This window comes from Bacteroides sp. B1-V-101 (assembly GCF_023656585.1).
GTDB classification, from domain to species: Bacteria; Bacteroidota; Bacteroidia; order Bacteroidales; family Bacteroidaceae; genus Bacteroides; species Bacteroides thetaiotaomicron.
The window spans coordinates 115,344-200,857 of the sequence record NZ_JAMOKH010000007.1 but is presented as its reverse complement, the minus strand read 5'-3'; the positions used below and the strand labels follow the sequence as shown (position 1 = coordinate 200,857).

Below are 85,514 nucleotides of genomic sequence, written 5' to 3'. Positions count from 1 at the left end.
ACTTGATAAATACTCACGAATATAAGACATTCGTTCATCATCACTGTAATAGTTGTACTTCTTTTTCGAATATTTCATCTTTATTTTCGATTTTTGAAGTGTCAACTTATTCAGTACACTACAAGTAGAAGTGCAGGAGGGAGCTAAGATGAAACAGCAACGTGAAACAGCAGTGTGACGGCAATACTTGCCATCACACTGCTGTCACACGTTGCTGTCACGGTCTTATGATTTAATTATCAGACTATTATCACTCGTTTGGTGACAGGTGACAGCAGTTTTTCAAATATATTTCTTTATGTAGACCGATTATTTCGTCAGAAGACGGATACTTCCTGCTTTCACTCCACCGGCTTTGGCAGTCAGAATAATTTCTCCGGCTGTTTCATTTGTTTGTACGATAGCTGTAAGCATTCCGTTGAAAGCGTGCATCTTCGGAAGATGGAACAGGTCGAGACTCGTGGGGTCACCGTTGGCTCCGGCACGGTATTTTCCGGCACCTTTGACGGAGAAGTTGATCAGACGACTGTCGGCAGGGCAGAGGTTGCCGTCTTTGTCCACCACTTTCACTGTCACATAAGCGAGGTCTTTGCCGTCTGCCGTCAGTTCGTTCCGGTTGCTGACCAGTTCGATGTGATGAGGCTTGCCTGCGGTGCGTACACTCTTTTCTGCTACTGCTTTTCCGTCTTTATCGTAGGCTACTACTTTCACTTCACCCGGTTCATATACGGCATCCATCCACATCAGACGGTAGCGGCTTTTCAGTGAACTGTTGTTCTTGCTTTGTTTACCGTAGCTTTTTCCGTTGATAAACAGTTCGGCAGCAGGGTAGTTGGTGTAAACAAATACCGGAGTTACTTCACCTTCGCGTCCCGGCCATGTCCAATGCGGCAGGATATGCAGTGTTTCCGCTTCCTTATTCCATATGCTGCGATACAAGTAATAGCGGTCTTTGGGGAGACTGGCAAGGTCGATAATACCGAACATGGAACTATGATTGGGCCAGGCATCAGTATCATAAGGGGAAGGTTCACCCAGATAATCGAAGCCGGTCCATACAAACTGTCCGATGGTCCAGTGATGATCGTCCGCCAAAGCGAAGTCCTCATCGGGGATGTTGGACCATGAACATGCCTCTACGTCATAAGAAGAACATTGATGATCATCGTACTGGGCACTTTTCTTATCTTTTACGGGAAACTTGTAGACACCGCGTGAGCTGACGGTGGACGCAGTTTCACTACCCAGAATAAGATTTTGCGGAAGTTTGTCATACGCCTCCTGATAGCGATTGGCGCGGTAGTTCAGACCGGGGATATCGATCATGGCAGCAAATCCGTTGGCTAGAACACAAGTCACTTGGTCCATGCCGCAGGTAACGGGGCGGGTAGGGTCTTCACGGTGGCAGATATCTTGCAGGAACTTGGCTACTTTATATCCTACAGGGCTGCATTGCGTGGGGACTTCATTACCGATACTCCACATCACTACACAGGGATTGTTACGATAGTTGTGCAGCATATTCACCATATCGCGTTCTGCCCATTCGTTGAAGTAACGGTGATATCCGTTTTCACACTTGGCGATGTCCCATTCGTCGAACGGTTCGATCATCATCATGAATCCCATTTCGTCGCACAACTCCACAAGTTCGGGAGCCGGCATATTATGGGAAGTACGAATGGCGTCGCATCCCATATCCTTTAAGAGTGTGAGCTGGTGGCGAAGTGCCGCTACGTTGATGGCCGCACCCAGCGGACCTAAGTCATGGTGGTTGCATACACCTTGGAATTTGCGGTGTTTTCCGTTCAGGTAGAAACCTTTGTCGGCAATGTATTCAATGTTGCGGATACCGAAGCGGGTAGAGTATGTATCTACCAGTTGGTTGTCTGCGTACACTTTCGATACAGCCTTGTAAAGAGCGGGGCTTTCCGGTGACCAGAGTTGAGGCGCGTTGACGATAAAGTTCTGTTCAAAGGGCTGTCCGTGGTTGATGCGGCCTTTGTTTTCTTTGCGGGTCACTACCTTTCCGTCCGGCGACAGGATTTCCGTTTCTATACGGATTTCTGTCTTTTCGCCGGCATTCTCTATCTTGGTTTGCAGGCGTACGGCGGCAAATTCATCACTGACATGCGGGGTAGTAATCTGCGTGCCCCATACCGGAATGTGTACTTTCTCCGTCACGATCAAGTGGACGTTGCGGTACAGACCTGCTCCCGGATACCAGCGTGAAGACTGGGGGCGGTTTTCGAGGCGTACCGCCAGTGTATTGTTCTTTCCGTCTTTATTCAGGAAAGGGGTGACGTTGCAATGGAAAGAGTTGTAGCCGAAGGGCCAGAAGCAAGCCTCCTGTCCGTTGACGTATACACGCGCTTCACTCATTGCTCCGTCGAACAGGAGAGTGACTTCTTTATCGGCGGGAACGTCGAAGCTGGTGCGATACCATCCGGTTCCGACATAAGGCAGTCCTCCGGTACGTCCGGTTTTCAGTGATGCCTTCTTCTCAAAGTTCTGTGTGACTGCTACGTTTTGCAGGTCGTTGTTCATGTCGAAAGGTCCGAAGATGGCCCAGTCATGCGGGATAACGACCGATTCCCATTTAGTATCATTGTAGTCAGTCTGCGCAGCTTCCGGAAAATCTCCTTTACTGAATTTCCAGTTCTTCTCAAGCAGCGTCTCGCTGCGCTGTGCCTGTAGCATACAGGCTGCGCTCATCAAAAGTACAGTAAACAACTGTTTCTGGTGTTTCATGTTCATTCTCACTTTTCGGGTATATAAATAAGGATTGGATTACAAATGTAGGAAAAATGTCGGTTACACTTGTAAATCTCCCCGTCTTTTTGTTCCTTTGCTCTATATTTATAAAACAGAATAGTTCGGAATGAAAAAACTAATTTATCTGCTTTTGTTACCATTGGCTCTGGCAGTGGCAGCCTGTGGCGGTAAGAACGGAAGTTCAAATAAAGAATCGGTATTGGCAAGGCAAGACAGTGTAGATGCTCACGGGTTGCAGCGTATGCAAAGTTCAAAAGCTGAAACTGATATTAAGTTTAAGGGAAGAGACTATCATTCGCTGGTTTCGCGTACTCCTGACGAAAGTCTGCCTCACGTCTCCAATGAGATGGGGGATACGTATGTAGACAATAAAATAGTGTTGCGCATTACCCGGGGAAGTGAAAACGTACTCAACAAGACATTTACGAAGAACGACTTTTCATCGGTAGTCGACGCGAAATTCCTTTCAAAATCCATACTTGAAGGAATCGTATATGACAAGACCACACCGGAGGGAATTGTCTACGCCGCCAGTGTGTGCTATCCGCAGACCGATTTGTATGTTCCGCTTTCCATCACTGTAACGGCCGATGGAAAAATGAGCATAAAGAAAGTAGATATGTTGGAAGACGATTATACGGAAGAAACACCTGAATAGACTTGTGAATGGGGATATAAGACGTTTCTGACAGAAGAATTGCACAAATGTGAAAGCATTTGAGACAAACGAAAGGCAGCCGTAAGGGTTGCCTTTCGTATTTTTGCACCGTCGATAAACTTAATACCGGATAGAATGAAAAAATACATTTTGGTTATTTATATGATGGCGGCAGGATGCACGATGCTGACTGCTCAGACTAAAAATACGCAAACACTGATGCCACTCACCGAACGGGTAAACGTACAGGCTGACTCTGCACGTATCAACCAGATTATTGACGGTTGCTGGGTAGCTGTCGGGACGAATAAACCTCATGCCATTCAGCGTGATTTTACCAACCTGTTTGATGGCAAGCCCTCCTATCGCTTTGAACTCAAAACCGAAGACAATACACTGGAAGGTTATGCGAAAGGAGAAACGAAAGGACGTGCCGAGTTTTCATATTGCTATGCAACTTCCGACGATTTCAGGGGATTACCTGCCGACGTTTATCAGAAAGCACAGATCACAAAGACAGTTTATCATCACGGGAAGGGAGCTTGTCCGCAAGGAAGTTCCCGCGACTATGAGTTTTCGGTTTTTATTCCTTCTTCTTTAGACAGCAATGTCTCCACCATCTTTGCCCAATGGCACGGAATGCCCGACCGGACGCTGGTCCAGACTCCTCAGGGCGAGGTGAAGAAACTGACTGTTGACGAATTTGTAGAACTGGAAAAAACGACCTTCTTCAAAAAGAATGTCGGACACGAAAAAGTGGCCAGACTGGATAAACAAGGCAATCCGGTGAAAGATAAAAATGGAAAACCTGTATATAAGGCAGGAAAACCCAACGGATGGTTGGTTGAACAGGGAGGATACCCGCCATTGGCATTCGGATTTTCCGGAGGACTGTTTTATATCAAAGCAAACTCCGACCGTAAATGGCTGACAGACAAAGATGACCGTTGCAATGCAAACCCGGGAAAGACGCCCGTTATGAAACCGCTGACTTCTGAATACAAGGCATCCACCATTGCCTACAAATTACCTTTTGCCGATTTCCCGAAAGACTGCTGGATTACTTTCCGTGTCCATATCGACTGGACGGTCTATGGCAAGGAAGCGGAAACGATTGTGAAACCGGGGATGCTGGATGTACGGATGGATTATCAGGAGCAAGGTAAGAAAGTGAGCAAACACATTGTCGATAATGAGAAGATTCTGATTGGACGTAACGACGAAGACGGGTATTACTTTAAGTTCGGAATTTACCGCGTAGGTGATAGTACCGTTCCCGTTTGCTACAATCTCGCAGGATATTCGGAAAGATAAATAGGTAAATAGTTAAGGTTAAAAGTTAAGGTGAAGAGAGAGCGATCCGGATGTTCCTGAGTGGGCATCCGGATCTTTTTTATGGGGTAAATTCAAGACTGAAAGTTAAAGAACACAAAAAAGAATGTGATCTCTGGTTATTCCCAAATCTTTCCTAAATCTGTATCGTTATTTGCAGTATAAAACTTATCAGATATAGTATTAACTAAAAAGAATAACGATTATGAAGAAAATTTTATCTTTGCTTGTGATGGCTATTGTAGCTATACAGTTCTCATTTGCCGGCGATGTGATTACAAAGGATATGAATCAGCTACCGCTTCCGGCACGCAACTTTATCAACCGTCATTTTACCAAACCTCAGGTGGCTCATATCAAGATTGATAAAGATCTGTTGGAGTCTGCCAAGTATGAAGTGTTATTGACGGACGGTACGGAAATAGATTTTGATAGCAAAGGTAACTGGGAGGAAGTAAGTGCTAGTAAAGGGCATGCAGTTCCGGCAAGTGTTGTTCCTTCGTTTGCTGTCAGTTATCTGAAAGAGCATAACTTCACAGAGCCTGTGACAAAAGTGGAGCGTGACCGGAAAGGATATGAAGTGGAATTAAGTACCGGCGTTTCTTTCAAGTTCGACAAGAAAGGAAAATTCCTGGAAGCGGATGATTGATGATTAAATGAAAATATGATATAACCTAAATCCTAAGAATTAATTATGTTGAAGTTTAAGTTTGGCGCATGGGCAGTCGTTTTAATGCTGACTGCCTTTTCTTTCAGCGCATGTGATGATAATGATGATGAAACGTATAATCCGCCTGCCAATATCACAGAGGCATTGAAGCAACTATATCCGAATGCCCAGAATGTGGAGTGGGAGATGAAAGGAGATTATTATGTAGCTGACTGCTGGGTGACTGGTGACGAACTGGATGTCTGGTTCGATGCGAATGCCAACTGGGTGATGACGGAAAACGAACTGGATAGTATCGATCAGTTAGTACCTGCCGTTTATACCGGTTTCCGTAATTCCAACTACAGTTCATGGGTAGTGACCGATGTGTTTGTATTGACGTATCCGCAGCATCCTACTGAGTCCGTGATTCAGGTGAAACAGGGAAATCTGAGATTTGCACTGTACTTTTCGCAGGAAGGAGGCTTGTTGCATGAAAGGGATATCACCAATGGCGATGATACGAATTGGCCGGTTATGGAGTAGAATTAGTTATGTACAGAGGAATGTGGACAGACACTCCTCTGTAGTCATTATATTACATTTGTTGATAATCTTTGGCCAGTCCTCCTTCGCTGGTTTCCTTATACAGTGAGGGCAGGTCATGTCCGGTTTGTTTCATTACCTGTACCACTTTGTCGAAAGAAACACGGTGCATACCGTCTGTAAAGGCTGAATAAAGATTGGCATCCAGTGCACGGGCGGCAGCATAAGCATTCCGCTCGATACAAGGGATTTGAACGAGACCGCATACGGGGTCGCAAGTCATCCCCAGGTGGTGTTCCAGCCCCATTTCCGCAGCATATTCAATCTGTGCCGGACTTCCTCCGAATAATTGATTGGCTGCTGCTGATGCCATCGCGCAGGCAACGCCGACTTCTCCCTGACATCCTACTTCCGCACCGGAGATGGACGCATTGAACTTGACAATGTTTCCAATTAGCCCAGCTGTAGCCAAGGCGCGAAGAATCCGCATGTCACTGAAGTCACGGCTTTTTTGTAAATGATAAAGTACTGCCGGCATCACTCCGCAGGAACCACAGGTAGGGGCAGTCACGATCTTTCCACCGGAAGCGTTTTCTTCGCTGACTGCCAGTGCGTAAGAGAAAACGAGTCCTCTGGATTGCAGAGATTGTTTGTATCCGGTAGCACGTATATAATAGGTGGAAGCTTTTCTACGTAAGTTCAGCGGTCCGGGCAATACACCTTCCGCTTCCAGACCTCGGTGGATAGCGTCTTTCATTGTGTCCCATACTTCTGCCAGATAGTCCCATATATCCTCGTTCTCACATTCCTTGACATACTCCCAATAACTTTTTCCGGTACGTTCACACCATTGCAGGATTTCGGTCATGTTGTTCATGCCGTATACTTCCGGGCTTTCGATTGTCGGGTTGTCATTATTCTCTGCCAAAGCTCCGCCGCCGATACTGTAAACCGTCCAGTTTTCCAATATCTTGTTGTCTGCATCCAGAGCGGCAAACGTCATTCCGTTCGGATGGAAGGGGAGGAAAACTTTGGGTTGCCATACGATTTCTACCGGAGCGGCAGGTTGTAAAGTATCTATGATAGCCACATCCGTCATGTGCCCTTTGCCTGTAGCTGCCAAACTTCCATAAAGGGTTACTTTGAAAGATGCGGCATCCGGGTGACGTTCAACAAACATTTCTGCAGCTTTACGAGGGCCCATTGTATGACTGCTGGAAGGACCTGTGCCGATTCTGTATAATTCTTTTATTGATTTCATGGATGGGTGCGCTTTAGTTAATACCATTTCTTTTTTCTGAAGTACAAATATACAATAATACCGATAACCGCCATTATAATCCAGGCAAATAAATATCCGTACCGCCAGTCCAGTTCGGGCATCCATTTGTAATTCATTCCCCACACACCGACAAGAAACGTTAGCGGGATGAAAATGGTGGATACGATGGTCAGCCGCTTCATGATATCGTTCATTCGTAAATCATTGTTCGAGATATACAGGTCGACTAATGAAGACAGTGTTTCACGGCAGATTTCAATCGTTTGTAATACAAATTGTAAATGGTCGTTCACATCATTGTAGAAGGCACGGTTTACTTTATGTATAAGGAGATTTTCTGCCCGCAACAATTTTACATATTGCTCTTTAAGCGGGAGGATGGCCTTTTTCATCAGCATATATTGGCGGCGCAGCCCCTGAATCTGAATGCCGATGTCATTCTCATTGGTAATCATCAGCAGTTCTTCTTCCAGGTCTTCAAGTGCATCGTCGATGGAAGATATCGTTGAAATGTAGTTCGCCATGATGCTGTTCAGCAATACACTGAGCAGATAATCCGTCAGACGGCTACGGATTTTCAGTATATCGTTTCTCAATGCGGCGTTGATTTCATCAAAGAAATCTGTTTCTTTTTCAAGAAAGGTAAGTACATAGTTATTTCCCAGAATGATGCAGACTTGTTGTTGGAGCAATCCGTCGAGGTCATCATCCTCTTTATGCTCATTGGGATAGAATATTTTCAGGATCAGGACAATATATTTGTCATGCTCTTCTATTTTCGTCGGGTGGTCGGCATTTAATATGTCTTGTAAAACGAGGAAGTCTATTTCAAAATGACTGCAAATCTCACGGATGGTTTCCGTATCTTTCAGCCCGTGTACCTGCAGCCAGTTGATTCGTTCGTTATCCAATGTTTCTTTGACGCTTTGGAAGGTGTCACCGGAACTTTCCTGCATCTCGGTTGCATTGTATGTGCAGAGATGTAAATGGGTGGGGGTAAGGCTGTCCCCTGTGTAAATAAGCTTTTCGCTTAACAGATTATTCTTCATGCTTTATTCTCGTTTTAGAAAACCACTGTAACACAAAGGTAGTGGTTTTCTAAATGAGAACAAGTTCTTCGATCGTTTTGTTTTCAGATTAGTCAAAATCGACTACCGTAATTCCGGCACCTCCGAACTGGACATGCTCGTCTGCATAATGACTGACGCCCGGTACGGTGGACAGGTATTGGCGGATGAGTGTACGGAGTATTCCGGTTCCTGTTCCGTGAAGGATACGAACGCGGTCCATGCCGACGAGGATGGCATCGTCCACGAAATAAGTGATGGCTTGCAGAGCCTCGTCACCACGCATCCCCCGTACATCAATATCTTGCTTGAAATTAAGCTTCTTCTCGTACATCTGGTCATGTGTCTGACTGCTGACAAACGTACTTTTGGCTATTCCTTCCGTCTTGGGGGCAGCGTTGCTTCGTTCCAGACGGTCCAGTTTCACCGTAGTTTTAATGCTTCCGAAAGCGACGGTTGCATTTTTACCATTGATTTCCATGACCTGTCCGATGCTTGTCTGTCCCTTGATTTTTACGTTCTCACCCACAGCGATAGGCATTACTTTAGGAGCAGCGGCTGTCTGTGATGCGGCAGTTTTCGGTTCGTTTTTCTTGTTTTTCTTCCGTTCCTGCTTCTCCTTCAGTTTATCCATTTTGCGGGCAATCTTTTCTTCCTGTTCTTTGGAAGCCATTGTTTCCAGGGAAGTACGGAAATCGTTCAGTTCCTGACGTACCAGACGGGTCTTTTCTTTTTCGGCCTGGGCTTCTTTAATCGTACGGATGGTGTTTTCGATGCGGGCGTTCGATTCCTGCAACATTCGTTCAGCTTCTTCTTTAGCCTGTCTGATAATCTCCTTCCGTGATTTTTGCAACTCTTCCATTTCCGTTTGATAACGGGCGATGGTGTCTTCCATGTGTTTTTCCCGTTGGCGGATCGTTTGTCGTTTCCCTTCCCAGTAGCGCTTGTCGCGTACAATGTCCTGAAGATATTTATCGGCATTGATGTACTCGCTTCCTACAATTTCCGAAGCATCTGCAATCACATCTTCCGGCAATCCGATTTTCCGGGCAATCTCTACGGCAAATGAACTGCCCGGATTTCCGATCTGTAGTTGAAAGAGTGCTTGCATCAAGTGGCGGTCGTAGAGCATGGCACCGTTGACTACTCCTTCATGATCTTCGGCAAAATGCTTCAGATTCTGATAGTGAGTCGTTATTACTCCGAACGTTCCTTTCTGATTGAAACGTTTCAGCACAGCTTCGGCGATGGCTCCTCCGATCTGTGGTTCCGTACCTCCTCCGAACTCGTCGATCAGGATGAGGCTGCGTTCATTGCAGCTTTTCATCATGATTTTCATGTTGGTCAGGTGCGAAGAATAAGTACTCAGGTCATCTTCGATGGACTGTTCGTCACCGATATCGATGAAGATACTGCTGAACATACCTGCATGACTGCGTTCGTGCAAAGGAATCAGCATACCGCATTGCAACATATATTGCAGCAAACCGACTGTTTTCAGACAGACAGACTTACCTCCTGCATTCGGACCGGAAATGATAAGGATACGCTGCTTTTGGTTTAGTTCTATATCCAGCGGAACTACTTTTTTCCCATGTTTGGCTAAAGACAGTTGCAGTAAGGGATGCACTGCCATTGTCCAGTCCAATAGCTGTTCCTTTTCTACTGTCGGTTTCAGACTGTTGGTCTGTATGGCAAAATAACTTTTCGCACGGATAAAGTCAATTTCTGCCAGAAACTCATACGACTGAAGAATATCAGGAATAGACGGGCGCAGTATAGTTGAAAACTCTGTAAGGATACGAATGATTTCCCGTCGTTCATCCCCTTCGAGTTCACGAATACGGTTGTTGGCTTCTACCACCTCTGCCGGTTCGATGAATACGGTCTTTCCACTTGCCGATTCATCGTGCACGATACCTTTGATCTTTCGTTTTAATCCCGGAGCGACAGGAATAACGAGACGACCGTCACGCATGGTCGGAGCTACGTCTTTGTCTACATAGCCTTCAGACTGTGCATTGCGTAGGATACTGTTTAATGATCGGGAGATACTTCCCATCGTATTGGACAGTTCCCGACGGATACGGGCCAGTTCGCTGGACGCATTGTCTTTTATTTTTCCATATTTATTAAGGATACCGTCTATCTTGCCAATCAGTTGGGGGAATACGGCAATGTCTCCTGCCAACCGCTTCAGGCTGGGGTAGGGTACATCGTTTTCCTCCTCTTCTTCATTCCGGTGTAGAAAACGTACGATATCACGAATAGTCTCTAATGAACGGCGTAGGTCAAATAGTTCTTGTTCGTCCAAATACATACCTTCTATCCGTACCCGTTTTAGTGATGGGCGGACATCGAAGAAGAATTGATCGGGAAATCCGTCTTCTTCCTGAATGATGCGCACAAATTCAGTTACCTGGTTCAGTTTCTCTTCCACTTCTTCAAATTGCTCGGAAAAGCTCATGTCTGAAACCCGTTCTTCGCCTAAAGTGCTGAGACACTTGTCTTTCAGTAACTGCCTTATTTGGTCGAATCCTATCTTTTGCTCAAAATTTTGAGGATATATCATGTCTTTATACTTATTATAGGCTGCAAAAATACGATTATTTCGTGAAAAAAATGTCAGATTGTTTGCAGATTTAAAAATGATTCGTACCTTTGCACCGCTTTCAACGGAAAGCACTTCTGATAAAGGAGTTTTTGGAGAGGTGGCAGAGTGGTCGATTGCGGCGGTCTTGAAAACCGTTGTACCGCGAGGTACCCGGGGTTCGAATCCCTGTCTCTCCGCAATAAACATTGAAAATCAATAGTTTACAAGAATTGCACCCAGCTTTACACCCGATAATGTGAAGTTGGGTGTTTTTGATAAAAATTAATGTTTATATATTAAACTGTTAAAGTTTTGAATATCTAATTGTTACTGGTGAATTTAGTGAATTCTTCGGGTTTATGAAGATAGTAATCCATAATAGCGCAAACTAATTTGTGAAAAGATGTTTTTCTAAGTTCAGTAGATCCTAAATCTGTTCTGTTACATGCCAAACCTCCAATATAATCATCATCATATATTTCAAAATAAGAATACCCTATCGAATTAGAATCATTTTTTGATTGGTAAAAGGTTAATTTTATTTGTAGCAGTTCATTTATTTTCTGTATTAATGCCATATTTGGTCTAAAATCCGAAAGTAAAGGAAATGTAAAAGATAATTCTTTCCACTCTTTGTCATCTCGTCCAACTCTAGTTATGCCATCTTGAAAATGCGTTGCATCCATATTTGAAAAGAAACTGAAAATTTGAATTAACTCTTTACTTGGAATTAATTTTTCAACAAAATTGATTTTGGAAGTTAATGAAAGGCCTTCTATTGGTACTGCTATCAGATACTCTTGTTTTGCAAGATTATCATTATAGTTTTTTATAATGCCTAAATAGAGCAGGCAAGAAATGTATTCTTTTAAAGAACCATATGTTCTTTGTTGGGAAATATATGGGAGTTCTGAATATATTGTTTTGGTCTGTATGTCATATTTTAGATTAATATTTAGGATGGAATTTATTAGATTTGCTATATAGAAATTTATATATTCTCCCATTCTAGCTCCAAATCTGATAATTTTATTGCCATTTATATTTTTTATTTCCATGCTGTATATAATATTCAGTGCATCGGATTTGTTAAAACGATGAACATTAGAGGTATAATTGTTTCTTTGTGGCAATGTTTTTTCAATGTAGTTGAAATTAACCAGATTTATGGGTTTTTGATACTTTACATATTCATTCAACAAAGGAATAGTCTTCTGAAATAGATACTTCATTGTTAGAGCTTTAGATTTATCATATTCGCCCCATGGCTCTTTCCGAATGAGATCATTTGATGTGAATATGTGATTGATATGTTGTTCATTCTCATGATTATAAATCTCTACTGAAATTTCATAACTATATGATAATTCAAGATCGTCTCGACCATAACGATAACCGTATGAGTGATGTTGCTGAGAAATTCTTAGTACTTTGATGGAATTGATTATTATGTGGTCAATTTTAATCGGTCTATAGTCTTTTGTCTTTTTTATAATATCAAAATAACCAATTTCGCATTCTGTCCATATTCGTTCTTGGAGGAAAGGGATATTTATAAATGGGAAAATGGTTGAACGAGTATTTTTTAATCTACATATAGGATTTTCACAATAGCATGAGTTATAATCTTTATGTACTATTTTTCTTAGTTTGCACCATTGGCACGTTGAAATGCAAGTGGAATTAGGAAATTCTACTGTTTCTATTTCATTTAGCTTATCTGCTCTAATTATATCGCAATCATTAATAAGTATCATGTCTTTAATAGGGGTATTCAAGATGTATACTAAAATAGCTGTCATTAAAATAAAAAAGAATGTTTCTTATATCTTTTATACTTATATGGCATATAAATATCTAGCTCAGTAGTGATTACTCTCAATATATTGAAAGCATTCCCCCATCCATTACAAAACTCTGGACTAATTGCAATTGTTACAACATCTATTTTGGGCAGTGAGTTTTTTATCTCTTTACAAATATTCTTTATGTATTTTCTTGTGATGAATTGAGAACACTCACCATCTTCTCCTGTAAAAAAGAAATCTAAGTCAATATTAACAATCCATTGGTCTATATCTTTATGACATTCAGTGAGCCAATAATTAATATTAGTATCTAATTCCCACAAGTTAGGCTCGTATGTATTTATATGCTCAAGACTTGTGCCATTTTGATCCGTTCCATCTTTATGTGTTGCATAATAAATTTGCTGTAGAAGATTGGGGTGTAGTTTGTTAAAAGCATCAATATAATTATCATATCTAATAGCTTGGTTGTTCATGTTATCTTTTAAAGATAAGTAAAAAAAGAAATCTTTATTAATTAATTCACTCCTATTCTCTGCTATAAAATCATCGGTCAGGTTATTTAATAAATCATAGTGTCTGTCAATATGAAATAGTCCATATCTTTTGGATGTGTCTATTTTTTGTAACCAACACCAAGCAGCAGCTAAATGATTATCCATTATGTAAAATTTACCATTGTTGAACAGAAAGTTCATATTATAACAACCCGATGTTTTAAGTTCGTGGTTTTTGTATATCCAGTTCATATTATATATATTATTTTTGTCAGACAAAAATAAGAAAAAACATCCTGATACTTGCTTGATATTATCAAATTATAGCTTTAATCCTCTATTTTTTCTTGGTTCTTCTGTCGTGTGACGTAAACTTTGCCACAATTTTTCCATTTGTTCCTTGAACCAATCTCCAATTGGCTTCTTGTTTATGGTTAGCACAAGTTTACTGCTATCGGTTGGACTTTTCTCTACCTTGAAAATATCGTTCTTGATGTCAAACTTTCGTCTGTGCTCTTCGGAATAGATTTTCCCATTGCATCTGATTGCTTCTTTTTTTGTCAAAAGACTGTTTACCATATCTTTGGTAAATCCGATGGCATAGCAGAGTTTTTCCATTCTCAACATCTCTTTGAGTAAAGGAAACCAGTTGAACGCTTTTTCAAGAATGGTGTTCAATCGTGATATTTCTTTGTCTTTTGCTTCAAGTTCTTGGTTATGTATTCCTTGAAGATTTCGAATCTGTTTGCCATATTGTTCCTGCATATGCTTCATTTGGATTTTCAAACCATTAATGCTTTTATCACGTTTTGCTATTTCCTGATGCAGTTCCGAATTGCTATGCTCCAACTCTTTCAGTTTTCCACTTCCGAAAAGAGAACCGACTCCGCTTGCTATGGCGGTGGCCGCATCGGTGGCTACGCTTTTGAGTTTGTTCGTGCGTATCTCGGATTTTACCTGTTTGAGTTCTTGTTCAGCAAGAGTTACCTGCTGCTCCTTGTACCTTTGGGTTTCCTCTATACGTTGCAGTTCGGCTTTCTGTTTCTTTATGATGAAATCGTTACGTTCCAGATGTTTCTTGCCTGTTTCGGCTTTAGATTGTCCTCGTTCCATCAAGAGAATGTCAGAAGCCAAACTCTGCATTTCGGTCATATCCTCGTCATTTAGTTTACAGCTCTTTCCTGTATCGTGGTTCATCCAATCGAAAACGATATGAGCGTGATAATTCGGCTTGAACCACTTTCCACCAATTTGGAAACTCTCCCTATCTTCGGCTTCGGGTTGTCCGCTCAGCCAATGTCCTTCATCTTTGTGCAGAAAGATTTGCAGCGGAGTGATACCCCAGCGTTGTTTGCACTCCTCGCCAAATTTACGCACATCTGCCAATGTGGTGTTTGGTCTGACGAGCAGCACACCTTCACGGATTGGCGAACACCCTGCCACTTTGATTATTTTTCCGTTCTTGCCTTTGCGTTCACGTTCTTTCTCCTGCATGGCACGTCCGGTCTTTTCCTTGACCATCCGTTTGATGTTGTCGTAATGTGTCCGCAATTCGGTAGTGCCGAAGCCGGGATTTATCCACTGTTCGTTGTCGGCTGAGAGTTCAGAAACGATATAGATTTTGGACTTGCCGATGTTACGCATATACTCGGCAGTCCTACGGTTATGAGCCTCGCTTGATGCAATGTTGCAAGGCTTGATATGTATGCTTGATTTTGTTGCCATAGCTGTTCTGTTTTATTGTTCGCAATAGATTGTTTCTTCGCTTCCGCAGTGGGGTTCTTAGGGGTACAACCCATAAGCGGAGATTGCAAAGAGAGGGTCACTCTTTGCTCCGGGTTCTCAGGGGAGAAACGCCCTGAGTGGGTCATTAGGGCAAAGCCCTAATCCCCTCGGGAGAGCCCACAACTACGAAAGCGGAGCGTGTAGTTATAGTGGGCTATAACCGAAAGCCGTTTTTCTTTTTCGGTGACTGGCTGCGCACCCCTTTGACGGATTGGACTTGCCCTTTTCTCTCAGCCTGTTTCTGTAAGTATTCGTTCAAGTCCTTGCATCCGTTGTAAGTCTGCGAAGCGTCACGGATGTACAGGTCTCTGCCGTATTCCTTGCGGATTTGTCGGAGAGCTTCCATGCCTGCATGGTCGTTGTCAAAAAAACAGTGGATGCGTTCGTAGCTGCCCAACGGATAGAGAGCCTTGTTTACATTCGATACTGAGTTCAATACAATGTAGTCCTGTCCGTCCAACTCCGGATAATTCGGGCAGCTCTCCTGTCTCAATGTCAGAAAGGAGAGGTAGTCCATGAATCCCTCGAATACATAACAGGTATTCCTCGCTTTCCCCGATTGTCTGATGTGGGAGATTTCCTTGGGTGCGATGCAACCCTTGAAATAACGGTTGCGAACCTCAAATCCACCCGAACCATTGGGAAAGGCGATGGCAAAGTACCGTTTGCCATTGTGGGTGAAACGGGCTTCACTACATTCTCTTTTTGCCAGTTCCATATTTATTCCTCTTCCCTGCAAGTAGGCAAGCAGGGCAGGGGATGATAACGGAACAATCTCCAACTGTTGGAAACTCGGTTCGGAAGAGTTTTGCTTACCAAAAGAGAAAGATACCGGGCGCACATGCGGTGCCTGTTCCGCTATCCGTTTTAAAATATAAGGTACATGGTCGGTAGCATATAGGTGTGCAGCCAGTTCAATGATACCGCCACCTTTGCCCAAACCGAAGTCATACCATTGGTTACGTTCGGTATTTACCTTGAACGAAGCTTCTGCTTCTTCCCTTAACGGTGATTTATACCACAGGTTGATACCTTGTTGCTTGACGGGAGAATATCCCAAACTGTGCAGAAAATCTGCTATCCTGATTTGCTTGGCTGTCTGTATATCCATAAAATGATTGTTTTAGTAGTTGGTAAATTGATTCGTTTTTCTTTTCGCCCGTACCTTTTTAGGAAGTACGGTCTATAACCACTTCACTAAATTCTCGTATATATAGGATACGGTAATAAAGTGAAGTGATTTAATCCCATTTCAGAATCACTTCACTATATTTCTAATATATACACCCCGAGAATAAAGTGAAGTGATTGCAGGGAAATGGGCTAATAGTGGAAGTCGGGCATGAAGGTGTATTTCCTGCCGTTCTCCTGCACTATCATCCGCTTGTTGCGGAGCATGGTGATGAGCGATACTGCCTTTTTATGGTTCAGTTTTACACCCACGGACATATAGATCTTGATTAAAGCATCTTCCAGTTCCTTGTAACCATATTCCTCTTTCAGACCGAATGCGGCTTCCAATGCGATGCGGTGCTGCTGCTCGGTGATATGCCTGTAAGGGTCGAACTTCTCTTCTTCGGGTCTTCCCGGTTTCTTTGTTTCGGGTTTGTAACCCTCTATAAGTTCGGGAAGGATTTTGTCGTTGATGCGGAACGCAAAAGGCTCAAAGTCCATTGCTCGTATGTGAATGGCTGAAACATGGCTGATGTCACCGTTGCCCTTGTCCTTTTCTACCTGCAATACGGTTTCCGCCTTGTTGTTCAACTCCGTACCGATATGCCCTCTCGCATTCTCATCCCCCTTGTTCTGATGCAGTATCGTATGGATGTGTATCTGCCTGTCGTCCGTCCACTGCATCAGCTTGGATATGATGCGTGTGGATTCACCGGGGCTATTGATGTCGTACACCATATCACGGATGCCGTCTATGATTACAAGACCAATGTCGGGAGTGTTGTAGATCGCCTGTTCTACAATCCTGATACGTTGCTCAGGCGTGTATTTTCTCAAAGCGAGAAATTCAAGGTTCTCATTGTCCCTGTCATCAGGCAAGCCGGCCATCCGCAAAATGCGTGTCATGACTTTCAGGCAATGGTAAGGGCTTTGCTCTGTATCAACATAAAGCACTTTCCGCTTATCTTCCGGCAGTTCCGCCACATACCGCAACACTGTGCCGTTCTTCAATGCGGCGGCTACGATAGCCGATACATTGAATGTCTTTTTACTTTTGGCTTTGCCGATGGATGCGCTGAAATTGCCCAATGTCCCAATGACAGAACTATGTACTTTGAGGATTTCAGGTGCTTTCTCATAACTTTTCGACAGGCTCAAACGTGAGGCTTGCCAAAGGATAATGGCTTCTTCTGCCGATATGTCCTTAGTCTCTTTAATATAGTCCATAGCCATGCCTCCCGTTATTTTCGTCCTCCTGTTTTCTTCCCGGCCAGTTCAAGGGCAAGCTCCACATCTACGATAATCTTGCGTCCTATCTGGGTGATTGCCTTGTCAATCTTTCCGCTTTTCTTGATGCGGTTGGCGGTGGGCAGGCTGCACCCGAACAGTTTGGCAATGCCCAGTATTCCGTACACATACTTCCTTTCTGTGTCCGTAACGGGCTGTGGCTGCATTTCCGTTTGACCGGAAGCGTGCTTGCTTAAGAATATGAACTCTTCGCCTGTCATCTGCCAGACGGGTTTTGATAATAACTCTTGAAGATTTGTCATCGTCTAATCTATTTAGTCGTTTAACAATCAGCCCTGCGCACTGGCTGTTATTTCTGTTCTCGAACGATGCAAAATTAGGTAGGTTTGTAAGTGGTAAGGATGTGGTTAGTGCAAATGGAATATTTTATTATTTCTTTGAATATCAGACAATAAAAATACCACTCAAAAATTAATTTGAGTGGTAAAAGTGGTTATTTCGTAATATGTCAGGGTATATCACGGATTATCGGAATATTGCGTCCATTTCTTTGGCGAACTTCTGGTTGCTGTCACTTGGGAAATCGGAAACAGGTTCCTTGTATTTTGACTTGTAATAGTTCTCTTCAATATCCAGCATTTTGAGGATATTCTTTTTCCAATTCTCCCTGTCAAGTTTGGGCAGTCGTTCACCCATCAGGAATATCAGGTAGCAGACACGTATTTTCTCTCTCGTTTTTATTTTCAGCTTGCATTTGCCGGGGTGCAGATTCATACAAGCATAGAAATCATATTCGGAAATATTCTCGAATTGTTCTCCTACGCAGGTCGTGTAAACGTGCGAAAGCAACTCCATGTCGAAATATTCGTGTTGTTCCTCTTTGGGTGCTTCTTCTTGCATATCGGGTTCGCTTGGCTTGGTTAGCTCTTCCGGTTTATCTTTAGCTACGGGAATATATTTTGCTAATATTTCCATAAAATGGAAACTCAATTTATAAATATCTCCGCAGCAGTTCTCTATATATTGGAAAGCCTCTTTTCTTGCTTGCTTTTGCAATTCATAAAGCCTGTTCAGTTCTTCTTTTTCTTTCTCATATTCAGCCTTGCAGCGTTCATATTCCTTTTCGGCTTGCTTTTCTTCTTCTGCCGTATGTTCCCTGTAACCAATAGAATCATATCTGTTATATGCCTCGTTCAAAGGCTTGTTTAGTCTTTGTGTAACCTCCAGTTGTTCCTCTATATCAATATTATATCTATCAGCGAAATGGTAGCACACACGAGAAATTATCTCATCATCAAGCAATGGATATTTTTCGTAAAGCATCATGTTTTTCTCTATCTCGGCTCTTAGACTGTCGAGAATCAGAGTGTACTGTTCTTTCTGCTTGTCAAGTACCAATTCAAGGATAGCGGCTTCAAAAGCTTTTGTGTCATTGTATTGCTTGTAGAAGTTCGTGATGAATTTCTGCTTGTCAAAAGAAAAAGTATGGCTTACAATAAAGTCACTGTATATTCGGTTGAGTTCACCGTATTGGGGAATCATAATTAGTATTTCTCCTGCCATATATCTTGGGTTTATGGATTTTTGTCTTTATCAAGAAAGGAAGCCAGTTCTTCTTCCACTTCTTCTATACTTGGCAGAGCCGATTTTAAGTTTTCAGGTATAGCCTTGCTCAGTTGGTAATCGCTGATGCCTATCGGCTGGTCATAGCCTGTCAATGCGTATTGTGCTACAACTTCGTCTTTTCCCTTGCACAGCAACAACCCGATAGTCTTGTTGTCATTCTCTCCCCTCAGTTTATCATCCACCACATTGATGTAGAAGTTCAGTTGCCCTGCATACTCCGGTTTGAATGGGGTAGCCTTTAATTCTACCACGATATATGCGTGCAGTGGAATAGAATATAATATCAGGTCTGCATAGAAATCGCTGTTTCCGACTTGGAAATGCTTCTGTCGTGCAACGAAAGCAAAGCCATTGCCCATTTCCAGCAAGTAACGGGTAACGTGCTTAACCAACTGTTCTTCTATGTCCCTTTCATCTGCTTTCTCTTTAGTTCCAGCCAAATCAAAGATGTACGGGTCTTTCAACAGGTAATTGGCGAGGTCGCTTTGCGGTGCAGGAAGCGTGGCTGTGAAATTGTTTACCTTATTATTGCTGATTTGTCTGCTGTACAGGTTGGTTTCAATTTGTATTTTAAGAACATTGCTGCTCCAGCCCATTTCTACGGACTGCTTCATGTACCAATAGCTTATGCCTAACGGTAGCGAACTGTCAAGTATAGCCATTTGGCTTGCCCAGTTTATTTTGGAAACGGGAGAGGTCAAGAAAACTTTTTCTATCTCTCTAATCCCCATCCTATAAATGGCAGAAACGGTTTTCTCTACATCTTGAAATTGCGCAGGAACTTCCTGCGTAATTTCTAAAGGCTGACAAACAGTGGATTGTATTTGCGCAGTAAGTTCCTGCGTAAATTGTTTGTCGTTCAGTTTCAACACTTCATTAGTAACATTCTGTATGGTTGGAACAGACAGCCTTGCATCCGTATCAATAAAACTTTGTAGTACATTCAGAGGATATGACCTTGCGAATTGACACATATAGGTAAGGTTGCGTTCTGAATATCCTTTCTTTTCAGGAAAATTCAGCCGGATATCCTTTGCCAGTTGCTTTATGATTTTACTTCCCCATCCTTGCTGTTGCTGATGATAGAGAATATAGTTGCCCACTTTCCAGTAGTGGAACAGCATTTGCGCATTGGCTGCGACAATCAGCCTTACTTGCGCCTGTTCTATTTCCGAACCGATAGCGTGTATGAATGCATTTAGGTTCGTTTTTTCTATGTTTGATTCCTTGTTGTTCATATTGTGATAATGGTTTCTGCAAATATACTTATTGATAACTGTTTATGAAACTAATTGATACTTTTATAGTTGATTGAACTTGTTCATGGCATTGGCTCTAATGTCATCCGCTATGTCAATGTAGGGCTTCATGGCTTTGTAATCGCTGTGTCCCGTCCATTTCATAACCACTTGTGCAGGGATTCCGAGAGCCAGCGCATTGCAGATGAAAGTCCTTCTTCCGGCATGGGTGCTTAACAAAGCGTATTTGGGTGTGACTTCATCTATACGTTCATTCCCCTTGTAGTAGGTTTCACGTACAGGCTCGTTGATTTCCGCCAGTTCACCCAGCTCTTTCAGATAATCGTTCATCTTCTGATTGCTGATGACGGGCAATGCCATGTGATTCTCGAAATGAACATCCTTGTATTTTTCAAGAATGGCTTTGCTGTGGTCGTTCAGTTCGATTATCAGACTGTCCGCTGTCTTGACTGTGGTAACTTCAATATGGTCGGGTTTCACATCGCTTCTTTTCAAGTTGCGAACATCCGAGTACCGTAAGCTTGTGAAACAACAGAACAGAAAGACATCCCTGACACGTTCCAAATACTGCTTGACATGCGGTATTTGGTAATCTTTCAGTTTGTTCAATTCTTCCCATGTCAGAAATATCACCTTTTTAGAGGTGGTTTTCAATTTGGGTTTGAATGTATCGTATGCAATGTTCTGATGATGTCCTTTCTTGAAACTCCAGCGCAGAAACCATTTGAGGAATCCCATCTGTTTGCCGATGGTACTATTTCTCATGTCTTTCTTGTCGCGCAAGAAATTGACATATTCGTTCAACCCGAACTCGTTGAAGTATTCAAAGGTTACATCTTCCTTGAACTCTTTTAAGTGGTTTTTCACCGCTGCAAATTTCTCGTATGTGGATGCCGTCCAATTATTCTGATTGCCACACTCCTTTACAAACTCATCGAACACTTCCCAAAAACTAATTTTCGCTTCTTTCTGCTGTTCTTCACTTGTATTTTTCATTCGTAAATTGAACGCATCCTTTAACTGTTGGGTGGTAGGCATGGCTTCCTGTACCTCAAACTCCTTGAACACGTTTTGCATTTCGGCATAGTATTTCAGCAAGTCCGCATTTATTTCGGATGCGCTTTGCTTTAGCTTGTTGGTGCATCCGTTCTTTACCCTTTGTTTGTCTGCATCCCATTTGGCTACGTCAATCCGGTAGCCTGTTGTAAACTCGATGCGTTGGCTTGCGTATATGACACGCATACGGATAGGAACGTTCTCTACGATTGGCACACCGTTTTTCTTCCGGCTCTCCAATGCAAAAATAATGTTACGTTTGATATTCATAATTGGGTGCGTTTGAAATTCTACACCCAAATATACACCCAATAATTGAGATAGCAAAAGACATTTAGAAAGATTTAGTTTTACTCTATACCTTGATTGATGTTTGATTATCAGTAAATTGTGATTTTGTGATATTTTCTGAAAGTATGAGTTCGAGAGCCTGTCTCTCCGCTTGGAATGTAACCCCTTGCAAATCAATGATTTACAAGGGGTTTTTAGTGCTCCAAATCTCCCGAACCTATTTAATGATGTGTTGTATTGTGTTGATAATTAGGTGTTTACTATATATCCCCTTTGCCGCTTGTTCTAATTAGGCATTAAAAATAGATGTTGAGGGTGGCTAAATCGTGTCCCAAAATTGAACTGAAAAATGTCCACGATTTAATATCTATCTTTCACATAATGAGTTAATTGTCCTCTTGTTTCTCAAAAAGATACTTTTTTGCTTTATTGTATTATTGTTTTTGCTCTCCTTTGGAAATTGTTTAATTTAAAGCCTATCATTATGAGACAAACATTTTCCTTATTATTCTTTTTGAAGAAAAGACAGAATCACATGGACGGCCTACATCCGATTATGGTTCGTATCACTATCAATGGTGAAAGTACAGAGATTAGTACTGGCCAGAAATCATTAATAGCTAATTGGAATATCCGATTGCATCAATGTGTAGGGAGTAGTGCTAAACAAACAAACTTATTTTTGAAAAGTATCAGGTTCAGGTTAAATCAGATTTTTTATCAACAGACTTTATATGGACAAATGACTACTTCTAGAAAGGTTAGAGATACTTTTACTGGAGCAGATAAAAAGTTACATTATTTACTTTCATTATTCGAATTGCATAATGAGAGTATAAAGAAACAGGTTGGTATAAGCAAATCCGCTACGACTTATCGAAAATATGAGACTACGCGTAAACATCTACAGGGCTATCTTCGAACTAAATGCTTAGAAGATATAATTCTGGAAAATATTAATCATGCATTTATTTGTGGATTTGAGGTTTACTTACGTGTTACGGCGCATTGTGCACACAATACAACTGCTAAGTTTTTACAGTTTTTCAAACGAATAATTATCCTTGCTTTAAATAATGGTTATATAATAAAGAATCCATTCTTAGAGTATCAGATCAAACTACAAAAGGTGGATAGAGGATATTTGACTAAAGAAGAGCTTCAAAAAATCATAGAGAAGAATTTTGATATTAAGCGGTTGGAGTTAATCAGAGACCTTTTTGTTTTTTCATCGTTTACAGGCTTATCTTATATAGATATAAAGAATTTATCCAAAGAACATTTGTATATTGCTCACGACGGAAATTTATGGTTGCGTATGAACCGTAATAAAAGTGGTGAAACAACAAATGTGCGTCTGTTTAATCTTCCTAAAAGTTTAATTTCAAAATATGATAATCCTGATTCGACTTATTTGTTTCCGGTTCCAAGTAACCAAAAAGTAAATGCTTATTTAAAAGAGATTGCTGATGTATGTGGTATTCATAAAAATCTGACCTTTCATGTTGCCCGCCATACGATGGCAACGACTGTTTGCTTGGCAAACGGTGTGCCTATTGAGAGCCTATCTAAGGTTTTGGGACACACTAATATAAAAACTACTCAACTATATGCCAAGATTACAGATGAAAAATTGAGTAATGATTTGGCTATACTTATATCAAAGATAGATTAGACTTTTACATCTTAAGCTTCATGTATTGAACATAGATGGAGCTTAAGAAAGCTCAATTTGGTGTTGATTTTATTTGTAAAGAAACTGTTGTAGTATTAAATATTGTACAGATTTTACGTGACTCTTTCCAAAATTTTGTGTAATTAAGAAGTTTCAGGATTTAGGTTTTATACTTAAATCTTGTTTTTGAAAGTTGAATGCTATCAAAACGAAGCATATAATTATGTATTCCCAACTATCAAACGATGTAATTTAACCCAATCCTTTTTATTCTGTATTTTTTTGTCACTGAATGAGATTGTAATTCTTTGTTTTTTCAATATTTTGCGGGCTGTTGAATTGCCTCTGATTTAGTGATTTCGCAATGTGAAATTAAAGAACTAAAGAAAGATGGAAAGAGTAACTTTTAGCCTCCTATTCTACATTCGTAGGATAAAGTTGAATCGGCATGGTGAGGCGCCGATTCTTATGAGGATTACTGTAAACGGTGTTCGTGCGGATGTATCAATAAAGAAAACGATTTTACCCCAACTTTGGAATGTCGATAAAGGCAGAGCTGTGGACAAAAAAACGTGAGGGGAAGGAATTGAACCTATACCTTGATGTGATCAATGGGAGTATTCTGAAAATTCAACGTGATTCGGAAATTGTAGTTTATTCGATGTCTTTCGTGAACATAATGATAAGTGTAAGAAACTTGTTGGAATTAGTATGGCTACTGCAACAGCACAGCGTTATGAGACAACTCTGCAACATGTACAGGACTTTGTTTGGGACACTTACCGAAAAAGTTTTTTTCTGAGTGGAATGTCTCAGCAGTTCGTTAAAGACTATATGTTTTGGTTATTGACAAAGAAAGGGTGTAGTCACAATACTTCGACTAAATATCTGAAGAACTTCAAAAAGATTATCCTTCTTTCCCTGGCAAAAGGATGGTTAAAGAAAGACCCTTTCGTTGAATATAAATTCACGCTTGAGGCAGTAGACCGCAATTTCCTTGAAGATTCTGAAATTCAGAAAATACTCAGCAAAGAAATTGTAATATCCCGGTTGGTCCAGGTGTGTGATACTTCTTTTTGTTGCTACACAGGCCTTGTCTTTTCGGATGTTAAGCAACTTAAAGCATTGGATATAGTGGTAGGCTCCAATGGAGTGAAGTGGATTCGGAAAATCCGGCAGAAAACAAAAATCATGTGCAAGATTCCACTCAGGGATATTCTTTTGAGAATCCTTGAAAAGTATGCAGACGATAAACTTAGTCTTGTACATGATGTACTATTACCGGTAATGTACAATCAGAAGATGAATGCGTACCTGAAAGAATTGGGAGATATTTGCGAAATTAACAAGATGATAACCACGCACCTTTCCAGACATACTTTTGCGACTTATGCGCTTGCCAATGGGATATCGATGGAATGTGTGGCGATGATGCTCAGTCACACTAATCTTCAAATGACACGGCATTATGCTCGTACGCTGGATAGGACAATAGTCAAGGAGTTGTTTTAGATTAAGGATAATTTCGTGATGACGAATTGATAAGGAAGAGGTAGTCGGATTTTAAATCCGGTTGCCTCTTTAAATTATATTTCTGTTGAGTTGTTAATTACACTTTTTGACCCAAAAAATCAGTGATGTTTTTGTGATTACTTCCGCTAAAATACTACCTTTGTAAATAGAGAGTAAAGACAGAACTCTATTAAAAAAGTAATTTTATGAGTGATATAGTTTCTTGTAAAGGTCAGGAATTTGACGAAGATGTCAATTATAGTGGTAGCAGTTATCATAGCTTCAAGTTTGTGAATTGCCATTTTAAGCGGTCCGTAGTTTTTGAAGAAACTGTTTTGGGTAGTTGGGTTGTTTTTGAAAATTGCATTTTCGATGAAAAACTTTGTATCATTGGTTGTAGGACAAGGGAGGATGTCAATGATGTTTTAGCAAACGATATTTCTAATTCTCTAATAATTAGAAACTGTACTACTTGTGGAATTGTTGTCAGAGGCCTTAATCATAGACCATCAATATTTGAAAGAGGAATCCTAATTGATAATACTACTGTTACTAAAGGTATATGTGTGGATTTTATTATATGTAATCAAAATGGTTTTACTCTTGATTTTACTACAGTTAGTGGCTCTATAATGTTAAGTAATATTCAAATACCAGCTATTGGATTTTCTTTGTCAAATTCTAAGGTGCAAGGAAAGATTAGGTTCCAGGCCGTCTCCGCTTCAAACTACCTCTTTAGAGAAAGTGTTATTGATGAAAATGTTTATTTGTGGGGAGCAAAAGTTGATAGTATTATATTTAATGATGGGACTTATAATGATGAATTTAATATTATTGCAGTAAAGTGTGATCGCCTAAGTATAATTGGTGGGGAGTTTAAGAAGAAAGTGAAAATAATCAAGGGTGATAAAGCTAATCCTCAAAGAGGAAGCTTGAATAATGTATACATAAAGAACCCTAAACTTTCAGAAGGGCTAATAATCAAAAGTGATATTCAAGACGAAAGATTGTTTTGTGAGAACGTGCAGATAGTTCCAAGTAAGGATTTGGCTGGTGATATTATATTTGAAGATTTTGATATTACTGATACTTTATTGCTTGAAGGTATTAACTATGATACAAATATTCAATTTAACAATGTAACGGCCCATAAATTGCATTTTAAATCATTTATCAATAATTCTTCAGTCATATTCCAAGCATTCCAATCAGATAGTAAATCCGGTTCTGAATTGAATGTTATGGGCTCAAATCTCGGGTGTACGTCTTTCTTGAATACCAATCTTGATTCATTCGATAAAATTACTGTTGAAGGGAGTATATTAACCAATATAATAACTACCAGTATAACGTGGTTTGATATTAAAAAGCTTAATGCTCAATCTGGTGATAAGGATTCGCAGTATTGGAAGAAACAGCGGGAAGTTTTTAGGCAATTGAAATATTGTATGGAAGGAAATATGGACCGCCCTCAAGCACTGATATTCAAGTCTTATGAGATGAATGCATATACTAAATCTCTGAAATTGAGTTTACGATCAGTAAGTGATATTTTATTATTGAAACTGAATAAGTTTTCTAATAATCACGGACTCAGTTGGACTACCGGAGTTCTATTTACTGTTGTAGTTTGGCAATTATTCTATGCTTTCTTCGTCATGGCTAAAGATGGTGTGGCATTTCCTTGGGAAAGCAATTGTATTTATCTGTTAGCTAATCATAATTATTGGAGTGCTGCTATTCAATATTTGTGGCTTCCGGATGGATTGGAAGAATTGTCGGATTTTTATAATGATACTCGATCTGTTTTGAGACTAATAGGAGGTACTGCTGCTTTTCTATTGGGTAAGATAGCAATTGCTTATGGTATATTTCAAGCTGTATCTGCTTTTAGGAAATATAGTAAGTCTTGATTAAATATTTTGTAGTTGAGTTTAGTTTCTCTTTATAAGTTTGATTCGATTATGAAACGCATATTATTCTTCATGAGTTGTATAGCTTTCCCGTTGTTCTATTCCGCTTGTCCTTAAAGGGCCGAAAACAATTCTGCTTCCCAGAAAGTGCCATTGTTAGCCCTATAACCTCACATAATAAAAATGAGGCTAAATCAATAGAACTTCATGAAAAGCTGAATGCCATTTTTAGTGTAAGCCGTTCTGACAAACTATCATATCCGAATAACTATGGAGGAGCATTTATCGTAGATAATGATGGGGGCGTTGTGTTGGTTAAAGAGGACTTAGGCCAAACAAAAGCGGACTTGAAAAAACGTTTAAAGTCATCGGCTTTTCAAACTCAAGCTTGCGACTATTCCTATCAAGAACTATTGGATTTCAATGAAAAGTAAAGTATTCTGTTTGATAATAGTAAGCTCCGGGAAAATTTCAACTGGACTTCAGTAGGCATGTAAGTTGCTAAAAAACGTATAATAGTTTATTTTGGAGATACTTAGTAACAATCTGTTTCACGATTTAGGACCCAAGTATCTTCTTCTCCAATGATTATATTTGATGAAATGAGTTTAGAATAAAAAACTGACTTAATATTACTTTCTTGCATGTTTTATGCAGGAAATTTATATTAAATTCTAAATTTGTTTATTCTTTCCTTTTTCCTACATAAAACCCCTTTCTACCGGTTTCTGAAAATTCAATAAAATGAATATTCTTCATTGTTTTCCTTTGGTCTGTATATGGATGTTTATTGTCCATCATGATTAATTGATAGTTCCAGTTTTTATCTTCCATATATTGGAAGAAAGAACGTTGAACGTTTTCTTCTAAATCATCTGCATCTGTTTTTTTATCCTCTTTACCAAAGTGAGCTGTGATTGGCGAATCAGTCACAAGTAACCGAGTAAAAGGTACATTTCTGTAAATACAATCCTCTACTAATGACATCATGATTGCTGTAGCAGTAATACCTCTATAGCCTTTACCACAAGTAATACGACGTTTACCGCCAAGTGTAAAGTCAAAATCATCCAGATTCATCACTATTGTTTCATGATTCTCAAGATTCCATGCCACCATTTTTTCCTTTACGGTATCATAGAATTCTTTTGCTGGTAGTTTATTGCGTGACGGAATAGTTAATACTTGCTTATTTGTCAATGATTTTTTCAGTTCACTCAACTCTTTGGTCAATCTGAATGAATCCTCTTCAAGATGCTTTAATCTCGTCTTTTTTTCCCAATTTAATTCAATTCTTTTTAATAAATCCCTAAAGGATGTGAGCCTGGGTTCTGTTTCGGAAATCTGGTTATTAATAGAAATGTTTTCTATTTCAAGTTGGTTAATTTTTTCTTTACATATTTTTAAATATGTTTCTTTCTCTTTAATGTACTCATTCAAACTTCTCAACTTGCACTGGTCGGAATATGCTTCTTGCTCTATAGCAGCAATAAATTGCTCATCTTCTAAATCAAACGAGTCTGTTTGCAGCTTAGTATGACATTTAGGACATTCTCTGTATGTCAGGATTGATAGAAGTTCACGTGCTTCTTCAATTCCTTTATATCTTTCTATATCTAATTCATAATGAGATTTTAATAGTAACAATCTATTATATAACTCTTGCTCAAATAGATTTTTTGATTGCCATTTGTCTAACTCTTCATTTTTAGTATGTTTTTGTTTGTACAGTATGTCTAGCTTTTGAGCGGCATTCTTAATTTCATTCTTAATTTTATTCACATTTAAGGCTTCCTCTAATCCTGCAAATGAAACGTCTCCTATATCTTCGATAGTTTGATCCAGGCGTTTTATTTCCTCTTGTACATATTCTATTTTACCTGTAATTCTGGCTTTACGCAACTTTTTGTCTTCTAATCCATCAATTTCAGGATCTCCTTCACCCGAGTATAAATAACTGATAACACTTTTCTCTTTTGTAACATCACTAGGTATTCCTGAAGGTAAGAAAATAGACCTGTCATCAACAATCCTTTGCTCCCCCAACATGAGCAGGTGTCTTAGCTGTGTATAATACAAATTAGAGAATTTACTATCTTTTTGTTTTATCTTTATGGCACTGTCAAAGCCGCATAGTTCTAATAGGAAGGAAGAGTATGATGATGGCTTTTCACTTGATTTCACACTGTATATTTCTTGCTTGATATGCATGTCATGAATCTGGTCTATACTACAATGTTTTACATAAACTTTTGTTTTATCCGTCAGTTTACGTTGTATGGTATAGACATCCTCATCATTAAAAAACATACATATTTGCATATAAAATGTATCATATTCCTTTCCTTCAGTTGCTTCTTTGGGAGGATCTTCTTGTCCCAATAGATATTGAATAATCGAAAAAACAACACTTTTGCCTGTATCTGATTGTCCGTGAATCAAATTACAACCTTTGTTGAAATCAACACGTGAGTCCTGAACTTTTGTTCCGGTAGCAAGAATCGTTTTTATATAGAATCCTTTATTATCCATGATTGACATCTTTAATTAATATATACTCTCGCTCAAATTCACTACCCCATTTCCCTATATTTTGCTCCACATACTCTTGGATGTCTGCATCACTTTTGTCTTTCAGTAGTGATACAACTTTAACCATCATAATCGTGAGTCGCTGTTTATATTCATTCTGCAAATATTCTTCAAATAAGCTACCGGCCTCAGTCAATGTATAACATAGCCTATCATTCTTTATCGCATACTTGATTAAATCTCTTGATAGTAAAATCTCTAAAGCCATGGTTATATCGGTATGGTTACATACGTATGTACATGCTCGATAGGGAATTTGAGGAAATAGACTTTCTGCATTTTTATTAAGGTCAGTTAAATGCAGAGCGAAATATTCATATGCCACTAGTCTGTCACGTGTCAATGGAGTCATTGCACATTTTAGAGCAACTATAATCTTAATCGCATGTTCTATCGGATTATTTAGTACTGCTATTTTATTTTTTTCTTTACCCATATCAATTTATTCTCATTTGATAATTGAAAACACATACCTTTTAATACTCTTGAGCTAATAATTGGTTTAACGGAATTCATCTCTTCTACCTGATATTGAGATGCACTCTTTGTTACAGCTTTTACTTTTTCAAAACCATCAGTATGGTATTGCGAGTAGTATTCATCAATAACATGCTCTTCAATGTTATCCTTGATTTCACTGTATTCATCATTTCCTCCAGAGCATATCTCTTTTCCTATCATTGCAGCTGATTCAGCCAAATAGAATTGTTCTCTTGATGCTGTGAAATGTGCTTTATACATAGCCATATTTTCATCATTGAGATTAATTTGCGTAATTGACGATTTATTCGCATCTGAATAGGCATCCACAAGATGGTTGATATAAGTAGATTCATAATCTGCTACAGTTGAAGGGGGGGCAGCGTGGGCTCTTGGTATCAAAGTTCTATCAATTCCTAGATATTGGAAATATAACCAATATTCTTTTCTTAACCCTTCTATAATTTTGTCTGGAGATAGGGGCTTTATTATTGAAAGATCAAATGTATCCACATGCTTCTTAAACTTATCGTTCTCACCATTAGTAATATTTACTGCCAATTTTTTCTTTATACTTTTTTCCCAATCTTCCCATAATCTATTCCTTAGTTTTTCATGATCATTGAACAAACTTCCTAAAGGCCCCGTTATATTTTGGGGTGCAACAAGATAGTATGTTTTAGGGAATGGTATATAATCGATGAATGTATTATACAAGAATTTGCATAATTCTTTATTAATATCAGAATAACCTATTGAATCTTTATAATGTTTACATTGATAAATGTCGCAAATTTGATTTTTGAAATCATAGAAAGCAATAACATCAATACCACCATCGCCACTACCCCCATATCGAAAGACATCCTCATATTTCTTATTTGAATCTTCCTTCAAACAAAAATATGCCCACTTTGTGATCATCTCTTCATACCTGTCTTCATCCATAAATTTTAGACGTTCTTCAGCCGTCTTTTTCTCTAACTTCTCTAGGTTTGTAAGAACGTGATTGCTTGCATCCTTATTTATGGGCTTCAAGTCTGTATGCATAGTAAATTGATTTAGTAATATAACTTTGGTATTAACCACTATTAATTATTTACACAAAGCTACAGATAATCTTTTAAATAGCATTCTAATCCTTAAAAAATAATTCTTATTTTTTATCAGTATTCATTTTATTTCCAATTCCGACAAGTAGCTATTTACTTTCTGCATATCTTTCATAATACTTTGATCTAGCACCTGTAAAGTGTTTTGTTGTGGATGTATCAGTATACCCCCAGCATTTTTGCTAGATTTCCCATACTTACACCGTTTGCAAGGCAAATACTTGTGGCGTAGCTATGTCTGGCAATATGTGTACTAAGATTTTTGTGAGTACCGCATATTTCTGCAATTTTTTTGAGATAATTATTCATACGCTGATTGCATGATACAGGCAAGAGTTTGCTTGTGCACTTTGCCACATCCTTATATTTTTCAAGAATGGCACTTGCCGCGGGGAGTATAGGAATATTGCACATAACTTTTGTTTTTTGACGACTTTTTCTTATCCTAAGCTTTCCATTATTATCCCTTACCAAGTAATCAAAAGTAAATGCTTATCTGAAAGAGATTGCTGATATTTGTGATATTCATAAGAACCTAATTTTTCACGTCGCCCAACATACGATGGCAACAGCTATTTGTTTGGCGAACGGTATGCTTATTGAGAGTTTGTCCAAGGTTCTTGGCCATTCTGATATAAAAAACACTCAACTTTATGCTAAGATTATAAATAAAAAATAAGTAATTAGTTTCATCACATTGGAAGTGTATTTTTTTTTACTTATATGTAGAATTGTGTTTTTTACTTAGTAAAAATAGAGTTTTTGGAATGTCCATTTGTTCCAAGAGGCTAGTTTGTTTGAATACTTTTTGAATATCGTTTGATGTAAGTATCTGTTCGGAATTATATCGGAGTTTACGATACTCTGGAAGAATTGTCTATTTCTGAACAACTTCTATATTATTCAATGTAGAAAATGACTCTTATTTTATCGTCATTTATATATCCAAAAATTTCATTTACTAAATAACGAACAACATTATGTATGTATTTCAGTTGATTTATTATTTCCATGGATTCGCTATATAGGTCTTCCAGTGATAGTTCTTCAAGAAAATTACTTTCTCCATCTGAGGCCTTTGGTTTTTTGCTATTATCTGTTAGCAGTAACTCAATATTATTCAGACGGTACAGCATTTTCATATCTATCGCTTTATGCATGTATTTTAGCATTTGTGTTTCTTCTTTCTCTATTGCTATAGAAAGTTCATTGAGGGTGTAGTAGGATGTTCCCCATTTGTGTTTTACTGATTCTATATCTTTGCGTATGGGTTGGCTACAATCACTAGGCAGACCTCGTTCGGAAAAGTCAGAATCGTTTAGATATTGTCTGAAGCCAGAGAGGTTTTCAACGAAACTTTGGTAGTGGCAAAGTACTTCTTTCTCCTTATTCTCGTCTTTAGGATAATGCTTATCAAAACTCTTTGAATACCATAGCAATGGTTTCCATTCCGCTTTTTCTTTTACTTCTATGTATTTTATGACATATGTACTCATAATAATTTAGAATATTATAATTTAGTAGAATATGTAAAGATAGTCTTTTTAAGTGAAATACTCAGATTTTGATAAAGATATAGTAAATTTAGGCTATTATACAAAGGGCATTTTTGAGGTTTATTATTTTTAGTCGATGATAGTGAAGAGCAATTTTGATAAATCTATTGATAATCCTAAGTTGGTGCTATAAAACCCTTCCTATAATTGGGTGATTTATATATCTAAAGTTAGACAAAATATTTATCTTAATTTGTGTCGTAGGGCTTGGAAAGAAGAATTATATTCCTTATATTTGCACAGAAAATTAGTGCAAAAAGGTAAATTTGCGAAACAAACATATGCGGTAAATTATTCGGTGTATCTGGATAAAGCCAAAGAGGTAATAAGCTGTATATAAGGAAGATATGAGGAAAATAACCGTTCCCTGTCTCTCCGCTGGAAAAAGAATAGTAAGTCCCTGTAAAGTAATGCTTTGCAGGGACTTTTTGTGTTTATTCCATAATTGTTTTTTATTTCTCTGCCTTATTGTCAGAAAGGTGTCGGCAGGATGAATTTATATGATAATGGTTTGTGTGTTTATCTGCTCTTCGGGTCTTCAGCTCTCCCTTCTCCTTAAAAAAGGAGAGGGGGGAGGAGAGCTTACAGACTTTTGCAATAACTTCTTCTGATTCGGATGGTTATTCCGGATTTATATTAATAGGTCTTTATTTGGCTTGTTTACTCTATGACAATCACCGGTAAGCGTATTGCTTCCCGTACTTCGGTCCAACTACCTGTTTTGAGTCTATACTTATAGCATACACAGAAGGTCGTAGTTGTCGGGTCGAGCCGGTTGTTGTAGAGTGCATAGGCGTTGTCACCCGGATGGGCTACTTTGACATCCACTGTTTCCACTTCCATTTCTTCAGGATCATAAGGTTCTACAGTCAGGGAGTTATCATCAGCTACTTCGATAACAATCGTATTTTTCTTGATGAAGTCCGGCTGATTCTCCGGTTCTGCCGGTAATCTCTTAGTACCGATATTGATTCTTACCCGATTTTTGGTCAGAGGTACCATTGTTTTGGTGATGACAAAGTATCCGCTGCCTTCATACCCTGATGCATTATAGCTTGCAGGTTCTGCGGAACTGGTATATTTGTTTTTCTTCTGTATCTGTAATAATGCATTTCCTTTCTTTTTTACTATGGGATAAGGAGTTGCGTCGGCTATTGCTATGGGAATAAAGTAGATTTTATCCGGGTCCAGACTTTCAATGACTGAAATGTCTATTTTGATAGGTACCAATGTGTATGGTTCTCCTGTCGGATAAGTAACTGTGCTACTTTCTATCGCATAGTCTTTCGGGTCCATCTTGAGGGCATATCGGCTATAATCTTCGATAAAGTTCGTATAGTTATATTCATCCAGAAGAACTGTGTCTTCTGTGAGCGATATTGTCACCGGTTCCTCTGTCGGATTGGTTCCGCTACACGCAATCGACAGATTGCGTATATTACCGTCTTTGCCATCCAGGTCGTAAACCAAATTGTGTATATTGTTATTATCGCTGACAATGTATACCATTTTCTCGTATCGTTCATCTTCAAAGAACTTCTTTCTGTCACTGCATCCGGCAAGAAATAGTAATGCGAGTAACAGCGACAGGATGCTTATTTTATATGTTTTCATTCTTATTCTTTTAATTTATATTCAATGCTAACGAATTGTCTCATAGGGTGATTTGTTTAATCTCCCCAGCCGGGATTCTGATCCAGACCATCCACTTTTCTTATTTCATATTTGCCAATAGGTAGGAATACCATTTTACGATCTACTACTCTGTGTCTTATCCAGGGATGGTCTACCACTACCGGATAGAAGTATCCACTCATCTCATCTTTACTGAGGTCCATCCCCTGTATCGCTTCTTTTTCGGACTCTTCGTAGATGCCCCATCGGCGCACGTCATAGTATCTTTGATTCTCATACAAGAATTCAATAGCTCTTTCTCTTTGAAGGATTTTGTTAAAGCCATCCACGCTGGCCAACTCATCATCTTTCACTCCGGGGAGTCCTACACGGTATCTGATTGGGTTGAACGCCTGCTTGATTTTGTATATGTCACGGCTTTCCTCGTAGACTTTAGTCTCTCCGTTCGATCCCTTTAGTTCGATGGAATAACTGCCCTGAAGATTATTGAGTGCTTCACTATAAGCCAGCAGGATTTCAGCATAACGGATGATAGGGAAAAATTTTTCCATTAATATTCCTCCGGGCGAAGAGAATGCATCGTCGTCATGCACGTATTTGGTAATGACATAACCGGTGGCGGGGTAGTTGTTCACATTACCACTGGAGGAGTGCTTCCCATCCGTTACAGAAGAGTTGTCATATTTAATCATCTGCTCCTTTTTAGCATCGCTTCCGCTGTATGAGCGGGCTTTCCAGAAACGGCCGGAGAAACCGATGTTGGCATAGAATCTCATTTCCCGATTACGGTACATGTTGAAGACTCCTGACTTCAATACATATTCGGAGAAGGTCTCATCCTCGGTGCTGAAATTTGTATTATCATATGTTCCGTCTTCTTTGTATGGCTTTGCATCTTCGGGATAGTTGTCTGTTCCGTCATTCATATAGAACATGTTGACCATCTTTTGTGTTACGCCCATCCCATTGTATCCGTCCATCGAATGTGGAAAAGATTCTCTAATGCATAGATTACCGGTCGTTCTTCCCCATATGAACTCCTTGTTTTTTCTGCCATCTGTTTCGCCATTGAACATATAGCTGTAAGATTTAAGCGGGTCAATACCGCCTACTCCGTTGGGAAACGCCTGATTCTCGTTGGTTGGAGGTACAAAAGAGTCTTTATCTGCAGGGACAGTATGCAGTTCATAACGCCCCATGTCCATGACTCTTTCGCAAGCTGCTGCGGCTACCGCCCATTTACGATCGTCGTATTGCTGGGAAATGTAGAACACTCCGTCACTGCTCCGTTTCCAGTTCCCGAAGTATGTTTGTCCGCGGCCATTGTATAATGGGCTAGCCTGTATCAATCTTAACCGTGCAATCAGTGCGTAAGCCGCTCCCTTGGTGGGACGGCCGAAGCTGCTGTTCGGTTGAGTCTCTGGCAGATATTGTGCCGCCAACTCAAATTGTTCGCAAGCATAGTCTACTGATTCGTCATACGTCGCACGTACGTTTGCATAGGCTTCCGGCTGCTCGTTGGAGGGATATACCTGATCTCCTACAAGGATGACAGGACCGAAATCCATGATGAGATGGTAGTATGCGTAGGCTCTCATAAAATAGGTGTATGCCCAGATGTCCGGTTTTTCCAGATTGCTCATATCGGTCACTTCATCCATACGTGAGAGGATAATGTTTGCCTTACGGATGATTTTGTACATTGTGTCCCATTGATAAATAGATTTTTTCTTTTTAGCATCTTTATTGGTGATGTTTTCTTCGTTAATGGCTCCCGTGACGTATGCCATACCAGTATAGGTTTCTGCATTAAAAGTTTCAAAAGCCTCATCGGTAGCTAACGGTCCTGCTGTCGCCGGACTATTGAGAAAGTCTCCTTCATCGGGAAACATGGATGCTACGTTCCACATATATCTTTCCAAGTATTCTTTACGGGAGAAGATGGAGTCATATTTCATTGTATCGTCAAACCACTTGTCTACATCCAGATAATTACAGGAAGAGATAGAAAAGACGGACAACAATAGAATTGAATGCAATATTAGTTTTCTCATATAATTCATTTTTTGATAGTTAGAATTTGATGTATGCCTGCAAAGTCACGCTGGCAGGAATTGGATAACGCCGTCCGTTGTATAATGCTTGTTCCGGATCGCAGATATCAATCTTATCCCATACGCAAAGATTGTTGCCTACGAGTGAAAGGTCGATAGAATTGATTCCCAAATTCTTTATAGTCTTGGGTACATTTACACTATAATTGATGTTTACTTCTGATAGCCGCAGGTATTTTGCATTGTTTTTCCAAAAACTGGATGTCTGGGAATTGTTTTCCAAATTTCCGTATGACATGCGAGGGAATCGGGCATTAGGATTTTCTGACAAAGATGGATCTAGCCCCATCTTCTCAGCATATTCACGGGAAATCCAACGATTGGCAGGGTTTTTGACTATGCTCAGTACATTACCAGTCTGTTTGCCATAGAATGGAATGTAGCCTTCGTCATATAGAGCGCCGTTTGAAGCTGGTACCCCCACATGATAAACATCGGTATTTCCGGTTCCCTTGAATAGTACGGCAGCCGACAGTCTCTTATATCTGAATTCAACTCCGAATCCATACATGAAGCGTGGAGTACTGCTGAATGACAAAGGTACTTTGTCATCCCCGTTTACAACACCGTCTCCATTGACATCCTTGTATTTAATATCTCCGGGCAGATAGCTACCGAAAGTCTGTTTAGGACTATTAGCGATATCCTCGTCATCTTTGAACAATCCTAATGCGATCAGTCCTTTTTGGTATCCATAAGGACGTCCGGTGGCAGAATTATATTCATATTTGGTATCTGCCTCTTCAAAATAATTTACCCTGTTATTACTAAGGGTAAAATTTCCTCGGAATGTTACCGACATATCTTTGCCAATATTCTGTATATAGGTCACGTTTCCGTCCGAACCATAACTTTTCATGCTGCCTACATTGCCAAATGGCATGCTGACAAGGCCGATATACTCTGGAACTTGTTGGCGTTGCTGGAAGATGCCATCACGGATGTCTTTGAAGAAATCGATTACGAAACTCAGTTTGCTGTTGAATAATTCGCCTTCGATACCTACATCTATCTTTTTCGCTTTTTCCCATTTCAGATTGTCGGCTCCCATTTGATTTTCAGTGATTCCGGCTTCATTGTATCCCCAGCCTTTTTCGGCAGACTCATTGATAATCGTCAGATAGGGGAAACGTTTGTCTGAAATACGGTCGTTACCTACGATACCATACGAAGCTCTGATTTTGAGAAAATTCAGCCAAGGAAGCTTTTCTTGCATGAATTCATATTGGGTAGGCACCCAACCACCGGATATGGCCGGAAAGAACCCAAAGCGTTTACCTTTCTCAAAGTTTTCTGAACCGGTATATCCTATGTTGAAATCGAGCAGATATGTATCTCTGAACCCATAACTGACTTTTCCAGACAAACCCTGATATCTTAAAGGAATAGCAGCCATACCGTCCTTATTTAAATCTTTTGTGTTTTTGCTATCACTCATTTCATAATGTATAAGAGCGGAAATACGGTGTTCATCGTTCAGTATAGCTTTCCAGGTTAGATTTGCCTGAAGAAAGTATTTCCGGTACTGGCTGTCTCTGTTTTTAGTATATTTTGTTCCTTCTTTCTTTATAGTGTGTATAAGTTCCAGATTTCCGTTCTCATCCCTGCGTTCCGCCCAATACATGTCGGGCTTGACAGAACGTGTCTCTTCAAAATAAGAGCTGTTGCTGTAGGCCCCCTGAATGTTAAGAGCCAGATTTCTCAGTAGAAAACTGAAATCTTGCTGTAAGCGTATTGTATAGGTACCAGAGTAAGTATTGATGTTTTTCAAACCTGTATAATTCAACATGGCATAGGGTGAGTACACATCTTTTGCGCCCGATTTGTAGGTGGGCAGTTCTCCTGTAGAATAACGGACAGGAATAGTGAGCGGAGTCAGTTTGGCTTGGGCATCCCATAATTGGTCGGTTGATGCTCCTTGCCCGGGTAGTGCTTGTGAGGATAGGTAGATATCCGAACCGAAATAAAGTTCGGTTGTCTTGGTCAGGTTGAAGTCCACGTTCAGACGCATTCCGTAAGTGTTGTAGTGCACATCCTTGATGTACTTGCTGTTTTCGTCTTGCTTGTAGATTGCCGATTCATTCGACATATTCATACTGACAAAATAACGGGCGATACTACCACCTCCTCTGGCACTAGCGTAATATGTTTGCTGAAGCGAGGTTCTTTTCAGAATTTCATCCTGCCAGTTTACATCCGGATAAAAGTCGGGATCCAGATGATACTGAATGGCTTTCAGTTCAATGTCATCATAAATAGGCTGTGCTCCACGCATGGCACTTGCTTCATTGGCTAACACAGCGTAGTCGTATGCACGTAAATATTCGGGAAGCTTAGTGAGATAAGAGATTTTGACATTAGCACGAACGTTTACTTCCATCTTGTCGGATGTCCCATGCTTGGTAGTCACCAGTACGACTCCATTCGCGCCGCGTACACCGTATACGGCAGTTGCGGAAGCGTCCTTCAATACGGAGAAACTTTCGATATCGGCGGGGTCGATGCTGTTCAAGTCACCTTCGAGCCCGTCGATAAGTACAAGTGCACTCGAGCTTGCTCCAAACGTACCAATACCACGAATCCAGAATTCAGACATGTTAGAGCCCGGTTCACCGCTGGACTGTACGGAGATAATACCGGGTACACGACCACCGAGCATATTAGTTAGGGAAGTGGCTGGTGTCTGTATCTGTGATATATCCACATTGGTGACAGCTCCGGTCAGGTTGACCTTCTTTTCTTTTGTTCCCATACCGGTGATGACAACTTCATCCATTTGTTGTGAATCGCTTTTCAGCATAATCCGCAGATTCTTTTCATCTTTCAAAACGATATGTTCCATCTTTTTGTAACCGATAAAAGAGAATATAATCATATCTCCTTTTTGGGCAGATAACTTGAAGGCTCCGTTAATATCGGTGCTGGTACCTACTCCTGCGCGGTCCTTTAGGTATACGCTGACTCCGGGCAGCGACTCATTGCTTTCGTCGAATACATGTCCCGAAATTGTTAATTGTTTCTCCTGCCCCATCATTATTGATGCGTTGCAGAAGAACAGTAATGATAGTAATATGTATTTTTTCATTAGTGTCTTCTTTACATATGATTATTGGGGTTAACGCAGACTCAACTTGCGGACACATCCGGACCCGCAGTCTGAAATATACAAATCTCCTTCGGCAGTCAATCCTACTCCCTTGGGCCAGTTGAAGGTGGCTTCCAGTGGAGTGCCACTTTGGTTACCTTTAACATTTTGTCTGCCTACAACGGTTGTTACCATACCTGTATTCATATCAATTTTGCGTATGGTCTGGGTTCCGGCATCTGCAATGTACATGTTTTTTTGTCCAGATTCGTCTACTATAATGGTCATTTGGTTGTTCCAGTTAAACAAACAGTCTGTCCGATATCCATTAATTACTTGAGTAGTACTCGTATTATCAGCTCTTACATTAAGATGTCCGGCATATATTATTTCTTCAGATTCAGGTTTCGATACATCCTGCATGGTTATAACAGAAGATGCTCCGTAAGAAGTATATAGATGAGTTGGTTCAGTCGGGTCGAACATCATGCTGACAATATAGCTGTTTTCTGTTTCTGGAGTTGTCGAGTTATATACGTCGTTTTTGATGTATTCACATACCATATCTTCCAGTTTAAATCGGAATAATTGTTTGGTTGCCGTACGGCCGTAAAAGTAGCCATCTGTAGTACAATAAGCTATACAAGCTGTAGAGTTGTAGTCAATTTGTTTGGCAGGAGGGTCTTGTGGTTTCAAGTAACGTCGCTTAACTTTCCAGTCGTTGGAAGGATCAATCTCATAAATGACGTTTTTTTGTGTACCTACGGCGTACAGTTTCTCGGTTACATTGTGATACATTACATCATTAACCATTTCTGATATGATTTTCTTTGATTGGTTTTTTTTCTCACTGATTAACGCAAGACCTCCATTATTTCCAAATGAAGAATAACATGAATAATAATTCCCTTCTGGATCGCAGCATCCTACTTTTAATCGCCAAGCTTCAAAGGTTGTACTGGCAAGATCTCCGCCAATATTATATCCACTACCTGTTTTACCACATACATTTTCTACTGTAAAACGGGAGATGTAGCGGAATTTGTTGTCGAAAGTAAGAGAATCATTTCCTTTTACTACGGAAATGATACAGGTATCTCCCGGTAATTTAGGTGCATAGACCATCAGAATATTCCCGGATGCTTGTGAGATGTAACCTTTCTTTTTATTAAAGTAGACTGATAATTTAGAAGCATCTGTTCCTAGATTTTCACCTTCTATTATAATTTTGGAGGAAAGATATCCTGAATCCGGATAAAAAGTGGTTAGTTTTAGAGGTCCATTATAATTTCCGCCTGATTTATCGTCATCCGAACAGGCAAACTGCGTTATGAGGGATAATCCCATAACTATTGGCAGTAACGTTTGTGTGATTTTCTTTTTCATAAATAGTATTTAAATGTTAATACTCCTCGGCAAGGGGAGAGATTTAAGTTGCTAAATGTATACTTGGAGTAAACAGAGAACTCTCGCTTGGCGAGATCTCTGGGTGGAGTCCTAGGATGTGTTTTCCTTGATATAGGATTTCGTTTCGTTGTATACATGATTAATTTTAATCATGTATTTTCTGTAATGTTGTGTGTACATTAAATAGTTTAATATTTATTTCTCCATAGGCATTATTGTTATTTTATTTATACTAAAAGGCTAACATGTTATATCTTTTTTTCTGCAATGCCGAACTGTGCTGTTTTGTTTCTATAAAAAATACAAATTAGATTATAGTTCTTGTGGAACTTGATATAATTATATGGAGAATAGCTAAATAGTAGTCTATGAGTTGCTTATGAATAAGAATGACTTTTATTATATTTTGAGTACTAATATAGAGACTCAAATTGTATTATTTTGATGAGTATTCGTTGGAAAAAACATTTTATTAGGAGGAAAATAAAGAAAAAATGGGGTTATTATATCATTCTTAAAAAAATAGTTTTATATTTGCACAGACATAAATATGATATTGGTGAATACAAACAGTATTGGATTTATTAAAAGACAGAGTTAACCAAGTTCCACAAGAACTTATTTGAAATCTTCAAGTAATAGCATCGAAAGTTTATCCTTTTCTTTATTCCGTCATGAATTAAAGCATCTATAAAACGTGAAGTAGTGAATCATTATCAGATTCCTACAAGGGACTTTTATTCTCACCGCAATGAGAAAATATTCTCAAAGGCATGAGTATTTTTTCTCATTGTGGTGAGAATTTTTTCTCAAAGGCATGAGAATATGTTGAGAATATAATGATCTGTATCTATTTGTATATTAACTTAATAAAAGTAGTATGCTTTCCGTTTTATACTACTATTTAAATGGTTCCAAAAAACGCTTTATCCCTAAATTATATATATTCACTTGTTTATCTGGTAAGGTATGCTTGTCTCTTTAAGAATAGAAAGTGTGTATAGTACAACTTTATTTTTCTATTCATATAGAGACTGTTCATAAATGATCAGTTGAAACTGAAATCTTAGGCTTTTATGTGTGAGTTTGGGTAAACATAATCATTGTTCTCATCGTTATAGCCTATAAATATAATGGATTTATAATATGAAAGGGTTATTGTTAATTGGGATTTTTATGTTTTACTCTATTTCCAGTGTTTGGGGACAGGATGTAATAAAACAATATGCAGGAACAGCAATGCTATATCCTGTTCAGGAAGACTCATTCCATCTTTCTACTAGTGATATGGTGCCATTTTATATCAACCATTTGGGAAGACATGGAGCCCGGTTCCCAACTTCAGGGAAGGCACTGGATAAGGCTAAAGAAGCACTTATACTGGGGCAACAGGAAAACAGACTAACAACTGATGGGAAAATATTACTCTCTACATTACAGCATTTATCTGATAGTTTTGAGGGACAGTGGGGAAAACTGTCAGTGTTGGGAGAGTTGGAACAAAAGGGAATTGCCGGACGTATGATGAGACATTATCCTCAATTATTCAGTAATTCGGCTAAAGTCGAGGCTATAGCAACCTATGTTCCTCGGTGTATAAATAGTATGGATGCATTTCTTACTCGTTTGATGCAGGATAATCCTTCTTTACGTATACAACGAAATGAGGGGAGGCAATACGATGATATTCTCCGCTTTTTTGATTTAAACAAATCTTATGTAAATTATAAGAATAATGGTGATTGGCTTTCTATATATGAAGCATTTGTACGGAATAAAATATCTTCTGCTTCTATCATGAAGAAATTTTTTATTGAACCGGAACGAGAGACCGATGAAGAAGCGGAAGAGGTTGTTATGGCTTTGTTTTCCATAGCTGCCATACTTCCTGATACAGGTCTATTGACGAATTTAGACGACCTTTTCACAATGGAAGAATGGCGTAGCTATTGGCAAACTCAGAATTTGAGACAATATATGAGTAAAAGCTCCGCACCTGTCGGAAGGATGTTGCCTGTTGCCATTTCATGGCCTTTGTTGTCAGATTTCATTTATACTACTGATGAAGTAATAAAAGGCAAGTCTGATAATGCTGCGAACTTTCGTTTTGCTCATGCGGAAACGGTGATCCCTTTTGTGGCATTGATGGGCATAGAGAATACGGATGTTCAAATTTCCAATCCTGATTCAGTTTCCCGATATTGGAAAGATTATGAGATATCTCCAATGGCTGCTAATGTACAATGGATTTTCTACCATGATAAAGCCCGTGGGGTATGGGTTAAGATTCTTTTGAATGAAAAAGAAGCGAAACTCCCCATTGCAACTTCTCGTTTTCCCTATTATCCTTGGGAAACCGTTTGCGCATATTTTAAAGAACGAATAGAAATGGCTAAAAGGATACTTATCAAAAACTAATTTGAATCTATTTCTTGTCAGCTATTTCAAAAGGAACACGTACCGAAACTCCTTTCTTCATCAGATTAGTCAGGTTGGGGTAGAGACGTTGTTTGAATGATTCCCAATTACGGTATTTCATTTGTGTCCATCCGGCTTCTGCCAATGCGAAAGCGCGGGGATATGCCATATAAGTTGCCCGGTTAATGTCCCGTATCGCTTCTCCCCATAAAGTTCCCATAACTCCGGTGATATGAGCCTGATCTTCGGCAGGCACGCCATATCCCGGGTCGAATTGATACGACTTTTCCAAAGTAGTAACGGGCATACCCCAATTGTTGAACTCGGGAAAATCTCCTTTCAGTTGCGGATAATCCAGATAAGCGTACTCACCTGGTGCCATGATAAGCGGATTACCGTGTTTTCGGGTAAGTTCAAGACAGGTAGGTGTCAATCCTCCACGCCAGCTTACTAAAGTCACGTTCTTGGGATAAGGAAAGAGATAGTCGTTGGCAGGCGGATAAATATTGTCCAGTTCGCACCAAAGTATAGGAGTCTTATTGTTCTCCTGGACGAAAGAAAGCATACGGCTGAAAAAAGGAATCATAAGCTGTGAAGCTTTCTGATAACCTAGCTCTTTCATCATGGCTTGACAACGGCTACATTGGGTCCAGTTCTTTTCTATCACAGCTTCGTCGCCTCCTAAATGTATGTAATCGGATGGGAACAAGGAAGATATTTCTTTGATGATATCCTGATAGACGGAATACACTTTCTCATTATTCGCGCAAAGCATTAAATCCGTAGTTTTGCCTACTATCTTAGGTAGCGTATCGGTATGTGTACATCCCAATTCGGGATAGGCGGCTAGTATAGCTACTGTATGTCCGGGAATATCCAGTTCGGGAATGACCTCGATATTCCGTTGAGCGGCATATTGAATGATTTCGGCAAGTTGCTCTTGCGTGTAATAATCTTTGCCGACCAATTTAGGATGTTTTTTTATTTCGACTCTCCATCCCTGGTCGTCTGTCAAATGCAGTTGGAGTATGTTGTATTTGTAACGTGCCATCTGGTCAATGAAGAACTTCACATCATTTACCGGAAGGAAATGACGGGCAGGGTCGAGCATCAATGCCCGATGAGAGAAGCGGGGTGCATCATCAATGCAGACAGGAGAAATCTCCTTGTGTGCAGTGGCGCACGCGTCACCTAAAAGAAGCTGATCCATCGTCATGACTCCATAATAGACCGCTCCTGCGGTAGCTCCGCTGATGGTGATCCCTTTGGAGGTTATTTCGATACGATAGTGCTCTTTTCCGTCCATTGCAGGATCAACCAGCAAACGGATGTCCGCACGGTCGGATTCGGAGGCAAGTGGAACCTTTGCCTGCATCCTGTCTTGTAATATCGTTTGCAGTGTCTTTGCTGTAAACTGCAATTCCGGCTGATTCAAATAGATAGCCGTCTTTCCAGAACGGACGGTAAAAGGCTTCCCTTTTACCGGTGTGATCTGATTGGGCATGGGCAACAAAGCCGAAGTATTATTCTGGGCAACCAGATATCCGGCTAAGAAAAGCAAACAAAGGCAAGTATAAATTTTCATGGTCGATATTGGGGGTAAATGTTTCGTGTTCATCTGAATGAAATAGATTCAGTGTTATTGTCTGATTTGGGTTAATCCATTCTCTTTGTCATATTTAAGTTGATAGCTACGTCCTTTCGCAGTCTTGAAAGAGATTGTTTTACCGGCATATTTTACGGTACAATTCTGTCCCGCCTTGGAAAGGAGGGTGGCTTCTTTCAAGAGTCCGTCTTTCCATATCATATCTATCTCGAAATTTCCTTTGGCGCATACACCGTGGATCGAGCCGTCTTTCCAGGCATCCGGCAAGGCAGGCAGCAATTGAATGAATCCCATGTGGCTCTGCAACAGCATTTCTGTGATACCTGCCGTGCCGCCGAAGTTTCCATCTATTTGAAAAGGTGGGTGTGTATCCCAAAGGTTATCTACTGTTCCGTTTTTCAACAGATTACCAAAGAGGGTATAGGCGTGATTTCCATCCTGCAGGCGTGCCCATTGGTTCAATTTCCATCCCATACTCCAACCGGTAGCACCGTCACCACGATGTACTAATACAACTTTGGCGGCTTCTGCCAGTTCGGGAGTAGTGATAGGAGAAACAGTGTGTCCGGGATGCAGACCGAAGAGATGATTTACATGGCGATGTTCGTCTTTCGGATCGTCGATATCGGTTGACCATTCCAGTAACTGACCATAACGACCTATTTTATAAGGAACGAGATTGGCAAGCACATGTTCCCATTGTTTGCGTTCTTTTTTGTCTATTCCCAACTCTTTGCTCGCTTGGATGGCATCCAGCAGGATTTCACGGACAACTGCATGCACAAATGTAGCTCCCTGATCGACAGGCCCGTGTTCCGGTGAAGTAGAGGGGGCAGCCGTATACGTTCCGTCCGGTTTATGCCAGAGATAGTCAACAGTAAAGTTGGCACTGCTCTTAATCAGTTCATATCCTGTTTCTTTCAGGAATTTCAGGTCTTTGGTATAGTCATAATATTCCCAGACGTGAGTTGCCAGCCAGGGGCCTGCCATCGGATTAAAGTTCCAGGACATGTCCTGACTTTCCAATGGGGTGGTAAAGCCGAAGATGTTGGCGGAAATAGATGCTGTCCATCCTCTTGCACCAAAATAAGACTGAGCGGTCTTTTCTCCCGGTTTCACTAAGGTACGGATGAAATCGATTAACGGAAGCATACATTCATCCAGGTTTGTAGAGCAGGCCGGCCAGTAGTTCATTTGGATATTAATGTTATTATGATAATCCACACGCCAAGGGCCGTCTATGTTGTTATGCCAGATGCCTTGCAGATTGGCAGGCATATTTCCCGGTCGGGAACTGGCTATCAACAGATAGCGTCCGAACTGGTAATAGAGTTTCTCCAAGTAGTAGTCAGGTTGTCCTTTCCGATAGTTTTTCAGTCGTTGGGCAGTGGGCAGATTGGCTATTTTCACTGTAGGATTCAACTCCAGTTTCACCCGGTTGAACAAAGAAGCGTAGTCTTTGTAGTGTTCGTTCAGTAAGTTGGCATATCCTTTGGCTACGGCATCCTTCATCCATTGCTGTGTTGTTTCAAGCGGGTTAACGCCGACATATGTTTTAGGATCGGTGAAGTCCGGTGCGAAATTCATTTTATAATCGGTATCCGCAGTGACATAAAATATAACTTCGTCTGCTTCCTTCACAGTAATCCGCCCGTCTGCGTTGTTTAGGGTTCCTCCGTTTACTGTGGCCTGAATACGTACTGCATATTTCATTCCGTTATTGTCCAAAGAAGCCGTATAAACAAGGCCATTATTACCGTCGGTAGAGAACTGTCCGGTAGATACCGGGTTGGGTGCATATCTGAAAGTAAGATTTTGTTTGCCCGGTTGGTCGGCACTAAAACGCATCACCATTACATTGGCAGGATAAGAAATGAAATAGTTTCGTTGATATGCTACGTCATCTTTTTTGAACTGAACCACCGCCATTGCCGAATCCAGTGACAAGATACGTTTGTAGTCGCTCATGCCTATTGTGCTTAATCCTGTTTCTACATAGAATTCTCCCATTGTGCTGAAATTACCAAATCGGAAAGGTTTCTCGCCGGAAAATTCATAAGGAACTTCACTATTGAAATTCTCGCGTGTCAGCTTCTCTGCTTTTTGCTGGTTTCCCTCTACGAATGCTTGTCGTATTTCATCCAGGATGTGGGCGGACTGTTTGTTCACATTCCAATAGTAATCCGCTCCTTTGGCTGTGTTAGGGCCGCCACGCCAGAGCGTTTTTTCATTGAAAGTAATGCGTTCCGCCTCTACTGAGCCGAGGATATTGGCACCGATGCTTCCATTGCCGACAGGCAATGATTGTGATTCCCAGCTGGCATCCTGTTTAGTACTGTGCCAAACTTCTTTTCCTTGTAGTGTATTAGGAGAGTCAAACCAGATAGAAAGTCCTTTGGTGTAATCCGTACTTTCTGCATGTCCTGTAAAAAACGTAAATAAGGTACAAAATAAAAGCAAGCATCTTCTTCTCATTGTCGTAGTGTTTTTATTAGATAAAAGTATATTTCATGGATCTAAGTGTGTCACAGCTCTTTGGGACTGAAGGCACAAAAGTAACAAAAAAACAGCTATATGCAAACAATATGTCTTGTAAACAGAAAAAAGAGACTGCTCCTTTTTTAGGGAACAGTCTCTTTCTATAATCTAGTATTAAGAATCCTGTTTTAATATACGCTGGCTGACCGGATCACAATCTTTTGCAGCAACTCTTGCATTTTCCCGATGACCGGTTCTCCATCGAGCCCGTATTCGGCTGCCATCATCTTCATTTGCGGAAAGGTTGCCCATACGCTGCCATTCTTATCTTCCCATACGGAGATTTTCAATGGAAGTTCGAGGGAGATGCTGGGATTATCCTGCATCAACTTGGTTCCAACTTTGGGAGAACCAAAAACAATCACCTGATTGGGACGGAGTTCGAGACCTACTTCTTCTGCATTTTTACCATGATCGAATTTGGCAAATACAGGAATCTCCATCTTTTTTAATGTCTGTTCGATGCGAGCCATTGTTTCTGCCACGCTGAACTGACTCTCATAAGTGTAAAGCAGGTTGTCATTAGCGCCTGTTTCCATTTTGCTGCTGTCGAACGCTGCTGCTATTTTACGTCCCAGATTAGTCAGATCAACTCCTTCTTTATTGGCGAGCAGAGTAACACATACCAGTTCGGAGGCATCCGTGAAGCGGCTTAAAAAAGCTGAATGTCCGGAAACATTTCCTTTTATATCCATCAGACCTTTATGGTTATAGAACTGCCAGCCTGCTACGGCAGGTACAACTTTCCCATTGGCAAGTTTCGTTGGCTTATATATAAAATCGCGGTTCTCCGGTTTGGCTATTAAAACACCTCCGGCAAGTGCGATATCCCAATGACTGACATTCTCTGCAGATGCCCAAATGTCGGAAAAACCTTTCATGGCGGTAGGGCTGACAGAAGGAGCCACTACCAGCTGACCGTCTTTTTCTATATATCCGGTAGTCGTTTCGGAAGGATTAATATAATCTTTATCCTTTTTGAAAGTCTGATGTACATTGGCAGTGGTTGTTACATCTTCCTGTTTGACTTTCGCCAGGTCTTCGCCGAAATAAGTTTGTTGCAAACCAAGATAGTCAATCTGATATTTTTTCACGAATTCATGGTACGGCATTTTTCCCACTTTTTCAATGATGGAAGTCAGTAGCAGAAAGTTGGTCGCACTCTGTTTCACGTCAGTACCCGGTTCGAAAGATAGTGGAATAGTTGCTACTGTCTCAATCAGCTGCATAGGCTGATAGTCGGCTGAAACGTCAAAACCTTTCTGTGCCCGGTAGTCTGCAATGCCTGTGCTATGCTGCATCAGTTGGAGAATACTTATTTCTTTCCAGCTTTCCGGAATATCTTTGAGATACTTTCCGATTGGGTCGTTCAGTGCCAGTTTGCCTTTTTCATATAGCTGCATCACTGCTACGGCGGTAAATCCTTGCGAAATGGGACCTATCGGCCACAGTGTCTTGGCTGCTGCCAGATTGCCTTTCTCGAAATCAGTAACTCCATAGCCCACAACACGGGGAATGTAAGGGGCCTGAACAATAGCCAGTGTCATGCCTGGTATGCCTTGTTCTTCCATAAATTCATAGATCATCTGATCGATGGCTTTCCCTTGGTAGGCGACATGCACATTTCCTCTGCCTTCTTGCGGCAATTGATTTTCATACTTTTTCATAATGGTCTCTCCGTTTTGTGCTAAAACCGTTCCCGAGATTAGCAATGCTGTTAAAATTGATAACTTTTTTCCCATAACTCTTTTTATTAAGATGTTAATGTTGATTTCCGATGTTGCAAAGATAGACCATTGGAAATCCCCGGGAAATGACCATATAACACTAATAGTTGGCTATTGTTCCCAAACTTTATTCTTTCCCGCTTTGATCCGGATTTTGTTTCAGATAATAATTAATTCTTTCGGTCCAAGGTTTGTTTTCGAGTGGGAAGACATGACACTGTTCTGCCCATTTATTCCATTTAGTTTCCAGCTTTTTCACTACCTTTGGGTATTGGGCGGACAAATCTTTGGTTTCGAACGGATCTGTCGATAAGTCGATTAGCTCCCATGGTTCATTCCGGCTGCCGCGTACCAGTTTCCAATGATCGGAGATAATGGCGCAGGAACTTTGATGCTCAAAGTATAATTCTCTGGGCTTTATCTTTTTTCCATGGATTGGAGGGAGTAAGCTCTTGCCGGGCAAATTCTCTTTGAACTCTGACGGATAAGTGGCTGTGGCAATATCCATGCAGGTAGGCAGTATGTCTATAATGTGGGCAGGTTGCCTGCAAATCTGACCTTTCATCTTGTTTTTTTCGGCATCGCCATAAGATAAGATAAAAGGGGTACTTGTGCCTCCCTGAAAACATTGTGACTTATAGCTTCTATAAGGAGTATTGCTCAAATCAGCCATAAGCTGCCCCAGGTATCCGCCTTCTTTGGTTGCACCGTTATCGCTTAAAAAGATAAATACGGTATTGTCCAGCATCCCTTTCTCCTTGATGGTTTCCACCAGTTCACCGATTCCGCTATCCACAATTTCGATCATGGCGGCATAGGTTGCCATATCGGTAATCCATTGCTCCTGTTGCTTGGGTGTAAGCGTTTCCCAGGAGGGACGTTTTCCGTCAAATTCTTTTTGGTAGACAGGATAATCCATCTCGTCCGAAATGAACTTCAGCTCCTTTAATCTGTCGAAACGTTGCTTGCGCAGCACGTCATATCCCACTTTATACCGGTCTCTGCATTTCTTCACGCGATCAGCAGGAGCCTGAAGGGGCAGGTGAGGGGCATAATGAGCTACGTACATAAACATCGGTTTGTCTGTAGGGTGTTGCCTGACAAAACTGACGGCGGAATCGGTGATGGCAGTGGTATAGTAATAGTCATCGGGGAATTCAGTGATTCGGGTCAGATTGCTGTATACCGGTGTCGGTTTATAATAACTGCCTCCTCCGCTCAGGCAACCGTAATATTTGTCAAATCCCCGTTGGGCCGGATAGCTGCCGTTGGGAGCATCAAAAGCTCCGTCTACTGTGACGTGCCATTTACCGCTCATATATGTGCTGTAGCCATTCGCTTTCATCACCTCGGCAATGGTGGGGATGTTTTTCGTAATTTGTCCTCTGTATCCGGGGCGGTGTTCATCTACTGCCGTCATCCATCCCATGCCGGCTTCGTGCTGATAATGCCCTGTCAGTAAAGCAGCACGGCTGGGGCAGCTTCTTCCTGTATTTTTGAACAGGCTGAAGCGTACCCCGTTTTCTGCCAGACGGTCTATGTTGGGAGTCTGGATTTCACTTCCGTAGCAACCCAGATCGGAGAATCCCATGTCGTCACATAAAATCAATACAATATTGGGAGGAGTACTTACCTGTGCTTCTGTACTGGCGAAACTCGCTCCTAACAAAAATGAAGTATATACTATTCTATTTATCATAACTGTATTTTAATAAGTTTGTGTTTTTCTGTTTATAGATAGAACCATGCGCATTATTCAAAGTCACTTTGTTGCTTTTCTACTTCTTTCAGTTTCACGCGGTTCAGTTCCTGTTGCAATTCAAGTACACGCTTTTCGCAATCGGATGAGGCGGCATTCACCTTATTTCCGGCATCTTTGCTTGCGGATTGTGCTTGTGTCAGTTCTTCTTTGTCTGCTACCAGCATATGTTCCGAAGGAAAAGTAGGAATAATCAGTTCTGCCGGAACCGGCGTATGTTTGCCTTGCCATACCACCGATGCGCGGATTTTGATTTCTCCCGGTGTGGTGGTGGATCTTACCAGCACCGGAGCAGTTCCCCAAAGTACCGGACGTGGATTGGTGAATGTTTCTTCGTCGGCAACCAGTTGGCCCTGTCCTTCGATTTCGAACTTTACTTCATAATTATTCAAACGCTTGATGTTTCCGTTTTCATCTGCGATGGCTGCAATGACCGTCACAATGTCCGATCCGTCCGCTTTCATCTGCACTTTCTCGTCATCTGCCCAGAGCAATAGTTTTGACGGGCGGCGTGTGGGTGTTACTTTATGTGTCGCAACCACTTTCCCGTCCATTAATCCTTCTGCCAAAAGGTAAGAATCTGCCTGTTTCTTTTGGCGTGACAGCTTTTTATCATACATGACATCAAATACATCCTTGAATGTGATGACGGGTGAAGGCATTCCGACTTCATTTGCCGGCTTATGATAAGTATACTCTTTGCCTCCCTTGCAATAGGTGAGGCGAACTTCATCGCAGTTGCTATATATCGTTACATCTTTCGGAGAGAAAGGAGTCATGGCATTAGCTATGTAAATCATCGGTCCGTTATCTGCGATCAATTCCTGGTTGGGTTCGGCAGGACGCTGGGAACAGAACATATAATAAGATAGCTTCGGTTGTCGGAAGGCATCCATGATACCTCCGTAGAACGGATCTGGATGATAGCCTCTCTGATGATCGAATGAATGCCACAGGCAACCACCCATATGTTGTCTGGTAGTTCTGTACAATATATCATAACTGGTAAGCTGATAATCGTTCTTAGCATAGCCCTGTGCCTGTATCAGCATCGGTACTTCTCCCCAGCCACGGTTGACCCGGCTTGGCGAGTTATGAGAATTCCAGTCGTCCACATTATCTCCCCACTCGCGGGTGAAATAACTGATTTTCGGGTCTAAATTTTCGGAGTTAAAGGCTCCGCCACCTCCGTTCATCGGATGGGTGAAGTGTATCGGGAAGTATTCGTGTCCACGTGCGGTTACATCACATCCGGCATAGCAATACGGATACGGATATTCTTCATTGAGAATGTCCACTACATTTTTGGCAAAATCCGCCGGATACCATGTTTCGTTCAGAATCGGCTCCCACATCCATACACTGGGGTGGTTGCGGTCGCGGCGAACCATATTGCGGATATCACTATACACTCTTTGAGCAAAGATCGGCTGATCATTCCAGAATTGCCATCCCGGTGTGTTGACAATAACAAACAGTCCTAATTCATCACAAGCATCCATAAACGCCGGATCTTGCGGATAGTGGGCGTTGCGGATAATACGCATTCCGGCGTCACGCAACTTCTTCGCATCCCGCCAATGAAGGCTGTTGGGTAAGGCGTTGCCTATCACTGCAAAATCCTGATGACGGTTGGCTCCCATCAGAGGATAGGGATAAGGTTTGCCATTCAGCCAGAATCCGTCTTTTCCTTTAAATTCAATGCTGCGAATACCGATGCGGCGGTAATATCCGTCAATGGTGTTACCGGCTTTATCCTTTATATAAATGTGTAGTTTGTAAAGGTAGGGGCTGTCGGGTGACCATAAATGAGGTGTTTCTACAGTCACTTTGCAGGAAGTTTGTTTCGCAAGCCCCTTGCTTACCGACAAACCGGTCTCCTTAGAGAGAACACGTTTGTCGTCGCGGTCATAGAGTTCATAGATTATTTTACCACCGAAGGACTTTCCGGAAGTGTTGCGTATATGTGCATCCAGTTTCAACTGTGCGGATTGCTCGGAAACTTTGTCGAAAGAGACAAACAATCCGCCTCCGGCTGTCTCGTTCTCATAATTCGGATCGGTGATGAATACCTTGTTGTGAACTATCATCCAGCAATCCCGGTAAATTCCTCCGAAGTATGCAAAATCCAGTGCATCTTGCGGTTTGCCGGGAGGGTAGGAGGGATCGTCACTGTTGTCTGCCCATACAGTGATTACATTGTCTTCTCCGTACTTCAGACTGGAAGTGACATCTACGATGACAGGCAGAAAACCACCGAAATGTTCTTTCAGTAACTTGCCGTTTACCCATATTTTTGACTTTCCCATAATGGCTTCAAAATGGAGGAATTGTTGTTTCCCTTTCCAACTCTCTTCGGGAGTGAAATGCTTGCGATACCAGATTTCACCCTGATAATTGATGCATCCGCTTGCCTCGGTAGGGAGGTATTCTATGCCGTCGGGCAGTGATACGATGTTCCAGTCTTTGTCATTGAATTCCGGCTGTTCCGCCCCTTCGATATGACCTTTGTAAAACCGCCAGGCTGGGTTCATGCTATACGCTGTGCGGCCTGTGTTGGAAAGCTGATAAAAGCCGGCTGTGGAGTAAGATGGCTGGTAAGCGTCGGCATAAGCTACCAGTGTTCCAGCCAATAACAGACCACTGAGTAAGATTTTCCACCATGTAGAAGTCGTTTTCATAATTCTTAGATTTGCTTGATTGATTTATCTTTTTATATATTAGTATCAGACTGTTTTGTTTCGCATTAGAATTTCGTTCGGGCAAGGTACAAATTTCCCGATAGTTTGAAGCATAGGACGCCGAGCTTTATTTTTTATTAAACATTAGCCCAGTTCGTCCTACACTTTTTTACCATATCCAAGATGGCTTTATCTATTTTATTTAATACCTATCGGCCCTTCATTGGCTTGAATCGGCCATCCTGGATTCTGGTAAATAATAGAAGTACTCAGATCGTTAGGATTTGAGGCCGTAATTCTGAAGTGCGTGATAGCGATAGGATTCAGATAATGCGCTTCACACCATGTGTATCCTGCATCATACATCAGATTGTTTGTCTTCACAGCGCGGTAAGGACATAGATATTTACCGCTATTAGCATAGCTTGATACATTAGAGGTCTGTCCTTCCGTTCCTTCCTGTATCAGAAGATTTTTTCCGTCCTGCATGTATTTATCCTTTAAATCGGATTCCCATAAGTTAACCCCTTGGATTACAAATTGTTTAACCTGATCCAGCGCTCTCCAGCGTTTTAAGTCTAACATGCGCAAACCTTCTGCAAGTAGCTCACAACGCCGTTCACGGCGGATGTTGTATAGTAGAGGAGAGACTGTTTTACCTGCCGAATATACGGCCCAGTCCAGTTCTTTGGACAGATCGGTATTGTTCACGGTCACTGTATAGTCTCTTGGCAATCCGGCTCTTTCGCGGAGATCTCCCCAATATCCTGCTGCCTCCGAACCAATGGAAGTTCCATTATGCTCCATACAGTCAGCCTCGATGTAATTGAGATAAGCCTCGGCTACGCGGTATACCGGACACCCTTCAATCGCTGTGTTGCCATCCCGGTACCAGTTTCCTGACAATCCTTTGCGTACCTGATAGCCTGTTACGCATCTCTTTTCCGTTATATCCAGAAGTTGCGGAACCTCCGGAAGCAAATCGGGAGTACCATTCATTACATTCGGGCTGAGAGTCTCACCCGATGTCATCAGGAATAGTTGTAGGCGTAGATCTCTGTTTTTGCGTACATCCGATAATGACTCGTCCCCTTTATACTGGTCGGTTGCATAGATCGGCTTACCGTCACGGCAGAGGAAACTCTCCACATATTGCCGGGTAAATCCGGTATTTCCACCCACGCGAATATAGAAAGGAGCTGAGTGCACAATCTTATAGTCGAGCAGGTTATACGCACGCCACAATAATATTTCTGAATATCCTTCCAGGCTATTCGCTGAGAACTGAGCAAAATAGGGGTTGCTCATTTTATATTTGTCTTCGTCTGTTTTAACTGTTTCATCCATGCAGTCTTTTGCTGTATTCTGTACCAAGGCTGCATTGCCTATCACTTCTTTGGCTGCTGCTTTGGCCTCCTTCAGAAAAAATGCGATTTCCGTATCGATATTAAAGTCCGCAATGTCTTCTGCCTTTCCCGGCCATCCCGGACCACCCGGTACTAGAGCGGTGCCTTTGTGATAAGTCAGCCAGGAAGCCTCGTACAGGGCTGCTCTGGATTTCAATAACAGAGCTGCATTTTTGGTAATTCGGTTCTTTCCACCGGATATAGTATTGGTCAGCAAGCCGATTGCCAGATCCAGGTCTTCCAGGATAAAACGTGCCACTTTATGGCGGGGTTCCCGTTTACTTGCCTGAATCAGAGATACACTTTCATCCGGCAACGTATTCTTTATAATCGGGAAGTCGCCGAAGGTCTCCAGTTTTGACAAGTAATTCTTGGCGCGCAGGAAATACATTTCACCTATATAATGTTTTATGTTTGTTTCCGAACCTTCTATCTCTCCCTTTTCGAAGCGGGGTACTACTGTTTCGAGGAAGTAATTAGCTTCACGAATGGCAGAGAAATACCACGGATCATTGCTTGCAGGATTATCGTATGCTTCCGGAACTTTCCATTGACCGGGAATCCATTTCTTATCATAGTCAGTGGCAGCCTGATTATCTGTTGCATTGTCATTTTTCCAGATTCCGGCATTAAATCCTTCATGCGTCGTGAAGTTGTAATGCTTTACGGCATAGGCGGCCAAGTCATTTTCAGTAAAGAAAAAGTTGTCCGGAGTCACACTGTCCAAAGGTTCCCTGTCCAGAAAATCATTGCAAGAAGCGAGTATAAAGCTTCCCCCTGTCAGCAAAAATAAATATTTAATTATCTTTTTCATACGTCATCAATTAAAAGTTAACACTAAATCCTGTGGAAAAAGTACGGGACAGCGGATAAGTCTTTCCTGAACTGTTCGATCCGTCTTTTGCTCCATAACCGGTATTAATTGTCTCCGGGTCGAATCCTCCGGGCAATCCCGTAAGGGTGAATAAGTTTTCTCCCGAGAAGAATACTCTCAGGTTGGAGACACCTATTTTACGTGTGATCTGGGCGGGTATGGTATATCCGATCTGCAAATTCTTCAACCGTACATAGGCGGCATTCTGAAGATAGCGGGTTTGCGTCTTTTGATTTTTGGCGAAGTTATCAACTAAGATACGAGGGAAATAAGCATCTTTGTTGGCACTCCAGAAATCATCCCCTTCTTCGCGGAAGAAGTCAAGATGAGAAGTAAAGCAGGCCGATTGCCAGATACCTCCCGTAGCTCCCCAGAACATATTGTCGTTCAGCCAGGCATCACGTTTCGCCACTCCTTGAAAGAATAAGCGTACATCAATGCCTTTCCAGGATGCATTCAGGTCCAGACCAAACCGGAATCGCGGAGAAGAGTTACCGATGACTTTTTTGTCACCCGGGTCATTAAGCGTAGCTCCGTCAGAAATCTTGCCGTCACCATTCAGGTCCCGGTACATGATGTCACCTGCGCCCCATTTGACTCCTAATGCATCCTGTCCGCCATTGGGCAGTGAAGCAAGATGAGCATCCATTTCTTCCTGGCTTTTAGCTATGCCAATGGTTTCGAATCCCCATATATCTCCATTATATTTACCGACATACCACGTGTTTATTTTACCAGTCGTGTTAGGGTATTTGAGGATTTTCTGACGGTCGTCCGAAAGCAACAGGTGCACGCCGTAGTCAAAATCTTTAATGCGGTCCCGCCATCCCAAATCCAATTCAAAACCGGTAGACTGCATATCCGCATTGTTCATTTTGGGTACATTTGCCCCTAAAGTTACAGGAAGTTCGGGAGCTGGTCCTACCATATTGATAGTCTTCCGGTTGAACCAGTCGAAACTTACAGTCAGACGGTTGTTCAGCATACCTAGGTCAAAACCGATGTTCCATGACCGCATGGTTTCCCATCCTAATAGCGCTGAAATCAAATCCGGTGCATTCGCTGTGTTGGGACGGCTGTTGTTAATCAGCCAGTTGGAGTTGGGATCTTGGGCGACAAACTTCATTAACTGGATATACGGATATAGGTTTTCTGTATTCTGATTGCCCAGTTCTCCCCAGGAACCGCGGATCTTTAACGTATTAATGATATGGCTGGCAGGTTCCATGAATGCCTCACGGGCTACGTTCCATCCGGCAGAGAAGGAAGGGAACAAATTCCAGCGTTTGTCTTTTGCAAAACGTGAAGTACCGTCATACCGGAGATTGACTTCCAGTAGATACCGTTCTTTATAATCATAATTGAGTCGGCCGAAGAAACCGGCTGTTGCCCAATGTGTCAGTTTGGACTTATCGATAGTCGATTCACCCGTAGCGGCATTAATACTGGGCACGGATTCTGAAATCAAGTCCAGTTTTGTTGCTTGCAATTGACGCCATTTATTTAATTCTGCCTGAAAGCCTGCCATTACTTTTAGATGATGTGTATCGGCAAATGTTCTGCTATATTCACTGTAGACGTTTGCATTGAAATAATTGGTACGTTCTGCACCTTCTGTAACACTTGATGTTTTCCCATTATCACCTAAATAGGGTTCACCTGCTACATTCATTTGAGTTAATTTTAAATTATCAGTATGAGAAAAGGCGTCTATCACCTTATAATTAATTTCCCCAAAAATAACCCAGTTTTTGATGGGTTCCAATACTATCTGGAACTGTTGGTATAACCAATCTGTTTGGGAATTATTATCACCTCCATAAAGAGTCGGACGGACCAAAGCGAATGGGTAACCATTAGGATCCACTGTTGGCTCCATCGGCCAACGTTTGGCTATATTATGATAAAGAGTATTGTCATCCATCGAAGAAGGCTTGGTATAGTCTTTCCTCATGTATTTCATGCTATAATTCATGCTCAGCCACGGATAAAGCTGTGCGTTAATCTTACTGCTTACCGAATAACGTTGTAATTTATCACGCCGGATGGCCATCATACCTTCCTGTCCCATGTAATTACCTGAAAAATAATATTGAATTTTTTCTGTTCCTCCACTGGCGCTAAGAGAGTGTTCCTGTGAAAATGCCATACCGCCAAACATGACATCATACCAGTCTGTATTCGTATTACCGATCCAGTCCCAGATAGTGGGAGTGTTTCTGTTCGGTTGGGTAGTAGTGGTAATCACTCCCGATGCGTAATCTTTGATAGCCTGAAGACGGGTATCGTCAAACTGCACCGCTGTTTTACCATCATTCAACTGCATTTTGTTGAAATACATGGCATAAGTGTAGGCGTCTGCTACATCCGGCAGATTAATGGCTTCCGACCAGCGGAAACTATTATTATAATTAATGTTGACTTTCCCCGCTTTTCCTTTTTTAGTCGTTATCAACACTACGCCGAATGGCGCACGGGAACCATAGATGGAAGAGGCTGCCGCATCCTTCAATACCGAAATACTTTCAATATCATTGGGGTTCAGCATATTCATATTTCCTTCCATGCCGTCGATCAGAATCAGCGGAGATGCATTGGAACCGTCGCCGATCGTACCGGCTCCACGGATATTCACTTTCATGTCTGCACCGATTTCACCGCCGTTGCCGTCCGAAGCATAAGAAAAATTCATTCCCGGGACTAATCCCTGTAATGCCTGGCTTACATTAGAAACCGGACGTGATAGTAAATCCTCGGCATTTACCGTAGATACCGAACCGGTCAGGTTGACTTTCTTCTGCGTACCGAAACCTACGACAACGATTTCGTCCAGTGTCTTGGTATCCTCTTTCAGAATGACCGACAGACTTTTGCCGGATTGCGCCTTCACGGTCTGAGACATATAGCCTACGTAGGAAACCGTAATCGTCACATTGGCAGATGCTGTATTCAATATGAAATTCCCATCCAGGTCTGTAATCGTACCATTCTGGGTGCCATCTTCCATTACGGTAGCGCCAATGACCGGATCACCAAACATATCCGTCACTTTTCCCTTTATCTGCACGGTTTGCTTAACGGCAGGCGCGTCCGCTATTTGCGTAGATAATATTATTTTCTTATTGCGTACGGCATATTTGACGTTGGTGTTTTTAAATACCTCATTCAATAAGGTAAATATATTGCTCCGTTCGGTAACTACCGATACCCGGCGGTCTACATCAATATGATGGTCATTGTAGAAAAAGCTAAAATCAGATTGTGCCTCAATTTGTGACAGAACTTCTTTCACAGTCAAGTTTTGTGCTTTCACAGAGATCATAGTACGTTGGGCGTAGCTGTCGTTAGCACATAGAAGCCCAACAAAACAAAAACAGAAAACAAAGAGCAGTTTCATAGACAAAGGAATTTTTTTCCAAACAATAAAAACGGGATTATCCGCCCACAATTGTTGGACATAATTGTTTTTCTTCATATATTTGCATAAATTAAAGTTAAGAAATAATTTTCTCTGTTTGTATTCAAACAGGTTAAAGGCTTTCTCATACAGGCTGGATGCGGGAACATCTGCCTGTATGCTTTTTTTTAAGGCGGTTGGAAGTTTCTCATACGTATTATAATTTTATTGGTTAAACATGAAAGGCTTTAATATATTTCAATCTGCCTCCTTTCTTCACTTTGATTATTTGTCAGTTTCACATTACGCCAGCGTATGTGTGAGGATATTTTAAAATTCTCCAGAATCTCTTCTATATATTGTTCTGTAAACGCTCCGGTAAATGTATATTTGTCAAATTTCGAAGTGTTTACAATAAAATCTACATTATAGCGTTTCTTCAGTATATGCAATGCTGCCTTAAATGGAGTTTTATCAAAAATAATCTTTTGGTCCATCCAGGCAAGCTCCGATTCGCCATTGGTGTTGTATGACAGAATCTGTCCGTCCTTATTATTATAAATCACTTTTTGTCCGGGACGCATTAGTATTTTACTTCCCTGTCCGTCTTTCTCATAAACAAATTCGACCTTTCCCTCTACCAAAGTGGTAATCACCTCATCCATCTCATCAAATGCTTCCAGGTTAAAGTGTGTACCCAAAACTTCCACTTTAGATTTTTGGGGAGTCGAAACAATGAATTTATGTTCAGGGTCTTTCGCAACTTCAAAATACGCTTCGCCATTCAGACTCACTTCACGAATGTTACCGGTGAAAATGGAAGGATACTTTAAGACTGAGCCGGAGTTTAAGTACACTAAAGTGCTGTCTGGTAATCTGAAAGAAGTTATCATTCCGGGTTGTGTCCGGACTTCGAATATCTGGGCATGGACGGGGGCGGTAGATTGGGGTTGGTTAAGCAAAACCAAAATAGTAATAGCCATCGGTATGAGTAAGGCAACAGCTGCACGTTGTATCCAACCCCACCAGGAAATATGATACTTATTCTCTTGCATCCGTCCCTTCACTTTTGATAGCTCCTCATCCATATCCATTTTTTCAGTAACCTGTTGCGTGTCAGTCATAAGAAGAAGTGTGTAAATGTCCATGGCCTTCTTTTTATTTTCATCTGACAATTTGATCCAGGCTTCTATTTCCTGAATTTCGTCTGCTGTTGCTTTACCATCATAATAGCTGATCAGCAAATCTTCTATAGTTGAATGATGCATTTCCATGATAAATTTATTAAAGAGACAAGCGGGAAAATAAAACTACTAAGGTTATTTAAATAATTAACATTAATAAACTTTATGGTTAATAACTGTGTTATTTTACGCTTATTTAAAATATAAGCATTATCATTGCAGCCATGGAATACAGCAATGAAGATGCGTACTTATTGATGGCACTAAGGAGAGGGGAGATGATCGCTTTTGATAGTATATTTAAAAAATACTACCCGATTCTTTGTGCGTATGGAAATAGGTTTGTAGACTATGAAGAGTCGAAAGAAATAGCGGGTGACGCTATTTTATGGCTGTGGGAACATCGCGAAACACTTCAGGTTGAAACTTCCTTAGGCAGATATTTACTCAAATCGGTTTACCATAGATCACTTAACTGCATCAAGCAAAAACAGCTGAAGAATCATGCTGATACTATGTATTATGAGGAGATGGAAAAGCTGATACATGATGCAGAGACTTACCAGTTCCAAGAGCTTTCAAAAAGAGTGAAAGAAGCTATAGATGCATTGCCTGCTTCCTATAGGGAGGCTTTTGTTATGCATCGTTTTACTAAAAAGAGCTATAAGGAAATAGCTGAGAGTTCCGGGGGTTCAGTAAAAACAATTGCTTATCGTATACAACAGGCAACAAAGCTGCTTCGAAAAGATCTTGCAGACTTACTAATTACTATGATCGTTTGTGTATTGTCAGTCGTTCGTTAACTATTGCTCAGGCTTACCTATTGCTGAAAAAAAGAACTTTCTTAAAAAAGGAATATTTAATCAGCCAAGGAATGCTATAAATTACATTACGGATAAATAAGAAGTAGAAAAACGCCTGCATTTGCTTGAATGAAAATCTTCCTTTCTTTTATTTAAGTTGTATGCTGAATAGATTGATATGATATTACTTCTTATGTTTTCTTTTGGATGATGTATTGGCTGAAAGGATAACTTTTTGTTTAATCTTGCCTTTTCGCTATTTGTGATTAACCAGCGTGAAAACAAGCTCCGGATAGTCTTTTTATCTCTTCCTCACCGAGGAAAAACAGGTTCCTCGGTGAGGAAGAATACGTTGGTTTTAAACCAAGGAGGCGTTCCTTTAAGACCAACGAGTGGTTTAGTGATAGAAAAAGATGCATATCTCATGTGAATTTATGCAATAATAATCTGTTATTCCGTATATTATTGCACTAATTTATGCGCTTTATTCTTTGTTTTACTATTTTTATTTCAACTGTATTTTTGTTTAATCTTAAAAATAGCACATTGATGTTGGGCTGCATGTACATATTTCTAAGAGAACGATGGGTTTATCAACTTTCTTGTTTCAATGATTCGTCTTTCTGAATATAGACAGTCCGTGTCGGAAAAGCAAGGTTCAATCCTGCTTTATTAAAAGCAGCCAGTATTTCCATATTCATATTTGAGGTTACGCCTAAAATATCTCCTTGTTTCTCTATAAAATAGATATACATGATAACCAATGCGGAATCTGAGTATTCTGTAAAAACAGCGACTATATCAGAAGGGTTAGAAGATACATTTTCTACTCTTTTGGGGATGGATTTCAATAGTTCTAAAGCTTCTTTCATCTTTTCGGAAGTCGTATCATACGTCAGTCCAAGATTCAAGACTACTCGGCGCATAGGTTCGGATGAAATATTAACGATAGAAGTATCGGTAATCTTATAATTGGGGAAAGTTATAATACGTTTGTCGTAATTCATTATTTTTGTGCTTCGGACTCCTACGTCTACTACCGTTCCTTCATAACTATCCACGCGAATTGTGTCTCCGATGCTGAAAGGTTTATCCGTCAGAATGGTAAACGCACCGAAAACGTTTTTTACTGTATCTTGTGCTGCCAAAGCAAATGCGATACCACCAATACCCAAAGTTCCCAACAGAGCGCTGATGTTAACTCCCACATTACTCAAAGCCATGACGATGCCGATGAGCCAGACTATAACCAAGATGGTTCTTTTGATGATTGGCATCATTTTGTTAGCTTGTCCGTTGGACTGCTTTCCCCAGTAAACCTGAAGTAAACTACTGAACAAACGGCCGAAAAACCAGGTAATATCAAGAACAATCAAAATGCTGTAAGCATTGTCAACTACTTTCACAAAACTGTCCGGATAAACCAACCGATGGATAGCGATCCAGATTCCCAACAGAATTATAGCAAACTTAACAGGCGCTTCCAAAGAGTAAAAAATGACGTCGTCCAGGTGATTGTCGGTTCCCGTAACAAAAGGTTTGATAACTTTCTTGCCTAATAGCGATAATAATTTCACAATAATAATTGCTCCTAAAATAATAAGAATGGAAATACCCCAGTTTTCAATAGTATTTCCCCATAATTCATTTTCTAACATAGTCTAACTGATTTATAATTGTACTTTTATTTAATAATATCAAGTTGATCTCCTTTTTATTGACGATACAAGATAAGAGCTGAAGATGCTGCGATAGAAATATCCCCTCCCGATAAATGCTCCTGACTGTCTAGATCAATTTGTCCGTTATGGCAGACTATAATCCAATCTTGTTCCGGGATATTGATATCTGCCTGATTCCGGTTACCGTTGTATGCAACTAGAATTTCTTTCCATTCATCACCGTTAGCATACTCGCCTAGAGTATAAGCGATGACACCGGAATCGCCTGTATCAAGAAAATGAAGCCATTTCTCTAAGCCCTCTGCTGTAGGAATACGGAAGGCGGGATGTTTTTTGCGGAGTGCGATTAATGTTCTGATATAATTGAATATATCACGGTTTTTAGCTTTTAACGCCCAGTTTATTTGGTTGACGGCGTCAGAAGACTTGTAGCTGTTTGGCTCTCCCTGTTTGTCCTGCATGATTTCTTCACCGCCACGAATAAAAGGAATACCTTGCGAGGTTAAAAGCACGGTGTGTATTAATTTGTCAATAGGAACTAGTTCTTCTTCAGAATGTTCGCCTTGAACAGATAATTTCAGCTTATCTACCAGCGTATATCCGTCATGACAGGAAACAAAGTTAATCATTTGAGAGGGAGCAGCGGCATATGGACCGTCACAGTAAAGTAACCCGCTATAATCTACCTGTGGGTGTTGTGTTCCGCCAACGATTCCATATTTGACAGGTTCAAAATGCCCGTTGATATTTCCGGAGGCATACCCTGGTTCCTGTTCGTCAAAGGTACTTCCTTTCAGACCGTCACGAAATTCATCATTAAATACGGAAATACCTTTCATTTTTCGTACATTCTCCTTTACAGCCCGTTGCTCGAAAGGTAATGGAGAATCTGCTGCTACCCAACCTTCTCCGTATACAAAAATGGTGGGGTCAATTTTTAATAATTCCTCTCTTAACTGGTTCATGGTGTCGATGTCATGTATCCCCATCAGATCGAATCTAAAACCGTCAATGTGATATTCTTTCGCCCAGAATTTGACCGACTCAATGATATAATGGCGAACCATTTCGCGTTCTGAGGCTGTCTCATTTCCACACCCGGAAGCATTTGAATAGGAACCGTCGGGATTCTGGCGGTAAAAATATCCCGGAACCGTCAGGTCAAAATTAGAATGCTCGGTTGAGGCTGTATGGTTATAAACTACATCGAGTACAATACGAAAACCATTTTGATGGAGGCTTTTTACCATCTCTTTAAATTCGCGGATACGGGTGGTGGGGGTGACAGGATCGGTGGAGTAACTTCCATCTGGTACATTATAATTCTTCGGGTCATATCCCCAATTGTATTTGTTTTTCTCCAATTTCCTTTCATCGATTGTGGCGAAATCGAATGAAGGAAGGATGTGTATATGCGTTACTCCCAATTCTTTTAAATGATCCAGTCCGGAAGATTCTCCTTCGGGAGTTTTAGTTCCGGTCTCTGTCAGAGCAAGAAACTTCCCCTTATGTTCAATTCCTGAGTTTGGATCAATACTAAAATCGCGGTGATGAAGTTCATAAAGAATGATATCGGAATACATTTTCAGTTCGGGTGACTGGTCTGATTCCCAACCTTCGGGATTTGTCTCGTTCCAGTCGATTACAGCAGCGCGATTGCCATTGATGCCGACTGCTTTTGCCCAGATACCGGGTGTTTCGTCCAGCCATTTTCCATCTTTTTCTATCTGGAAGGTGTAGAAAGAACCTTTCAGATCACGGTCTATATGGATACACCAGGTCCCATTGTCGGCTATGTCCATTTCCAGTTGTTCTTCCGGATCTCCCGCTTCGCCGGATGAATACAGGTTTAAACGGACATTATCGGCACTTGGTGCCCATAGCGTAAATATGGATTGCTGGGGTGTATAGACTAATTCCAAATCGTTCTCATAATAGCACGGATACTTGTCATACGAATCCAACTGGTCCGGGGACGGATGATTTTTCAACTCTCTCATATTTTCTAATTTTATATTAATACTATATAAAAAAAATAATCATGTTGTGGAATAAATGAACCGGATTATTCCGTTATGGTATGACTGAAAACAAATGTGAAATCAAAAATTCCTGTTCACGCTCTGATAAATATGAATAATAAAAGAATAATTAAGGTAATTTTACGGTGTTGTAAATCAGCTTTTTATCCTTTGCACTTTTTTGTATTTGTTAGCTTATAATTTATAGAAACGTAGGAACTTTGTTAACATCATCTTTGTTTTGTATAAAGTTAATTATAAAAAAAATGAAGCGTATGGAAAATGGTGTTATGATGCAATATTTTGAATGGCATCTCCCGAATGACGGGAAGTTATGGAAACAGATAAAGGAAGATGCGTCGCATCTTCGTGATATAGGTGTGACTGCTGTTTGGATTCCCCCTGCTTATAAGGCCGATGAGCAGCAAGACGAAGGATATGCGACTTATGATCTGTATGACTTGGGCGAATTTGACCAAAAGGGAACCATAAGAACTAAATATGGTACGAAAGATGAACTGAAGAAAATGATTGACGAATTGCACAAATATCATATTGCTGTTTATCTGGACGTTGTATTGAATCATAAAGCGGGTGGTGATTTTACTGAAAAGTTTATGGTAGTGGAGGTCGATCCCAAGGAGAGAACCAAGGCTTTGGGTGAGCCGTTTGAGATACAAGGGTGGACCGGGTATAGCTTTCACGGACGTAAGGACAAACATTCGGATTTTAAATGGCATTGGTATCATTTTTCCGGGACGGGTTTTGATGATGCGCAAAAGCGCAGCGGTGTTTTTCAGATACAGGGAGAAGGAAAAACTTGGAGTGAGGGCGTGGATAGTGAAAACGGTAATTATGATTTTCTGTTATGTAACGATATTGACTTGGACCATCCGGAAGTTGTATCTGAATTGAACCGTTGGGGAAAGTGGGTTTCCAATGAATTGAATCTCGACGGAATGCGTCTGGATGCCATTAAACATATGAAAGATCAATTCGTCGCACAATTCCTCGATGCGGTGAGGAGTGAAAGAGGCAATGATTTTTATGCCGTAGGTGAATATTGGAATGGTGACCTGGAAGCATTGGATGCTTATATAGAAGCTGTTGGGCACAAAGTAAACCTATTTGATGTCCCGTTACATTATAATATGTTCCAGGCATCACAGGAAGGTAAAGACTATGATTTGCGGGATATTTTAAAAGATACTCTGGTTGAACATCATCCCGATCTGGCTGTAACCATTGTTGACAATCATGATACGCAACGCGGAAGTTCTCTTGAATCCAATGTAGGAGATTGGTTTAAACCGTTGGCTTATGGTTTGATTTTGCTGATGAAGGAAGGTTATCCATGTCTGTTTTATGGAGATTATTATGGTATAAAGGGGGAGAAGTCTCCTCATACCCGGATTATTGATATATTGTTGGATGCGAGACGAAAGTACGCTTACGGTGATCAGATAGAATACTTCGACCATCCTTCAACGATTGGCTTTATCCGTACAGGAGATGAGGAACATAATGGCTCCGGGCTGGTCTTCCTTATGTCTAATGACGAGGCGGGAAGTAAAATAATGAGCTTGGGTGAGAAACATAAAGGCGAAGTCTGGCACGAAATAACCGGAAGTATATCCGAAGAAATAACTTTAGATGAAGAAGGAAATGGAGAGTTCTCTGTCGAATCCCGTAACCTGGCTGTTTGGGTGAAGAAGGATTAGGTATATGGTATTTATATAATTAATTATGAAGATGCTTGTTACAGTTGTAATCAGGTATCTTCATGATTTGTATGAAAGTCATTTGCAGACAGAAAGATTCTCTGTATCTTTGTCGCCATGGCAGAAAGAAGCGAACTACATACGAGAAATAAACACAATGGGCAATATGATTTTTCATTGTTGACAGAGAATTATCCACCGCTCAGAAAATTTGTACTTCTCAATCCTTTGGGAATACAAACAATCGATTTTTTTAATCCACATGCTGTGAAAGCGCTGAATAAAGCATTGCTGATAAGTTATTATGGTATCCGCTACTGGGATATTCCAAGGAATTATTTGTGTCCGCCTATCCCCGGGAGGGCAGACTATGTTCATTATATTGCCGATTTAATTGATCCGGAGAGAGTCAGTAATACGGCAAATGAAGAGAATGGAGATAAGCCAAAACGACAGTGCAGATGCTTGGATATCGGTGTAGGTGCAAATTGTATTTATCCGATTATTGGGCACGTTGAGTATGGATGGATGTTTGTGGGTTCCGATATTGATCCGGTATCTATAGAAAATGCGCGTAAGATAGTGACTTGCAATCCTGTATTAGCACATAAGATTGATTTGCGGCTTCAGAAAGACAATCGGAGGATTTTTGACGGAATCATTGCTCCCAATGAATATTTTGATGTAACAATTTGCAATCCTCCGTTTCACAGTTCGAAAGAAGAAGCAGAAGAGGGGACATTACGTAAATTGAGTAGTCTGAAAGGGGAGAAAGTAAAGAAAACCAAATTGAATTTCGGTGGAAATGCGAATGAACTTTGGTGTGAGGGTGGAGAATTACATTTTTTGCTGAATATGATTTCTGAGAGCCGGAAATACCGGAAGAATTGCGGTTGGTTTACAAGTCTGGTTTCTAAGGAGAAGAATCTGGATAAACTATATGCTAAATTAAAAGCCGTCCATGTATCGGAATATAAGATAATTCGAATGTGTCAGGGTACAAAAAATAGCAGAATTTTGGCTTGGCGATTTTTGGAATAGCTGATTTTGTTTTTTCGATAAACGGATATTTTTAAAGAAGATTATCTGTATAATGAAAAAAATATTGATGATTAAGACCGTTATTTGTTATAATGTGCCTGGATTTGTTGTTGTTTTCGATAATAGAGCCGTTTCTCTCTCTGTATATTCTATATGAGTATTAATTCCCCTTTCTCCTTTTCTTTGATATGCCGATATTTGTAGTATGAGATTATAGTGCTAGGAAATATCAAATCAAGGGAATATATGTTTGTTGTTAGATTGAGAAACTATTTACATTTGTCGTTTTTGGTTATATTTTTATTGTTTTCCTCCTGTGTTGATGAGTTTTATAAAGATACACCTAAAGAGGGATATATAACAATTACCGGTATCAATACACGTGCCTATACAGGAGCCTATCCGGGTGACGGGCTCGATGATAAGGTTGAAACTCTGCGTATTCTGGCTTTCAATAAGACAAGTCGCATCTGCGAAAGTAATACTTTTTATTATGGAGATGTGCTGGGCGGAAATACGCTACGGCATCCGATTAATAAGGGTGAATATGATTTTGTCTTTTTGGCCAATGAACCTCATAATACAATTGTGAAGGCGGTTCTTGACAATATAACTGATTATGATGCACTAAAGTCAATATCCTATCCGGCGGAGTTCTTCGATTCGGAACGGGTTATACCTATGATTGCGGAAAATAATAGTATAAAAGTGCTGGCTGATGGAAACTTGGAGGTAAATGGTGTTGCATCTACCAAGTTGACAGTAGGACTCAGACGCTTGGCGGCACGTGTGGATGTGGTTTTGAAATCGAAAGTCGATTTTGGTGATGCCAGTTCGAGTGAATTTGAAGGAATTACTTTTTCTAATATACCGGATAGAGTGCCTTTGGTATATGGCTTGCCTAGTGATTGTTTACCCAGTTCCTGGGCGTATGCCGATCCGGTTCTTCCTTATGGTGGAATGGCCATAACCAGAAATGTGGAACGTAAACTCACATTAGCTGATAATGCCGACTGTTTTAAAATAGATCCTACTTTATTGACCACTGAGGATAAAAATAACGATTTAGTCTGGGCTGTTAAAGTTAAAAAAGTAATTCTGCCATCTAGCTTCTTTTCATCGAAGTCCGACGAGACGAATGCGATAAATTTTACTGTTAACCTGATTGACAAGTATAGTCCTTCCTGCAAATTGAAGATTCTGTCCGACCCGGATTATACATTACCGGCAAATGCGAAACTTGATTTGACAGGTATCATAAGAGAACCTTTAGAAGTAAATATACAGCCTTCTCCGTGGATTGACGATGGAGATGATTGGGAAATATCAGGCGTCCGTGTTCTGAATGTATCGCATATACAGGCTAAGATGACGGATATGAACGGAGTCCGGATTTCTTTCTGGTCCAATATGCCGGTAGTGAAGGTGTTGGGCACAGTAAAGAAAGAAGGTGAAGCGAATGAAAGAGCAACTAATACAGTCTTTAACTGTTTGGCAGTAGATGATAATAATCCTGATCCTTATCGTTTCTTTTATGATTCGGCTTCGGGCAGCGGATATATGGATTTACTGGTTGACGGAACAAATACCACCGGTTTTGGTACGCATGACAGGACCGAGAATATGAGTGGTACATATACATTGACATTATCTGCAGCAGAGGATACTAATGGTAAGAATGCATTGCAGAGGAAGATAAAGGTTACCGTCACACAAGAAGGTTTGCGATTTGTTCACAATCCTACGGCAAATCAACATGGTTTGTTCAATGCAGCATTTTTTAAACATAACCAGAAAGGAGAACGTATTATAACAGGACAGCATCGATTGGATCAAACATGGTCTGTTAGTGTACCTGTTGCCTATCAAAACTGGCTTGTTGTGAGCGCGACTCCCAGCTTTGATCCGAATATTGGAACAGAATCACCAGGTGATGCGGAACATTATCCGGTAACTCTCAATCCGTATAGGGGAGAAGATGGTACTAGTATCTCAGGTCTCACCGGTCGTATATATTTCCGTATTGGCGTTAAGGAAAATGCCGATTTTGTACCAACTAAAGAATCCGATCCTAAATTTGGATATATCAATTTGTCATATTATCCGGGATGGCGGACAACAATGAAAATTTATATTCGTCAGGGCGAAGCCGGTGCTTATATATATGCGCCGGGGGATGCTATTCCGGGAACTGTATGGGGAGCGTGGAATGGAGGTACGGATATTACTACACATGTGAGAGAAGATATGCGTCTTTTATCGACGAATGCCCGTAGGGGAGCAGCTAAGTTCTCTGCTTTAAACCTGACAAGCGAGAGGTTAGCAGGGAATACGAATCCGGATTATGAGAATGTGAACGTAAAAGGTGCTCGTTTTGTAGACTTCCCTTCGCAGGCGGGTGCATTCTTTCAGTGGGCGGTCGATTTGAAAGGCACTACTTCCGGTATGACTGATTATTACCGCAGAGCTTTTAATCCCTCGAAGTCATATCTTGTTTCAGGATTCCCTTGGGGATATGGGGAATTTCCGATCATGTGGGATGGAGATGTCAGTGCTAATATTCCTGCATATAAAGAACAGTTTGAAGTTTGCCCTCCGGGATATCGTCGTCCGACAGATGGCTATACGGATAAAATATCTTATAATGGATATTATGATTATTTGCCGGATGAGGGTACTACGGGTACTGCCACGAATTATAAAGATCAAATAGAGTATTCAGAATTAAGGGTTTCTTTATTTAATGTACCTTTTGCAGGAAATGCGGCTTCAAGTGCAGACTACGCTACAGCTTTTACTACTCCTTTTGGTGGAACTGGTAATACAGGTCCTGGGACATATCCTTACGGAGCAAACAAAGATATGCTTGCCCGGAAACAACTAAAAGGAACAACTTATACATTTTATTCGGACGGATTTTTCGACAGACGTCCGATAAAAGAGGCTTCGAATGGAAACTATGGCGTATCATTAGGAAATAGTAATGTTGCTTATCAGGGAGTATTGTATTTTAATCCCGATTCCGGAACGAATGCATCTGTCTTTTTTCCGTCAGCCGGTCGTCTGAATAACACAAGTGGTGCTTTGGAAAGTAGGGGTAGTACCGGATACTATTGGTCGGCAAGTGTAGGTCCTCCTTATATGAGATCGGAATTGCAGAATCCACCTTATGACAGGAGAATACGTTATGGAGCCTGGTCGCTTGAGTCTGCATATAATTCTCATAATTTCAGATTGTCATATCAAGGTTTTGCTCAAAGTATACGTTGTGTGAAAGAATAAGAACTTTTCGGCTTACGATAAAAATACCGGAATATCATCCGTTGAGGGGTTGGCTTTTTAGTCAACCCCTTATTTGTGCGTACTCTCTAACAACAAAGCTGCTGTTTTAAGAAGAAATCTTTATTTACTCTAATAAGATTCTAATAGGATTCTAACTATTCTCTAACAGGCTCTCCGAAGGGAGCCGTCTATCTTTGTGCCCGGAAATCCGGTTACTAACTTAACTTATGTTTAATTATGATGATGAAGAGAGAGTTACACACATTTATTATTGGCAGTGTGTTGTTTTTTACCGCATGCGGGGATAAACAGGAATCAGAGCAAAAAAGTGGCTATCGTATACAAGGTGACACGGTCTATATTGCAGATCCTCTTTTACTTGAAAAGATCAAAGTATCAGTGTCTGAACTGAAACCCTATTCCAAGAAGGTGATAACGTCCGGTGTGGTGCGTCCCATTCCTCCCCGTTATGCTTATGTTGCTCCTCCATTTGCAGGGAGAGTCACAAAATCTTATGTGCGTATCGGACAGTCGGTACGTCAGGGAACACCTTTATTTGAAATCAGTTCCCCCGACTTTACTTCTGCACAAAAGGAATACTTTCAGGCACTTTCGTCCAGGGAACTTGCTAAAAAAGATTTGAAACGCAAAGAAGATCTGATAAGGAATGGTGTCAGTTCGCAAAGAGAACTGGAAGAAGCCCAGAATGCTTTATTGATAGCAGATAAGGAGTTTGAAAACGCCTCTGCCGCATTGCGGGTATATCAGGTGGACAATCCGGCGGAAATGATATTGGGGCAACCGATGATTGTTCGTTCTCCTATTCCCGGGGAAGTGATAAAGGATAACATCGTAACAGGGCAATATCTGAAAGACGATACCGAACCGATAGCTATTGTTGCCGACCTGTCTAAGGTATGGATTGCGGCTCAGGTAAAGGAGAAAGATATCCGGTTTATAAATGAAGGCAGTAGTCTGGATATTGAAATTTCGGCATTGCCCGGTACGGTTATTAAAGGCAATGTGTATCATGTAGAGGAGGAGGTAGACGAGGAAACCCGGTCCATTCAGGTACTTTCGGTCTGTGATAATTTGAACGGACATCTGAAGCTGGGGATGTACACTACTGTCCACTTTCTGAGTGTTCCGGTCGGACAAATTCAAATCCCGGAGAAAGCGTTACTGCAGGGCGAAAAGGATAGCTATGTATTTGTGCAGATTGCTCCGTTGGTTTTCGTACGGACGTCGGTGACAGTGGAGACAACAGAAAACGGAATAGCGGTGATCAGCGAAGGATTGCGTCCCGGAGATAAGATAATCAGTGAAGGAGGATATTATTTAAAGTAAGAAATTATGAAGAAGGAATTAATGCTTTCAATTATACAAAAAAGATGGGTAATGCTTTGCCTGTTTGTGATGATGTGTATCTTTGGATATTACTCATGGAAACAGCTTTCGATAGAAGCATATCCGGATATTGCAGATGTCACTTCCCAGGTGGTCACTCAAGTTCCCGGACTGGCTGCGGAGGAAGTGGAACAGCAGATAACCATTCCTTTGGAACGCGCTATTAATGGGCTGCCCGGTATGCACGTCATGCGGAGTAAGAGTACATTCGGGCTGTCAATGATTACCATTGTCTTTAAGGACGGGACAGAGGACTACTGGAGCCGCCAGCGCGTACAGGAAAGATTGAATGAAGTAGAACTGCCTTATGGAGCTGTTCCGGGACTTGATCCGCTGACATCTCCCGTAGGAGAAGTGTACCGTTATATCATAGAAAGTGACCAGCACTCATTACGCGAATTAACCGACCTTCAGAACTGGGTAATTATTCCCCGTATCAAGGAAGTGTCGGGAGTGGCTGATGTAACCAATTTCGGTGGGATCACTACTCAGTTCCAGGTTGAAGTAGATCCGTCCAAACTGGAACAATATAATTTATCTCTCAGCCAGGTTGTTGAAGCCATTGAGAATAACAATGCCAATGTGGGGGGAAGCGTGTTGAATCGTGGTGACTTGGGTTATGTGGTACGGGGAATTGGATTAATCGGAAATTTGGACGATTTGGGACATATTGTAGTGAGTACTACTTCCGGAGTTCCTGTCTTTCTGAATGATATAGGTTCTTTGAAGTATGGAAATCTTGAAAGAAAGGGAGTGCTGGGATATACGGACCGTACCCGCAACTACTCTGAGAGTCTGGAAGGAATTGTACTCCTTCTGAAACATGAGAATCCGTCTAAAGTACTGGAAGATATTCATGTGGCAGTTGATGAGTTAAATAATGAGACATTGCCGGAAGGAGTGAGGATACATACTTTTCTGGATCGTACCAACTTGGTGGATACTACTTTGAGTACCGTATCCCATACCTTGCTGATGGGTATGGCTTTGGTGGTTCTTGTGCTTATTCTGTTTCTAGGCAACTGGCGTGGTGCATTATTGGTATCTATAACGATTCCTGTGTCATTGCTTATCGCTTTTATTCTTATGCATCTGACGGATATTCCGGCTAACCTTCTGTCGCTTGGTGCTATTGATTTCGGTATTATTGTGGACGGCGCTATCGTTATGCTGGAAACGATCCTTAAGAAACGTGAGGATAATCCCAAACAATATCTCGAAGAAAAAAGCATGGCGCAACGCGCCAAAGAAGTGGGTCGGCCTATTCTTTTCTCAACCATTGTCATTATTACGGCATACCTTCCGCTGTTTGCCTTTGAACGTGTTGAACGCAAACTTTTTACTCCAATGGCATTTACGATGAGCTATGCAATGATTGGAGCACTGTTGGTTGCGCTCTTATTGATTCCGGGACTTGCCTATGCAATCTATCGTAAACCACATAAAATATATAAGAATAAATGGCTGGACAGACTAAAGGATAAATACATTCGTACCATTACAAGATTTCTGGAAGCTCCCTTAAAAGCCATCATTCCATCAGGACTGATTCTGACAGCGGGGATCGTGTTGAGTGTTGTCGTAGGAAAAGACTTCCTTCCGGAGCTAGATGAAGGTTCGATATGGTTACAGGTTAATCTGCCACCCGGAATTTCCGTAGAAAAGTCACGGGAGTTATCCGATACTTTGCGTGCCCGTACGATGAAGTATTCCGAAGTAACTTATATTATGGTACAGGCGGGAAGGAATGACGACGGAACTGATCCGTTCACCCCTTCACATTTTGAAGTGTCCATCGGTATTAAGCCTTATGATGAATGGCCGAAAGGAAAAACTAAAAAGGATTTGATTCATGAACTGGAAGAAGAATATAAGTTACTTCCCGGTTTTAAAGTAGGATTTAGCCAACCTATGATAGACGGGGTGATGGATAAGATAGCCGGGGCCCATAGTGAACTGGTGGTGAAAGTATATGGCGAAGATTTTCGTGAAACACGTCGTATTGCCGAAGAAATAACCAGGGCATTAGGAACTGTGCGAGGGGCTGTTGATCTGGATATTGATCAGGAACCACCCTTGCCACAGTTACAGATCAGTATGAATCGTGATGCCATAGCCCGTTACGGATTAAATGTATCCGATGTAGCGGATCTGATTGAAGTGGCTGTCGGAGGTAAAGCTATCGCACAACTTTATCAGGGTGACCGCCAGTATGGCATCACCTGTAAGTATAAAGAGGAAGCGCGGAATACTCCGGAGAAAATAGCCGGACTTATGTTGACTTCTTCCACCGGTGCAAAGATACCTCTTTCTCAGGTTGCCGATGTCAGATTGAGTGTCGGCGAAAGTACGATTACCAGGGAAATGAACAGACGCCATTTGACGGTAAAGCTGAATTTGCGCGGTCGTGACCTGACATCTTTTCTGAATGAAGCCCAGAATACGATCAATGAGAAAGTACATTATGACAAGAATAAATATACCATCAAATGGGGAGGGGCCTTCGAAAATCAAAAACGGGCTTATACACGCCTTGCTGTCATTATACCGCTGACACTGACGGGGATGTTTATACTGCTTTATGTCACGTTCGGGAAGTTCCGGCAGGCAGGACTGGTATTGGCTATTGTTCCTCTGGCACTTTTCGGAGGTATGCTTGCTCTTAATGTGCGTGGTATGACGCTGAATGTATCTTCTGCCGTAGGATTTATAGCGATGTTCGGGCTTTCCATACAGAATGGAATTATCATGGTATCGCAGGTCAATGGGCTGCGCAGGGGAGGAATGGAACTCCGGAAATCGGTCATAGAAGGGGCACGCCAGCGTTTCCGACCTATTCTGATGACTTCGGTCACTACGATACTCGGACTTTTCCCGGCTTCGTTGGCAACTGGAATCGGTAGTGATGTACAGCGTCCGCTGGCAACAGTGATTGTGTATGGATTGATGTTTTCAACCCTTATTTCTATGTTTCTGCTTCCGGTTTTCTATTATCTGGTTGAGAACAATGTTTTAAATAAAAAGAAGAACGATGAAAAAGAATATACGATATAATATAGTGCTCTTGCTGTTAATGGTGGAAGCCGTACTCATTCCGGCTTTTGCGCAAATGCCTGAAATAAAGCTGGGGCAGTCTATTTCTTTCGAAGAATATCTGAATCGGGTAGCGAAAAAGAACCTGAGTTATTTAGCCGAAAAACTCAATGTGAGTATTGCTGATGCGGAAGTAATTGCCCGGAAAATCTTTCCGGATCCGGAGTTGGAATTTGAAGCAGGTAATGAGACTTTCTCGTTGGGAGTTTCCTATTCATTAGAAATGGGAAATAAAAGGGGAGCACGTATTAAGTTGGCGCGGACTCAGGCAGAATTGGAGAAACTGTTCCTGCAACAGGGCTTTCAGGATTTGAGGGCGGAGGCTGCCGACCTTTTTCTAGAAGCAATTCTTCAGCGCGAATTACTTGAAGTACAGAAAAGTTCTTATGAGTATATGTATCAGCTGAGTCAGTCAGATAGTTTACGTTATGTTTCGGGAGAGATTACGGAGAATGATGTCCGGCAGTCAAAACTGGAAACTGTCACCTTGCTTAATACTGTTTACAGTCAGGAGGCGGCTTATCATTCCGCTTTGGTTTTGTTGAATAAACACATGGGGATGAGTGCTGATACGCTTCATATCCCTTTGGGAAATTGGGAAGAGCTAAGCAGGGACTTTGCTCTGTCTGATTTGGTCAAAGCGGGACTGGATAATCGCATCGACCTGCTTGTTGCTCAAAAAAGTACTGAAGTTACTACCCGGGAATATAAACTGACGAGAGCGGAACGCAGACCCGATATCGGAGTATCTGTTTCTTATGAAAGAAACTGGAACGGCTTTCTTCCTCCGTCCCGTTCTGCTACTGCCGGTGTATCTGTTCCTCTGACATTCTCGAATATAAATAAAGGAGCTGTAAAAGCTGCAAAGTTTCGGATTGCCCAATCGGAGATAATGGAAAGAGATATGGAATTGCAGATACAGGCAGAGATAACCCAGGCCTGGTTCAACTATGAGGCTGAAAAGAAAAAGATAGCTCAATATAAAGCCGGTGTACTTGAAGACTCGCAGAAGGTGCTCGACGGAATGGTATATAAATACAAACGGGGAGAAACGAGTATTCTTGATGTACTGGTTGCCCAGCGTACTTATAATGAAGTGCAACAGGAGTATCTGGAAACAATGAAAGGATATGCCGCTTCACTAGTAGCATTGGAAAGTGCTTGTGGTATATGGGATATATGCTTTTAACAGTTAAATATCCGGCTTTACTATTGTGAATTGCAGCAAAGCCGGATATTTGTATGGTTACCAGTCAGCGGTTTCACGCTTTATGTTAAATCATTGTGCGATATTCCTCCTGTTTTTTCTTAGGGAGTTTTTTGATCACTTCTTCCACAGAGTGGTCAATAAGTTCTTTGATAAGTTTGTCACTCAGGTTTATTTACTTATCTGTTTTCCGAACTTTAATCCGTACTACTGTGTCATTTTGACGAGACTGGACAATGTTTTATTACTTTCGATTGTGTATCTTTGCTGTAGTTAAAATGGACAACCGGAATTTATATACTAATAAACAGAATATTATGGAAGCGAAGTATATCACTCTGACTAAAGAGAATATCGAAAAAGAACATATTTGCTGTGCTTTCTCCGATAAGAAATGCAAGGATAGCTATGAGTTGAAAAAGACATGGCTGAAAAATGAGTTTGAGAATGGCTATGTTTTCAGACGGCTTGACGAACGTGCAAAAGCATTTATAGAATATGGGCCTGCCGAAAAAGCTTGGGTTCCGGTTAATGCACCTAACTATTTAATGATAAACTGTTTTTGGGTTTCAGGAAAATATAAAGGATGCGGGCATGGCAAAGCACTATTGCAGTCTGCTGTCGAGGATGCCAAAGCACAGGGTAGGGATGGCTTGGTGACTGTGGTCGGTACCTCTAAATTTCATTTTATGGGTGATGCGAAATGGTTATTACGTCAGGGGTTTGAGACGATAGAAAAACTACCCTATGGTTTCAGTCTTTTGGCTTTGAAGATAAATTCGGCAGCTCCTGATCCGTCATTCAATGGAACAGTATCAAGTGGAGAATGTGAGGAAAAAGAAGGTGTAGTCGTTTATTATACACATCGTTGTCCGTTTGCAGAGTTTCATGTCCGTAATTCTTTAGTGAGTGTGACTGAGAACAAAGGTATTCCATTGAAGATAGTCAGATTGGAAACGATGGCACAAGCACAAAATGCACCTACACCTGCTACTATCTTTTCTCTTTTCTATAAAGGAAAGTTTGTAACGACGGATTTGAGTGCATGTATGGAGCAACGGTTTGATAAAGCGTTGGGATTATAATCTTTCTTATTACAGTATGTGTTTCTCTTTTTTGATTTTCTGTTTTTGTGCTGTTTTGCTCTGATGAGTGTGGCGGGTTAATAATTGTCTGGTGTTTATTTAGACTGGTCGGTTCGATTTTTCATGTGCTGCTCTGATCTTATGCAGATTCATTAATAGAATCGGCAGTTTATTTATATGTTGAGATGTTTTGTTTTATGTATGTGACATGTGCTTGATTTTTAGTATTTTATTGTATGTGGTTGGTGGGGAAAACTTGATGGCTCCTGACTTTTATAATCACTAACTTTTCTTATTTTAGTTCATTCAAATATGTTCAATTCTTGCATTTTATGAAACTATGTTTTACTTTTGGGGAGTAAAATCATTGGGATTATAATGAAAAGTATTCGCTCGGTTATTTGTTTTTGTTTGTTTTTGTTTGTGTTTAACCAGCTCCTTTTCGCCGACAAAACTATAGAGAATGATTCGCTATATACCAGTGAGTATATAAGTCGAATTTATATGGCAGAACCTGAACGGGCTTTAAGTTTGTTGGATGGAGCTGAAAGTAAGAAGACTATCCCTCTGCGTATTATACATGAATTACGCAGCAGGGTTTATCGTAATATGTATATGACTAAACTGGCTTTTTTGTATGCCAAAAAGTCTTATTTGCTGGATTCCGTTTCTCAGAAAGATCCTAAGCACTTGTTGACCATGACTGTCGACCTGGCAGAATTAGCAGTGCTTATGAGTGACCATAAAGAGAGTATGAGGTATGCTCTTGATGGTATCAAGCTAGCACAAAAAGAAAAGGATAAAGGGGCTGAAAGTAAGCTGTTGTTTTGCATTGGTGAAAATAAATGGCAATTGTCTTTCAAAGAGGAGGCATATGACTATTTTGACAAAGCTATCAAATTGCTTCAAGGTACAAGTTCCAAATTGGAAATGGCTATGCTTTCATACTTTTATGGGATGAAAATGGATTATCTGCTCAATGATTCCCGTAGTAAAGAAGCATTGGAGGTTGGGTTGAAGCGCGAAAAGCTACTTAAAGATATAGCTAAATTACCGGAAAAAACAAAAGGCTTTCTTGATCTGCAATATACTTACTTGTATGCAAAAATGTCGTATATCTGCTATCTGGAAGGAAAGTATGATCAGGCGGAAAAATATTATCAACAATATTTGTCAACAGAGAATTCACAGACACCGGATGGAAAAACCTATGCGATACCTTATCTGCTAGTGTCTAAACAATATCAGAAAGTCGTTGATCAATGTCAGGATTTTAAGAAATTGATGCAAGAGCAGGATACTGTCAACTTGCAGTATATTAGTATCCTTCAGAAAGAGGTGAAAGCTTATAAAGGCTTGAAGGATTTTGAAAAAGTAGCAGCATTACGTGAGTCTATTATTTCTATTATTGATGGTATTAACAGCAAGGATAAACAGAATGCGGCTTTGGAATTAAATGCTATTCATAAAGCTGACGAGCAGGAAGAATATATTGCCGAACAGACTTTACAGTTAAGAATCAGAAACATATCACTTGCTTTTTTGGGATGTGTCACTTGTCTCATTTTATTTGTGCTATGGCGGATTTGGCGTCATACGATTATTGTTAAATATAAAAACAAAATGCTGGCAAAGTTTATCAATGAGAAACTGGCTGGAAAAGTAGAGAACAAACAATTATTCATAGATGGAGATGCGGAAGATCCGATAGCTGTTCCATTGGACTTGGAACCGGAAACTGGCTTTTCCGAAAAAGACGATTTATCTCCGGATGAAGTAGTGGAGAGTAGGGAGGAAGAGGATGAGAATAAGAAAATTTTCAAAGAACTGAATCGTATTGTTGTTCAGGATCAGTTATATCTGTCTCCGGAATTGTCGAGAGAGGATCTGGCTCAGATTGTACATTTGAATAATGCGCGTTTCGCCCGGATGATCAAGGAAAACACCGGAACTAATTTCAACGGGTATATTAATGAACTTCGTATTAACTATGCGATTCAGTTATTGAAGCAACATCCCAATTATACCATTCGTGCGATAGCTGATGAAGCCGGATTTAATAGTACGCCTATTCTGTACAGTATGTTCAAGAAAAAGACTGGTATGACTCCTTACAAATTTAAAAAAGCGCAGGAATCCTTAGGTTGATTTTGGCTTTTTCGATAAACAATTTTCCGTTTTATCGGTTTATTCTTATGATAACTAAATATAAACGGAAATGGTGCAAGTTAGGATAAAGCGAGTGTACGAAGACTTTTCAGAGACCGACGGATATCGGGTGCTGGTAGATAAACTCTGGCCACGTGGAATCAAAAAAGAATGGTTGAAATATGATTACTGGGCAAAAGATATAACGCCTTCCGCAGCACTGCGCAGATGGTTTCATGAAGATATTCCGGGGCACTGGAATGATTTTGTCGTAATGTATCAGAAGGAACTGGAAGCTTCTCAAGCTGTTGCCGATTTTCTGACTCTTATCAAACCTCATCTGGTGATCACTTTGCTTTATGCATCCAAAGAACCGGTTTATAATCATGCCCGAATCCTTCGTGATTATTTGGAAATGCATCTGAAAGAGTGAAATTAAAGTAATTTTTATCTCTTTCCGCTTTCAGTCGTTCACTCAATTTCCTACCTTTGTAATCTAAATCAAAATCGTGTGTCCATGAAGTATAAATTATTAGTTCTTGATGTAGACGGAACGCTTCTCAATGATGCAAAAGAAATTAGTAAACGTACATTGGCTGCTTTGCTGAAAGTTCAGCAGATGGGAGTACGTATCGTGTTGGCATCCGGCCGACCGACTTACGGTCTGATGCCTTTAGCCAAATCCCTAGAACTCGGAAATTATGGAGGTTATATCCTTTCTTATAATGGTTGCCAGATAATTAATGCTCAAAACGGAGAAATACTGTTTGAGCGGAGGATTAATCCGGAAATGTTGCCTTATCTGGAAAAGAAGGCAAGAAAAAATAATTTCGCACTGTTCACTTACCATGATGATACGATCATTACTGACACTCCGGAGAATGAACATATCCAGAATGAAGCTCGCTTGAATAATTTGAAAGTGATCAAGGAAGAGGAATTTTCTGTAGCAATTGACTTTGCTCCGTGTAAGTGTATGCTTGTCAGCGATGACGAGGAAGCGTTGGTTAGTCTGGAAGGACACTGGAAGAGACGGTTGAACGGAGCTTTGGATGTTTTCCGTTCCGAACCTTATTTTCTGGAAGTAGTGCCGTGTGCGATTGATAAAGCCAACACATTGGGAGCTTTATTGGAAGAACTGGATGTGAAGCGTGAAGAAGTCATCGCTATAGGAGACGGTGTGTGCGATGTAACGATGATTCAGCTGGCAGGACTGGGAGTGGCGATGGGGCATTCGCAGGATTCGGTAAAGGTCTGTGCGGATTATGTGACAGCTTCCAATGAGGAAGACGGAGTGGCTCTGGCTGTCGAAAAGGCGATAATAGCGGAAGTTCGCGCTGCAGAGATTCCTTTGGACCAGTTGAATGCACAGGCGCGTCACGCATTGATGGGTAATCTGGGTATCCAATATACATATGCCGACGAAGACCGTGTAGAGGCGACGATGCCGGTAGATCACCGTACCCGTCAGCCGTTCGGTATTTTGCACGGTGGAGCTACGCTTGCATTGGGAGAAACAGTTGCCGGACTCGGCTCGATGATTCTCTGTCAGCCGGATGAAATTGTGGTAGGAATGCAGGTCAGCGGAAATCATATATCTTCTGCGCACGAAGGTGATACAGTACGTGCAGTAGCGACGATTGTACACAAAGGACGTTCCTCCCATGTATGGAATGTGGACGTTTTTACTTCAACCAATAAACTGGTGTCCTCTATACGGGTGGTCAACAGTGTGATGAAAAAAAGATGATTGACGAAAAAAGTAACTTGACAACTATTGATGCACTTATTCAGCGGAAACAGCCCTTTGCTGTTTATCGTGTTCCCGGGGAGAAGTATCCTCGTCTGTTGACAGAAGATGTCGGAGCTGTCCGCCTGATTTTCGATTTGAAAGAACTGAATGGACAAAGAGGATTTGTGATTGCTCCGTTCCGTGTAGATAAGTCATGTCCGATTGTGTTGATACAGTCCGACAGGACTGGACAACCGTTGCCTATGGAAATCGTGGCAGAGGAAGAGCAGGGCTTGCAAAGTTATCCGGAGGAATCTTTTCATACCCTTTGTACTGGGAAGTATGCGACCTGTTTTCATACATTTATTGAAGCCTTGCGTGATGCTACCTTTGATAAACTGGTGCTTTCCCGTAGTCTCACTATTGGAAAGAATCCGGAGTTTTCCCCTTCAGCTGTTTTTCGTGCAGCTTGTCAACGTTATATTCATTCCTATATCTATCTGTGTTATACTCCTCAGACGGGCGTGTGGCTGGGAAGTACTCCCGAAATTATATTGTCGGGCGAAAAAAATGAATGGAACACAGTTGCCCTGGCAGGAACTCAACCTTTGCAGAATGGTAAACTTCCGCAAGTATGGGATGACAAAAACCGTCAGGAGCAGGATTATGTGGCGTCCTATATCCGTCGGCAGCTTCTTTCGCTGGGCATTCGCTCCACAGAGAGCGGACCTTATCCGGCTTATGCCGGTGCCTTGTCACATCTGAAAACTGATTTCCATTTCTCTTTGAAAGATAATAAAAATCTGGGAGACCTTCTGAAAGTCCTGCATCCGACTCCTGCCGTGTGCGGACTGCCTAAAGAAGAAGCCTACCGGTTCATTTTGGAAAATGAAGGGTACGATCGTAAGTATTATTCCGGTTTTATCGGTTGGCTCGATCCGGAGGGACGCACAGATTTGTATGTGAATCTGCGTTGCATGCACATTGAAGACGAGCAATTGACACTGTATGCCGGTGGCGGATTGTTAGCCTCTTCAGAGTTGAATGATGAATGGCAGGAAACGGAAAAGAAATTGCAGACCATGAGGCGTATTCTTGTATCTGCTCCAATAATGATGAATCACTAACAAGCTAATCACTATCAATATGTATTCGGACAAGAAAAATATACTCCAGTTGGTCGCGCTGCTTGAGGCGCATGGAATTACGAAAGTAGTGTTATGTCCCGGTAGCCGTAATGCACCTATTGTGCATACGCTGTCTACTCATCCGGGTTTTACTTGTTATGCTATGACGGATGAACGGAGTGCCGGTTATTTTGCGATTGGTCTTGCGCTGAATGGCGGGCATCCTGCTGCCGTTTGCTGTACTTCCGGTACAGCGTTGCTCAATCTTCATCCTGCTGTGGCAGAAGCGTATTATCAGAATATACCTTTAGTTGTTATCTCTGCCGATCGGCCTGCTGCCTGGATTGGACAGATGGCGGGACAGACATTGCCGCAGCCCGGTGTTTTTCAGACATTGGTCAAGAAGTCGGTAAACCTTCCGGAGATTCAGACAGAAGAGGATGAATGGTACTGTAACCGCTTGGTGAATGAAGCCTTGCTGGAAACCAACCATCATGGAAAAGGTCCGGTACATATTAATATTCCTATATCCGAACCTTTGTTCCAGTTTACGGTGGAGTCGCTTCCCGAAGTACGTGTCATCACGCGCTATCAGGGGCTGAATGTATACGACCGGGATTACAATGACCTGATCGAACGCTTGAACAGATATCAGAAGCGGATGATTATTGTCGGACAGATGAACTTGATTTACTTGTTTGAGAAACGGCATACCAAATTGTTATATAAACATTTCGTGTGGCTGACCGAGCATATCGGTAATCAGACAGTACCCGGTATTCCAGTGAAGAATTTTGATGCGGCGCTTTATGCGATGCCCGAAGAGAAAACCGGCCAGATGACTCCCGAGTTATTGATTACTTATGGCGGACATGTGGTTTCCAAGCGGTTGAAAAAATATCTTCGGCAGCATCCGCCTAAAGAACACTGGCATGTGTCTGCTGATGGAGAAGTGGTTGACCTTTACGGTTCTCTGACTACCGTCATCGAAATGGACCCGTTTGAGTTTCTGGAGAAAATAGCTCCATTGCTGGATAACCGCGTGCCGGAGTATCCCCGTGTATGGGAGAATTATTGCAAGACCATTCCCGAACCGGAGTTCGGATATTCGGAAATGTCGGCTATCGGTGCTTTGATAAAAGCATTGCCGGAATCATGTGCATTGCATCTGGCAAATAGTTCTGTTATCCGCTATGCTCAGTTATACCAGGTTCCTTCTACGATTGAGGTATGCTGTAATCGGGGTACAAGCGGCATCGAAGGCTCGTTGTCCACGGCAGTGGGATATGCTGCCGGTTCGGATAAACTAAATTTTATAGCTATAGGTGACCTTAGTTTCTTTTATGATATGAATGCTTTGTGGAATATCAATGTCCGTCCTAATCTACGCATTCTTTTGCTGAATAACGGAGGAGGGGAGATTTTCCATACATTACCCGGACTGGATATGTCGGGTACATCGCACAAGTATATTACAGCCGTTCACAAGACATCTGCCAAAGGATGGGCGGAAGAACGCGGATTCCTTTATCAACGGGTAGAGAATGAAGAACAGCTTGCCGAAGCGATGAAAACCTTCACACAACCGGAAGCCATGGAACAACCGGTTCTGATGGAAGTATTCAGCAATAAAAATAAAGATGCACGTATACTGAAAGATTATTATCATCAACTAAAACAAAAATAGATTATGTCAACACAAAGAGAATGGACAACCATCAGAGAATACGAAGATATCCTCTTTGATTACTATAATGGGATTGCCCGCATCACCATTAACCGTGAACGCTATCGAAATGCATTTACTCCGACTACAACGGCTGAAATGAGTGACGCATTGCGCATTTGCCGGGAAGAAGCGGATATTGATGTGATCGTGATTACGGGAGCTGGTGACAAGGCTTTCTGTTCGGGCGGTGACCAGAATGTGAAAGGGCGTGGCGGCTATATCGGCAAGGACGGTGTTCCCCGTCTGAGTGTTCTGGATGTACAGAAACAAATCCGCAGCATTCCGAAACCGGTAATTGCTGCCGTAAATGGATTTGCCATTGGTGGCGGACACGTGCTTCATGTAGTTTGCGATTTATCGATTGCTTCGGAGAATGCGATCTTCGGACAGACCGGTCCTCGCGTAGGTAGCTTTGATGCAGGTTTCGGAGCCTCTTATCTGGCTCGTGTCGTCGGTCAGAAGAAGGCACGTGAGATATGGTTCCTTTGCCGGAAATACAATGCGCAGGAAGCGTTGGATATGGGATTGGTGAATAAAGTAGTTCCATTGGAGCAACTGGAGGATGAGTATGTGCAATGGGCGGAAGAAATGATGCTGCTCAGTCCGTTGGCCTTGCGGATGATTAAAGCCGGATTGAATGCCGAACTGGACGGCCAGGCAGGTATTCAGGAGCTGGCAGGGGATGCGACCTTGCTTTACTATCTGACGGATGAGGCTCAGGAAGGAAAGAATGCATTTCTGGAGAAACGTAAACCTAACTTTAAGAAATATCCGAAGTTCCCTTAAACAATGGATTGCAAAATAGACATTATTCCGCGGGTGCTTCATTTCAAGCAGCCGGCCGGAACTTCACGAGGCACATACACAACGCGAAAAGTCTGGTATCTTCATTTTACTGCTCCCGAATTTCCCAATTGGGTAGGGATCGGGGAGTGCGCTCCTCTGCCAAATCTTAGCTGTGATGATCTTCCCGATTACGAGGAAGTGCTGGCTAAAATCTGCCGGCAGGTAGAGAATCAGGGAGGTAAGCTGGACATGGAAGCTCTATGCAAGTACCCTTCCATCCTTTTTGGCTTGGAGACAGCCATTCGTCACTTTTTTGAAGGAAGCTGGGCTTTGT

The 85,514-nt window shown here is 41.1% G+C and carries 55 protein-coding genes, 1 tRNA gene and 4 pseudogenes (1 of these 60 only partly in view); 27 read left to right on the top strand and 33 right to left on the bottom strand.

Features of this window, described 5'->3' with window-relative positions; genetic code table 11:
- Positions 1-309: 309 nt before the first annotated feature.
- Positions 310-2,757 (bottom strand): beta-galactosidase GalB, encoded by a 2,448-nt coding sequence (galB, locus tag NBH01_RS08145; protein WP_081013470.1) that lies wholly within the window; start codon positions 2,755-2,757, stop codon positions 310-312.
- Positions 2,758-2,881: 124 nt separating this feature from the next.
- Between galB and NBH01_RS08140 the strand changes: the two genes are divergently transcribed.
- From NBH01_RS08140 to NBH01_RS08125, 4 genes are all read left to right on the top strand, one after another.
- Positions 2,882-3,433, top strand: coding sequence for a DUF4738 domain-containing protein (locus NBH01_RS08140; protein ID WP_008760389.1), 552 nt, complete (start codon positions 2,882-2,884; stop codon positions 3,431-3,433).
- 135 nt (positions 3,434-3,568) lie between these two features.
- Positions 3,569-4,747 carry a heparin lyase I family protein gene (locus tag NBH01_RS08135; protein ID WP_016268175.1) on the top strand — a complete coding sequence of 393 codons (1,179 nt, stop codon included), beginning with the start codon at positions 3,569-3,571 and terminating at the stop codon, positions 4,745-4,747.
- A gap of 223 nt (positions 4,748-4,970) precedes the next feature.
- Positions 4,971-5,414, top strand: a complete 444-nt coding sequence (locus NBH01_RS08130; protein WP_062695288.1) for a PepSY-like domain-containing protein — start codon at positions 4,971-4,973, stop codon at positions 5,412-5,414.
- A gap of 45 nt (positions 5,415-5,459) precedes the next feature.
- A complete protein-coding gene (locus NBH01_RS08125; RefSeq protein WP_008760392.1) occupies positions 5,460-5,960 on the top strand; it encodes a PepSY-like domain-containing protein in 501 nt (166 codons plus the stop codon).
- A gap of 52 nt (positions 5,961-6,012) precedes the next feature.
- Here the strand turns inward: NBH01_RS08125 and NBH01_RS08120 are convergent, their stop codons facing one another.
- The 3 genes from NBH01_RS08120 to NBH01_RS08110 all read right to left on the bottom strand — a co-directional run bounded on the left by NBH01_RS08120 (position 6,013) and on the right by NBH01_RS08110 (position 10,881).
- Positions 6,013-7,221, bottom strand: coding sequence for an L-serine ammonia-lyase (locus tag NBH01_RS08120; RefSeq protein ID WP_022470187.1), 1,209 nt, complete (start codon positions 7,219-7,221; stop codon positions 6,013-6,015).
- A 17-nt stretch (positions 7,222-7,238) separates the two neighbouring features.
- Positions 7,239-8,291, bottom strand: coding sequence for a magnesium/cobalt transporter CorA (gene corA, locus NBH01_RS08115; RefSeq protein ID WP_008760394.1), 1,053 nt, complete (start codon positions 8,289-8,291; stop codon positions 7,239-7,241).
- Positions 8,292-8,379: 88 nt separating this feature from the next.
- Positions 8,380-10,881: an endonuclease MutS2 gene (locus NBH01_RS08110; protein WP_225680517.1), complete on the bottom strand. Its 2,502-nt coding sequence runs from the start codon at positions 10,879-10,881 to the stop codon at positions 8,380-8,382.
- 133 nt (positions 10,882-11,014) lie between these two features.
- On the opposite strand from NBH01_RS08110, the gene NBH01_RS08105 reads away from it, so the two are divergent.
- Positions 11,015-11,099 (top strand) — tRNA-Ser (locus tag NBH01_RS08105).
- A gap of 123 nt (positions 11,100-11,222) precedes the next feature.
- Here NBH01_RS08105 and NBH01_RS08100 read toward each other — a convergent pair.
- The 9 genes from NBH01_RS08100 to NBH01_RS08060 form a co-directional block, all read right to left on the bottom strand.
- Complete coding sequence (locus NBH01_RS08100; RefSeq protein WP_138294172.1) at positions 11,223-12,659, bottom strand: hypothetical protein; 1,437 nt, start codon at positions 12,657-12,659, stop codon at positions 11,223-11,225.
- Positions 12,660-12,703: 44 nt separating this feature from the next.
- Complete coding sequence (locus NBH01_RS08095) at positions 12,704-13,372, bottom strand: hypothetical protein (RefSeq protein ID WP_133302556.1); 669 nt, start codon at positions 13,370-13,372, stop codon at positions 12,704-12,706.
- A 156-nt stretch (positions 13,373-13,528) separates the two neighbouring features.
- Positions 13,529-14,932, bottom strand: coding sequence for a mobilization protein (locus tag NBH01_RS08090; protein WP_118038255.1), 1,404 nt, complete (start codon positions 14,930-14,932; stop codon positions 13,529-13,531).
- A 214-nt stretch (positions 14,933-15,146) separates the two neighbouring features.
- On the bottom strand, positions 15,147-16,103 hold the full coding sequence (locus tag NBH01_RS08085; protein ID WP_118038256.1) for a toprim domain-containing protein: 957 nt from the start codon (positions 16,101-16,103) through the stop codon (positions 15,147-15,149).
- A 212-nt stretch (positions 16,104-16,315) separates the two neighbouring features.
- Positions 16,316-17,392, bottom strand: coding sequence for an AAA family ATPase (locus NBH01_RS08080; protein WP_118038273.1), 1,077 nt, complete (start codon positions 17,390-17,392; stop codon positions 16,316-16,318).
- Between the two features lie 14 nt (positions 17,393-17,406).
- Positions 17,407-17,715: a DUF3853 family protein gene (locus tag NBH01_RS08075; protein WP_009121544.1), complete on the bottom strand. Its 309-nt coding sequence runs from the start codon at positions 17,713-17,715 to the stop codon at positions 17,407-17,409.
- Between the two features lie 223 nt (positions 17,716-17,938).
- A complete protein-coding gene (locus tag NBH01_RS08070; protein WP_118038257.1) occupies positions 17,939-18,976 on the bottom strand; it encodes a hypothetical protein in 1,038 nt (345 codons plus the stop codon).
- A gap of 11 nt (positions 18,977-18,987) precedes the next feature.
- The gene (locus tag NBH01_RS08065; protein ID WP_118038258.1) at positions 18,988-20,277 is read right to left on the bottom strand and encodes a PDDEXK nuclease domain-containing protein; all 1,290 of its coding nucleotides are present in this window, start codon (positions 20,275-20,277) and stop codon (positions 18,988-18,990) included.
- A gap of 63 nt (positions 20,278-20,340) precedes the next feature.
- Positions 20,341-21,624, bottom strand: coding sequence for a site-specific integrase (locus NBH01_RS08060; protein WP_118038259.1), 1,284 nt, complete (start codon positions 21,622-21,624; stop codon positions 20,341-20,343).
- A 505-nt stretch (positions 21,625-22,129) separates the two neighbouring features.
- Between NBH01_RS08060 and NBH01_RS08055 the strand changes: the two genes are divergently transcribed.
- The 5 genes and pseudogenes from NBH01_RS08055 (at position 22,130) to NBH01_RS26775 (ending at position 27,179) form a co-directional block, all read left to right on the top strand.
- The gene (locus NBH01_RS08055) at positions 22,130-23,320 is read left to right on the top strand and encodes a site-specific integrase (protein WP_234141681.1); all 1,191 of its coding nucleotides are present in this window, start codon (positions 22,130-22,132) and stop codon (positions 23,318-23,320) included.
- A gap of 390 nt (positions 23,321-23,710) precedes the next feature.
- Complete coding sequence (locus NBH01_RS26565; RefSeq protein ID WP_225680575.1) at positions 23,711-23,896, top strand: Arm DNA-binding domain-containing protein; 186 nt, start codon at positions 23,711-23,713, stop codon at positions 23,894-23,896.
- An 87-nt stretch (positions 23,897-23,983) separates the two neighbouring features.
- Positions 23,984-24,832 (top strand): annotated as a pseudogene (locus NBH01_RS08045) (site-specific integrase); the annotation flags it as partial.
- Positions 24,833-25,038: 206 nt separating this feature from the next.
- The gene (locus NBH01_RS08040; RefSeq protein WP_225680579.1) at positions 25,039-26,745 is read left to right on the top strand and encodes a hypothetical protein; all 1,707 of its coding nucleotides are present in this window, start codon (positions 25,039-25,041) and stop codon (positions 26,743-26,745) included.
- 77 nt (positions 26,746-26,822) lie between these two features.
- Positions 26,823-27,179, top strand: a complete 357-nt coding sequence (locus tag NBH01_RS26775) for a hypothetical protein (protein WP_488592211.1) — start codon at positions 26,823-26,825, stop codon at positions 27,177-27,179.
- A 250-nt stretch (positions 27,180-27,429) separates the two neighbouring features.
- On the opposite strand, the gene NBH01_RS08035 is transcribed toward NBH01_RS26775, so the two are convergent.
- From NBH01_RS08035 to NBH01_RS08020, 4 genes and pseudogenes are all read right to left on the bottom strand, one after another.
- Positions 27,430-29,277 (bottom strand): hypothetical protein, encoded by a 1,848-nt coding sequence (locus NBH01_RS08035; RefSeq protein ID WP_234141570.1) that lies wholly within the window; start codon positions 29,275-29,277, stop codon positions 27,430-27,432.
- Entirely contained in the window at positions 29,270-29,773 is a 504-nt protein-coding gene (locus NBH01_RS08030) for an ABC-three component system middle component 2 (protein WP_225680699.1), read from the bottom strand. Before NBH01_RS08030 ends, NBH01_RS08035 begins: the two co-directional genes overlap by 8 nt.
- Positions 29,749-30,867: an ABC-three component system protein gene (locus NBH01_RS08025; protein WP_225680701.1), complete on the bottom strand. Its 1,119-nt coding sequence runs from the start codon at positions 30,865-30,867 to the stop codon at positions 29,749-29,751. Before NBH01_RS08025 ends, NBH01_RS08030 begins: the two co-directional genes overlap by 25 nt.
- A 123-nt stretch (positions 30,868-30,990) precedes the next feature.
- Positions 30,991-31,409: pseudogene (locus tag NBH01_RS08020) on the bottom strand (site-specific integrase); the annotation flags it as partial.
- Position 31,410: 1 nt separating this feature from the next.
- Between NBH01_RS08020 and NBH01_RS08015 the strand changes: the two are divergent.
- Positions 31,411-31,605 (top strand): annotated as a pseudogene (locus NBH01_RS08015) (tyrosine-type recombinase/integrase); the annotation flags it as partial.
- 223 nt (positions 31,606-31,828) lie between these two features.
- On the opposite strand, the gene NBH01_RS08010 reads toward NBH01_RS08015, so the two are convergent.
- The 5 genes from NBH01_RS08010 to NBH01_RS07990 form a co-directional block, all read right to left on the bottom strand.
- Complete coding sequence (locus NBH01_RS08010) at positions 31,829-32,425, bottom strand: hypothetical protein (RefSeq protein WP_225680814.1); 597 nt, start codon at positions 32,423-32,425, stop codon at positions 31,829-31,831.
- 720 nt (positions 32,426-33,145) lie between these two features.
- On the bottom strand, positions 33,146-34,099 hold the full coding sequence (locus NBH01_RS08005) for a BT_3987 domain-containing protein (RefSeq protein WP_008766809.1): 954 nt from the start codon (positions 34,097-34,099) through the stop codon (positions 33,146-33,148).
- Positions 34,100-34,155: 56 nt separating this feature from the next.
- Positions 34,156-36,174 carry a RagB/SusD family nutrient uptake outer membrane protein gene (locus NBH01_RS08000; protein ID WP_008766808.1) on the bottom strand — a complete coding sequence of 673 codons (2,019 nt, stop codon included), beginning with the start codon at positions 36,172-36,174 and terminating at the stop codon, positions 34,156-34,158.
- A gap of 19 nt (positions 36,175-36,193) precedes the next feature.
- On the bottom strand, positions 36,194-39,319 hold the full coding sequence (locus tag NBH01_RS07995) for a SusC/RagA family TonB-linked outer membrane protein (RefSeq protein ID WP_225680809.1): 3,126 nt from the start codon (positions 39,317-39,319) through the stop codon (positions 36,194-36,196).
- Between the two features lie 30 nt (positions 39,320-39,349).
- Complete coding sequence (locus NBH01_RS07990; RefSeq protein ID WP_008766806.1) at positions 39,350-40,705, bottom strand: IPT/TIG domain-containing protein; 1,356 nt, start codon at positions 40,703-40,705, stop codon at positions 39,350-39,352.
- A 1,167-nt stretch (positions 40,706-41,872) separates the two neighbouring features.
- On the opposite strand from NBH01_RS07990, the gene NBH01_RS07985 reads away from it, so the two are divergent.
- Positions 41,873-43,144 carry a histidine-type phosphatase gene (locus tag NBH01_RS07985; protein WP_195582262.1) on the top strand — a complete coding sequence of 424 codons (1,272 nt, stop codon included), beginning with the start codon at positions 41,873-41,875 and terminating at the stop codon, positions 43,142-43,144.
- Between the two features lie 7 nt (positions 43,145-43,151).
- Here the strand turns inward: NBH01_RS07985 and NBH01_RS07980 are convergent, their stop codons facing one another.
- The 8 genes from NBH01_RS07980 to NBH01_RS07945 form a co-directional block, all read right to left on the bottom strand.
- Positions 43,152-44,729, bottom strand: coding sequence for a beta-N-acetylhexosaminidase (locus NBH01_RS07980; protein WP_062695282.1), 1,578 nt, complete (start codon positions 44,727-44,729; stop codon positions 43,152-43,154).
- Between the two features lie 54 nt (positions 44,730-44,783).
- Positions 44,784-47,225, bottom strand: coding sequence for a glycosyl hydrolase family 95 catalytic domain-containing protein (locus tag NBH01_RS07975; protein WP_225680598.1), 2,442 nt, complete (start codon positions 47,223-47,225; stop codon positions 44,784-44,786).
- A gap of 191 nt (positions 47,226-47,416) precedes the next feature.
- On the bottom strand, positions 47,417-49,030 hold the full coding sequence (locus NBH01_RS07970; protein ID WP_225680597.1) for a serine hydrolase: 1,614 nt from the start codon (positions 49,028-49,030) through the stop codon (positions 47,417-47,419).
- A 112-nt stretch (positions 49,031-49,142) separates the two neighbouring features.
- On the bottom strand, positions 49,143-50,714 hold the full coding sequence (locus NBH01_RS07965; protein ID WP_225680595.1) for an arylsulfatase: 1,572 nt from the start codon (positions 50,712-50,714) through the stop codon (positions 49,143-49,145).
- 53 nt (positions 50,715-50,767) lie between these two features.
- Complete coding sequence (locus NBH01_RS07960) at positions 50,768-53,455, bottom strand: glycoside hydrolase family 2 protein (protein ID WP_234141571.1); 2,688 nt, start codon at positions 53,453-53,455, stop codon at positions 50,768-50,770.
- Between the two features lie 198 nt (positions 53,456-53,653).
- Complete coding sequence (locus tag NBH01_RS07955; protein ID WP_225680591.1) at positions 53,654-55,675, bottom strand: RagB/SusD family nutrient uptake outer membrane protein; 2,022 nt, start codon at positions 55,673-55,675, stop codon at positions 53,654-53,656.
- Positions 55,676-55,685: 10 nt separating this feature from the next.
- Positions 55,686-59,210: a TonB-dependent receptor gene (locus NBH01_RS07950; RefSeq protein ID WP_225694217.1), complete on the bottom strand. Its 3,525-nt coding sequence runs from the start codon at positions 59,208-59,210 to the stop codon at positions 55,686-55,688.
- Positions 59,211-59,380: 170 nt separating this feature from the next.
- Positions 59,381-60,406, bottom strand: a complete 1,026-nt coding sequence (locus NBH01_RS07945; RefSeq protein WP_225680587.1) for a FecR family protein — start codon at positions 60,404-60,406, stop codon at positions 59,381-59,383.
- Positions 60,407-60,540: 134 nt separating this feature from the next.
- On the opposite strand from NBH01_RS07945, the gene NBH01_RS07940 reads away from it, so the two are divergent.
- A complete protein-coding gene (locus NBH01_RS07940) occupies positions 60,541-61,119 on the top strand; it encodes an RNA polymerase sigma-70 factor (RefSeq protein ID WP_234141572.1) in 579 nt (192 codons plus the stop codon).
- 593 nt (positions 61,120-61,712) lie between these two features.
- Here the strand turns inward: NBH01_RS07940 and NBH01_RS07935 are convergent.
- Together NBH01_RS07935 and pulA are read right to left on the bottom strand one after the other, a co-directional pair.
- Positions 61,713-62,777 (bottom strand): mechanosensitive ion channel family protein, encoded by a 1,065-nt coding sequence (locus NBH01_RS07935; protein WP_008760401.1) that lies wholly within the window; start codon positions 62,775-62,777, stop codon positions 61,713-61,715.
- Positions 62,778-62,833: 56 nt separating this feature from the next.
- Complete coding sequence (pulA, locus tag NBH01_RS07930; RefSeq protein WP_225680358.1) at positions 62,834-64,801, bottom strand: type I pullulanase; 1,968 nt, start codon at positions 64,799-64,801, stop codon at positions 62,834-62,836.
- Between the two features lie 296 nt (positions 64,802-65,097).
- Here pulA and NBH01_RS07925 point away from each other — a divergent pair, with 296 nt between their 5' ends.
- The 6 genes from NBH01_RS07925 to NBH01_RS07900 all read left to right on the top strand — a co-directional run bounded on the left by NBH01_RS07925 (position 65,098) and on the right by NBH01_RS07900 (position 76,555).
- A complete protein-coding gene (locus tag NBH01_RS07925; RefSeq protein ID WP_225680360.1) occupies positions 65,098-66,543 on the top strand; it encodes an alpha-amylase in 1,446 nt (481 codons plus the stop codon).
- A gap of 117 nt (positions 66,544-66,660) precedes the next feature.
- Positions 66,661-67,584 carry a 23S rRNA (adenine(1618)-N(6))-methyltransferase RlmF gene (gene rlmF / locus NBH01_RS07920; protein WP_225680362.1) on the top strand — a complete coding sequence of 308 codons (924 nt, stop codon included), beginning with the start codon at positions 66,661-66,663 and terminating at the stop codon, positions 67,582-67,584.
- A gap of 288 nt (positions 67,585-67,872) precedes the next feature.
- Positions 67,873-70,866, top strand: coding sequence for a hypothetical protein (locus tag NBH01_RS07915; RefSeq protein ID WP_250700061.1), 2,994 nt, complete (start codon positions 67,873-67,875; stop codon positions 70,864-70,866).
- 237 nt (positions 70,867-71,103) lie between these two features.
- Positions 71,104-72,213 (top strand): efflux RND transporter periplasmic adaptor subunit, encoded by a 1,110-nt coding sequence (locus NBH01_RS07910; RefSeq protein WP_016268148.1) that lies wholly within the window; start codon positions 71,104-71,106, stop codon positions 72,211-72,213.
- Between the two features lie 6 nt (positions 72,214-72,219).
- Positions 72,220-75,327, top strand: a complete 3,108-nt coding sequence (locus NBH01_RS07905; RefSeq protein ID WP_016268147.1) for an efflux RND transporter permease subunit — start codon at positions 72,220-72,222, stop codon at positions 75,325-75,327.
- Complete coding sequence (locus NBH01_RS07900) at positions 75,305-76,555, top strand: TolC family protein (protein WP_118337520.1); 1,251 nt, start codon at positions 75,305-75,307, stop codon at positions 76,553-76,555. The genes NBH01_RS07905 and NBH01_RS07900 overlap by 23 nt, the downstream gene beginning before the upstream one ends.
- 85 nt (positions 76,556-76,640) lie before the next feature.
- Here the strand turns inward: NBH01_RS07900 and NBH01_RS07895 are convergent.
- Positions 76,641-76,745: pseudogene (locus tag NBH01_RS07895) on the bottom strand (MmcQ/YjbR family DNA-binding protein); the annotation flags it as partial.
- A gap of 145 nt (positions 76,746-76,890) precedes the next feature.
- On the opposite strand from NBH01_RS07895, the gene NBH01_RS07890 reads away from it, so the two are divergent.
- The 8 genes from NBH01_RS07890 to NBH01_RS07855 form a co-directional block, all read left to right on the top strand.
- Positions 76,891-77,658 carry a GNAT family N-acetyltransferase gene (locus NBH01_RS07890; protein ID WP_118337521.1) on the top strand — a complete coding sequence of 256 codons (768 nt, stop codon included), beginning with the start codon at positions 76,891-76,893 and terminating at the stop codon, positions 77,656-77,658.
- Positions 77,659-78,036: 378 nt separating this feature from the next.
- Complete coding sequence (locus tag NBH01_RS07885; protein ID WP_250700060.1) at positions 78,037-79,806, top strand: helix-turn-helix domain-containing protein; 1,770 nt, start codon at positions 78,037-78,039, stop codon at positions 79,804-79,806.
- 70 nt (positions 79,807-79,876) lie between these two features.
- Positions 79,877-80,239, top strand: a complete 363-nt coding sequence (locus NBH01_RS07880) for a DUF488 domain-containing protein (protein WP_061474234.1) — start codon at positions 79,877-79,879, stop codon at positions 80,237-80,239.
- Positions 80,240-80,323: 84 nt separating this feature from the next.
- The gene (locus NBH01_RS07875; RefSeq protein ID WP_008760410.1) at positions 80,324-81,556 is read left to right on the top strand and encodes a Cof-type HAD-IIB family hydrolase; all 1,233 of its coding nucleotides are present in this window, start codon (positions 80,324-80,326) and stop codon (positions 81,554-81,556) included.
- The gene (locus tag NBH01_RS07870) at positions 81,553-82,665 is read left to right on the top strand and encodes an isochorismate synthase (protein ID WP_016268143.1); all 1,113 of its coding nucleotides are present in this window, start codon (positions 81,553-81,555) and stop codon (positions 82,663-82,665) included. Before NBH01_RS07875 ends, NBH01_RS07870 begins: the two co-directional genes overlap by 4 nt.
- A 19-nt stretch (positions 82,666-82,684) precedes the next feature.
- Complete coding sequence (menD, locus tag NBH01_RS07865) at positions 82,685-84,352, top strand: 2-succinyl-5-enolpyruvyl-6-hydroxy-3-cyclohexene-1-carboxylic-acid synthase (protein WP_008760412.1); 1,668 nt, start codon at positions 82,685-82,687, stop codon at positions 84,350-84,352.
- Between the two features lie 3 nt (positions 84,353-84,355).
- Positions 84,356-85,180, top strand: coding sequence for a 1,4-dihydroxy-2-naphthoyl-CoA synthase (gene menB / locus NBH01_RS07860; protein WP_008760413.1), 825 nt, complete (start codon positions 84,356-84,358; stop codon positions 85,178-85,180).
- A gap of 3 nt (positions 85,181-85,183) precedes the next feature.
- Positions 85,184-85,514, top strand: partial view of an o-succinylbenzoate synthase gene (locus tag NBH01_RS07855; RefSeq protein ID WP_022471050.1) — the beginning only. It continues 695 nt past the right edge of the window; 331 of the gene's 1,026 nt are visible here — the first part of the coding sequence; it begins with the start codon at positions 85,184-85,186; the stop codon falls past the right edge of the window.

Excerpts from the sequence above, each read along its gene's own strand:
- NBH01_RS07940 (WP_234141572.1), top strand. The coding sequence starts at position 60,541 with ATGGAATACAGCAATGAAGATGCGTACTTATTGATGGCACTAAGGAGA.
- NBH01_RS07935 (WP_008760401.1), bottom strand. The coding sequence starts at position 62,777 with ATGTTAGAAAATGAATTATGGGGAAATACTATTGAAAACTGGGGTATT.
- NBH01_RS08085 (WP_118038256.1), bottom strand. The coding sequence starts at position 16,103 with ATGGATATACAGACAGCCAAGCAAATCAGGATAGCAGATTTTCTGCAC.
- pulA (WP_225680358.1), bottom strand. The coding sequence starts at position 64,801 with ATGAGAGAGTTGAAAAATCATCCGTCCCCGGACCAGTTGGATTCGTAT.
- NBH01_RS07980 (WP_062695282.1), bottom strand. The coding sequence starts at position 44,729 with ATGAAAATTTATACTTGCCTTTGTTTGCTTTTCTTAGCCGGATATCTG.
- NBH01_RS07970 (WP_225680597.1), bottom strand. The coding sequence starts at position 49,030 with ATGGGAAAAAAGTTATCAATTTTAACAGCATTGCTAATCTCGGGAACG.
- NBH01_RS07955 (WP_225680591.1), bottom strand. The coding sequence starts at position 55,675 with ATGAAAAAGATAATTAAATATTTATTTTTGCTGACAGGGGGAAGCTTT.
- NBH01_RS08035 (WP_234141570.1), bottom strand. The coding sequence starts at position 29,277 with ATGGATAATAAAGGATTCTATATAAAAACGATTCTTGCTACCGGAACA.
- NBH01_RS07975 (WP_225680598.1), bottom strand. The coding sequence starts at position 47,225 with ATGAGAAGAAGATGCTTGCTTTTATTTTGTACCTTATTTACGTTTTTT.
- NBH01_RS08110 (WP_225680517.1), bottom strand. The coding sequence starts at position 10,881 with ATGATATATCCTCAAAATTTTGAGCAAAAGATAGGATTCGACCAAATA.
- NBH01_RS08120 (WP_022470187.1), bottom strand. The coding sequence starts at position 7,221 with ATGAAATCAATAAAAGAATTATACAGAATCGGCACAGGTCCTTCCAGC.
- NBH01_RS07890 (WP_118337521.1), top strand. The coding sequence starts at position 76,891 with ATGGAAGCGAAGTATATCACTCTGACTAAAGAGAATATCGAAAAAGAA.
- NBH01_RS08030 (WP_225680699.1), bottom strand. The coding sequence starts at position 29,773 with ATGGGTAAAGAAAAAAATAAAATAGCAGTACTAAATAATCCGATAGAA.
- NBH01_RS07900 (WP_118337520.1), top strand. The coding sequence starts at position 75,305 with ATGAAAAAGAATATACGATATAATATAGTGCTCTTGCTGTTAATGGTG.
- NBH01_RS08000 (WP_008766808.1), bottom strand. The coding sequence starts at position 36,174 with ATGAGAAAACTAATATTGCATTCAATTCTATTGTTGTCCGTCTTTTCT.
- NBH01_RS08075 (WP_009121544.1), bottom strand. The coding sequence starts at position 17,715 with ATGACAAATCTTCAAGAGTTATTATCAAAACCCGTCTGGCAGATGACA.
- NBH01_RS08130 (WP_062695288.1), top strand. The coding sequence starts at position 4,971 with ATGAAGAAAATTTTATCTTTGCTTGTGATGGCTATTGTAGCTATACAG.
- NBH01_RS08095 (WP_133302556.1), bottom strand. The coding sequence starts at position 13,372 with ATGGATAATCATTTAGCTGCTGCTTGGTGTTGGTTACAAAAAATAGAC.
- corA (WP_008760394.1), bottom strand. The coding sequence starts at position 8,291 with ATGAAGAATAATCTGTTAAGCGAAAAGCTTATTTACACAGGGGACAGC.
- NBH01_RS07985 (WP_195582262.1), top strand. The coding sequence starts at position 41,873 with ATGAAAGGGTTATTGTTAATTGGGATTTTTATGTTTTACTCTATTTCC.
- NBH01_RS07905 (WP_016268147.1), top strand. The coding sequence starts at position 72,220 with ATGAAGAAGGAATTAATGCTTTCAATTATACAAAAAAGATGGGTAATG.
- NBH01_RS08065 (WP_118038258.1), bottom strand. The coding sequence starts at position 20,277 with ATGAACAACAAGGAATCAAACATAGAAAAAACGAACCTAAATGCATTC.
- NBH01_RS07875 (WP_008760410.1), top strand. The coding sequence starts at position 80,324 with ATGAAGTATAAATTATTAGTTCTTGATGTAGACGGAACGCTTCTCAAT.
- NBH01_RS08100 (WP_138294172.1), bottom strand. The coding sequence starts at position 12,659 with ATGATACTTATTAATGATTGCGATATAATTAGAGCAGATAAGCTAAAT.
- NBH01_RS07880 (WP_061474234.1), top strand. The coding sequence starts at position 79,877 with ATGGTGCAAGTTAGGATAAAGCGAGTGTACGAAGACTTTTCAGAGACC.
- NBH01_RS08135 (WP_016268175.1), top strand. The coding sequence starts at position 3,569 with ATGAAAAAATACATTTTGGTTATTTATATGATGGCGGCAGGATGCACG.
- NBH01_RS08060 (WP_118038259.1), bottom strand. The coding sequence starts at position 21,624 with ATGAATATCAAACGTAACATTATTTTTGCATTGGAGAGCCGGAAGAAA.
- NBH01_RS07885 (WP_250700060.1), top strand. The coding sequence starts at position 78,037 with ATGAAAAGTATTCGCTCGGTTATTTGTTTTTGTTTGTTTTTGTTTGTG.
- NBH01_RS08140 (WP_008760389.1), top strand. The coding sequence starts at position 2,882 with ATGAAAAAACTAATTTATCTGCTTTTGTTACCATTGGCTCTGGCAGTG.
- galB (WP_081013470.1), bottom strand. The coding sequence starts at position 2,757 with ATGAACATGAAACACCAGAAACAGTTGTTTACTGTACTTTTGATGAGC.
- NBH01_RS08005 (WP_008766809.1), bottom strand. The coding sequence starts at position 34,099 with ATGAAAACATATAAAATAAGCATCCTGTCGCTGTTACTCGCATTACTA.
- NBH01_RS07950 (WP_225694217.1), bottom strand. The coding sequence starts at position 59,210 with ATGAAGAAAAACAATTATGTCCAACAATTGTGGGCGGATAATCCCGTT.
- rlmF (WP_225680362.1), top strand. The coding sequence starts at position 66,661 with ATGGCAGAAAGAAGCGAACTACATACGAGAAATAAACACAATGGGCAA.
- NBH01_RS07910 (WP_016268148.1), top strand. The coding sequence starts at position 71,104 with ATGATGATGAAGAGAGAGTTACACACATTTATTATTGGCAGTGTGTTG.
- NBH01_RS08125 (WP_008760392.1), top strand. The coding sequence starts at position 5,460 with ATGTTGAAGTTTAAGTTTGGCGCATGGGCAGTCGTTTTAATGCTGACT.
- NBH01_RS07870 (WP_016268143.1), top strand. The coding sequence starts at position 81,553 with ATGATTGACGAAAAAAGTAACTTGACAACTATTGATGCACTTATTCAG.
- NBH01_RS07925 (WP_225680360.1), top strand. The coding sequence starts at position 65,098 with ATGGAAAATGGTGTTATGATGCAATATTTTGAATGGCATCTCCCGAAT.
- NBH01_RS07990 (WP_008766806.1), bottom strand. The coding sequence starts at position 40,705 with ATGAAAAAGAAAATCACACAAACGTTACTGCCAATAGTTATGGGATTA.
- NBH01_RS08010 (WP_225680814.1), bottom strand. The coding sequence starts at position 32,425 with ATGAGTACATATGTCATAAAATACATAGAAGTAAAAGAAAAAGCGGAA.
- NBH01_RS07945 (WP_225680587.1), bottom strand. The coding sequence starts at position 60,406 with ATGGAAATGCATCATTCAACTATAGAAGATTTGCTGATCAGCTATTAT.
- NBH01_RS08070 (WP_118038257.1), bottom strand. The coding sequence starts at position 18,976 with ATGGCAGGAGAAATACTAATTATGATTCCCCAATACGGTGAACTCAAC.
- menD (WP_008760412.1), top strand. The coding sequence starts at position 82,685 with ATGTATTCGGACAAGAAAAATATACTCCAGTTGGTCGCGCTGCTTGAG.
- NBH01_RS08025 (WP_225680701.1), bottom strand. The coding sequence starts at position 30,867 with ATGCATACAGACTTGAAGCCCATAAATAAGGATGCAAGCAATCACGTT.
- NBH01_RS26565 (WP_225680575.1), top strand. The coding sequence starts at position 23,711 with ATGGAAAGAGTAACTTTTAGCCTCCTATTCTACATTCGTAGGATAAAG.
- NBH01_RS08055 (WP_234141681.1), top strand. The coding sequence starts at position 22,130 with ATGAGACAAACATTTTCCTTATTATTCTTTTTGAAGAAAAGACAGAAT.
- NBH01_RS07995 (WP_225680809.1), bottom strand. The coding sequence starts at position 39,319 with ATGAAAAAATACATATTACTATCATTACTGTTCTTCTGCAACGCATCA.
- NBH01_RS07960 (WP_234141571.1), bottom strand. The coding sequence starts at position 53,455 with ATGAAAACGACTTCTACATGGTGGAAAATCTTACTCAGTGGTCTGTTA.
- menB (WP_008760413.1), top strand. The coding sequence starts at position 84,356 with ATGTCAACACAAAGAGAATGGACAACCATCAGAGAATACGAAGATATC.
- NBH01_RS07965 (WP_225680595.1), bottom strand. The coding sequence starts at position 50,714 with ATGATAAATAGAATAGTATATACTTCATTTTTGTTAGGAGCGAGTTTC.
- NBH01_RS08040 (WP_225680579.1), top strand. The coding sequence starts at position 25,039 with ATGAGTGATATAGTTTCTTGTAAAGGTCAGGAATTTGACGAAGATGTC.
- NBH01_RS08090 (WP_118038255.1), bottom strand. The coding sequence starts at position 14,932 with ATGGCAACAAAATCAAGCATACATATCAAGCCTTGCAACATTGCATCA.
- NBH01_RS08080 (WP_118038273.1), bottom strand. The coding sequence starts at position 17,392 with ATGGACTATATTAAAGAGACTAAGGACATATCGGCAGAAGAAGCCATT.